Annotated in this window: 73 protein-coding genes, 1 tRNA gene and 2 CRISPR repeat arrays; of the genes, 13 read left to right on the forward strand and 61 right to left on the reverse strand. The window is 37.5% G+C overall.

Going from position 1 to position 83,364, the window contains the following annotated elements; all coding sequences use genetic code 11:
- Nucleotides 1-198: 198 nt before the first annotated feature.
- The gene (locus tag BT1A1_RS14145) at nucleotides 199-1,803 is read right to left on the reverse strand and encodes an ABC transporter permease (protein ID WP_034772430.1); all 1,605 of its coding nucleotides are present in this window, start codon (nucleotides 1,801-1,803) and stop codon (nucleotides 199-201) included.
- Nucleotides 1,796-2,704 (reverse strand): ABC transporter ATP-binding protein, encoded by a 909-nt coding sequence (locus tag BT1A1_RS14150; protein ID WP_034772433.1) that lies wholly within the window; start codon nucleotides 2,702-2,704, stop codon nucleotides 1,796-1,798. The genes BT1A1_RS14145 and BT1A1_RS14150 overlap by 8 nt, the downstream gene beginning before the upstream one ends.
- Nucleotides 2,705-2,906: 202 nt before the next feature.
- On the opposite strand from BT1A1_RS14150, the gene BT1A1_RS14155 reads away from it, so the two are divergent.
- The gene (locus tag BT1A1_RS14155) at nucleotides 2,907-3,512 is read left to right on the forward strand and encodes a TetR/AcrR family transcriptional regulator (RefSeq protein WP_034772436.1); all 606 of its coding nucleotides are present in this window, start codon (nucleotides 2,907-2,909) and stop codon (nucleotides 3,510-3,512) included.
- 88 nt (nucleotides 3,513-3,600) lie between these two features.
- Here the strand turns inward: BT1A1_RS14155 and BT1A1_RS14160 are convergent, their stop codons facing one another.
- The 4 genes from BT1A1_RS14160 to BT1A1_RS14175 form a co-directional block, all read right to left on the reverse strand.
- Nucleotides 3,601-4,086, reverse strand: a complete 486-nt coding sequence (locus tag BT1A1_RS14160) for an NUDIX hydrolase (protein WP_034772437.1) — start codon at nucleotides 4,084-4,086, stop codon at nucleotides 3,601-3,603.
- A 331-nt stretch (nucleotides 4,087-4,417) separates the two neighbouring features.
- Nucleotides 4,418-5,395 carry a 4-hydroxythreonine-4-phosphate dehydrogenase PdxA gene (gene pdxA, locus BT1A1_RS14165; protein WP_034772440.1) on the reverse strand — a complete coding sequence of 326 codons (978 nt, stop codon included), beginning with the start codon at nucleotides 5,393-5,395 and terminating at the stop codon, nucleotides 4,418-4,420.
- Between the two features lie 3 nt (nucleotides 5,396-5,398).
- Nucleotides 5,399-6,616 carry a four-carbon acid sugar kinase family protein gene (locus tag BT1A1_RS14170; protein ID WP_034772443.1) on the reverse strand — a complete coding sequence of 406 codons (1,218 nt, stop codon included), beginning with the start codon at nucleotides 6,614-6,616 and terminating at the stop codon, nucleotides 5,399-5,401.
- Nucleotide 6,617: 1 nt separating this feature from the next.
- Entirely contained in the window at nucleotides 6,618-7,580 is a 963-nt protein-coding gene (locus BT1A1_RS14175) for a 2-keto-3-deoxygluconate permease (RefSeq protein ID WP_034772446.1), read from the reverse strand.
- A gap of 224 nt (nucleotides 7,581-7,804) precedes the next feature.
- On the opposite strand from BT1A1_RS14175, the gene BT1A1_RS17485 reads away from it, so the two are divergent.
- Nucleotides 7,805-9,556: a sigma-54-dependent transcriptional regulator gene (locus BT1A1_RS17485; RefSeq protein WP_051989156.1), complete on the forward strand. Its 1,752-nt coding sequence runs from the start codon at nucleotides 7,805-7,807 to the stop codon at nucleotides 9,554-9,556.
- Between the two features lie 300 nt (nucleotides 9,557-9,856).
- Here the strand turns inward: BT1A1_RS17485 and BT1A1_RS14185 are convergent, their stop codons facing one another.
- Nucleotides 9,857-11,848: a methyl-accepting chemotaxis protein gene (locus BT1A1_RS14185; RefSeq protein ID WP_034772449.1), complete on the reverse strand. Its 1,992-nt coding sequence runs from the start codon at nucleotides 11,846-11,848 to the stop codon at nucleotides 9,857-9,859.
- Nucleotides 11,849-12,282: 434 nt separating this feature from the next.
- Here BT1A1_RS14185 and BT1A1_RS14190 point away from each other — a divergent pair, with 434 nt between their 5' ends.
- Nucleotides 12,283-12,495, forward strand: a complete 213-nt coding sequence (locus tag BT1A1_RS14190; protein ID WP_034772451.1) for a hypothetical protein — start codon at nucleotides 12,283-12,285, stop codon at nucleotides 12,493-12,495.
- A gap of 149 nt (nucleotides 12,496-12,644) precedes the next feature.
- On the opposite strand, the gene BT1A1_RS18010 is transcribed toward BT1A1_RS14190, so the two are convergent.
- The 10 genes from BT1A1_RS18010 to rpoN all read right to left on the reverse strand — a co-directional run bounded on the left by BT1A1_RS18010 (nucleotide 12,645) and on the right by rpoN (nucleotide 22,891).
- Nucleotides 12,645-12,785: a YrzI family small protein gene (locus BT1A1_RS18010; protein WP_072012706.1), complete on the reverse strand. Its 141-nt coding sequence runs from the start codon at nucleotides 12,783-12,785 to the stop codon at nucleotides 12,645-12,647.
- A gap of 115 nt (nucleotides 12,786-12,900) precedes the next feature.
- Nucleotides 12,901-13,041 (reverse strand): YrzI family small protein, encoded by a 141-nt coding sequence (locus tag BT1A1_RS18015; protein ID WP_072012707.1) that lies wholly within the window; start codon nucleotides 13,039-13,041, stop codon nucleotides 12,901-12,903.
- 587 nt (nucleotides 13,042-13,628) lie between these two features.
- A complete protein-coding gene (gene eno, locus BT1A1_RS14195) occupies nucleotides 13,629-14,921 on the reverse strand; it encodes a phosphopyruvate hydratase (protein ID WP_034772453.1) in 1,293 nt (430 codons plus the stop codon).
- Nucleotides 14,922-14,957: 36 nt separating this feature from the next.
- Complete coding sequence (gene gpmI / locus BT1A1_RS14200; protein ID WP_034772455.1) at nucleotides 14,958-16,493, reverse strand: 2,3-bisphosphoglycerate-independent phosphoglycerate mutase; 1,536 nt, start codon at nucleotides 16,491-16,493, stop codon at nucleotides 14,958-14,960.
- A complete protein-coding gene (tpiA, locus tag BT1A1_RS14205) occupies nucleotides 16,493-17,248 on the reverse strand; it encodes a triose-phosphate isomerase (RefSeq protein WP_034772456.1) in 756 nt (251 codons plus the stop codon). The genes gpmI and tpiA overlap by 1 nt, the downstream gene beginning before the upstream one ends.
- A gap of 351 nt (nucleotides 17,249-17,599) precedes the next feature.
- The gene (locus tag BT1A1_RS14210; protein ID WP_034772457.1) at nucleotides 17,600-18,784 is read right to left on the reverse strand and encodes a phosphoglycerate kinase; all 1,185 of its coding nucleotides are present in this window, start codon (nucleotides 18,782-18,784) and stop codon (nucleotides 17,600-17,602) included.
- Between the two features lie 143 nt (nucleotides 18,785-18,927).
- On the reverse strand, nucleotides 18,928-19,935 hold the full coding sequence (gene gap, locus BT1A1_RS14215) for a type I glyceraldehyde-3-phosphate dehydrogenase (RefSeq protein WP_034772458.1): 1,008 nt from the start codon (nucleotides 19,933-19,935) through the stop codon (nucleotides 18,928-18,930).
- Between the two features lie 51 nt (nucleotides 19,936-19,986).
- On the reverse strand, nucleotides 19,987-21,009 hold the full coding sequence (locus tag BT1A1_RS14220; protein WP_034772459.1) for a sugar-binding transcriptional regulator: 1,023 nt from the start codon (nucleotides 21,007-21,009) through the stop codon (nucleotides 19,987-19,989).
- A 210-nt stretch (nucleotides 21,010-21,219) separates the two neighbouring features.
- The gene (locus tag BT1A1_RS14225) at nucleotides 21,220-21,480 is read right to left on the reverse strand and encodes a glutaredoxin family protein (RefSeq protein ID WP_034772460.1); all 261 of its coding nucleotides are present in this window, start codon (nucleotides 21,478-21,480) and stop codon (nucleotides 21,220-21,222) included.
- An 88-nt stretch (nucleotides 21,481-21,568) separates the two neighbouring features.
- On the reverse strand, nucleotides 21,569-22,891 hold the full coding sequence (rpoN, locus tag BT1A1_RS14230; RefSeq protein ID WP_034772461.1) for an RNA polymerase factor sigma-54: 1,323 nt from the start codon (nucleotides 22,889-22,891) through the stop codon (nucleotides 21,569-21,571).
- Between the two features lie 218 nt (nucleotides 22,892-23,109).
- On the opposite strand from rpoN, the gene BT1A1_RS14235 reads away from it, so the two are divergent.
- A tRNA-Arg gene (locus BT1A1_RS14235) sits at nucleotides 23,110-23,181 on the forward strand.
- 84 nt (nucleotides 23,182-23,265) lie between these two features.
- Here the strand turns inward: BT1A1_RS14235 and BT1A1_RS14240 are convergent.
- Nucleotides 23,266-23,553, reverse strand: coding sequence for a type II toxin-antitoxin system HicB family antitoxin (locus tag BT1A1_RS14240; RefSeq protein WP_034772462.1), 288 nt, complete (start codon nucleotides 23,551-23,553; stop codon nucleotides 23,266-23,268).
- A gap of 227 nt (nucleotides 23,554-23,780) precedes the next feature.
- On the opposite strand from BT1A1_RS14240, the gene clpP reads away from it, so the two are divergent.
- Nucleotides 23,781-24,374, forward strand: a complete 594-nt coding sequence (clpP, locus tag BT1A1_RS14245) for an ATP-dependent Clp endopeptidase proteolytic subunit ClpP (RefSeq protein ID WP_034772463.1) — start codon at nucleotides 23,781-23,783, stop codon at nucleotides 24,372-24,374.
- Nucleotides 24,375-24,510: 136 nt separating this feature from the next.
- Here clpP and BT1A1_RS14250 read toward each other — a convergent pair whose 3' ends face one another.
- From BT1A1_RS14250 to BT1A1_RS14310, 13 genes are all read right to left on the reverse strand, one after another.
- Entirely contained in the window at nucleotides 24,511-24,771 is a 261-nt protein-coding gene (locus BT1A1_RS14250) for an HPr family phosphocarrier protein (RefSeq protein WP_034772464.1), read from the reverse strand.
- Nucleotides 24,772-24,915: 144 nt separating this feature from the next.
- Entirely contained in the window at nucleotides 24,916-25,863 is a 948-nt protein-coding gene (whiA, locus tag BT1A1_RS14255; protein WP_034772465.1) for a DNA-binding protein WhiA, read from the reverse strand.
- A 29-nt stretch (nucleotides 25,864-25,892) separates the two neighbouring features.
- The gene (locus BT1A1_RS14260; RefSeq protein ID WP_419177779.1) at nucleotides 25,893-26,891 is read right to left on the reverse strand and encodes a gluconeogenesis factor YvcK family protein; all 999 of its coding nucleotides are present in this window, start codon (nucleotides 26,889-26,891) and stop codon (nucleotides 25,893-25,895) included.
- Nucleotides 26,863-27,771, reverse strand: a complete 909-nt coding sequence (gene rapZ, locus BT1A1_RS14265) for an RNase adapter RapZ (protein ID WP_034772468.1) — start codon at nucleotides 27,769-27,771, stop codon at nucleotides 26,863-26,865. Before rapZ ends, BT1A1_RS14260 begins: the two co-directional genes overlap by 29 nt.
- A gap of 86 nt (nucleotides 27,772-27,857) precedes the next feature.
- Complete coding sequence (locus BT1A1_RS14270; protein WP_034772470.1) at nucleotides 27,858-28,307, reverse strand: NUDIX hydrolase; 450 nt, start codon at nucleotides 28,305-28,307, stop codon at nucleotides 27,858-27,860.
- Nucleotides 28,308-28,746: 439 nt separating this feature from the next.
- On the reverse strand, nucleotides 28,747-29,688 hold the full coding sequence (gene trxB / locus BT1A1_RS14275) for a thioredoxin-disulfide reductase (RefSeq protein ID WP_034772472.1): 942 nt from the start codon (nucleotides 29,686-29,688) through the stop codon (nucleotides 28,747-28,749).
- A 252-nt stretch (nucleotides 29,689-29,940) separates the two neighbouring features.
- Nucleotides 29,941-30,972: a tetratricopeptide repeat protein gene (locus BT1A1_RS14280; protein WP_051989157.1), complete on the reverse strand. Its 1,032-nt coding sequence runs from the start codon at nucleotides 30,970-30,972 to the stop codon at nucleotides 29,941-29,943.
- A gap of 156 nt (nucleotides 30,973-31,128) precedes the next feature.
- Nucleotides 31,129-31,665, reverse strand: coding sequence for an acyltransferase (locus tag BT1A1_RS14285; RefSeq protein ID WP_034772474.1), 537 nt, complete (start codon nucleotides 31,663-31,665; stop codon nucleotides 31,129-31,131).
- A 3-nt stretch (nucleotides 31,666-31,668) separates the two neighbouring features.
- Complete coding sequence (ppaX, locus tag BT1A1_RS14290) at nucleotides 31,669-32,316, reverse strand: pyrophosphatase PpaX (RefSeq protein WP_034772476.1); 648 nt, start codon at nucleotides 32,314-32,316, stop codon at nucleotides 31,669-31,671.
- Complete coding sequence (locus tag BT1A1_RS14295; protein ID WP_034772478.1) at nucleotides 32,300-33,256, reverse strand: nucleoside recognition domain-containing protein; 957 nt, start codon at nucleotides 33,254-33,256, stop codon at nucleotides 32,300-32,302. Before BT1A1_RS14295 ends, ppaX begins: the two co-directional genes overlap by 17 nt.
- Before the next feature lie 38 nt (nucleotides 33,257-33,294).
- On the reverse strand, nucleotides 33,295-34,104 hold the full coding sequence (lgt, locus tag BT1A1_RS14300; RefSeq protein WP_034772480.1) for a prolipoprotein diacylglyceryl transferase: 810 nt from the start codon (nucleotides 34,102-34,104) through the stop codon (nucleotides 33,295-33,297).
- Between the two features lie 150 nt (nucleotides 34,105-34,254).
- Complete coding sequence (gene hprK / locus BT1A1_RS14305; RefSeq protein ID WP_034772482.1) at nucleotides 34,255-35,187, reverse strand: HPr(Ser) kinase/phosphatase; 933 nt, start codon at nucleotides 35,185-35,187, stop codon at nucleotides 34,255-34,257.
- Between the two features lie 188 nt (nucleotides 35,188-35,375).
- Complete coding sequence (locus BT1A1_RS14310) at nucleotides 35,376-36,533, reverse strand: DUF4097 family beta strand repeat-containing protein (RefSeq protein WP_081912387.1); 1,158 nt, start codon at nucleotides 36,531-36,533, stop codon at nucleotides 35,376-35,378.
- A 442-nt stretch (nucleotides 36,534-36,975) separates the two neighbouring features.
- Between BT1A1_RS14310 and BT1A1_RS14315 the strand changes: the two genes are divergently transcribed.
- From BT1A1_RS14315 to BT1A1_RS14330, 4 genes are read left to right on the forward strand one after another with little or no spacing between them, the layout of a single operon-like run.
- The gene (locus BT1A1_RS14315; RefSeq protein WP_034772492.1) at nucleotides 36,976-37,611 is read left to right on the forward strand and encodes a YknW family membrane protein; all 636 of its coding nucleotides are present in this window, start codon (nucleotides 36,976-36,978) and stop codon (nucleotides 37,609-37,611) included.
- Nucleotides 37,612-37,671: 60 nt separating this feature from the next.
- The gene (locus BT1A1_RS14320; RefSeq protein ID WP_043988516.1) at nucleotides 37,672-38,781 is read left to right on the forward strand and encodes an efflux RND transporter periplasmic adaptor subunit; all 1,110 of its coding nucleotides are present in this window, start codon (nucleotides 37,672-37,674) and stop codon (nucleotides 38,779-38,781) included.
- Nucleotides 38,778-39,476 (forward strand): ABC transporter ATP-binding protein, encoded by a 699-nt coding sequence (locus tag BT1A1_RS14325; RefSeq protein WP_034772494.1) that lies wholly within the window; start codon nucleotides 38,778-38,780, stop codon nucleotides 39,474-39,476. The genes BT1A1_RS14320 and BT1A1_RS14325 overlap by 4 nt, the downstream gene beginning before the upstream one ends.
- Nucleotides 39,473-40,666, forward strand: coding sequence for an ABC transporter permease (locus BT1A1_RS14330; protein WP_034772496.1), 1,194 nt, complete (start codon nucleotides 39,473-39,475; stop codon nucleotides 40,664-40,666). The genes BT1A1_RS14325 and BT1A1_RS14330 overlap by 4 nt, the downstream gene beginning before the upstream one ends.
- Before the next feature lie 266 nt (nucleotides 40,667-40,932).
- On the opposite strand, the gene uvrA is transcribed toward BT1A1_RS14330, so the two are convergent.
- From uvrA to BT1A1_RS14345, 3 genes are all read right to left on the reverse strand, one after another.
- Nucleotides 40,933-43,809 carry an excinuclease ABC subunit UvrA gene (gene uvrA, locus BT1A1_RS14335; protein WP_034772497.1) on the reverse strand — a complete coding sequence of 959 codons (2,877 nt, stop codon included), beginning with the start codon at nucleotides 43,807-43,809 and terminating at the stop codon, nucleotides 40,933-40,935.
- Nucleotides 43,810-43,815: 6 nt separating this feature from the next.
- Nucleotides 43,816-45,804 (reverse strand): excinuclease ABC subunit UvrB, encoded by a 1,989-nt coding sequence (gene uvrB / locus BT1A1_RS14340; protein ID WP_034772499.1) that lies wholly within the window; start codon nucleotides 45,802-45,804, stop codon nucleotides 43,816-43,818.
- Nucleotides 45,805-46,147: 343 nt separating this feature from the next.
- Nucleotides 46,148-46,387, reverse strand: a complete 240-nt coding sequence (locus BT1A1_RS14345; protein ID WP_034772501.1) for a CsbA family protein — start codon at nucleotides 46,385-46,387, stop codon at nucleotides 46,148-46,150.
- Between the two features lie 614 nt (nucleotides 46,388-47,001).
- On the opposite strand from BT1A1_RS14345, the gene BT1A1_RS14350 reads away from it, so the two are divergent.
- Nucleotides 47,002-47,829 carry a formate/nitrite transporter family protein gene (locus tag BT1A1_RS14350; protein WP_034772504.1) on the forward strand — a complete coding sequence of 276 codons (828 nt, stop codon included), beginning with the start codon at nucleotides 47,002-47,004 and terminating at the stop codon, nucleotides 47,827-47,829.
- Nucleotides 47,830-49,391: 1,562 nt separating this feature from the next.
- Here BT1A1_RS14350 and BT1A1_RS17490 read toward each other — a convergent pair.
- The 21 genes from BT1A1_RS17490 to BT1A1_RS14450 form a co-directional block, all read right to left on the reverse strand.
- On the reverse strand, nucleotides 49,392-49,733 hold the full coding sequence (locus tag BT1A1_RS17490) for a trypsin-like serine peptidase (protein WP_156103252.1): 342 nt from the start codon (nucleotides 49,731-49,733) through the stop codon (nucleotides 49,392-49,394).
- Entirely contained in the window at nucleotides 49,699-50,280 is a 582-nt protein-coding gene (locus BT1A1_RS17495) for a trypsin-like serine peptidase (protein WP_051989159.1), read from the reverse strand. Before BT1A1_RS17495 ends, BT1A1_RS17490 begins: the two co-directional genes overlap by 35 nt.
- Before the next feature lie 202 nt (nucleotides 50,281-50,482).
- Nucleotides 50,483-50,878 carry a DUF3221 domain-containing protein gene (locus BT1A1_RS14365; RefSeq protein ID WP_051989160.1) on the reverse strand — a complete coding sequence of 132 codons (396 nt, stop codon included), beginning with the start codon at nucleotides 50,876-50,878 and terminating at the stop codon, nucleotides 50,483-50,485.
- 151 nt (nucleotides 50,879-51,029) lie between these two features.
- A CRISPR array of direct repeats spans nucleotides 51,030-53,103; the repeat unit is 32 nt; unit sequence ATTTCAATCCACGCACCCATGAAGAGTGCGAC.
- Between the two features lie 158 nt (nucleotides 53,104-53,261).
- Nucleotides 53,262-53,552, reverse strand: a complete 291-nt coding sequence (gene cas2, locus BT1A1_RS14370; RefSeq protein WP_034772507.1) for a CRISPR-associated endonuclease Cas2 — start codon at nucleotides 53,550-53,552, stop codon at nucleotides 53,262-53,264.
- Nucleotides 53,553-53,560: 8 nt separating this feature from the next.
- Nucleotides 53,561-54,592, reverse strand: a complete 1,032-nt coding sequence (cas1c, locus tag BT1A1_RS14375; protein ID WP_034772510.1) for a type I-C CRISPR-associated endonuclease Cas1c — start codon at nucleotides 54,590-54,592, stop codon at nucleotides 53,561-53,563.
- Nucleotides 54,589-55,248 (reverse strand): CRISPR-associated protein Cas4, encoded by a 660-nt coding sequence (cas4, locus tag BT1A1_RS14380; protein ID WP_034772512.1) that lies wholly within the window; start codon nucleotides 55,246-55,248, stop codon nucleotides 54,589-54,591. The genes cas1c and cas4 overlap by 4 nt, the downstream gene beginning before the upstream one ends.
- Nucleotides 55,238-56,101: a type I-C CRISPR-associated protein Cas7/Csd2 gene (cas7c, locus tag BT1A1_RS14385; RefSeq protein ID WP_034772514.1), complete on the reverse strand. Its 864-nt coding sequence runs from the start codon at nucleotides 56,099-56,101 to the stop codon at nucleotides 55,238-55,240. The genes cas4 and cas7c overlap by 11 nt, the downstream gene beginning before the upstream one ends.
- Nucleotides 56,098-57,996, reverse strand: a complete 1,899-nt coding sequence (gene cas8c / locus BT1A1_RS14390; RefSeq protein ID WP_034772516.1) for a type I-C CRISPR-associated protein Cas8c/Csd1 — start codon at nucleotides 57,994-57,996, stop codon at nucleotides 56,098-56,100. Before cas8c ends, cas7c begins: the two co-directional genes overlap by 4 nt.
- The gene (cas5c, locus tag BT1A1_RS14395) at nucleotides 57,997-58,713 is read right to left on the reverse strand and encodes a type I-C CRISPR-associated protein Cas5c (protein WP_034772519.1); all 717 of its coding nucleotides are present in this window, start codon (nucleotides 58,711-58,713) and stop codon (nucleotides 57,997-57,999) included.
- A gap of 336 nt (nucleotides 58,714-59,049) precedes the next feature.
- Nucleotides 59,050-61,467, reverse strand: a complete 2,418-nt coding sequence (locus BT1A1_RS14400) for a CRISPR-associated helicase/endonuclease Cas3 (protein WP_034772521.1) — start codon at nucleotides 61,465-61,467, stop codon at nucleotides 59,050-59,052.
- A gap of 249 nt (nucleotides 61,468-61,716) precedes the next feature.
- Nucleotides 61,717-62,419: direct repeats of the CRISPR family, unit length 33 nt; unit sequence ATTTCAATCCACGCACCCCGTGAAGAGTGCGAC.
- 381 nt (nucleotides 62,420-62,800) lie between these two features.
- Nucleotides 62,801-65,950, reverse strand: coding sequence for an MMPL family transporter (locus tag BT1A1_RS14405; protein ID WP_034772523.1), 3,150 nt, complete (start codon nucleotides 65,948-65,950; stop codon nucleotides 62,801-62,803).
- Nucleotides 65,951-66,171: 221 nt separating this feature from the next.
- Nucleotides 66,172-66,615: a MarR family winged helix-turn-helix transcriptional regulator gene (locus BT1A1_RS14410; protein ID WP_034772525.1), complete on the reverse strand. Its 444-nt coding sequence runs from the start codon at nucleotides 66,613-66,615 to the stop codon at nucleotides 66,172-66,174.
- Between the two features lie 293 nt (nucleotides 66,616-66,908).
- A complete protein-coding gene (locus BT1A1_RS14415) occupies nucleotides 66,909-69,323 on the reverse strand; it encodes a heavy metal translocating P-type ATPase (protein ID WP_034772528.1) in 2,415 nt (804 codons plus the stop codon).
- Nucleotides 69,324-69,769: 446 nt separating this feature from the next.
- Nucleotides 69,770-69,976 carry a copper chaperone CopZ gene (gene copZ, locus BT1A1_RS14420; protein ID WP_034772531.1) on the reverse strand — a complete coding sequence of 69 codons (207 nt, stop codon included), beginning with the start codon at nucleotides 69,974-69,976 and terminating at the stop codon, nucleotides 69,770-69,772.
- Between the two features lie 64 nt (nucleotides 69,977-70,040).
- The gene (locus BT1A1_RS14425; RefSeq protein ID WP_034772533.1) at nucleotides 70,041-70,388 is read right to left on the reverse strand and encodes a metal-sensitive transcriptional regulator; all 348 of its coding nucleotides are present in this window, start codon (nucleotides 70,386-70,388) and stop codon (nucleotides 70,041-70,043) included.
- 266 nt (nucleotides 70,389-70,654) lie between these two features.
- Nucleotides 70,655-72,460 carry a M3 family oligoendopeptidase gene (locus BT1A1_RS14430; protein ID WP_034772535.1) on the reverse strand — a complete coding sequence of 602 codons (1,806 nt, stop codon included), beginning with the start codon at nucleotides 72,458-72,460 and terminating at the stop codon, nucleotides 70,655-70,657.
- Between the two features lie 107 nt (nucleotides 72,461-72,567).
- Nucleotides 72,568-72,915, reverse strand: a complete 348-nt coding sequence (locus tag BT1A1_RS14435) for a hypothetical protein (RefSeq protein WP_034772538.1) — start codon at nucleotides 72,913-72,915, stop codon at nucleotides 72,568-72,570.
- Between the two features lie 372 nt (nucleotides 72,916-73,287).
- Nucleotides 73,288-74,235 (reverse strand): ring-cleaving dioxygenase, encoded by a 948-nt coding sequence (locus tag BT1A1_RS14440; RefSeq protein WP_034772540.1) that lies wholly within the window; start codon nucleotides 74,233-74,235, stop codon nucleotides 73,288-73,290.
- Nucleotides 74,236-74,389: 154 nt separating this feature from the next.
- The gene (locus tag BT1A1_RS18795) at nucleotides 74,390-74,536 is read right to left on the reverse strand and encodes a hypothetical protein (protein ID WP_156103253.1); all 147 of its coding nucleotides are present in this window, start codon (nucleotides 74,534-74,536) and stop codon (nucleotides 74,390-74,392) included.
- A gap of 5 nt (nucleotides 74,537-74,541) precedes the next feature.
- The gene (locus BT1A1_RS14445; protein WP_034772542.1) at nucleotides 74,542-74,808 is read right to left on the reverse strand and encodes a hypothetical protein; all 267 of its coding nucleotides are present in this window, start codon (nucleotides 74,806-74,808) and stop codon (nucleotides 74,542-74,544) included.
- Nucleotides 74,802-75,068 (reverse strand): hypothetical protein, encoded by a 267-nt coding sequence (locus tag BT1A1_RS14450; protein ID WP_034772545.1) that lies wholly within the window; start codon nucleotides 75,066-75,068, stop codon nucleotides 74,802-74,804. The genes BT1A1_RS14445 and BT1A1_RS14450 overlap by 7 nt, the downstream gene beginning before the upstream one ends.
- Between BT1A1_RS14450 and BT1A1_RS18800 the strand changes: the two genes are divergently transcribed.
- Nucleotides 75,040-75,177 carry a hypothetical protein gene (locus BT1A1_RS18800; protein WP_156103254.1) on the forward strand — a complete coding sequence of 46 codons (138 nt, stop codon included), beginning with the start codon at nucleotides 75,040-75,042 and terminating at the stop codon, nucleotides 75,175-75,177. The two genes, BT1A1_RS14450 and BT1A1_RS18800, sit on opposite strands and share 29 nt — an antisense overlap.
- A 17-nt stretch (nucleotides 75,178-75,194) precedes the next feature.
- Nucleotides 75,195-75,614, forward strand: coding sequence for a hypothetical protein (locus BT1A1_RS18805; protein ID WP_156103255.1), 420 nt, complete (start codon nucleotides 75,195-75,197; stop codon nucleotides 75,612-75,614).
- 103 nt (nucleotides 75,615-75,717) lie between these two features.
- Here BT1A1_RS18805 and BT1A1_RS14455 read toward each other — a convergent pair whose 3' ends face one another.
- The 6 genes from BT1A1_RS14455 to BT1A1_RS14475 all read right to left on the reverse strand — a co-directional run bounded on the left by BT1A1_RS14455 (nucleotide 75,718) and on the right by BT1A1_RS14475 (nucleotide 82,211).
- Complete coding sequence (locus tag BT1A1_RS14455; RefSeq protein WP_051989161.1) at nucleotides 75,718-77,889, reverse strand: heavy metal translocating P-type ATPase; 2,172 nt, start codon at nucleotides 77,887-77,889, stop codon at nucleotides 75,718-75,720.
- Nucleotides 77,882-78,247, reverse strand: coding sequence for an ArsR/SmtB family transcription factor (locus BT1A1_RS14460; protein WP_034772547.1), 366 nt, complete (start codon nucleotides 78,245-78,247; stop codon nucleotides 77,882-77,884). The genes BT1A1_RS14455 and BT1A1_RS14460 overlap by 8 nt, the downstream gene beginning before the upstream one ends.
- A 195-nt stretch (nucleotides 78,248-78,442) precedes the next feature.
- Nucleotides 78,443-78,862: an arsenate reductase (thioredoxin) gene (gene arsC, locus BT1A1_RS14465; RefSeq protein WP_034772549.1), complete on the reverse strand. Its 420-nt coding sequence runs from the start codon at nucleotides 78,860-78,862 to the stop codon at nucleotides 78,443-78,445.
- Between the two features lie 82 nt (nucleotides 78,863-78,944).
- Nucleotides 78,945-79,112, reverse strand: a complete 168-nt coding sequence (locus BT1A1_RS18810) for a hypothetical protein (RefSeq protein WP_156103256.1) — start codon at nucleotides 79,110-79,112, stop codon at nucleotides 78,945-78,947.
- Nucleotides 79,113-79,389: 277 nt separating this feature from the next.
- Nucleotides 79,390-80,577 carry a PDZ domain-containing protein gene (locus tag BT1A1_RS14470; RefSeq protein WP_034772552.1) on the reverse strand — a complete coding sequence of 396 codons (1,188 nt, stop codon included), beginning with the start codon at nucleotides 80,575-80,577 and terminating at the stop codon, nucleotides 79,390-79,392.
- A 203-nt stretch (nucleotides 80,578-80,780) separates the two neighbouring features.
- The gene (locus tag BT1A1_RS14475) at nucleotides 80,781-82,211 is read right to left on the reverse strand and encodes a S41 family peptidase (protein ID WP_034772553.1); all 1,431 of its coding nucleotides are present in this window, start codon (nucleotides 82,209-82,211) and stop codon (nucleotides 80,781-80,783) included.
- Nucleotides 82,212-82,583: 372 nt separating this feature from the next.
- On the opposite strand from BT1A1_RS14475, the gene BT1A1_RS14480 reads away from it, so the two are divergent.
- Nucleotides 82,584-83,303 carry a YebC/PmpR family DNA-binding transcriptional regulator gene (locus BT1A1_RS14480; protein WP_034772555.1) on the forward strand — a complete coding sequence of 240 codons (720 nt, stop codon included), beginning with the start codon at nucleotides 82,584-82,586 and terminating at the stop codon, nucleotides 83,301-83,303.
- Nucleotides 83,304-83,364: the final 61 nt, after the last annotated feature.

Consider the following 83,364-nt stretch of genomic DNA (forward strand, 5'->3'; position numbering starts at 1 on the left):
TGTGTCTGTACATTTAGGTAAAGACACATTCGGTTACACTTAAAAATTTTTAAGGAAAATTATAACATGTCACAAAAAGATACAACTATGAACCTGTCTGTACAATATAAGATTGTTTCATTTTTCACTTAAAATTTTATATTTGTCACTAGAAAGAACAGAAAAGGAGAGAGAACTAGAACGGTTCTCCCTTCGTTTTCATCCAATAATATCTCTCTTATTATAGCCGATTACACCCATTATTGAGACAATAACTGATCCAATCGTGATTGCAATGGTTGATGACCAGACGAAATCATCCAGCGGCATATATGGTACGAAATGGAAAACAGATAATTTTTTCACCCATTCCGGTAAGTCAAACAAATCCCCAACATAGATAATTAAGAAGCAATAAACGACATAAAACCAAGTTAGTCCCGTTATTTTTGGCTTTAATCCGATTAATAGTGTTGTTAACGCTACTAAAAACCAAATTGCCGGTAGATAGACATAAGCTGACAGGAAGATCGTGCCTGTATCCAACTCATCCGTTAACACCCAAGAACCAACCGACCATAAACCAGTGGCAATAAATGTCTGCATCAAAAAACTTGTTATAATTGCTAAACCTAAATAACTGCCCAATAATTTATTTCTGGATACTGCTCGGCTATAGATAAGTTCTGTTTGATTTTTGCTTTCTTCACTCTTTACTTTTACAATCGTCATAACAACCGAGATAGAGGCAATCATGGACATAATCCCCATAAGTAAAGAAATAAAAGAATCCCTCATCGATGTTCCCGAGTCTCCCTGTAAATAGACCTGTAAAATTTCCATATCGGCAAAATATGTTTCTAGTTCCCCTAATATCGATCCAAATGAAGCACTAAGAACAAAGACACCAATGCCCCAAGCAATAATATTTGTTCTCTGCAATCGAAAAGCAAGACCAACTGGTGTTTGCAGAAAGGTTGAAGCATGTATTTTCCCTTTTCGTTCCGGTAAAAAACCTGCCCCCATATCTCGAATCGAATTTAAGTAAAAAGTGAGACCAATTAGTACAACTAGTAAAAGCAGTAATAACAGCACCGGCCACCAATGATTTTCTACAAAAACATCGGTACGAACAGCCCAGCCAAGTGGAGAGACAAGAGACAAGCCTTCCTGCCCGGTATCACCGATGGCTCGAATCAAATAAAAAGTAATCATGGCAGCAAATGAAAAACCAGTTGCTCCACGTGACGTTTCTGAAAGCTGGGCAAACAAAGCTGTAAACCCTGCAAAGGTAAGACCGGTCACCCCAAGAATTGCGCCATATAAAAATGTCCCTTCCAAATCCATCCCTTCCAAATTTAATAAAGATAAGCTTGCACCTACAAGAACTGTGAGGATACCGTTAAGCATCACTGCCATAATGAGACTCGAAGATAAATAGGATAGTTTTCCAACCGACAAGGCACGTACTAACTCCATTTGCCCATCCTCTTCATCCGCTCTCGTTGCCCGGCTAACAAGCAAAATATTCATGACCGCCACCGCAATTAAAGTGAAAATCAACATTTCATTGGCAAAAATGGATGCTGTATTGTAGTCCGCTGCATCATATCCGGGACCAAGCATGGCAATCATCGCCGGGTTATCCATCGTAAGAGCATAGGCCATTATATCTTGCTCAGATTTATATACACCCGGATATGCGGACGCAACTGCCAATGTCACAATAACAAGACTCAATAACCAAGCAACGATTTTAAAACGGTTTTGTTTTAAAATTAATTTTGTAATTGGTCCGGTCCCTTTAAAAAGATTTTCAAGCATGGCCAGCACCCCCAGCTTGCTTAGTTTCCTTATAGTGGCGCATAAACAAGTCCTCTAATGTTGGTGGCATACTTTCAAATTTTACTATGCTGAAGGAACTAAGATACCGGATCACTTCACCAAGTTTTTCCGTATCTACTTGAAAATTCCATTCCTGATTATGGTTTGTGACTTGATGAACACCCGATATTTTTTCTAAATTTGTAATCGGTTCTTTTGTCACAACAGTGATTTTCGTTCGAGTAAGATGCCGCAATTCTGTTAATGTACCGGTTTCAATAATTTTACCTTGACGAATGATTCCTACCTTATCACAAACCTTTTCCACTTCTGATAAAATATGACTTGATAAGAAAACTGTTTTGCCATTTGCTTGCACTTCTTTTATACACTCCTGAAAAGTATGTTCCATCAATGGATCAAGTCCTGAAGTTGGTTCATCTAAAATATATAAATCCGCATCACGACTGAAGGATGCCACAAGAGCTACTTTCTGCCGGTTCCCCTTTGAATAAGAGCGGCATTTTTTCTTCGGATCCAGTTGAAACCTATCGATAAAAACATCCCGCCGTTTCTTATCCACCTGTCCATTCATTTTCAAGAGAATGTCAATTACCTCTCCTCCCGTCAAGTTTGGCCAAAGATTTACATCTCCGGGTACATAGGCAATTCGCTTATGAATTTCCACCGCATCCTTCCAAGTATCTTTCCCAAAAATCTTTGCCGTTCCCGATGTCGGTTTTAACATACCGAGAAGTGTCCGAATTGTCGTTGATTTTCCTGCTCCGTTCGGCCCAATAAACCCGTAAATTTCCCCTTCGTTTACTTGTAAGTTAATCTGATCCAAGGCAGTAAACTTCCCAAATTTTTTCGTTAAATCAATGGTCTGCAGAATGGTCATTATAATCCTCTCCTTTAAAATGGAAGGTGAATTCTAGCGCTAAGAAAATTACATTACAAAATTTTCGTCCCGTAGGTTTTGAAATATTTTAATCTATATATTTCATAATATATCTAAAACCAATAAATTGCAACCAATTTATGAAATATTTTTATTGTTTAATTTCAAATTTATGTTTACACTAATATTGAGGTGAAAATGGATGGACGGATTCGAAAGACGTCGGGAATTAAAAAAAAGAAACATACTGGATGCAGCATTAAACTTGTTCCTGACAAATGGCGTTCAAAAAGTATCTATTGCGGAAATTGCTAGTAAGGCAGCTGTTTCCCAAGTGACGATTTATAACTACTTTGAAAGTAAAGATAATTTGGTCCATGAAGTCATTATTTATTATGTCAATCAAGTATGGAAAGATTATGAACAATTATTCAACAGCTCCCTTCCGTTTTACGAGAAGGTAAAACAAATCATTTTCAATAAAAAAGAAATTGCCGCCCACATTCATGAAGATTTTTACCAATACATTATGAAGGAATATGCTAAAGAAAAGAACGATATCGAAAAACTATTCAATGAAAAAGTACTTCCACGGTTGATTGAATTATTTAATGAAGGAAAAAAGCAAGGCTATGTTGACCCAAGTTTATCCAATGAAGTCATTCTCCTTTATATTCAAATGTTCAAGGAATTTTTTCAACGGAAAGATGTATATCAAGTCGCTCTACCCCTAACGGAAGAATTAACGACTCTTTTCTTTTATGGAATGTATGGAAAAAGAAATGGGAAGGTAAATGAAAAACTGTAAGAGATTATAAAAAGCCCGCGATATTCACGGGCTTTTTAGCTTTTATTTTGAATCCAAACCAAATTTCCGTCTCCGGTAGGCAAGCAATCTATTTTTTAAAAACTAACCGAAAATAGTGGTCAATTGATGGTACAATTTCTTGATTTGTAACCATCACATCATATTCCTTCTGATTGACCCATTTGGCATCGGAAACTTCCTCCGCTTGCAATGCTAAATCGTGGATATTAGCGTTTTGCTGGAAATACCATAAATCGTAATGGGAGCAATCCCTTGTCTCTTGGTGAATGATTTTACCATTATCCGGGTTGAGGTCCATCCCAATTTCTTCTTTTATTTCACGGAGGATTCCTTGCAAACTCGTTTCACCTGCAAGGACCGATCCTCCATTACATTCCCAGAGATTCCCATATGGTTTTGTAGGGTGCCGTTTCGAGATAAGTACTTCACCCCGCTCATTTTCAATAATCGCATGAACAACTAAATGATAACTTCCCTCTGGTAACGGTACACTTCTCAGATGAGTTTTCCCCGTTTTCTTCCGGTTGATGTCATAAACATCCCATAATTCCATTTCTGGTCACTCCAAATTATTTTCTTTTCACTATCATATCACATATTGTTATCCATTGAAAACTTACTAAGGGCTTCTGTATTAGAATGGGTATCAATTGGTTTCAAATTCCGTGAAGCTAAATTGGCAAAATCTCAAAACATCATGATGGGGATAGGCGAAAAAATTGATTCATTGCGTTATGGATAAAACTGCATGACGGGATTATATAAAAACACCGAAATGTAGATTAAATAAGAGAAACTGCTTTCCAATTGTTAATTGGTCTCTAACAATCGGGAAAGCAGTTTCTTCTCGCAATGTCTTCCTAACAACTAAACATTGTTACAAATTATGAATTTCTACTAAATTGAATACCCAATTTAATAGCCCATAACATAGATTCCTCCTTAGCGATCCCCTTACCTGCTATATCAAAAGCAGTTCCATGATCAACCGAGGTCCGAATAATTGGTAAGCCCAATGTAACATTTACGCCACTATCAAATGCCAATAATTTCATTGGAATATGTCCTTGATCGTGATACATGGCAACAACAATATCATATTTACCCTGTGAAGCTTTTAAAAATACAGTATCTGGAGGAACCGGGCCTTCTACATTATAACCTTGAGCTTTCTTTTCGTTTACAGCTGGAACAATTTCATCCATATCCTCATTTCCAAATAATCCAGCCTCTCCACTATGGGGATTTAGTCCCGCTACTGCTATTTTAGGGTTCGTAACTCCTAGTTTTATTAAGGCATCGTGTGCTAGTTCAATACACTCCATCACTCTATCCTTTTTGACACGATTACATGCCTCCCTCAAGGCTACGTGGGTGGAAACGTGTACTACTGATAGCCTCTCGCTCCAAAGCATCATTGTATATTTTTTTGTATTTGTTAATGTTGCAAAAATTTCTGTATGTCCATCAAAATTATAACCACCTAAATGTAATGCTTCTTTGTTTAAAGGGGCTGTTACAACTGGTCCAATTTCTCTATTTAGCGAAAATTGAATTGCTGATTCCACATATTTATATGCCGCAGCCCCTGCAGTCGGACTCACTTCACCAATCTTTATATCATCAAAGGATAAATCCATAACGTTTAATACATTTATATATCCTGATTTGAACTCTGAAGGCTTCGTGATTGAATTAACTTTATAATCGAGATTTAATAAATTTACATAGAAATTAATAATCGATGTACTACCGAAAATAATAGCGTTATTTAAGTAGTCCACATTACTAGCTAATGCCTTAACAGAAATCTCAGGTCCAACACCTGCAGGATCACCCATTGTAATTCCAATCTTTTCCATTTTTCATTTCTCCTTTAATTTTCCAATACAGTATAGTAAATCTTCTTCTTTTCCAAATGCACCGGCCTTAGTAATCAAATTGGTTCCGTCATATTTTCCACCAATTAATTTTGACTTAATAATTCCGGTTAATACCTCAGCTTCAATTGTACACCCAGTTCCCTCCAATTTATCGATGACAGCAATTGCGGTGTCTCCACCCGTTAAAAATAATCCCGAGACATCTACACTTTCCAGTACTCCTTTTGTAATGCTTGATAAACTGTTTTGAACAAATGTGCTACTATCAATTTTTGACAATCCTTTTTGTTTTTCTGCATAAGCTATAGTAGCTGCGTATTCTTCTCTCGTTCTGCACGCAGTTAATATAACATCCTTTTTACTGTTTAAAGCATCAACGATTTTCTCTGTATAATCAGGATATCTTTTTTTATCAAATATTGACTCAATATCAATTTGAATAACTTCAACTCCATTTTTTTCTGCATAATTCATTTGATTACGACTAGCTTCACTTATACTGCCTACAACAGATAATACCGGTGCAACAGGATAGATATTCTCAAATATTCCTTCTGTTAATCCTGCAGAACCAACATATAATATTCTCTCATTGGTATTAATTAATATACTAGCCAATTTTAAGATGTCAGCTGTTGTTAGAATATCAAAAGTATGGAATACACCACCGTTTAATATATCAACATCTTCATATAAACTTTTTTGGCTATGATGAATGACTTTTACTTTCAGCTCATTTTCAAGTAATTCGACTATATTATCCGTTTTAATTGGACTAAGAGGATCATTAGCAACCTCGGTTTGCATTAATGGAGTCCCAGACAGCATATGAATTTTATTTTGCGTCGTTCTTCCAATCTTTGGGTAGGCAGGCGCAAAAACCACCTTTGTTGGCTTATATATATCACATACTGCTTTTACCTCAACTGCGATATTCCCACGAAGGGTAGAGTCTACCTTTTTATATACAATATCAAATTGATTATATTCAAGAACCTCACTTGTTAGTCTCTTTACTTTTTGAAATGCATCTTCTTTAGGCAAATTACGAGATTCTGTATCCAAAACGATAGAATTATCAATACTTCCTTTTTTGGGAAATAGTAAAACATCGACAGGAATTCCTCTTTTTTTCATTTGTACACCTGAGTCATTTGAACCCGTCAAATCATCAGCTATAATTAAATATTTTTTTTTCATTTCATCCAACCTCGTTAGCAAGGATTCTTTTCTTCTTTTTTTCATATTTATTCAAGAGACTAACAAGGATAGGACATAGAATTGCTGTGACAATGATTGCTGCAGCAACTTGGGCAGTAGCTTCAGCTGATATAGCAGAAAAACCATCATCAATTGTTGCAATGATTGCTGGTGTTCCGACTGCGTTACCAGCTGTTGAACCAATTGCCGCTCCAACTACAGGATGTTCAAATTTTAGTAGTTTATATACAAAGTATCCAGCAAATCCTGTAATTAAAGTACATGCAATACCTAAAATGATTCCAGAAGCTCCTGCAGTAATTAATTGACTAAAGTTTAAAGCTGCTCCTAAAGGAAATGCAAAGAAAGGAATTAATAAGGTAGTACCTGGTGCCAAAAAATCCCGAATGTCTTCATCTAAATTACCTAAAATAAAACCAAGTAGAATAGGAATGAGTGCAGCTATAAGTGCTGAAAATGGAACTTCTGCAAGTCCAGTTGCTCCAAAAGCTAGTAATGTAAAGAACGGACCGTCACTTAGCGCAATAATGGAGGTTGCGCCAACGTCTGTTGAATCTCCATATTCTCCTGCAAGAGCAGCATATAGCCCCCCATTCTTATTGGTCATCGCAGCAACAATAGCTAAAGGTGTAATTCCTAAAACTCCTTCCATACCAAAATAATAGTTGACAACAATCCCGATTAATGCTCCTATACCTACCTTCGTAACAAGTAAAATGACTCCCTTTAAGATTGGTGTTCCAGCTTGCTTTATGTTAATTTGGGCTCCATTACATAATAAAAATGCTCCTAATAATGTAGCTGCCCCTGTTTTAAATAATGCTTCGGTAAATCCACCAACAGCAAAAAACTGTGGGAAAAATGTGTTTGTTAAAGCTCCCAGAATTAATGGTACTACCATCATACCACCCGGAATTTTTTTAACTGTTTGTAATATCTTCATAATATCCTCCTTTTAATTTACTGATTCTAACATTTCCCCAATTAATTAGAGACATTATTAAAATCATTTACTGACTACATTTTCAATCATAAAGCGATTACATTATTTTTACTATACTAATTCTCTTTAATTTGTTTCATTTTCAAACATATTTACTCCACAGGAAAAATATTATATTATATTAATATAAAAGTGTTTCAATTTGAAACAAAGGAGATATTTCCATGAATAAGATTCGAGTCCTAGGTATAGCACCCTTTGAATATTTACTGCTTACTATGAAGCAAATTGCTTCTAAATTTGAAGATTTATATTTTGAAGGTTTTGTAGGGGACCTATATGAAGGTGTTGCACTTGCAAAGGAAAAAGAAGAAGATTTTGATATTATTATTTCCCGGGGTGGAACTGCTCAACTATTAAGAAAGGAAGTGAACATTCCCACTATTGAGATTGAGGTTTCAGTTTTTGATATTTTACATGCAATAAAACTTGCAGAAAACTTTAGAGAAAAGTATGCAATAATTGGGTTTTCCAATATTACTAAACCTGCTCACACAATTGCAGAGTTACTTGGTATTGACCTAGATATAATTACGATTAATGATCAAAATGAAGTTGGTGATGTCATAAGAAATTTAAAAAAGAATAACTTTGACCTCATTATCGGTGATCAAATTACATCTAGAATTGCTGCCGAATATGAACTTAATTCCATTCTTATCCTATCGGGAGAAGAGAGCACCATGGATGCTTTTAATAATGCAATTGTTATTGCAAGATATTCATATGAACTTAAGGAAAAAATAGATTTCCATTCTAAATTTCAAAAGGCACTTGAATACTACACTTTTATTTTTAACAAAAATTATGAATTGGTATTTCAAAGTGGAGGAAAAAACTCACCTACTTTATTAAATCACCTTATTCTTAATCTTAAGAGTCGACATCTTCAGGAAAATAATAAACAAATTTCTTATGAAAAATATTATGGAAAGCTATATGAGGTTGAATGTATTTTAAAAAATTCTTTTATATATATTTCTCTAAAACCAGTAAATACCAATATTCCTTCTCGAAGTATAACATTGACTAATGATAATGGAGAAAAAGAAAATTCATTTGAAGAATTAATAAACAGCTCTTATCTAGTTGGAAATAATAAAAATATTGTAACAATGTTATCAAGATCAAAAAAGCCAATCTTATTAATCGGTGAAGTTGGGACGGGAAAAGAGAAAACAGCAAGGATGCTTCATAGGAAATTTAAGAATAAACGGTTATGGAAGATTAACGTTGGTGAACTAAGTCCCGAAGAATTTGATATTTTATTCTTCTCAGACCAATCAATCTTTTTAGATTCAAACTCAACTTTTTATATTAGTCACATTGAATTACTTTCAAATAAAAATCTAAATCTAGTTTTAGATTATATTACACATTCTCAACCTTTTAACAACAATTGGATTCTATCCTATACAAAAAACCTTAACAATCAGCCTAAAAAGAATTCACCATTACAAACATTTGACTGCAACATTATTAACCTATACAGTCTTAGAGAACGAAAACAAGATATAGGTCCAATAATAAGCATATATATTAATTCCTTAAATTATAAATATGGTAAGCAAATTATCGGTTTAGAGCCTAGTGCTCTACAGATATTGATTGAATATGATTGGCCACAAAACTTACTGCAATTAAAGAGAGTTTTAGAAGAGCTATTTGTTATTACGAAAACTTCCTATATCAATCAAAAAAGCGTAAGAATGGTTTTGGAAAATGAAGGTGCCTTATCTAGTATTACATCTCCGGCTCAAAATACATCAAGATATGATAACCTATCACTTAAAGAAATCACACATGAAATTGTAAAAGAAGCTTTAAAGAAAAACGATGGTAATCAAACTAAAACGGCAAAGGAATTGAAAATTAGTCGGAGTACTTTATGGAGAATTCTTAGAGATGATCTTTAGTAATATTAGTTAGCATTTAATTAGAAAGTGGAAAATAATAGAATTATATTAAAACGGAGGGGTATATTATAACTTTAACATAAGTTCGTTAGTTATTAGGTAAACAAAAACCCGCAAATAGAGAATAACTGCAGTATTTTAGCGGGTTTTTGTTATACATAAGTGAATTTATTACTTCTTACTTTAACTCCAAGATTTAAAAAGTCTGTGGTTATGATATTTACAAACATGAAAAGTCACAAACTGATTTAGCAGTTTGTGCCCTTGTTCTTTTCACTAATGTGCTCATTAGGTAAGTTGTTACAATTTAAATTGGTTAACTATCTCTTGTAACTCCTCAGCAATTGCTGTTAGGGATGCAGCAGAATGAGCAATTTCTTCCATAGATGCAAGTTGTTCCTCCGTCGATGCAGAAACGTTTTGAGCTTCAGATGTCGTTGCTTCTGCAGTTGATGTGACTTGTTGGAATGTTTGAATAAACTGTTTCGCTCCTGCAGAAATTCCTTCAATATTCGTTGCAACAACCTTTACTTGATCAGTAATTTTATCCGTGAACCCTTTTATTGTTGAAAAAGATGAACCTGCATTGTTTGCCACGGAAATTCCTTTTTCTACTTGTTCGGTTGCTGCTTCCATGGACTGTACTGTGGTTGATGTTTCATCTTGAATTTTTTCAATCATTTGTTTAATTTTTTCTGCCGATTGAGTGGACTCTTCCGCCAATTTACGTACCTCATCAGCAACAACAGCAAACCCCTTTCCATGTTCGCCCGCTCTTGCCGCCTCTATTGCAGCATTTAATGCAAGTAAATTTGTTTGACCGGCAATATCTGTAATTACATCGATAATTTTATTAATTTCAGAAGACAGATTACCTAAGCCTTGAATGTTTGTTGCTAATTCAAGGGTGTTTTGCTTAATTGATTCCATTTGGTTAATTGTTTTTTCTATTGATTTATTTCCTTCATCAACAGCTTGCTTCGTACTTTGAGCTGTTTGTGTCACATCATTCGCCATTACCGACATTTCATGAATAGAATTTACCATGCCCTCTGCTACTTTTTGACTCTCTAAAATATTGTTCGATTGGTCATCCATACTAGATGCAATCTCTTGAATTGATGACGAAATTAACTCTGTTGCTGCTGTATTTTGTTCCGCCCCTAAGTTTAATTGCTCAGAAGCAGATGTAAGACTGCCAGCTTTGTCACGAACTTCCGTAATAACAAAATGAAGATGTTTTCGCATATTGTTGAAGGCTTTTGCTAATTTTCCAAGCTCATCATTTCTTTCCAAATCAATATGAACAGTTAAATCACCCTGACTAATTTTCCCACTTGCATCGGCTAATAATTTGATTGGCTTGGAGATCGAGCGCGTAATAAACAAGACAATCGTTGTTCCGATAATTAGCGATAAGATGATTACATATAAAGTAGTCATTAAAATGTGTCTCACTTCTTGATTTACCTCATTATTCAACATTGTACCGACAATTTTCCAACCTGTAACGTCGTTTGTCACATACGTCAATTTTTTAGCTTCCTTCTTGAAAACATAATCAAAATGACCTGTTTTAGAATCATACATCTTTTTGGTAAAATTTCCCGTTAATTCTTTCCCAGGGTCAAAATTCGGGTGGCTAATGACCTTTCCAGTTTTATCTAGTACAAATAAATAACCATCATTACCAATTTTAATACTACTAATAATATTCGTTAAACTATCCAGCTTTAAGTTAACTGCAACAACCCCCTGGCCATCTGCTGTTGCTTTCGCCAATGTTACCACAACTTCATTTGAAGATTTTGAAATATACGGGTCCGTGATAATCACTTTATCTGGTTGATCCATCGCTTGCTGGTACCATGGTCTTTCCCTCGGGTCATAGTCTGGCGGGTTTTTAAAGGATGTTGGAGAATTCATAAATTCCCCGTTCTCATTTCCAACATAGGTCTGTTCAACGACATCTTCCTTTGCGTTTTGAATATTGTCTAAAACTTCCCTCGTTTTCGCATCCTCACCATTAACGATATTACCGGCTATAATTTCATTAGACAGATAATCGATATTTTCCATCTGTGCTTTCATAAATTGACTGATAGTATTACCAACAATCGATACATCTTTCTTAGCCATTTTCATTATTTGGTCCTCAGTTTTATCATTTGCACTTATATATGAGGTTAATCCTATTACAATACTCGGAATTAATAATGTGCATAAAAAGGAGATAATCAGCTTGTTCCTTATATTTAATGCAAATTTTTTCCTGTCCCCATTTTCTTTCAACTAAAATTCCTCCTTTATGTTTTTGAGTGTAAATCATATTTACTTTTTTAAGAACATGCGCCATTTCATTGTCTAGTCAATATGGAACAAATGAATACCGGTCAGTTTGAAACTAAACCTATTTTAGGGTAGATGGTGGGGGTATGATTTTGGAAGCCTATGTTGGTTTCTAAAAAAGCCCTTATTTTACTAAAATAATATAACCCAAAAAGTGACTCCTTTATTTTATCGACTTTTCGTGCTGATGTTTTATGCATAAGGACATTGTTGTTATATTTTTATTTGTCTAAATGTTTCGGGTACTATGATTAAATTTATGTACCAAAAAAGTTTTTTTGGGATAGTTTTTTACTAAAACCTGTAATAAATGGAAGGGAGCTAAATATTATGCTTTCGTAAATTTATAGATGTATTAGATTTATAGAGATAACTGAATGAGAAAAACGAATGGGAGCTATTCAAGTCTTCGAGGAGAACACCGGGGTACTTTCCGAGTAAAAAAAGCAGAGCGAATTACTCTGCTTTTAGGTGTCCATAAAAATGCAGTTTCTAAAAAAACTAACGAGTCAATTTTACCTGTTATGAACGAATGGTATCAAACTTGGCTTGATTTTTTTATAGCTATTTCTTTCTCTTTCTATAAATAAACATAATAATCAACATATGAAGTGACAATTTTCCAACCTCCTAACAAAAATGACTAGGTGGTATCTTTCTCCACCCATAAAATTGAAAATCTCTTTTGCATGATATAAATCATCATGATAACCACCTTTCCTTCATATTTTCGTACAAATTATAAATTGCGGATATATTTTGCCGCACGGTCTTTATTTTCCTCATATAATTTTTCCACCCTCTGGTCGTTCAGTGCTTCTTCAAGGGTGATCTTCCTTTTGCTGATTGTAATTGTAAAAAACAAAATATTGATGGTCATGCTCTTTTCACCTCCTTATCCGGTTATTCAGCATCCGACCTCCAGTACAACTCATAAATCGCCTATATCGTAAAATCATTTGTCCTCACACCTTTCCTAAGTTTTTTTCACTAAATTAATGGTTCCCCATAAAAGTGGAAATTCGCATTTGGTTCTGTTCATAAAGTTTTTCAACTTGTTGATTATGAAGTTCCTCTTCAAGAGAAATTTCCCGCTGTTTTATTGTAATGCTGACAAACAAAATATTGATGGTCATATTCTTTTCACCTCCATTTCTATATCAAAAAAATGTAAAAAGCCGCAAAGAGACTGCTCCCTGCGGCTTTAAAAAGGCACAAAAATACCGCAGGGCACGATTCTCCCTACGGCATGGATATACTTAATTGCAAATAAATCCTAAGCGATCCATTTAGATTCGGTCGAATGCGTGTTATTTCGATTCATGATTGTTTTGCCAAAGAAATTTTTAATAATCATCATTGCACTCGACCTCCTTAAGATTTTTTCTTACATTGGTAATTATATCCACTTTATGGTAATTTGTAAACTAATTTTTTGCCTAATTTGTAATTGTTTTTGTATTTCCATAAAACTATACTAGAATAAAATGAATGTTTTTATAACAAATATATGATCCCATCGCTCTCTTTATGAGCCAATACAGAAAAAATTTTTATTGACCCGAAATCCGATTATATAAGGGTGACTTTACTATCGTTGAATTATTTATCATTGTGGACGGAATCTTCTGATGAACTCCTGACACTGTTTTAAGGAAGTTTTGTTCAAAAAATAAGGCTACCCCGGAAAAATAGAGGGTAGCCTTTTAAAACATTCATACAATTATTTTTTCAAATTGTAGAATGTGTTTTTACCAAGGTATTGTGCTGTTTCAGCCAATTGGTCTTCAATACGAAGCAGTTGGTTGTATTTTGCAACACGATCGGTACGAGATGGAGCACCTGTTTTAATTTGACCGGCGTTTGTAGCAACAGCGATATCAGCAATTGTTGTATCTTCAGTTTCACCGGAGCGATGGGATACAACAGCTGTGTAACCGGCACGTTTCGCCATTTCAATTGCATCAAAAGTTTCCGTTAATGTACCGATTTGGTTTACTTTGATTAGGATAGAGTTTGCAATTCCTTGTTCAATACCACGAGCAAGTTTTTCTGTATTCGTAACGAACAGGTCATCACCGACTAATTGAACTTTTTTACCAAGACGTTCCGTTAAAAGTTTAAATCCTTCCCAGTCGTTTTCATCGAGACCGTCTTCAATAGATACGATTGGGTATTTGCTGCAAAGATCTTCATAGAATGCAACCATTTCTTCAGATGTACGAACAACACCTTCACCAGGGAAGTGGTATTTCCCATCTTCTTTGTTAAATAATTCCGAGGAAGCAACGTCCATTGCAAGCATTACTTCTTCACCAGGTTTGTAACCAGCTTTTTCGATTGCTTCTACAATTGTAGAAAGTGCTTCTTCGTTTGTTTTTAAACTTGGAGCAAAGCCACCTTCATCACCAACAGCGGTATTATAGCCTTTTGCTTTTAAAACAGAACGGAGGCTGTGGAATACTTCAGCACCCATACGTAATGCTTCACGGAAGTTTGGCGCACCTACAGGCATGACCATGAATTCCTGAATATCAACCGTACTGTCAGCATGTTTCCCACCGTTTAGGATGTTCATCATTGGTACCGGAAGTTGTTTTGCATTGAATCCACCAAGATATTGATATAATTCAACGCCAAGGAAGTCGCTGGCGGCACGAGCAACCGCTAAAGATACGCCAAGAATGGCATTTGCACCTAATTTTCCCTTATTTGGAGTTCCATCAAGTTCAATCATCGCTTTATCGATTGCTACTTGATCCATAACGTTGAAGCCGATAATTTCCGGTGCAATAATGTCATTTACATTTTCTACAGCTTTTAAAACACCTTTTCCTAAATAACGGCTTTTGTCACCGTCACGTAATTCTACAGCTTCATATTCACCGGTGGATGCACCACTTGGTACTAAAGCGCGGCCAAATGCGCCGGATTCTGTTAATACTTCTACTTCTACAGTTGGGTTGCCGCGGGAGTCAAGTACTTCACGAGCATAAATTTCAGTAATTGTTGGCATATCTAAAACCTCTCCTTTATTTCCATTTATTGGTCATTATTTTGCAATGATGGATTCTCCGGTCATTTCTTTCGGTTTTTGAATTCCCATTATATCAAGTATAGTTGGTGCTAAATCACCTAATTTACCACCGGAACGTAAGGTAACATTTTTGTCTGTTACAATAACGGGAACCGGATTGGTTGTATGGGCAGTCATTGGGTTTCCTTCTAAAGTAATTACTTCTTCCGAGTTACCATGGTCAGCGGTAATAATGGCTTTGCCGCCTTTTTCAAGTATCAAGTCAACTACTTTACCCAAGCATTCATCAACAGCTTCAATTGCCTTTACAGTCGGTTCCAATTTCCCGGAGTGACCAACCATATCAGGGTTCGCATAGTTTAAAATGATCACATCATATTTGTCAGCTTTAATTTGCTCAATTAAAGCATCGGTTACTTCATAAGCACTCATTTCCGGTTTTAAATCATAAGTTGCCACTTTTGGTGAGTTAATTAAGATTCGATCCTCACCGGGATTCACTTCTTCTTTTCCACCGTTAAAGAAGTACGTAACATGTGGATATTTTTCAGTTTCAGCTATACGTAATTGCTTTAGATCATGCTTAGCCAAAACCTCACCTAATGTATTATCCAAGTTCACCGGTTCGTAAGCCACATAACCTTTTACGGTTTCACTGAAATGAGTTAAACATACGAAATGTAAGTTTCTCGGCCATTTTGGACCACGATCAAACCCGTCGAATTCTTCATTTGTGAAAACATTTGAGATTTGAATGGCCCGGTCAGGACGGAAGTTATAGAAGATGACTGCATCTTCGTCTTTAATCGTTGCTACCGGTTTACCATTTTCGTTTACCATAACAGATGGAATGACGAATTCATCATAAATTCCATTTGCATAACTGTCATCTACCAATTGAATGGGATCTTGGTAGGTTGGACCTTCTCCGTAAACCATGGCACGGTAACATTTTTCTTCACGATCCCAACGTTTGTCACGGTCCATAGCATAGTATCGGCCAGAAATCGTAGCGAACTGACCTACACCATATTCTTTCATTTTTTCAAGTGTTTCATGAATATAAGTTTTTGCCGTTTGTGGACCGACATCCCGTCCATCTAAAAAGGCGTGTACATAAACATTTTTCACGCCTTGATCAGCGGCAAGTTTTAGCAATGCAAACATATGATTAATATGGGAATGTACACCACCATCTGACAAAAGTCCGAATATGTGCAAGTTCGTTCCTTTTTCTTTCACATGATTCATTGCATTAAGGAATGTTTGATTTTTAGCAAATTCGCCTTCACGAATAGAAATATTAACTCTTGATAAACTTTGATAAACAATGCGGCCGGCACCGATGTTCATATGACCGACTTCGGAGTTTCCCATTTGACCTTCAGGAAGGCCGACAAATTCACCGTCTGCCCTTAGCGTTGAATGCGGAAACTCATTCCAGTAACGGTCAAAATTCGGTTTATTTGCATGTGCTACCGCATTTCCCTTCGTTTCTTCGCGTAAACCAAATCCATCCAGGATGATTAACGCTGTTGGAGATTTACTCATTATTTTCCTGCCTCCAATAGTTGTAAAAATGAATTTGGATCTAGGCTGGCACCGCCAACTAATGCCCCATCAATATCTGATTGGTTCATTAATTCTTGGATATTGCCAGGCTTTACACTGCCACCATACTGGATCCGTATCTTTTCCGCTGTACCTTGATCATATTGTTCTGCCACCGTTTCCCGGATATAAGCACATACTTCATTTGCATCTTCCGCACTGGCGGTTTTCCCGGTACCGATTGCCCAAATCGGTTCATAGGCAATAACTACTTTTGCCACTTGTTCTTTGGTTAATCCGACAAGTCCTTTTCGTGTTTGCGTATGAACGACTTGTTGCCATTGGCCAGCTTCTCGTTCTTCCAATGTTTCTCCTACACACATGATTGGAGTTAATCCGTGTCTAAAAGCTGCATGAACCTTTTTATTGACTGACTCATCGGTTTCATTGAACATTTCCCGCCGTTCAGAATGGCCAATAATCACATATTGTACACCTAAATCTTTTAAGGCTACCGGACTGATTTCTCCGGTAAATGCTCCTTCATCTTCAAAATGCATATTTTGTGCACCAACACGAAGGTCCGTTCCTTTTATTTCTTGAACAAGTCGATCCAGAAAAAGCGCCGGGGCACAGATGACGGATTCAACCGATTCAAAACTCGGGATTTTCTGCTTTACTTCAGATGCAAAATTGACTGCTTCTTGCAAGGTTTTATTCATTTTCCAGTTCCCTGCTATAATCGGTTTACGCATAATACACCTTCCCTTTACTTGCTTTCTTCCATCTTTACGATTGGCCCTGCAATTGTATATTTCCACAAAACTTGTATCCTTATCAATGAAAAGGCGAGGAAATCTTGCAGAGCCGGCACACTGTTAATACGAATAATTTATCATTAATGCTGGAATATGCATGTACATTCCAACCGGGTCCGTATCAATACGAATGTTTTTTTACTTCATTGCACGTGATTGAACAAATGTAAAGATATTCGTAACATGATCGTATCAATACAAATGATTTTTTACTTGCACCGCTCTCTAATTTAGCAGCAAATATTTCATGCTGTACGAATTTGGTAGTCAATAATTGAACAATGCTGCTTATTTATCATTTAATGCTGCAACGCCCGGCAATACTTTACCTTCCATAAATTCAAGGGATGCACCGCCGCCGGTTGAAATATGAGTCATTTTTTCTGCTAAATGGAATTTTTCAACAGCAGCTGCAGAGTCACCACCACCAATAATCGTAATTGCGTCGGTAGCTTCTGCTAAACTTTCAGCAACTGCTTTTGTACCATGGGCAAATTTATCAAATTCGAATACACCCATCGGTCCGTTCCAAATAACCGTTGCAGATTTTTGAACAACATCACGATAAAGTTCTTCAGTTTTCGGCCCGATATCAAGTGCTTGCCAATCTGCCGGAATTTCTTTAATATCAACCACTTTTGATTCGGCATTTTCGGCAAATTCTTTTGCGACAACCGCATCAATCGGCATATAGAAGTTGACGCCTTTTGCTTTCGCTTTTTCCATAAATTGTTTAGCTAACTCAATTTTATCTTCTTCAAGAAGAGATTGACCGATTTCATACCCTTGTGCTTTCACAAATGTATAAGCAAGTCCGCCGCCAATAATGAGATTATCAACTTTTTCAAGCAAGTTTTCAATAACCCCAATTTTATCTTTTACCTTTGCCCCGCCAATGATAGCTGTGAAAGGACGTTTTGGATTTTCAAGAGCCCCACCGAGAACATTTAATTCTTTTTCCATTAAAAATCCGGAAACAGCTGGTAAGTAATGAGCGATCCCTTCCGTCGAAGCATGAGCCCGGTGTGCGGAACCAAACGCATCGTTAACAAATAAATCGGCAAGTTCAGCAAAAGCCTTAGCCAATTCCGGATCATTTTTCGTTTCTCCCGGATAGAAGCGTACATTTTCAAGTAAGAGTACGTCGCCATTTTCCATTTTGGCAATTTCTGCTTTAACTGATTCTCCGTATGCTTCGTCCGCTTTCCGAACCGGTTTGCCGAGCAGTTCTGAAAGGCGATTTCCGGCTGCTGTTAAGCGCATTTCTTCAACAACTTGACCTTTTGGACGACCTAAGTGGCTGGCCAAAATTACTTTTGCACCTTGTTCTATTAAGTATTGAATGGTTGGTAACGCAGCACGAATCCTCGTGTCATCTGTTACTTGTCCATCTTTCATTGGAACGTTAAAGTCTACCCGTACAAAAACTCGTTTTCCTTTAACATCTACATCTCTAACTGATTTTTTAGCCATTGTTCGGACCTCCCCGGGTTTTCTGAACATGATTATTATAACAATAAAAAAGGGGAGGGGAATCGTGTATCCCCATTCCCCTGACTAAGGTTCAAATTAGTCTTTTAAATGTTTTATCACTTATGATCTTGGGCATCTATTTATTAAAGTCCTTTTTTTGCAACATAGTCTACAAGATCAACTACACGGTTAGAGTAACCATATTCGTTGTCATACCAAGCAAGTACTTTAACTAAGTTACCTTCCATAACCATTGTTGATAAACCGTCAACTGTAGAAGAAACATTTGTATGGTTATAGTCTCTAGAAACTAACGGTAATTCGTTGTAAGCAAGAATTCCTTTTAATTCGCCTTCAGCAGCTGCTTTGAATGCTGCGTTCACTTCTTCAACAGTTACATCTTTACCAAGTTCAGCAACAAGGTCAACTAATGATACGTTAGGAGTTGGTACACGAACAGCCATACCATTTAGTTTACCTTTTAATTCAGGAAGAACTAACGCAACAGCTTTTGCAGCACCGGTTGTTGTTGGAATCATAGATTCAGCTGCTGCACGTGCACGACGAAAATCTTTATGAGGTAAGTCAAGAATTTGTTGGTCGTTTGTGTAAGAGTGAATCGTTGTCATCATACCGCGTTTGATTCCGAATTTTTCTTGTAAAACTTTTGCAAATGGAGCTAAGCAGTTTGTTGTACAAGAAGCGTTGGAAATAACATGATGATTTGCCGGATCATATTTTTCTTCATTAACACCCATAACAATCGTAATATCTTCTTCTTTACCAGGTGCAGAAATAACAACTTTTTTAGCGCCGCCTTCTAAATGTTTTGCAGCGTCTGCACGTTTTGTGAAGCGTCCGGTAGATTCAACAACGATTTCTACGCCAAGGTCTTTCCAAGGAATTTGCGCCGGGTCACGTTCAGCTATAACTTTTACTTTATGACCGGCAACTACGAAAGAATCACCATCAACAGATACTTCTTCTTCTAATGTTCCGTGTACAGAGTCATATTTGAGTAAATGAGCCAACATTTTTGCATCTGTTAAGTCATTTACAGCTACTACTTCAATATCAGGGTTATTTAATGCTGCACGGAAAACTAACCGTCCAATACGTCCAAAACCGTTTATACCAACTTTTACTGCCATGTTCATTTCCTCCTTTTGAACTGTAAAGAATTTTTTTATATTTAAAAGGGATTACCCTTTTAATATCTCATTTGTTACGGCTTCATCGGTAATTAAAACCGTATTTTTCGGGGCGATTTTCATGTACGCCTTGATTGCCTTTGCCTTGGAAGCTCCACCGGCAACAGCAAATATATGAGGGATGTTTTTTAAATCTTCCAGCTGCAAGCCGACTGTTTGCACTTTATGGACAATGCGCCCATTTTCATCAAAGTAATATCCAAATGCTTCGGCAACAGCTTTTTCCTGAACAAGCTTTTGCATATCTTCTTCCGATGTCATCCGTCTTCTTGCCATTGTCATTGCATCACCAATCCCGTGAATAACAATATCTGCTGATTTGATCTTCATTAGTACTTCTCGAATGGATGACTCTTGGATGAAGGTTTCATAAAACTCTTTCGTGACTTGATCAGGGGAATAGAGAACCATATAGTTTCCGCCGGCTTTATTTGCCATCTTTTGACAAATTGTATTTGCCTGATCTTTTATATCTGCCCCGATTCCACCTCGAGCAGGGACAAACAGCAAGTTCTCTTTATTTAATTTTTCAGTAAATGCCTCAGCAACAGCATTCATTGTAGATCCGCCGGTCACACTAATAACTTGACCTTCATTAATGACTTCCTTAAGTCTGCTTACACATGCACGCCCCAATTCTGACTTAACCCAGTCCGATTCATCGGCGTTACCGGAAACGACATTACATGATTGAAGATTTAGTGCAGCTGCCAACTGTTTTTCTAATTCCGGCGCACTTGAAAATTCCTTCATAATTGGTTCAAGTTGGTCCAAAATTATTTTTCCCTCTTCTGTTAATCTCATACCGGACGTTGAAATTGCAATTAAATCTTGATCTTTAAGAAAATCTGTTTCACTGCGTAATACCCGTTCAGTTATTTGTAAACTTTGGGATAAACTGCGTCTGCCAACCGGCTGCATAATTTCTATGTAACGAAGAATTCGATATCTTTTCTGCATGATTTCAACTAAATCCGGTATTAGTCTTTTTTGTACATTAATAATCGACTTCATTCTATGTTCTCCTCACAAATAACAGGAATAGGTGGACTTATTGAAACCCTGCTATCGTTAATAATGTCCCACTCAAAGCAAAAATAATACTGGGGAAATTCAATATTTTATTGGTCAGTAACCGACCCATAAGGTTATTTTTCGTCCCACAGATATCAAAAAAAATCATCTCCGTTACACTTATTATGTTAGCAGAGAATATATGGAAAATCAACTATCTTTAACATTTTTATTTTTTTGTAAGCGCATTCTAATTACATGTTCATCAATTTGCCCAAATTGAATGACCTCTCCGTCAATTTCTACAACAGGAATATATAAACCGTACTTTTCTTCCAAATCATCATTTTCTTCAATATCAACCAATTTGAGGGTGAAATCATACTCATTCTGTAATCGTCTCAAAATTTCAAGCGCATTATCGCATAAATGGCATTCTTTCCTTTTATATAAAATAACTTCTTGTCTCAAATTAGTTCTCCTTTCCAATCAGGCCTGTCACAGATTTCTTTTTATCGTTTCGGTTTGGACCATTCAGAATCCGGTTACCGATCCATCCTTAATTATATCTTTTTCTTTTGATTGAAGAAGGAATCTTCAATTGCTCGCGGTATTTGGTAACTGTTCTTCTCGAAACACGTATCCCCTTTTTTTCGAGCAGCTTGACAATTTCTTGATCCGAATAGGGTGATTTTTTATTTTCTTGGTCAATCATATCGCGAATTTCATTTTTCACCTGTTCGGTTGATATGGTATCATTACCGGTTGCTGTTTTTGCTCCGGTTGTAAACAGTTTTCGCAGGGGAATCGTTCCAATTGGTGTACGGGCATATTTGTTTTTTGCAATTCGAGATATGGTTGATTCATGAACGCCGATTTTTTCTGCAACATTATTCATGGTCATCGGTTTTAATTCTTTCTTACTCCCCAATAGGTAAGGTTCTTGCATCTCTATAATTGCACGCATCATGTTGATCATTGTTGTTTTTCTTTGTTCGATACTTTGTTTCAACCATTGGATCTGTTGATATTTTTCTTTCACATAAGATTTTACCATTGGTTCAGGTTGTTGCATCAATTCATGATAGTAACCTTCATTTATGTTTATATGAAAATAGGAATCTTCTGCTACATGAATATGCCAAATATCTTCCTTTTTTTCAATGATTATATCCGGTATCACATATTCGGTTCGCTCATTAGATATTAGTGCGCCCGGTCGAGGTTCCAATGTTTGAACGAGATCAAAAAGTCGTTGAATTTCATTTAATGAGATGTTTAATTCTTTTTTAATTTTTTTCCACTTTTTATAAGCAAAATCGTCGAAATAATGTTCCACGATTTCTATAAGCCGTGGGTCTGCGTTTTCATTCCGCCTTAGCTGCAATATAATACATTCTTGTAAATTCCTTGCCCCGATACCCGCCGGTTCAAGACTTTGGATTATATTAAGGGCTTTTTCACCTATTTCCCTCGGTAAATTTAAAATCCGGCTGGCTTCATCTATATCAATTTCTAAATAACCATTGTCATTTAAATTGTTGATTAAAAATGTGACATAGTTTTTTTCTGCTGAAGAAAGATTTTTTGTCAATAATTGATCTTGTAAATAATTTGACAGGTTGGGCAAATGGTCGGGGATAAAAGCTTCAAAATTGCCTGCGCTTGCTGATTGTTTTTTTCTTTTTTTCAAGGATTTTTGACTAAAAGTGGAATAATAATTCATTTCGACTTCCAGCAGCGGATTTTCTGTCGCTATTTGTTCAACAAAACCGGCTAATTCCATGGAAGTATATTGGAGTAACGAAATCGCCTGGACAAGTTCCTGTGACATATTTAATTTTAATGCTTGTTGTTGGAACATTCCATATTCGATATTCATATACATCTCTCCCTTATTCTCATTGTAAGGGTTTTCTTCAAAATTGAAAACAAAAATCGACCAATTTAAGAAAATTATTTATTTCCAACTTTACTAAGGTAGCCCAATTGCGGCGTGCATGCATACAGGCGAAAAACGAAACGGCCAGTAACATTTTCCCTCTTGATTAATTATTGCATTTGAATTATAATAGATTTTGTTCGTCAGTAATACAGTTTGCCCTCGTGGTGTAACGGATAGCACGCAAGATTCCGGTTCTTGAAATGTGGGTTCGATTCCTGCCGAGGGCGTTCAAACACTGAATACCATTACGTTTATAAGACGTAGTGGTATTTTTTTATACTTAATATAAGTGAGAAAACTTTTTAAAAGTACTACGAATTATAAGTAGCATTGCGGAATGGCGGCATCCATACCTCAACAAGAACAACAACTTGATTCGATTCTGTTTTTATATCTGTTGCTTTTGAAGGTGCGGGGATCGATACATTATTTTCCGCCATACCGTATAAATGAAGCGCCATTGCTTCTTTTGCCATAGCTAACGCTTCTTCATTCGTGCCACCAAAAGTTAAGCAACCAGGTAAGTCCGGAAACTCTACTGAAATTCCATCTTCCGCATAATCAAAAATTGCAGGATAAATATATCGGTTTTTTTCCATATTTCTTCCCCCAATTAAGAGAATTTTATTCAAGTTCTGCTTGTTTTAATATGTTCTTTTAGGTTTAAAATGACATATACTTGGTAATATTTGAAGGAGAAATCAATTCTATTTCTTCGTAGCCTTATGTTTGACCTTTATTGACCTTTGTTGTAGAATGTACATATATTAGATTGAAAACCTTTGGCAATTAGTAAAAGGGAATTTCAATTAAAGGAGGATAAAAAATGAATTTAATTCCTACAGTTATTGAACAAACAAGTCGTGGGGAACGTGCATATGATATTTATTCCCGACTTTTGAAAGACCGGATTATTATTCTCGGCGGGCAAATTGATGATGTCTCGGCCAACTCGATTGTTGCCCAGTTATTATTCTTGGATGCCGAAAACCCAGAGAAAGATATTTCCCTTTATATTAACAGTCCCGGTGGAAGTGTAACAGCAGGTATGGCTATTTATGATACGATGAATTTTGTTAAAGCAGATGTCCAAACCATTTGTATCGGAATGGCCGCATCTATGGGTGCATTCCTGCTTTCTTCAGGTGCAAAAGGGAAACGTTATGCTCTACCAAACGCAGAAGTCATGATTCACCAACCACTGGGCGGTGCTCAAGGTCAAGCAACAGAAATTGAAATTGCAGCAAGACATATTTTATATACTCGTGATAAATTAAATAAAATCTTGGCTGAAAATACCGGTCAACCCTTGGAAGTCATTGAAAGGGATACAGACCGCGATAACTTTATGTCTGCAGAAAGAGCAAAAGAATATGGATTGATTGACCACATCATCAGTCGAAATACAATTGGAAAATAGTCAAAAAACCGGGTAATGCGCCCGGTTTTTTTCTGGATGACGAAAAAAGCTGTCATAACCGTAACCGCTTCATTCATTTTAAAAAGACAGGCGGGTATTTGACAGCCTTCTCTTTTTGCTTTATCAAAAAAACAAATTAATTATTTTCATCTTCCACAAATTTCGTTAATACTTCCAACGCTTCTGCCTCATCACTACCATCGGCAATTATTTTAATTGTTTTCCCGGAACCTATCGCTAAACTCATAATCCCCATAATACTTTTGGCATTGACTGTTCGACTTTCACTTTCAATTGAAATATCAGATGAAAACCGATTCGCCTCCTGGACAAATAATGCTGCCGGTCGAGCTTGCAGGCCGGATTTTAATTTTACTTTCACATTTTTTTCTAACATAATCCTTTCCTCCTTGATAAATGTATATATCTATGAATCTTTTAATTTTCCGGATAAAGGGGAACTTCAATCTAAGGGGGAAACAATATCCCCCCACCGATTATTCGTATAAAGAAAAACTTGAGCGCCCGATCCTTTAAAAAATTATTTAAAGTGAACGGTTTGACCCGCTCGTAGCTTTTCTGCAATTTCGTCAATTTTTCTTAACCGGTGATTAATCCCCGACTTACTAATTCCTCCTGATACCATTTCACCCAATTCTTTCAACGTCACATCTTGGTATTCAATTCTTAATTTTGCGATTTCCCTCAGCTTTTCCGGTAGCGAATCCAGTCCAATCGTTTGATCAATAAATTTAATATTTTCCACTTGTCTGATAGCAGCTCCAATCGTTTTGTTCAAATTTGCGGTTTCACAGTTTACCAAGCGATTCACTGAGTTTCTCATATCCCGGACTATGCGGACATCCTCAAATCTTAACAACGCATTGTGTGCACCAATAATGCCCAGAAAATCGGAAATTTTTTCAGCTTCCTTCAAGTAAGTAATCCAACCCTTTTTCCGCTCCAAAGTTTTGCTGTTTAATGAAAAAGAGTTGAGAAGCTCACACAACGCCTCACTATGATCCTTATATAATGTAAAAATCTCTAAATGATATGAAGAGGTTTCGGGATTATTAATTGAACCACCTGCTAAAAAAGCACCTCTTAAATAAGCCCTTTTGCAACTTTTCTTTTGAATCAGTTCGGGGGCTATTTGATGATGAAATTCAAATCCTTCATCAATAATAGAAAGGTCTTTTAAAATTTCCTTGACCTGGTCAATTAACCGAACAATATAGACGTTGTTTTTTTTCAACCTCATTTTTTTCCTGACAAATAATTCCACATCCACCTGGTAGTGTTTTTTTAAAAGCGAGTAGATCCGGCGCGCAATGGCTGCATTTTCTGTTTGGATATCGACAACAAGTCGTTGATTCGTAAAAGAAACGGCACCGTTCATACGAATTAATGCAGATAGTTCCGATTTGCTGCAGGTGTCGTCGATCGGTAAATTGGTTAATTCTTTTTTTACATCTGAGGCAAAAGACAATCCCCTAACCTCCATTCATACATCTAATACTACGATTGAAAGCGGTTTTTTGTTTCATTTTCTAAGATATTAAATATTAATTGCGATAAAGTTTTTGTATCATGTCGCAAAAAGCCGTCGGTTAAGGTTGCAATCGAATCGGCAATAATTTCGATTCCAAGTTTCTCTAAATTATCATAATCAATCTTTACCGGATCTGCGTATTCACCTTTATATCGCAATTTTACCGAATCTGGAATGTAGCCGTTATTAACGATGATTTTTTGGATGGAGTATGGTTCAGTATGATCATAAATTGCTTTCACATGATCACTTGCAGAAAAACCGCCTGTTTCACCTTTTTGTGTCATTAAATTACATATATACACCTTTTTCGCCTTTGCCTTGGCGAGCTCATTCCCAATTTCAGGGACAATTAGGTTAGGCAAGATGCTTGTATAAAGCGAACCGGGTCCGATTACAATAAGATCCGCTTCTCGAATGGCATATAATGTTTCGGGTAACGGATGAATATGGTCAGGGGTTAAAAATACCCGCTTAATTCTTTTGCCGTATAGCGGTATTTTTGATTCTCCATGAATAATCACCCCATCCTCCATTTCGGCGTGAAGGACAACACTTTGGTTTGCTGATGGCAATACTCTGCCCTTCACATTGAGTACCCTGCTTAATTCATGAACAGCATGTGCAAAATTTCCGGTAATGTTCGTCATCGCTGCCAACATTAAGTTACCTAATGAATGACCGGACAAATCACTATTCGTCTCAAAACGATGTTGAAATAACTCCTCGATTAACGGCTCAACTTCTGAAAGTGCTGCGAGAACATTTCTAATATCTCCCGGAGGCGGTATTCGGAAATCTTCACGTAAACGTCCGGAGCTGCCGCCATCATCAGCAACTGTAACAATAGCCGTAATGTCCACCGGAAATCTTTTCATACCACGCAATAATACCGGAAGACCGGTGCCTCCACCGATGATCACAATTCTTGGTTGACTAATATTCATGTTTCTGAATCCTTTCATTTGCAATTTCTCTATGGGACACTTGTACTTGATAATCTTTTGCCAATTTTTCACCCAAATACTTGGCAATGGCGACTGATCGATGCTGGCCACCGGTACAACCGATAGCAATTACCAGTTGACTTTTTCCTTCTCGTTTATACAACGGTAACATAAAAGATAATAAATCCGATATCTTTTCTAAAAATTTACTTGTATCCGTCCATTTCATTACATATTCATATACATCCTGATCGAGCCCTGTTTTCGGACGTAATTGTTCAATATAAAATGGATTTGGTAAAAATCGGACATCAAAAACTAAATCTGCGTCGATCGGAATCCCATGTTTAAAACCAAAAGAGATTACATTTACCGTAAATAAATTTTGCCTGCTGTTGGTAAATTTTTCTGTGATTTTTTCACGCAATTCTTTCGGCTTTAACTCGGATGTGTTTATAATTGTTTGTGCTCTTGCCTTTAACTCTTCCAGTAATTGTCGCTCATTACGAATCCCGTCTAGCGGCAATCCCGATTTGGCCAATGGGTGAAAACGGCGCGTTTCTTTATACCTTCTTACCAAAGTGGCGTCATCGGCATCTAAAAATAATATATGTGGGGTTAGCCATGAGTAATGTTGCAATTCATCCAAAACGTGAATTAATTGTTCAAAAAATTCACGACCGCGTAAGTCCATAACCAAAGCAACCTTATTCATTTTATTCTTGGATTCTCTCATTAACTCTAAAAATTTCGGCAAAAGACTTGGTGGTAAATTATCGACACAAAAAAAACCAAGATCCTCAAAACTTTGAATAGCAACCGTTTTGCCGGCACCACTCATTCCGGTTATAATAACTATTTGCAACTCATTGGAATTTTCCACTGTTCTTACCACCATTCCTTTTAAAATTATTTACAACGTATCGATTGAACGATGAACGGGCACCAGAGTCCCTTTTATAAATTTGGTAAATATTAGATTTATCAATCCAACTTTTGTGAAATTAGCTGGAAATCTTTTGTGTAATGGAATGTACCAAACTGAACATTTTCCCCAAATAAGGCTTGTTGAATAATCAATCGATCTCCTTCAGCCATTGGTAATTCATCTACTTTATCGACCGGATGCCATTGCAGCTTTCCTTCCCTTGTTACATTTTTTTGTATGCCGTCACCTTGATTCGTAAAAAAAGTAAACATCATCCATTCGGTAAACTTATCATCATCTTCTATTAAAAAAGTGTATATACCTTTTATGATGGGATCGCGAATTTGGATTCCCGTCTCCTCCCCATATTCACGGATGGCTGCTGCTTTTACGGTTTCTTTTGGCTCTACTTTTCCACCCGGTATGGCCCACCAGCCGCGACGAGGTTTTTGCAACAACAAGATTTCCCCGTTTTTCATATATATACAATTTGCAACTCTTTGCATTTCTCTCACTCACTCCAGACCATATAATCAAGTCAACATAATATAGTAATTGCTATTGGTCGACCGGCTTTTAACACCGTGAATTTGACCATCATGATTATAAAGGTAAAGGTAAATCATTATATTATTACTTAACTAATATTATTATACTATACCTTATCACATGCAAACAATGAAGTGAATGAATAATCATTACCTGTAGAAATAAGTGATAAAATCTAACATCAGCGGGGTGTCGACTTCCCCTGGTTATTGTAAACGTACAAAAAAAGTACAGGATATCTCCTGTACCAAAAAAATATATTTAAAAGGGGGTCAATTTCTTCATACCTTTATAATACTCTTTCTTTGTTTCATACGTGTTACAGCAGCGTTAAACGACGATTACTTTTTTTCTTTAAATTGTTAATGAAACAATGAACCCTCTTCAACTTTGATATTACTTTATTTGTTCTAAAAGTTCCTCAATATAATGTTGAGCACTTTGAGCGGCAATACTTCCATCACCCGTTGCCGTTACGATTTGGCGAAGTTGTTTTTCACGTACATCACCGGCCGCAAAAATCCCGGGAACTTTTGTTTCCATTAACTCATTTGTTTCAATATAACCGGCTTCATTCGTAATTCCTAGATTTTCAAAAGGCTTTGTCAAAGGGATCATCCCAATATAAATAAATACGCCGTCACAAGGGAATCCTTTTTCAGTGCCATCAACAGTAGAAACTAAGGTAACACTGCCGACTTTGCCATCCTTTTCGTTAATCGCCTTAACTGTATGATTCCAAATAAAGTCTACTTTTTCATTAGCAAATGCGCGATCTTGTAAAATCTTTTGTGCCCGCAACTGATCACGCCGGTGTACAATCGTTACCTTTTCAGCAAATCTCGTTAAGTATACGCCCTCTTCAACAGCAGAGTCACCACCACCGACGACCACCAATTGTTTATTTTTGAAAAAAGCACCGTCACAGACTGCACAGTACGAAACACCGCGTCCGCCCAGTTCATTTTCTCCCGGGACACCGAGTTTTTTATATTCGGCACCGGTCGCAATGATGATGGCTCTTGCCTTAAACTCTTTTGAGCCGGCTTTCACTATTTTAAATTCTTTCCCGTCAATAATTTCTTTAATATCGCCATATGCGTATTCGGCACCAAATTTTTTCGCATGTTCGAACATTTTATTAGAAAGGTCCGGACCTAAAATTGAATCATAACCGGGATAATTCTCTACTTCTTCTGTATTCATCATTTGTCCACCCGGTACACCCCGTTCAATCATTAAGGTCGACAAATTGGCACGGGATGTATAGACAGCTGCAGTCATACCTGCAGGACCTGCCCCAATTATTATTACATCATAAATTTTATCCTCTGACATTCTACACACTCCTCGTATTCCAGTGATATGGTATCAGGTATTGTTATGGACGGTTTAATCGGTTTTCGAATTCGTTTTATCGATGAGAATCTTTTTTATGGACAGTTTGAACAGATTTTCTGTTCGTTATGCGTTATGTCCCTAAAGCTCAATAGATTGACACCAATTACTACAAATTTGCAACAGATTCAAGTGACCCTGTAGTTCTTGATACTACATAAATTTCAAACATTTTACCACTATTATGCTCAATCATTTCGTAAACATTGGTATTTCTTCATGTTTCCAAGGTTCCTGCCCGTCCTTTTCCGGATGTTCTAACAAGAGCTTCTTCCATGCTTTTTCTGCTAAGTTCATTTTCCCCATCTTATAGGCGGCATAGGCAAACCAATAAAAAAAGATACCCTCAACTTCATTGCCATCATGTAAAATTTTCTTGAGCCAATGATAGCCAAGTTCATATTGTTCTAAAATTAACAAAGTAACACCTAATTTATAACGATGATCAACAGAAATGGGATAAACTTTTTTTAATATATCTAATAACGGCTTTACATTCTTTCCTTTATAAAAATCAAGTACCGACAGATTACATAGTGCATGTAAGTTTCCCGGGTTTTCTTCCAGCACTTGTTGGAGTATCTCAACAGACTCTTTGGATTTTCCTTGGTAAAAATAGGCCAATGCCAGATTGTTATACGCAGGCCAAAAATTTGGGTACTCACGAATCATTTGTTCTAATAATGGAACTGCTCCATCAAAATCACCGTCTTCCATTAATTTTCGCGAATGTTCCTGTTTTTCAATCAGTTCATCTTCATACTCCATATGATTTTCTGTCAAACAAGTCGTTTTTATTTCATCTGCTTCAAGAGATATGATTTCCAATAATTCCTGTGCATCACTTGTATATTCCCCATTTGGAGCTGATTTCAAATATTGTTTGACATGTTTCTTTGCTTCCATATAATTACCAATATAGGCATAATTATTTGCTAAAAAGTAGTGACATTCAACCATGTATGGATCGATTTCACTTAGGACTTTCAGTAAAATTTTATTAGAAGAATCATATTCACCCATTTCAGTTAAAACAATGGCAAGTTGACAAGCAATAATTGGCTCAGTTGGTTCAAATTTCCAAGCACGAGCCAAATACTTTTTTGCCTTTACCAAATCATTCCTTTCAAATGCTGCAATTCCCTTTGAAAAGAAAAATTCCCCTGAAGGATTGAACATTAAAATATTACCATCAATATGATTATTGCTTACATTTTTACTCACAAAACATCCTCCAAAAATCATGATGTATTTATATAATGATGTAATAAAGCAGTAGAGAAGCACACAGCCGAAAAGTATCATTTTCTTCGTGCTCGGAAAAAGCCACTACCGGAAGATTCTTCGTCCCGCATTCAACATCACTTTAATTTTAAAAACTTATTTATTTAGAGGATCGGTCAAGCGGTCATGGTTTCTTCTTTTTTCCATCTCTTCTTTTGTATAAATAACCTGCATCGGGTTTCCGCCGACAAACGAACCCGGAGGAACATTACGGTTCACAAGTGTCCCTGCAGAAACCGTTGCCCGGTCACCAATTTCTACCCCCGGCAGTATCGTTGAATTTGCACCGATCATGACCTCATCCCCAATTCGAACCTCTCCTACCCGATATTCATCAATCAAATATTCATGTGCCAAAATCGTCGTATGATATCCAATAATCGTATTTTTACCAACATTAATTTTTTCCGGAAACATTATATCCGGCATGACCATAAACGCAAAAGCCGTATGATCGCCCACCTTCATTTTTAAAAACTTACGGTACATCCAAACTTTCCAGGACATGAACGGTGTATAACGAGCAATCAAAATAACGATGACGTTTTTAAATACCTTCCAAAAAGACACGGTTTTATATATTTGCCATAATGAATTGGCTCCTTGAATCGGGTAACGGGTCGTTTTCCGCATAAATTATTTCACTCCAACAATAGCCAATAAGTCACGCATATCATGAATTAAAAAATCCGGATTATACTTTTTTAAGTAGTCTGTCCCTTGAATGGTCCAAGCAACTCCAACGGATCCTGTGCCGGAATTTTTCGCCCCCAATATATCATGGTAAGAATCGCCGACCATCAACGTGCTTTCCGGTTTTGCCCCTAACAAGTGCATCGCTTTATTTAACGGTTCCGGATCCGGTTTTGCTTTCTCTACTTCATCCAATGTGATCACTACAGGAAAATATGGAGTTAAGTTGGTTTTATCCAACGCTTTAAAAACCATCTCTCGTACTTTCGTAGAAACAACACCGAGCTTATATCCTTGTTTGGAAAGCGTATCGATTGTCTCGAGAACCCCCGGAAACTCACGAACAAGTTTATCATGATGTTTTTTATTAAACGTTCGATAGTAATGGATCATTTCTTCCGCTTTATCCGGTGCAACTGATGAAAAAGATTCATATAAAGTTGGTCCAATAAATTTGTAACAGTCTTCCCTCTTCAATTCATCGAATCCAAATTGATGAAAAGTATAAAGAAATGATTGCAAAATAAGTTCATATGTGTTAACTAAAGTCCCGTCTAAATCAAATAAAATCGTATCAATATTTTGTTTCATAAGAGATTCCCTTTCTTTTTGCTGCTAGTTCCATCCGATTCCAGATCCTGCTGACAATAAGTGTTAAAGCAATTGCCGTACATAAACGAATTATAAATAAAGGAAAAACCGGGATACCTAATGGAACAAAAATCAATGTATCTTCAACGACAGCATGGCACGCAACGAGAAAAATAAATGCCAATGTCGCATCTTTTTTGCTGACACCATCCTCTTTCACCGCTTGCAATAATACACCTGCCCCATAGGCTAAACCGAAAATTAAGCCGGCCGTCAAAACCAATGCCGTGTTTTCATTCATCCCTAATCCACGGGTAACGGGAGCCATCCATCCGGTAAATACATCCAACCATTTTAAATCTTTAAGAATTTGAATGCCGATCATCAATGGAATTACAATCATCGCCAATTGAAGAGTACCTAATACGGCTTTTTGCAAGCCAGCAAGAAAAATAGCCGCCATACCAACCGGTGCTGTTTCATTTGCTGTTATTAAACCATATTGGGCCATTTCACTCCCGCCCGGCCAAACCAAATTGATAATAAAGGCTGCAACCAATGCTAAACCGATCCGAACAGATAAAACGACCCAGAGTTTAACACCGGATTTTAATGCTACACTTGTTTCAATTAGTAAATTATGGGAAAAACTAAGCATAACTGCGATAATAAATACTTCTTTAACAGTAAGGTCAAGTGTTAAAATCCCGCCAATTGCCGCATATAAGTTTAATAGATTACCCAGTACAAGAGGGATGGCCGCCTCACCCGACAAACCGAAAACGGACATAAATGGTGCCAACTTGTCAAATAACCACGGAAGTGCAGGAGTGTATTGAAGCAAGGAAACGACTAAGGTTACCGGGAAAATTACTTTTCCCAATGACCAAGTGGTGTGTAACCCATTCATAATCCCTTGCTTTACCGAATTTAACAAGATACTACTCCCCCTTTATCGGATTGACCATGAAAATGATTTTAATCTAAATAATGCGGAATATTATGTTTCGTCCTTCTAAAAATAATTAAGGCAAGTGAAATAATGATAACGGCAGCAGAAACGAGCTGAGCTACTCGTATATCTGTATCGAAAAAATATAAACTGTCGGTTCGAAGCCCTTCAATGAAATAGCGACCGATTGAATACCAAATTCCGTAAGCTAAAAAGATTTCTCCCTGTTTCAAATTAACTCTTCTTAATAGAAGTAAAAGTATAAAACCAAGCAAACTCCAGAGCGATTCATATAAAAAGGTTGGATGATAATAGGAACCGTTTATATACATTTGATTAATGATAAAATCAGGTAAGTGCAAGCCTTCCAAAAATTCGCGAGTAACCGGTCCCCCATGGGCTTCTTGGTTCATAAAATTCCCCCACCGGCCAATCGCTTGAGCAATGATAATACTTGGTGCGGCAATATCAGCTAATTTCCAAAAAGAGATATTTCGTTTCCGGCAAAAAACGACAGCGGTAACGATCGCCCCAATTAGGGCACCATGGATGGCAATTCCGCCTTCCCAAATGGCAATTATTTTCCCCGGATTAACCGAATAATAGTCCCATTCGAAAAGAACATAATAAATTCTGGCACAAATAATGGAAATCGGAATGGCCCAAAGTAAAAGATCAGCGAAAATTTCATCCGGAAGACCTCGTCTCTTTCCTTCACGAGTTGCTAATATATAAGCAATTACAATACCTAAAGCAATAATTATCCCGTACCATCGAATTGATAAAGGGCCAAGTTCCAAGGCCACCGGATTTAAGGGCTGAACATGATAAAGCATCTCAACAACTCCTTCTATACGTTTCAAAAAGAAACAGTTTGACGAGAGAGAACTTCCCTGTCATTTCACTAATTGTAACAAACAACAATCAGTTTTAAAATTATTTCTGATTAAAATAAAGAGCACTGCGTACAGAATTGAACAGGTATGTTAATCTTCATGTTCATGATCTTTAATCGTTTCTTGGAGCCTTTGAGTGAATTGCTTTGCTGCATTGACACCCATTTTTTTCAAACGAAAGTTCATGGCCGCCACTTCGATAATAACAGCCAAGTTTCTTCCGGGACGAACCGGGATGGTTAATTTCGGAATTTCGACATCAAAAATTTTCATTTTATCTTCATCGAGTCCCAACCGGTCATAACGTTTATTTTGATCCCAGTTTTCTAAATGGATGCACATCGTTATTCTCTTATAGGATCGAACAGCTCCGGCACCAAATAAAGTCATGACATCAATGATACCGAGTCCGCGAATTTCAAGAAGATGTTCTATGAGTGGGGGTGAATTTCCTACTAGCGATTCTTGATCTTCTTGGCGTATTTCCACACAATCGTCTGCAACAAGCCGATGCCCCCGTTTCACAAGTTCCAAAGCTGTTTCACTTTTACCAACTCCACTTTGACCGGTAATAAGAACACCAACGCCGTATACATCAACCAACACACCATGAATAGCAATTGTCGGAGCAAGCGCAATTTCCAAATAATTTGTTAATCGGCTGACTAATTGTGTCGTTTTCAAATTTGAACGCATAACCGGTACTGCTTCTTGCTCGGAAGCCTCAATTAATTCTTCTGGGATTTCCAGCCCACGTGTAATAATAATCCCCGGGGTGACATCGGTACAAAGCCGCTGCATCCGGACGATGCGATCTTCCTCATTTAGCATGGAAAAAAATGTCAATTCAGTTCTTCCTAATAACTGCAAACGATCTTCCGGATAATAATCAAAAAATCCGGCCATTTCAAGTCCAGGACGGGAAATATCACTTGTCGTTACTGGACGATTGATGCCCTCTTCCCCACTGATCAATTCTAATTTAAATTTATTTAAAATATCCTTGATGGTCACTTTTGACATGTATGAACTCCCTCACTTAGGCTTCAATTTGTCTATTACTTAACTCTTTGTATGTTCCATTTTACCATGTTTTTTCCTGAAACCAAAGAACCCGAAACAAAAACGTTATAAGTACAAAATTAAAAAACTCCCTCTCAACTTTATTAAATAATAAAAAGTTGAGAGAAGAGTTGTTTTAGCCAATTCTTTTAATACGGTTGAACAGTAACCGAACCCGTTTTCGATTCTGCAAATAAATACATTTTATTTTGTAATTCTGCTGTTGTATCAAACTTGATGACTTTTTGAATCATTTCCTTTTTCTCGTCAATTTTATATAGATTGGATAAATCAACCTGAACATTGCCAAAATTGGATTTAACCTCTCCGCTTACCGGTAAATCATTAGCGATTCTTACATGGATACTGCCTGCCCCACTTGATAACTTAACCGATTGCGGTGCCGGTTTACTAATCCGAACAGAAATTGAACCGCTTATTGTTTCTGCATCGATTTTTTGATAGGAACCGTCAATCGTCACCTTACCGTTCATTGTTTCCGTTTCCGCATCATCTATTTTACATTGAGTCAAGTTTATCGTTCCATTCACAGTTTCAAGATCTGCCTTTTCTGCTTCACAACTTTCTAATCGGATGCCTCCATTGGACGTTTGAAAATTAATTTTTTTCCCTTTAACGCCTTCCCCGCTAATCGTGCCGTTAAACAGTTTAATCGCAACTTTGTTATAAACGCTTTGTGGTAAGAAAACTTTTGTGTCAACCTTCATGAATTTCTCTTTAGCTAAAAAAGCAAGGGCTTCTTGATCTACACGAAACTCAATATTTTCTAAAAATCGCTCTTTCCCGTGTACAGGATCTTCCTCGCGATACACTTTCCCTTCACATTCCACACGGACGTCGGAATGATCCCATACAATCAGCTGTACAGAACCATTTGGAATTTCAATAAACACATCTTTAAACTTGTTTTCATTTTGTTGAAATACGTGTGAAACATTGACCGAATGATGGAAATCCAAGTCCATTTCCTTTATTTTCTTCATTGCTCTTTCAAACAAATTGGTCAGTGTATCTTTTGCTTCCTTGGCAAATGTTGATGTTTTTGTAGAACTTGACTGATGAAAAGTCTCCTTCTCATTTTGTTCATGACTGGATTTGTATGCTTCAATTTTTGATAATTCTTCAGCCATTTTCGCTTTTTTTTCTTCTTTTAGTGACTCCATGTTTTCGAGTTCTTCCAACAATTTTTCCGCTTCTTCAATACTCACTTGGCCTGTCTTCACCATTTCTAAAATTTTCTTCCGTTCTTCCTTCATATTTTTCACGTCCTTTACAAAATCTCTCATTTATTTATACTTTTTACGTAATTCAAACCGAAAAGTTTCATGGAAATAGCTTATGTTGTTTAAAATTCTTTTATCATGTAGTGTTTTTTAAAGCAAAGGGACAGTCTGTAAAATTCGCTAGAGAGAGGAAAATTCTTTTGTTTAAATCAGTTCCATTAAAAAAACAATTTTTTTCGATTAAATTTCCTCTTGAACCTACAGTTACGTTAGGCTTTATAGTAAGAATAGAGCTTTAATACGTATCTAAATGGAGGATTGGAAATGGAAAAAATTTTTTTGAATTGAAGAAATTGCTGATAAAACAGCTGTATCAATCAGATCGCTGCACGATTATGGCAATATCAAGTTATTAGTACCTTTAAAATAAATCATACGGGTTTGAAACCTTTTTTCTTCAAATCCGTAAAAATTAGAGTAAACCATAAAGAAGGGATGGATTGTTGTGGAAGAAAGATTAGAAGCAAATGAAATTGAAAAGAAGAGTCCAAGTCTATGGGGGATTCTTTGGAGTCCAAGCGAACATTTTGCCAGAATAAAAGAAAAACCGAAAATCTGGGGACCATTGTTAATGATTATTCTTGTGTTTAGCATTGGAATGATCATTGTTACAACCAATACCGAGTCAGGAAATGAAGGTTTACCGGAAGAGTTAGCCCCATTTTTAGTAATCGGTTCTATTATTGCCGGTGTGATTGTACCTATTGTAACTGCGTTTATTGGTACGCTTGTTTATTTGTTGATTGCAAGGTTAGCACGTTCGAATGTATCGTTCCGCCAGCTGTTTTCAATGAATGTATATTTATTGATCCTAACTGCTTTAGGCATGATTGTAAACGGAATTGGCATGGTCATTACCGGGTCGTCAACTACTACGTTCACTAGTCTTACTACATTGATCCCCGCTGATGGTGCACTAAAGGCAGTATTTGATAATATTGAAGTTTTTTCCATTTGGAGTGTCATATTATCGGCAATTGGATTACAGAAGGTGGCATCTTTTTCCAAAGAATTAGCATGGGGTGTTTCCATCGGTTTTTACATGTTATCGATCTTTTTCTCCATGATCGGATGGGCCTAAGAAGTAATATCTGAATCGGTCATTGTTTCTATTCTATAAGTAAGTGAAAGGTGTATATTGATGAAAAATAAAAAACTATGGATAACCATTGGAATTATCGCCATTATTGTAACCTTGTTTTCTTTTAATCTAATAAAAGCTTCCGGTAATAATATTGAAGTTGAAGTTGCTTCCGTTAAGGAGGAAAAATTATCCGAAAATGTTATCTCACAAGGAACATTAAAACTGGCAAACGAACAGTCGATTTACTATGATGCAACGAAAGGAAAGATTGCAGATATCTCAGTAAAAGTTGGTGACGATGTTCAAGCAGGAACCCCGCTTTTCACCTATAAAAGTGACCAGCTTTTAATGGAACAAAAACAAAATGAGTTGCAAATCCAGTCGGTCAATTTACAAATTGAAGATACACAAAAACAGCTAAAGGAAATAGATAAACTTTTAAAAGACAATAAAGATGATGAAACATTAAAGAAAGAACGTGATCAAGTAAATCTTCAGTTGGAACAAGCAAAACTTGAATTAAAGCAAGCTCAATTACAAAAAGACAATATTAACCAACAGTTAGCCGATTTGAAAGTTGTAAGTGATATTGCCGGTAAAATCATTGAGATAAATGAGGATGCCCAGTTTAAAACAAATTCGGAAATCCCCGAACCGATTATGAAAATTGGTTCAATTGGTCAGTTTATCGTTGTTGGCTCAGTTTCAGAATATGATGCGCTGAAAATTAATGAAGGACAAGCGGTTAAACTAACTGCGGACACAGTTCCTGATAAGACATGGTCAGGGAAAGTGAAAAGTATTTCATATTTACCCGAAGAGTCGACCGGTTTACAAGATTCAGGTGCACAAAGCGGCGTTCAATATACGATCGAAATTGAAGTAACCGATCAAAATATTGAGTTAAAGCCCGGGTTTCAAATGATTATTGAAATCACCGCCAATGAATACACGGCTAAAACTCTCCCATTAACTGCTGTTAAACAAGACGGGGAAAAAAGTTATGTTTTCATTGTTAAAAATGGAAAAGCTGTAAGAAAAGAAGTAAAAGTTGGCAACGCCTCACTCGAATCCATTGAAATTAAAGATGGGGTTACCAAGAAAGATAAAGTCATTAAAGACCCGTCCGATGACATTCAAGATGGCATGGAAGTGATTGTAAAATGATCCAATTGGCTTCTATTAAAAAAAGTTATTCACTAGGGAATGAAGATGTTCTTGTTCTAAACGGAATTGATTTAAAGATTAATAGAGGAGAATTTATCTCAATTATGGGCCCGTCCGGTTCCGGAAAATCCACTTTAATGAATATTATTGGATTTCTCGATCGACCGACTGAGGGTACATATTTTTTAAACGGGAAAGAGGTTTTGCAGTATAAAGAGCATGAACTGGCAAAAATTCGCAACCGGGCGATTGGCTTTGTCTTTCAACAATTTAATTTGTTACCGCGATTAAATGCGTTGAAAAATGTTGAACTTCCGATGATTTATGCCGGAGTTAAAAAGAAAGAGCGGGAAGAACGAGCAAAAGAAGCTTTAGAGAAAGTTGGACTCGGGGATCGGATGTTACACTTACCCAATGAGCTGTCAGGTGGCCAAAAACAACGGGTGGCAATTGCCAGAGCCATTGTCAATAAACCCGATCTGATCCTGGCTGATGAACCGACCGGTGCTCTCGATACAAAAACAAGCGAACAGATTATGGAGCTATTTACTATGTTAAATAAAGAAGACGGGACTACCGTAATTGTTGTTACGCACGAAGAAGAAGTGGCCAGCTATGCCAATCGTTTAATCTTATTACGTGACGGGTACATCGTTCAAGATATTGATCAAGAAAATAGAGGAGAGATCCTATGAGTATTGTCGAAAATATTAAAATTGCTTTCTCCTCCATCTTTGTTCATAAAATGCGTTCAATTTTAACAATGATTGGCATAATTATTGGTGTATCGAGCGTCATTTTCATTGTCGCACTTGGTCAAGGGGGAACGGAAAAGCTCAAATCACTAATTGTTGGTTCCGGAAATACGGTTTCTTTATCTTACTCCCCCTCTGAAGAAGAAATGAAGGAAAATCCGGATGCTCTTTGGTCACCGTTTACGGAAGACGATATCCGTTCCATTGAAACAATCCCGGAAATTTCAAAAATTGTGACATCCAGTGATGAATTTGGCAATGTTCGCTACCGGGAAAATACAATTGAGTCATCTATTTCCGGTATTAACCAAACGTACATTGAAGTAAACGAGTTAAACGTATCGAGCGGAAGAAATTTACTGCCATCAGATTTTTTAGGGGGCGGACGTGCGGCTGTAATCAGTTCAGGTCTTAGCAAGGAGTTATTTGAAAAAGAGGAGCCGTTAGGAAAAATTATTTATGTTCAATCACAGCCTTTTGAAGTTGTCGGTGTTTTAGAAAAACCAACCGGGCTGTTAGCATCGTTCAGTTCCAATGAGGTATATGTTCCTTGGAAAACTTGGCGAACGATAACCGGTAACAACAAAATCAGTTCTATCACAATTCAAGCTGAAAATACTGAGAAATTGCAAGAAGCAGGAAAGAAAGCAGCACAATTATTAAATCAAATTCATGGAACAGAGGAAGCCTACCAAGTGACAAACATGGAAGAAATTGCTGAAGGGATTGGCCAAATTACATCCATTATGACCCTGATTATTGGATGTATTGCGGGAGTTTCTTTATTAGTCGGTGGAATTGGCGTTATGAATATTATGCTTGTTTCCATTACCGAACGTACCCGTGAAATAGGTACCCGGATGGCTTTGGGTGCGACAAGAGGTCAAATTTTATTTCAGTTTTTAGTCGAAGCAATGACATTAACGTTAATCGGCGGGACGATTGGGATTTTATTTGGTGCTGGTGTTGCCTATTTGGTTTCGTCGATAATCGGTTTTCCGATAATTGTCTCATTGCCGATCGTTTTAATCGGATTATTGTTCTCGATGTTTATCGGTATCATATTCGGCATCTTACCTGCTAATAAAGCATCGAATTTAGACCCAATCGAAGCTTTACGATATGAATAAACTTTTAGTATCGCACATTATGGCAAGTCAAGGTAGTCAGTATAAATTTTATTTAAAAAGCTCTCTTATATAAAACTATTTGAACAAATCAATTCTGTAAAAGCAACATATACATTTTCAATATAAAACTATTTGAAATTAATTCCTTTACACAAAAAGGCATGGTTATCAAAACTTGAGTTACCATGCCTTTTCATCTATTAGTGAAACAGTTTTTTCTGGTTAATACATATTTTATACATGAATGTTTAGCTTTAATTCGGAAATTATGATTGTATTGGTAGTTCTTCTTTTTCCCGAATCATGTTTTTCATCCGTTCTCGGTCCCTCTCGATAACACGTTTCAAATAATAACCGGTGTAAGACACATCTGTTTTGGCCACTTGTTCAGGCGTTCCTTTCGCAATAACCGTACCGCCGCGATCCCCGCCTTCCGGACCCAGATCAATAATATAGTCCGCTGTTTTTATCACATCGAGATTATGTTCAATAACGACCACCGTATCGCCGTTTTCAACAAGACGTTGTAAAACATCGAGGAGACGGGCAATATCATCAGCATGAAGACCGGTTGTCGGTTCGTCCAAAATATACAAAGTGCGGCCATTGGAACGCCGATGCAATTCGGAGGCAAGCTTAACCCGTTGTGCTTCCCCACCGGATAATGTCGTTGCCGGTTGACCAAGTTTCATATACCCGAGACCAACATCATAAATCGTTTGGATTTTCCGTTTAATTTTTGGGATATTGGCAAAAAACTCCAATGCATCTTCTACGGTCATATCAAGCACGTCCGCAATATTTTTCCCTTTATATTTCACTTCCAATGTTTCACGATTGTACCGTTTTCCATGACAAACCTCGCATGGTACATAAACATCCGGAAGAAAGTGCATTTCAATTTTAATGATGCCGTCCCCTTTACATGCCTCACAGCGACCGCCTTTAACATTAAAACTAAAGCGTCCTTTTTTATAGCCGCGAATTTTGGCCTCGTTCGTCGCTGCAAATACATCACGGATATCATCGAAAACACCTGTATAAGTAGCCGGATTGGAACGTGGAGTACGTCCGATCGGTGACTGGTCAATATCGATAACTTTTTCCAGATTTTCTATTCCTTTGATTTCTTTATGTTGCCCCGGTTTCACTTTGGCACGATTTAATTTTTGTGATAGGCTTTTATATAAAATTTCATTAACTAATGTACTTTTACCTGATCCGGAAACACCGGTGACCGCAATAAATGTACCGAGAGGAAATTTAACACGGATATTTTTTAAATTGTTTTCTTTACCGCCAACAACTTCCAAATATTGTCCATTTCCTTTTCGCCGTTCTTGTGGCAACGGAATAAATTTTTTGCCGGCTAAATATTGACCTGTTAATGAATGCGGATCACCCTTCACTTGTTCCGGTGTTCCGGCTGAAACAACCGTGCCTCCATGAACACCCGCTCCCGGTCCAACGTCGACAAGATAATCAGCCGCCAACATCGTATCTTCATCATGTTCAACAACGATTAACGTATTTCCAAGATCACGCATTCGTTTCATCGTTTCAATTAATTTATCATTATCGCGTTGATGCAAACCAATTGATGGCTCATCCAAAATATACAGGACACCCGTTAATTGGGAACCGATCTGAGTTGCCAGACGAATCCGTTGTGCTTCTCCACCGGATAATGTACCGGCCGCCCTGCTCAAGGTTAAATAATCCAAACCGACATTAACAAGAAAACCGAGCCGTTCCTTAATTTCCCGCAAAATTAAGCGAGCAATGTTTTGTTCTTTTTCACTTAATTCCAATGTATCGAAAAAATGGAGAGCTTCTTGAATGGAAAAGTCGGTTACTTCCGCAATATGAAGTCCATTAATTTTCACTGCCAATGTTTCTTTTTTCAAGCGATATCCTTTACAAGTCGGACAAGGGTTTTGCGCCATATACTTTTCCATTTGTTCTCTTGTATAATCAGAAGTGGATTCCCGAAAACGGCGCTCAATATTGCGAAGAACGCCTTCAAATTCGATATCCGTATCCCGAATCACGCCAAAATCATTTTCATAATGGAAGTGAATTAATTCCCCATCTGAACCGTATAAAATTTTATCCATTAAATGTTGCGGAATATCTTTCACCGGTACATCCATATCAATCCCGTAATGATTACAAACCGCTTCTAATAATTGCGGATAATACTGGGAACTGACCGGTTCCCAAGGTGCAATCGCCCCTTGTCGTAATGTTAAGTTTTTATCAGGAATAACAAGGTCGAGATCCACTTCCAATTTCGAACCAATCCCGTCACAATCCGGGCAAGCCCCAAACGGACTGTTAAACGAAAACATCCTTGGTTCCAATTCCCCGATGGAAAAACCACAATACGGACAAGCATGTAACTCACTGAAAAGTAATTCTTCTTGACCAATGACATCGATTATGACGCGTCCTTGTCCTAGTTTCAATGCTGTTTCCAATGAGTCGGTCAGCCGCGCTGTGACTCCTTCTTTTATAATAATCCGGTCAATGACAACATCGATGGAATGCTTTTTATTTTTTTCCAGCTCAATATCATCGTTCAATTCAAGCATTTCTCCGTCAATACGGACGCGGACAAACCCTTCTTTCTTTATGTCTTCAAGAACTTTGGCGTGCGTCCCCTTTCTGCCGGAGACAACCGGAGCTAAGATTTGAATCCGGGTCCGCTCCGGATATTCCAATATACGATCGACCATCTGTTCAACGGTTTGTGAGGTGATTTCAATGCCATGGTTCGGACAAATCGGGTGACCAATACGAGCATACAGTAATCGCAAATAATCATATATTTCCGTAACTGTTCCAACTGTTGAACGGGGATTCCGACTGGTCGTTTTTTGGTCAATAGAAATAGCCGGAGATAATCCTTCAATGGAATCAACATCCGGCTTGTCCATTTGTCCTAAAAACTGCCTGGCATAAGCAGAAAGCGACTCGACATACCGACGTTGACCTTCAGCATAAATGGTATCAAAAGCCAGCGAAGATTTTCCTGAACCGGATAACCCCGTAAAGACTACAAGTTGATTACGGGGAATATCGACATCAATATTTTTTAAATTATTTGTCCGTGCACCTCTTACTTTAATTTGATCCTTCATTTATCGTCACCTTTCTGCTTTCAACTCTAATACCAAGTCTCTCAATTCAGCAGCGCGTTCAAAGTCAAGTGCTTTGGCTGCTTCTTTCATTTCCGCTTCTAATTTTTGAATTAATTTTTCCCGTTCTTTCTTAGATAACTTTCCATATTTATCAGTCGGACTGTATTCTTCCTGTTCTTCAGCGGCAATGGTTGCACGAATAACATCATGAATTTCTTTTTGAATCGTTTTCGGGGTAATGCCATGTTTCCGATTATATTCTTCTTGGATTTGGCGCCGCCGTTTTGTTTCATTGATTGCGAAATCCATTGAACGAGTAATTTGGTCCGCATACATAATGACTTTTCCGTTTGCATTTCTTGCTGCCCGGCCAATCGTTTGGATTAATGAACGTTCTGACCGTAAAAATCCTTCTTTATCTGCATCTAAAATGGCAACAAGGGACACTTCCGGAATATCAAGTCCTTCCCGTAACAAGTTAATCCCGACAATGACATCATATTTGCCCAGTCGCAAATCACGAATAATCTCAATCCGCTCCAATGTTTTTACTTCAGAATGTAAATACTGAACTTTAATCCCGATTTCTTTCAAATAATCGGTTAAATCCTCGGACATTTTTTTCGTTAATGTCGTTACAAGAACCCGCTCATTTTTCCGAATTCGTTCTTGAATTTCTCCGATAAGGTCATCAATTTGTCCTTTGATCGGACGGACCTCTATAATCGGATCCAGTAAGCCGGTCGGACGAATAATTTGTTCAACCACCGTCGGACAATGTTCCAATTCATATGGTCCCGGAGTTGCTGAAACGTAAATAATTTGGTTGATATGTTTTTCAAATTCTTCAAACATAAGCGGTCGGTTATCCAGGGCAGATGGTAAGCGGAAGCCATGTTCAACAAGTACATTTTTTCTTGCTTGGTCTCCGTTATACATACCCCGGATTTGCGGAATCGTTACATGGGATTCATCAACAACGATTAAAAAATCCTCTGGAAAATAATCGAGCAACGTATATGGGGTAGCGCCCGCTTCCCTTAAGGTTAAATGACGGGAATAGTTTTCAATTCCTGAACAAAAACCCATTTCCCGCATCATTTCCAAATCATAATTTGTCCGCTGTTCCAATCTTTGTGCTTCTAAAAGCTTCCCTTGAGCCCGGAGTTCCTTTAACCGTTCTTGTAATTCTTGTTCAATATTTTTAATGGCGACTTGCATTTTTTCTTCCCGTGTAACATAGTGGGAAGCCGGATAAATCGCCACATGTTCCCGTTCTCCGATAATCTCGCCCGTCAACGCATCGACTTCCCGAATTCGATCAATTTCATCACCAAAAAATTCAACACGGATACAATGCTCATCTCGTGAAGATGGAAAAATTTCCACAACATCACCGCGAACCCGGAAGGTACCCCGATGGAAGTCAATATCATTTCGGGTATACTGGATATCAACCAATTTCCGAAGCAGTTCATTCCGCTCGATTTCCGTGCCGACCCTTAGTGATAATACAAGTTCTTTATATTCTTCCGGTGAACCTAACCCATAAATGCAGGATACACTGGCTATGATAATGACATCGCGACGTTCAAATAATGCCGATGTCGCTGAGTGTCGCAGCTTATCAATTTCATCATTAATACTTGCATCCTTCTCGATATACGTATCGGTCTGTGGTACATAGGCTTCGGGTTGGTAATAATCATAGTAACTGACAAAATATTCAACGGCATTGTTTGGGAAAAACTCTTTGAATTCGCTGTATAATTGCCCTGCCAATGTCTTGTTATGAGCAATAATTAACGTTGGTTTATTCACTTCTTTTATCACATTAGAAATGGTAAAAGTTTTCCCTGTACCGGTTGCCCCCAGCAATGTTTGATGTTTCTTGCCGTTTTTTAAGCCCGCAACCAGCTCTTTTATCGCTTGCGGTTGATCCCCTTGAGGTTGATATTTTGACACTAACTGAAATTGATCCTTTGTTTTTTCCATCTAAATCACCCCATTATTTTTTGGGTCCGTACATTCATCATTCACAGAATCTATTTTACCAAAAGCATAACAGAAAAGCCACTATTTTGCGAACGAATATTCGTTTAATTTTTATAGGTTAGGCGAATGTATAAATTTCCAACGAGGATGCCCATTCCGCGGATTTAAGGACGCCTCAAGAAAAACTTCAAATGATACAGTCCCAGCTGTAAATTTAATTAACCACAATATTAACGTTATACACAATTTTTACACTGTTTATCCACAGGGTATGAAGAACTTATCCTCATTCCCCGATGAAAAGAAAAACCGCCTAACAAATTGTGATAAGCGATTTTATACCTCATTCATCCTTTTTTCTTTTAAAATTTTTTACCATGCGTTTTGAATACCAAAATCCTATCGTCAACGAAATACCGTCAATAATAATCAACGGCCATGAATGGGTATAACCTTTATATGCGGACACAGAAATCAGAGCCAATGTTAACAGCAATCCGACGATATGATTATAAGTTACACGTGAAAATAAGATGACCAACAAACACGGAAAGATTAATCCGGCAATTAATTTTCCAAGCATACCCTCACTCCAAAATATATAATCGGTTTAGGAGTCAGTCCGACGAAGTTCATTCCACGTATCTTTATTCCAATTTTTCCAATCTTATGAGTACCAACTGCATAATGATCGGCTTTTATATTTTCGTCGGAACCACTCCCAGTCCCTGCTTTTGCTTTATAAAATACAATTTATATTTTATCATATTTTGCCGGATTCGTATGTTTAAACGCTTGTGGATAACTTTTCCACATCTTCCGAGTAGTTTTTCTAAAGTTAACTTCTGACTTGTGTACATTTTCCAACTACCGTGAACAATTTTGTTAGTTATGTGGATAAGTTGTGATTTTTCTGTGCTTAACTGCAGTTATTATGTGGATAATTTTTGATTAGTTGTGGATATAAAGGGTTCCTCTGTGGATAACTTCCCGTTCTTGTTACTTGCATAAAATGGACATGATAATCTTTTTCCTTATTCTCCTGGAAAGAAGGTTTAATTATTTACGATTAACAACAAAATTATGACCAATCTTAGAAACTTTTTATAAAAGGATTGTTTGACTATAGAAAAATCGGTATATTAATGTTGCTTGTGATTTTGATCACAATACATTAAAAAAGTTAGGAGTTTTTCTATGTCTACAAGTGCATTAAGTACAGCCATTGATACATCTGTAAAAAAAGCCGATATGCTGAAAAATGACCCAAAGAAATTTTGGACAAAGGCGATGCTTGCAGGAGTTTATATTTCGTTTGCGGTTGTTTTTGCCTTTCGAATTGGAGACGCATTCAGGGCAACCGGATCACCGGCCACATCCTTAATCGGCGGGATGACCTTCTCACTAGCGTTAGTTTTAATTGTGATTGGTGGCGGTGAGCTGTTTACCGGGAATACGATGTACATGACAATGGGCAGTCTGGATCAAAAGACTTCCTTGAAAGAAACCCTGTATGTTTGGGGTGTTACCTATCTTGGAAATTTAATCGGCGTCTTGTTTTTTACTTTTTTATTTGTTCAGACGGGTTTATTTAAAGATATTCCAGCTGACCACTATTTATTTAGTGCGGTGACAGGCAAGATTGGATTAACGACAGGGGAAATGTTTTTTCGCGGTATTCTATGTAACTGGCTTGTTTGTCTGGCCATTTGGCTCCCGTTGCAAACCGACAATTTTGCAGCAAAGGTTATGTTGATCATGATGACGGTCACTTCTTTCTTTGTTTCCGGTTATGAGCATAGTATTGCCAACATGGCGTTATTTTCTATTTCTTTATCAGTCCCTCACCCGGATACTATTACCTTGACAGGAGCGGCTTTTAATTTGCTCATTGTTTCACTTGGAAACATTGTTGGTGGTGGGTTATTTGTTGGAGCAACAAATTGGTATGTAAATAGGCAAGGAATTAAAAAAGAAGTGCCAATATATGCAGGAGATGAAAAGCAGAAAATTATTGCTAAATAAAGATTCGTTTGGTGATCATTTTCCTTTTATTTTTTCCCTTTAAAAACCACCCTATTGCTTTTGTTCATTTGGGTGGTTTTTATGGATATAAAATTATTTTACCTTTATCGCATTGCCAATATGATACCAATGTATACAGTCGACATTTTTTTACGGTATTTGAGTTGGTGTGGCGTAATTTTGGACGGCCGTGTTCATTTCTTAAATTTCAGCATAATTGCAAAGAGTGTCTATTTTTTTGACATTCATTCAATTATTAGACATTTGTTTAGATTATCAACCGAATAGCAAATATGTATGCTAATGCTGAAAAACAGTTATTTTTAAGTCGATTAGTTTTGCGAATAGATCTACCATTTTCAATTAGATGACAATCAGAATGTGGTAATTCATCGTTTGAGGCGACTCATAAATAAAGAGCTAACATTTTTTTATTGGATGAGCGTCTAAGGAAGAAAAAAGACAAAAACACCTAATGCGAATCCAGATGGAAAAGTTAATTATACCTTTCAATGTTTCAGCACAAATTCCCGCAAACCATACTAGTTTATCAGAAGTTCCATTGCTTAACTTTCAATCCACGCACCCATGAAGAGTGCGACTTGATTATTATGAGCTTAAAAGATTGTTAGCTTTGATTTCAATCCATGCACCCATGAAGAGTGCGACACTAAACAAGCACGCTGATTATTCAACGTACTTGAATAGAAATCCACCTTCTTCGAATTTTCGACCAGCAACAGTTTCTTTACCAGTTTTGAGTGAATGCTTCACCCAGCCAACGTTACAAATTTTGTTCTCTGTTGTCCATTTGAAAGTCTCTAGTAATCCATCGATTGTATTTACTAGTTGGCCATCTTTATATACTTCAATAACTCTTCTACGTCCTCGACGTAGTTGAGCTCGAGGTTTAGTTCCTTCTTCTTGTTGTTGAGCTTATCTATCTTGCTCTTCAGCAATCGCCCTTCTTCTTCGACGTTCTGGCTTGTCAACAATAACACGAACTTTTTCTCCAGGGAGTACTTGCGGAATCGTTAGCCTTAACTTTTTCTGATTTCCGTGCTCATTCTAACGCCAAACACTAGTTCGTCCCGCGCCTTTATCGTCCAAACTTTTTATCTCAACAATCATTTCTTCATTCGTAACGGTCATAATTAATTCCTCTCCATTAAATCTTTTACTCCAATTAGTATAAAGGACTAATGGACTTTTGGGAATGATACATCCTTAGTAGATATTACAAGCCTTGACATAAAACACCTAATCTTTCGTTTCCGCTAAGAAAAATTGTTTAAAGTTCGTTTTTATCTCGGGATTCTTGCCTCAGTATCTGTATCCTATATCTTAAACAAAAAATTAACTTTGTTATACCGATTTGTTGATAAAAAAGATTTTCGGCACATTTCGTGTAAAAGTTTGGTTTTGCACAAAATAACTGATTACTTATGAACAGTTCATTTCTCAGACTCCCACTCATTTTATTGAGTATTTTGCGAACGCAAAACTGCACCTCCAAATGTTGGTGCTCCCTAACATTTAAAGGTGCAGTATTTTATCCATTATTAATTCAACGCATTTGAAACGAACTCAAACATAAAGCTGCTCATCTTTGGACCGCCATTTCTCACCGGATTACCATTTCGATCAGAAAAACCGCTGCTATGTACACCAATGACTTGATTGCTTGTATTTAACATAGCAGAGCCCAACTGTCCTGGTGCTGTATCAATTGTATAATAAGCTACTTGACTATCCTCACTTGCAACATTTCCACTCATCCCATATTGATTTATGGCTCCATCTCTTCTGATCAAATCACCTGGATAACCATAGATCCCGATGTTCTGATTAAGAATATTCGTTACCTGCCTAATTCCTGCATATCCCAGCACGTTCTCCTGCATGGCGGCCATTCGATGGACTTAGTACAAGAACTGCATAATCTTGAGATATTGCTCCAGTATTGATCCAATGGGAAGTAACATAATAATCGATCGCATTATATGCTCCAAATAAAGCGGTACTACCACTTACACCCGGATAAACTGTGGCACTCACTATCCCTCTTTGCGTAGTAGGATTCACAACACAATGCCCATTTGTTAAAACTCTATCGATACCAATTAATGTCCCTGTACAAGATCCGCGGCTACCATCTGCCCACTCCAAGGAAATATAAGTAATGGCACTATATGGGAATACTATTGTATTTTCTACTCTAGTTCTTCCATCTGGACCGATGATAACAAATGGTGCGACTTCATTTGTGGTCACATCTTTTACTAAAGGTTGTGTAGTCTCTAAAAAGCCTTTATTTAGCAAATCACCAACAAAAATAGGATTAAGCTCTCCTGAGCCTTGAAAACTTTTTGTTTCATTGATAAACGTTAAGTTCTTATTGCTGTAATCCTCATATTTTGTTACCTCTCCCTTTGAATTAACTCTATCCAAGGGATGTGAAGATTATTTTGCATTAAAATGAAAGTCTCCTAGTGTATTGTCCGCCAAAGCACTGATTGGAACGAATAAAAAGGTAAACAAAAAGATTGTTAGAAAAACACTTTTTTCAAAATATTACCTCCTTTCAAAATACGATTATATTATAACGAATTTTCATAAAACAAACAATTACAATTAGTAAAGAAGTGTAAATTTATTTGTTTTTATCAATTTTCCTTATTTGCATTAATTTAATTTGTGCCGGGTACGATTCAAGGACTTCTTCATACCAAATAGCGACCTGATCACCACTTTTAATTCCTGTCCCTAAAAGTTTCATTCCATCATCTAGTAATATCGCTATTTCCTCAAACTTTTTTGAAAACATCGTAACATCTTCATCAGAAAAATTTTCCAAGTCAGAAGCTGTAATATTTTCTCCTTTAACGAAATATTTCGTACCATTGTGAAAAACAATATAGCCTTCATCAGTTGGCTCTTGCCCCTTCATGGAAAAACGATTGCTCATTTCGCTGAATACCCATGTACCAATAAGCAAGAACAACAAGCCTCCAAACACAGCCTTCTTTGATGTCAAAATTTTTTTCACAATCCACACCACCAGAAAAGTCATATTTTATTATATTACTATCTTCGCTACAATCATTGTCATCTCCTGTGTTATTTTATAGTTCCTTTGGTGTGAAATTTATGTAGGGTTCGACAGTCATTTCCATTTCGTCTTTAGGTAGACCGTCACGATTTCAATCCACACACCCATGAAGAGTGCGACGATAGATTTTCGAACTTTTTATTACGTCAAATTATTTCAATCCACGCACCCATGAAGAGTGCGACGTTAAATATGGTTCAAGGGTTATACCTTCATCTATTATTTCAATCCACGCACCTATGAAGAGTGCGACTTGGGTCGAACATGGCAAAACAAAAGGTTTCGTATAATTTCAATCCACGCACCTATGAAGAGTGCGACGGATCCCGGTGAAACGCAATTCTATATTAGTTTAATTTCAATCCAAGCACCCATGAAGAGTGCGACTAAAGTTAGACTACCTGTTCAGTTCAAAGATGGATTTCAATCCACGCACCCATGAAGAGTGCGACAAAATAGCAAACTTGGAAGTGCAACTTGCCAACATTTCAATCCACGCACCCATGAAGAGTGCGACTGGAACATATATAGAGTTTGCCTATGCACAACTAATTTCAATCCACGCACCCATGAAGAGTGCGACAACGTTTGCTCACCAGGTCAGGAGCTTTTACCATATTTCAATCCACGCACCCATGAAGAGTGCGACAAAGCATATTGTTGACTTTTTAAGGAATCTCGAAATTTCAATCCACGCACCCATGAAGAGTGCGACTTTAACTACGCAAAAGAAATCAAGGTTATTAAAATTTCAATCCACGCACCCATGAAGAGTGCGACTAGATTAAACACTATGCCACAAGATTTAGATATTATTTCAATCCACGCACCCATGAAGAGTGCGACGGCAAAGTTGGGTACAAAATGGGAGTGTAGCAGATTTCAATCCACGCACCCATGAAGAGTGCGACCTATGCAAATATCCACTATTTTTAAAACATATGCATTTCAATCCACGCACCCATGAAGAGTGCGACTGCGCCTCTAACTCCGCAATCGTCCCATCGTTATATTTCAATCCACGCACCCATGAAGAGTGCGACGCGACACCGCTTAAATAAGACGAATGAATTTTTATTTCAATCCACGCACCCATGAAGAGTGCGACGAAATGACAAATGAGCCGGTAGGAGACCCAATCATTTCAATCCACGCACCCATGAAGAGTGCGACTTAACTAATTCTCTTTTAAAAGCAGGATTCCCACCTATTTCAATCCACGCACCCATGAAGAGTGCGACGATGATATTGCTACAACCCAAACGGATGTAGAAAATTTCAATCCACGCACCCATGAAGAGTGCGACGTTAGCTATGGTTTATGCTTGGCCTAAAAAAATCATTTCAATCCACGCACCCATGAAGAGTGCGACTGTGCCTGCTAAACTGATTCATCCACATGCTTTAATTTCAATCCACGCACCCATGAAGAGTGCGACTATTGATGTTTTTTGTTGGTGCTATATATGGTTGATTTCAATCCACGCACCCATGAAGAGTGCGACATGACCTGATACAATCACATGCTGAGTTAATTGTATTTCAATCCACGCACCCATGAAGAGTGCGACGGTAGCGATGATTTATATCCTCATTACCAAGACGATTTCAATCCACGCACCCATGAAGAGTGCGACTGAGAGTATGGATCAATCATCGAATAAAAAGAAATTTCAATCCACGCACCCATGAAGAGTGCGACGTGATGCAATGTTTCAAAGGATAATTACCGCACTATTTCAATCCACGCACCCATGAAGAGTGCGACTATGATTTGTGACTGGAAACAAAATTTAATTTTTATTTCAATCCACGCACCCATGAAGAGTGCGACAATAAGGAATTTAATTTTGAATACAGATGGCAAAATTTCAATCCACGCACCCATGAAGAGTGCGACTGAAATACATGTATGCACCAAATAACCAAAAAAATTTCAATCCACGCACCCATGAAGAGTGCGACCGTGGTGTAATCTCCCCCCGTCTTGTTCAACGATATTTCAATCCACGCACCCATGAAGAGTGCGACAGACAGTTTTCTCGGTTATAGCGACTAATTAGCTATTTCAATCCACGCACCCATGAAGAGTGCGACAAAATGGTTAAAACAGAAGCCGCGCAAGTAAAAATTTCAATCCACGCACCCATGAAGAGTGCGACAGCGATTTTGTGCCAAATTGACCCAAAATATACAGAAAAACCGCTATTTTCTTTAGTTAACTAAAGAACATTTAAGTAAATGAGCAAATAAATGGAAAAAAATGGTAAAAAATTTGGTGCGAAACCCTTAGGAAAATTATGTGTACTTTACATTCGCACTAAACAATTAATGTTCCCTCCATATCAATTGAAGGTTTTATTCCGATATGCTCAACCTTATTTTTATAATTATTTCCCAATTTATAAAATCGAAGACTATCTTTTTCTTTATCTATAACACTCTCAAGTTCAAATTTTAATGTAGTATATTGAGTAGCGTCAACTACACATTCGAAAACTGAATTTTGTACACGTTGTCCATAATTTTGACATATTTTTGAAACTCTCCGTAATCTCTTTTGTCCTGAAGTACTAACCGTATTAACATCATATGTTATTAATACGAGCAATCTCTCACCTACTTCCAGAAAAATGGCGGATATTCATCTAAATCAGAACGTAAAAAACGTGCTAATAATAAAGCTTGAACATGAGGAACGAGCCCCCATGATATCTTTTCTCCTAAAAATGTATGTGTGATCTTTTCCTGCTTCCTGCTTTGCCATGATTTGAGAAACTTCTTCCTCGCCTCATCAGTCATCACAACCGCTCCATTTTCCTTTTTATAAAAATCATCACGATTTACAACCTTTGTATTAATTAATGACAGAACGAATCTATCCGCATACACACCCCGCAACTCTTCCATCACATCAAGCGCTAAAGAAACTCTTCCCGGTCGGTCCCTATGTAAAAAGCCTACGTATGCATCTAGCCCGACTCCTTCCAAAGCAGATGCGGTGTCATTCGCTAATAGTGTATAAGCAAACGATAACATCGCATTAACATTATCCGTTGGCGGTCTGCGGTTTCTGGAATGGAAATAAAAATCCTCCTTTTGCTGTAGTATCAATTGATTGAAAAGCTTGTTATAACATGTAGCTGCTTGACCTTCCAACCCTCTTAATCTTTCTAAATCCTCACATTGTCTAACATCTTGGATAATCGTTGATAGATTACTGGAAGCTTCCTTAAATTTTGCAACATCAATTCGCAACGGATAATCTCTTGTTGCCCTTTCAAGAATCCATTTATTATTGAAAATCTTACCAACAATAAAATTACGGGCTATTTTTGCAGAAGCTTGTTCATCATCAGACACCCGATACTGTTTTTTTCTTAAAACAACATTACCCCTGCTCTCTCCTGTAACTCTTGCTAAAAATCTGCCATTCATCGTTAAAAAAACAATAGAAATGTTTCTTTCCGCACAGTATCCCATTAAAGCAGGACTTGCCCCAGTATATCCAAAAGCTACTATGGATTCTAAATTATGCAGTGGGAATCTACCTAACTTTTCTTGTTCTTTTAACAAAATAATATTGTCTCCATCTAGGGCCAAATAAACATCTGGTTGTGTAACAAACAGTGTATTTAACAACTTTTTCATTCATTTATCATCCCATCAATATAACTTTTGACCGAACGTTTCGTCATTAAATTAGGTAAACAAACATTTTGGAGAGAACAGCTTTTGCAAAACTTTCCCGTTTTCACTTTTGGTGTATGTTTTCTTTTATAATAATCCTGCATTTCGGTAACAATCAAGCGCACTTTATCTTTATATTCATTGGTTAGTGGAATTTCAACCCTATGTCTTATCTCATTGTAATATAAGAATCCCAACGTAATTTCGCAAGCAAACATTTCTTCTAAACAAATTGTTTGTGCGGTTAACTGTAAGATATCGGATTCATCTTTTTTTGGTTTACCCCGTTTATACTCAACAGGGTAAACCATGAATTTGCCTTCTTCACCAAAAATCGTTATTCCATTTTTGTCCTTGATAAATTCGACTACATCACAAACGCCAGTTATTCTAAGTTCATTCGATTTCACAGGCATTGCACGAACAATTAACTTTTCTCCTCGTTTTTCCCTAGTAAAAGGGTTGTCCGCATTCCGATGTAGATGCTGACCTTCAATTGTTTTTACGTTTTCCTCCCATTGTTGTTCAATATGAATTAATGCCCATTGTCTTTTACAAAATTGAAAATGTTGAATACCAGATAACATAAGATATTCATCTTCATCATTATAGGCCATCAATAACCTCAACCTTTAAGCCATCTAACTCATGTAATTTTATTTCATAATCATCAATTGATTTTGGTTCTTCTACTTTATGGTTAATTTCCAAAGAACGATGAACTTTTGCTGATGAATACTGACCCAATTTCGAGTTATGTTCCCACCAATAGACTTTATGAACTTCCATACTTCCTTCTGGCCTTGCCGATGAAGCATCGTTTTCGAATAAAGTAACTAGTGCCTGCTTAATCTTTTCTGCATCCTCATTTGTAAAACCTGTTTTTTCAGCTAATTGCGTATTAATGCTTCCGTAAAATACATACACACCAAAATCAACACGGTGCTTCATTCCCATCGTATCTGATCCTTTTTCTTTACCGGGTTCTGAATTTACACTTTTAGTAATTTGAGTACTGACAATATCGATCGGGTCAATACTTGTTGCAGTATGAATAGAAACAGGCCCTCTAACACCTACTGAAACGCCTGAACCACTGCCAGAACTTTTAAAGGCAAAAACTTGACCAAAACTTCTAACATCGATCCACTCTTTGCAGGCAATTTGAGCAAATTCTTCACTTGAACTGTTTTTTGACTTTAATATTTTTTGTAAATCAGAGTTGGCCTCAGCCCGTTCTCTTAAACTTTTATATCCATCGGTGTTCTTATCATTGGATTGAACAAAAATTGGTTCACCCATATCTTGTAGCCGATTTCTTATTTTTCTCTTAATGGCAACATCAGAAATTTCCCCACGTCCGTCATAATTTTGCCTAGGACGATTACCGTTAAGTGGGTCCCCGTTCGGATTCGCTTTTGTTACTGATAAAATAACGGCAAAATCAATTTTATGGTCTAATGTACTCATTCTTGATTCTCTCCTTCATTTGTATTTTTTTCGTGCTTTTGATACAATTCATGTCTTTGACTATAAAAACCTAATAAATATTTACCCGAAAGCGGCTTATTATTGAAATCTTCTAAATTAATTCTTGAAGCAACTTCATCTATTAACATGGAAAAATATTGACCTTTTTTACCAAGACGCATTTGATAAGGTTGCAAGCTTGCTTGAATTGTTTTCCAAGTTCTTTCTGGGTGTTTAGAAAAAGAATTCATAAATCGAATTGCATTTGTAGAACGGTTTTCATCCGGACCAAGAGCTGATCTTTCAAGGACATCGGCAATAGCCAATAATCTACCGAATAAGTAATCACGGTCATTGTTTTCTTTATCTAAGGACACAGTATATCCCTCCTTTTTATTAATGAGTGCACAAGCAATACTGAGTGTTTTCTCCCACTCCCATCTTTCCATTCCAACCGGGTTCGATGCTCGGTAAAAAGCACTTTTCGTAATATCCTCGGGAATCTCCCTTTGATCGATAATGCAAGGAAGAATCCGCTCCATTAGTCCTTTCACAACTTTATCACTAGCAGTTGGGCCATAAGCAGCAAAAGCAATATCTTTCGTTGCAGGTGTACCTATAAAAGTAACCCTCTTTCCATCCCCATCTTTCCTATATGTATGGCGCCACACACAAGTAGAGTGCCAATTTATAAGACGATTTAAATACTCTTCTTTATTCAAATTCCGATAATAAAGTACAGCCAACCGACCTGTCGTAGCGGAGTCCAGTATCATAATGTTGACATTGGATTTTATCGATAAATTATTTTTGTATCCTTCAATGGCTTTTGCAAATTCAGTAGCAAATTCTTTGTTCGTATAAGAGATTCTTTCCGTTTTTTCGGGTGTCTCTCTTAAAAAGTCAAGCGAATATAGATCATAAGTATCATCTGTTGTGTTTGGAACATTTACATCATCATTTCCCCATACAAGAAAGACGCGATTATCAATGATTTTACCTTGACGATTAATTAACCACTTTAAAGCATTATGAGCTTTCTGTGAAACCTCATAACTAATCGTTGCTACTTGTTTACTATCCGTAAATCGCCCTCGAAAAGTAAAGCCGCTTTTATCATTTGCAGAAATGAGTTTTGCTTTATCCCCTGAATTCCGAATCTTATTTGCATGTTTCTCGGTAAAAGGTTTATTTTTCCCGGTAACATAGCAGTAATCATTATCACTTAGTTTTCCATTATAGTAGTTAATAAAGGATTCATACATTTCTTTATCCTTCCATATACTTGTTAAAACCTTTGTAGCCGAATAAACGTTAAATCGAACAAATGCACTTGCTTGTTCACCTGCCACTACGGAAAAAATCTTTGGTTTTTCACCATATAATGCCTCATACTTTTTATCCCATTTCTTTATGAGTTTTCCGTCTTCATCCAAGTAAAGAATTCCTTCATTAACTAAATCCCTAATTAATTGCCCTTTTTTTAGATATGTGTAGATACTTTTTACTTTTGGAACAGCAAAAGGCGACACAGCCCACTCTTCTAATTGTTTAATATAATTATTAAATGGCTCTTTTTGTTTTCCTCCAAATGAGGTAAAATCTCCTGCAACATAACTTAATTTATCATGTAAAGGATATGGAGGTGCTTTTATCCCAGAACGACTTGCAGAATCCTCGGTACAAGGTATCACGGTTATTGCGTCTGCACCATCAACAATTGAAGCAGAATGAAACTCACCGTCTTCTGTTATTTGTACTTCAATGTGTGCGGTTTGTGTCGTATGCGATATAGGCAGCAATGTAAATTCATTTCCATTATGCTTAAACTCAATTTTTCCTACTTGGTCAACATTTGACTCATAGGTTTCATATAAATTCAATAACCAGCTCAATTATTCCCTCCCCCCTTCAAGTTCTTCATATAAGCGTTCAACTGACTCCATATTCTTCTCATCAAAATGTTTCGCTTTCATATCTGCAATCGGGCGTACTTGTGTGCATTGATCAGGTCGAATAAACGAAATAACACCATTTTTCATTACCGGGTTCCAAAGCCGAATTTCCATTTGGTCTTTCCCTGTTTCATCCGGATAATTTATCCCGTGCACCATTGTTCCAAAATGAATTTCTTCAATACCATCGTAGGCGCTTTCTCCCTCTCCAAAAACACATGGCTCAACATACCCTTGACATTCTCTTGTTCCTAAAAAAATATCTCTTCGTCCACCTGCTTTTAGTGAACGCTTCAGTATATTGTGATGCTTATGTTCGTTTCGATCAAAGGCTAAATCCGGACGATGCGGGTTAAAAATAAAATGAGCTCTTACTTGATAACATACATCTTTAAGATATGTATAGTTAGCAAGTGTATTTCCACCGCCATATTCAATCGGACGAATCCCTTTCGATTCCATTCGAATCGGATTCATCACTCGAACTTCATCAATTACATATAAAATCGTTGGTTTCCAATACACGCTTTCTAATATTCCTTTTATCGCTTGGTATGTTGGTATTTGATAACTTAACTTTTCCCCTCCCATTTTCGTTAGTGGATCAGTAAACAAAGCATAATCTCCATAAACCTTAAATTCAACTGAGTTTCTCAAAAAATTCACCCCTTTCAGTTTTTATATATATTTATAAGATTCCCACCCAAAAATGATGTCACGCTAAACATTAGTTTGCAAATAGTTAACGTGGCACAAAACATTTGAATCTTGAGAAGGGAGTTTTTTACAAATTTAACCTTTTGGATAGGAATCATAATTATAATATAACTCCAACTCTCTAAAAAAGTTATTAAATAATATAATATATGAACACTTACTTCTTTTATTTTTATATGTTATAATAAATTGTCGCTTTTTCACCCTAGAAAAGAAAAGGCGTGGATTGAAAAATATATTATATTATTTGTGAACCTATCTGAAAACGATAGGTTCTTATACAATAAGATCATTAAGCGAACTATCATTATTCACATTGATGCCAAACTTATTACTATATGCACCTTCAGTAACTGCATAAATTTTCCCGCCAAAAAGTGATACAATTCCATTATTTTTAGCTAATTGATCAAATTCTTGACTATAAAGGTTAACTGTATATTGCTGGGCTTGTTTTAATAATTTTGTTAAGTCATCAATTGATCCATTTCCAGTAAGTTCTGTAATAATATCCTCGCCTCGACCATATGGAACAATAACGGATGTCGTTCGATTTTCGATGACTTGAAAATATTCTGCAGCTGTTTTATAACTATTTACTAAGTAAAGTGGAAGATCGTCCCCATATTTACTACGGAATCCTTGACAGTATGTGGAATTTGCCTTTTTAACATTCAGTAATTCCACTAAATTTTTTCCTAATTTTGGTATATAATAATTTAGATTCGATTCTAACTCATTATAAAACTCTCTGAAATATTTCTTCATTGCTTCAGTGGTTAAGATACTTCCTCCATGTAATCGAGGATTATTTTTAATATCTTTTAAAATACGTGCTGAAACCTTCTTGCCAACCTTTATTTCTTTTAACTTATCAAGATTTTCTTCCATATGGTCAATCACATATACATAACCTAGATCTTTTTTACCGTGACGATTACATCTTCCAGCTGCCTGGGCAATAGAATCCAGTCCGGCTAATGAACGAATCACACAATCAAAACTAATATCAACCCCTGCCTCAATAAGTTGGGTGCTTACACAAATCAATTTTTCCTCATTATCCAGCTTTTCTCTAATTTCATCCAATATTTCTTTCCGATGAGCCGCACACATAGAAGTACTTAAGTGATAAACCGGTATGGACGTTTCTTCTTTTAAAAGTTCATATAGCTTTTTCACAACAGATTTTGTATTCAATACGACCATTATGTTTTGTACTTCATCCAATTTCGTTTGAATAAAGTTGCAAAGTTTATTCGTATCAAATTTTTCATCTGTAGCTCGATCAATAATTTCTACTCTTTTAAAAGCATCAATTACCTCATCTAAATTCTTTATTATTTCAGCATCCTTATTTATGGACAACTTGTTTTCTACAAAATCAAGAGCCGGTTGGGTAGCTGTACACAGAATCATGCATGAATGGCAATAATTATTCAAAAAATTAACTGCCTTGTTAAATAATGAAATACAAGATACGGGAATCTTTTGTACTTCATCAAAGATAATAACTGCTTCACTTAAATTATGTAATCTCCGGATATTTCGACTTCCGTAAGCATAAAAGGTGTTTAAAAATTGGACCATTGTTGTAAAAATGATTGGAGAATCCCAATTATCTTTTGCCAATTTTAATTTCTGTTGGATACTCATGATTCCGTCTTGGCATTCATCATCCTCATTATCCTCGATCACGTTCGAATGATGTTCTAAAATATTTTCATTATCGTCTAATATTTCTCTGACTTCAGCTGCATTTTGCTCAATGATTGTCGTATAAGGAACAACATAAATAATTCTTTTTTTCTTGTATTTTATTGCATGTTTAAGTGCATATCTTAAACTTGCCAGTGTTTTTCCGCCGCCTGTCGGGATTGATAATGTATATACTCCTGAAGGTTGAAGTGCAAAGGCCTCGCATTGCTCTGACATCTCTTGCCTTAACCGGTTAATCGGTTTGGCTGCATTACCATCTTTTTTAAAGGAATTAATCTTATCCATAAGTTTTTTATAGTAGTTTTCAAACAGATGAACTTGATCAATTTCGTTCTCGATGGATCGATCTTCCTCAAACATTCTCGTATTTGTCCGATCGGCATCAATTAATGCACTAAAGACAAATTTTGTTAAAAACATAACATTATTTTCAATGCCTTCTGAAGGATGCTTTTTTAGAAATTCTTGTAATTCGATAGTGGCCTCATGAACATATTGATTAAAATCAATTTCAGATATGACCTTTTGAAAGAAGTTCTGTTTTGTTGTTTCATAGTTATTTAGTTCTTTATCCCTGACTCTTTTTAAATAATTTGATTCTAAATCGGGACTTAAAAAATCCTGTAAATAAGAATGATGCGAGATAATGGCATTACCGACAACCTCTGCAAGAATACTTTCAATAGGATTTTTGGGATTATGGAATCGCTCGAATAACAATTTACCTCCTGCTGTTGAATGGTCAACACTCCCACGTTTCGGAGGGGAGAAAGGATTATTTACCGCTTCCAAAATATATTCTTGAAATTCATCTGAATATTTCCCTAAATCATGAAGCATTCCTGCTAAACCAGTAATATGTGTAATTCCAATTTTTGCTCCATAAGCTTCGGCAAATTCTTTTGCTTCTAGAAGGTGTTGTTCAACTGTTTGAATCTTTTTATCACTTTCTCGTATATGTGCAATAGAGTCCAATTTATCAACCCCTAGTTTAAAAATAATCACTATTATTATACTACTTTTTTCCTATTTATTTAAGCGTTTTCATTATTTTTTCAAAATATTTATATGGTTACTATCCAAAGAGTCCATTTTTCCAAAATATTAAGCTTTGTGCAGCATTAAATAGAGTTCATGCTATATTTAACATAAAGTTGTTCGAAAAACTTTTTTGAGTTTTGTACTAATCATATGATTCGAACTCTAGCAATTTTTACTTAATTTATTTCAATCCACGCACCCCGTATAGAGTGCGACGCCAACCGTTCGTAAATCGGTTCCCACAGTTTTACATTTCAATCCACGCACCCCGTGAAGAGTGCGACCCATCTAATAATACCGCATATGTCTTTCCGTTTATTTCAATCCACGCACCCCGTGAAGAGTGCGACGTCAGGACCGGAGCCGTTACGTGAAATGTTCGAAGATTTCAATCCACGCACCCCGTGAAGAGTGCGACCGTGTAAACTGTCCGCCGAATACTTTATCCGCAACATTTCAATCCACGCACCCCGTGAAGAGTGCGACGTAAAATGCTTTCGTTATCAATTTATTAAAAAGGAATTTCAATCCACGCACCCCGTGAAGAGTGCGACCCACATTACGAGACTTGTTTTTTTAAGTATTATAATTTCAATCCACGCACCCCGTGAAGAGTGCGACATAGCGGTTTTAAAAGTATTAAAGACTTTAGCAATTTCAATCCACGCACCCCGTGAAGAGTGCGACAAAAGGGTGAAATTGCCACTGGGAATATAATAGATTTCAATCCACGCACCCCGTGAAGAGTGCGACATCAATATAACACCTTGTCAACATTTATTTATACATTTCAATCCACGCACCCCGTGAAGAGTGCGACTTAGCCTTGTTGTAAATCCTTATCTTGACATCTATTTCAATCCACGCACCCCGTGAAGAGTGCGACAGCGATTTCTGTAATTTTTTTATTAAATAATTACAGAAATACACTATTTCCTTTAGGTAACTAAAGAACAAAACAAAAAATATTAACATTAATGGGAAATACTGGATAATTTAATAGTAATTTTTTGTGCGAATCCCCTAATGAAATCATGTTCACTTACTATTCGCACCTACATTTTTTCTTTTCCCTCCAAGGACTATAACCAAATTAACTTATTTTCTCCTTAAATATATATTAACGAATCTGCATTGATTTTTCACCATTTATTAAAAAACCAGCTCAATTACCTTTCTGAGGTGGTTTTAATTGGTTATATTTAAACTTAAGGAGATGACTATATATACTTTCCTTCTAGGTTGATCTAAAGCTCTTTTCCAAGTACTAATCTTTCTTACCCACAAACGGCCACCAGTTGGCTTTGCCGAAGATTTTGACGACGACCGGAATAAATAGCGGCAGCATGATCACTGAGTATAGGACGAGACCGGAAATGACGACTGTGGCGATTTGTAACAATGATAAGACACCACTTGGAAGCATCGCTGCAAATGTACCGCCCAAGATGATGACTGCCGAAATGATGACTGAGCCCATTGAGCCCATGGCAAGGATCATTGCTTTATCAACCGGTTCACCGCGATATTCATTGAATCGGCCCATTAAGAAAATGCTGTAGTCGACGCCAAGAGCCATTAAAATAACAAATGAGAAGAATGGGACGGCCCAAGTTAATCCTTCATAACCGAGCAAATTAACAAAAATCGCTTCGGTTATACCCATCGTTGTAAAATAAGTAAGCAGTAAGGACGCTACAATATAGATCGGCATAATTAATGATCTGAATAGGATAACTAGTACGATGAAAATACCGACCAACATAAATACAACCGTTCTGGAAAAGTCTTGATCTGACATGGTTCCCAGATCATGATTCATGCTCGTTACACCGGCGACTTTTACTTTCGCATTTTCTAACTTTGTATCTTTCACAGCACGTTCGACTGCAGCTTCCAGTTCTCCTACTTGATTGATTGCTTCTGTTGAATACGGGTTTTCACTGAAAATAACATCTATCTTGGCAATTTTTTTGTCAGGTGATAAATACGTATCCAGTACTTGGGCGAATTGTTTATCTTCTAAAATTTCGTCCGGAATAAATATACCTGTGTCTTCTTTACTTTTGGCTAACTCTGATAAAAATCCTTCCGCTTCTGTAAATCCGTCATGAATTTGCGTAAGTCCATTAACACTTTGACCGAGACCGTCAGTCAATTGACCGAACTGACCGCCAAGTTGGGAAAATCCATCCAACAATTGTTGTTGACCCGAATTTACTTCACCGAGGCCAGAACTTACAGCCGGTAACTTTTTGATAATAGTGCCTTGACCATCAGCGGCTGAATCAAGTCCTTTTTCTAAAGCGTCAATTCCGTCAATCACGCTTTGCAATCCATTGATTAGTTGCTCTTGCCCGTTATTAAGTTTAGCAAAATTCGTATTCGCTGTTTTCAAACCTTCTGTAATAGCACCGAGACCTTTATTCAATTCGGTAATCCCGTTTGCCATCGCAGGGAGATTTTGTTGTAAAGCAGTATAATACACTTTTATCCCTTTAAAACTTTCGACTGCATTCTTTTTCAACTGATCACTTTCCGGTCGGCTGTTCAAATAGTATTCAAGAAAATCAAACGCTTGTTGGAGGTTTGAAAGTTTGCTATTAAGCTCTACTAAACCATTTTCAATATTTTTATAGTTTGTTTGTATCGTAGATAAATTGGTTTGGACTTCACTGTAACCTTGGGCAAGCTGTTTATATCCGGCCAACATTTGCTCAGCATTTTTCTTAATCTCTTCAAGTCCCGCTTTTGCCTCTCCGGCACCGGTTGAACCTTGGCGAATACCGGCTTCAATTTGCTGAAGACCTGTTTGCAATTGACCTATACCTGTCTGTAATTCTTTCGTACCGGAAACTAAGGCACTAATCCCGTCTTTTGCTTCGGTAATTTGTGGTGATGATGCGGCGAGTTTGGAATTTGCTTCATCCAACCCGTCACGAATCTGTTTAATTCCATCATTCCCTTCATTAATCCCATCTTTTAATACCTCAGCTTGGCTGGCCACAGATAGATCATCCAATTTTTCGCCGGTCGGACGGGTAAGGGAACGCACGGTGTCGACACCATCTACCTTTTCCAACTCACCGCTAATATTTTCTATGATGGACATATATTCGGTTTGATCCATTTCTTCATCATTTTTAATAACAACTGTCGTCGGCATAGCCTGACCCGGGCCAAAACGATCTTTAATAATATCGAATCCCTTTACCGATGAATAACCTTCACCGATTTCATCCATTGAGTTGTAGGATAAACCGCCATTGTACGTAACAATAAAAGGAATCGTAATAACGGCAACGATTAATAAAGATACAAGTGGTCTGGCAAAAGAAATCCGTCCGGCAAATGTCCAAAGCCGGCTTGGTTTATGTTCCAAGCTTCCTTTCAACGGCCAGAACAGTTTTTTCCCAAGAACAGCCATAAAAAATGGAACAATCGTGAATAAAGCAGCTAAAAGTACGACAATCCCAACGGCTACAGCTGCTGCGGATTGATAGAGCTTGAATTGCGAGAATCCGATAACCGCAAAACCGATTAAAACTGCAATTCCACTAAATAAAACCGTTTTTCCGGCATGGCGATAAGTTTCTACAATTGCATCCGTTAAATTTTCCCGGGCGGATAACTCTTCTTTAAAACGACTCAACAGCAATATTGAATAGTCGGTTCCGATACCGAACAGGACCGCCACAAGAAAAATTTGGGTAAAATTTGATAACGGGAAGTTCAAAAATTCCACTAAAAAAGCAACAATTGATTGTGAAGCCAAATAGCTAATCCCTACCGTAAGTAACGGAATAAATGGTGTCACAATCGAACGGAAAACCGCAATGAGGACGATTAAAATGAATACAACAGTAATCGTCTCTGTTTTTTTCAACCCGGCTTCTGAGGTGAGAATGACATCTTCATTAACAAATAGATTTCCGGTATAATAGTGTTCCAATTTAATATTCTCAATTGCGTTGTACAAATCATCACTTAATTCATGTGCCGTCCGATCCTTCAATTCGACGGACAAAGAAACGAGAATCGCTTTACCATCTTTTGATACAAGTTGATCTTTTAATTCTTCCTGATTAAAATGAGTTAATATATTTGTAATCCCCAGTTGCTCTTTTTTGTCTTCAAGTTGTTTGACAGCTTTCTTCACTTGTTCTATATCTTTTTCCGTCAGACCATCTTTATTGTGAAAAACGAGAGCAACCGATGTTGTATTTTCTGCACCCTTTTGTTTATTAATTTCATTTAAAATCTTCTGTGCCTCTTTTGATGAGTAGCCGTCCGGAACATCGAGCTGTCCTTTTTCACGAACAAGATCCGCCATGTTTGGAGCGGTGAAAAACAATATGACGGCAGCAACAATCCAAGCTACAACAATCAGCCATTTTGCTTTAATAATTCCTTTCATTTATATATCCTCCATCATTATAGGATTCGTTTCTTTCGTGTAAAATCTAGTGATGGTTCTTGCCTATTGTCAGGCTCGCCTCACTATTATAGGATTCATTTTTTTTTCGTATGAAATGTAGTGGTTGTCTGCGACACTTGTCGGGTCTGCCTCCACCATTAATGATTCGTTTTCCCAACCTATTTAGAAATTTTTCTTTGGCTATTAAAGTTTCATAGAATCTATTGCGTTTCCTTTAAAATTTCCGCAAGTTTTCCGTACATTTTTAAGAAGCTCTCAATTTCTTGCTGATTAAACTTTGTTATAATGGATTCAACTAGTTTAAATATTTTCGCTTCCGTTTGTTCATACAAAATTTCCCCCTGATCCGTAAGCGTTAAGTAAATGACCCTGCGATCATCCACATCTTGTGTACGTTTGATTAGGTTTTTTTCGACAAGCCGGTTGATAATAGCAGTAATGGCACTTTTTTGTACAGAGAAGGCAGCGGCCAATTCTGTTGGTGTACACCTTTTTTGCCGATAAATATAGCGCAAGAGATAATGCTGATCATTGGTCAGAACTTCCCCAATCTCATCTCTTATTAAAGCTTCACCCCGTTTCCAGACTTCATGTGTAAGTTGTATATAACGTTCAACAATTTCATGAATGGATAAGTTTTCCATTAACATCAAATCCTTTTTATTATATTAGTTAATATGGTAAACTATTCACTATGTGAACTATCTCTTCATATTTTATCAGTAAGTTTTCTGCTGTTCAAGCAAGCATTTATTGGAAAAAAGAAATTCATAGTTGCGCTTATACTTAATTTTTAAAATTCCACACTACATCGAATTTGCTTTTTTGCTGGAAATTTATACATTCTTAACGTAAAAAAAGACACCCCCACAGAAATGGATGGTGTCGATTTTAATACTACAGGAAATTATACGGAAGAAAATGATTCTCAGCAATTTTATAATTTCACCCGTTGCAATCGTAATGCATTCAACACAACCGATACCGAACTGAAGGCCATGGCTGCACCGGCCAACCATGGTGCTAGAAAGCCCATCGCGGCAATCGGAATACCAATTGTATTATAGGCAAATGCCCAGAAAAGATTTTGTTTGATGTTTGTAATTGTTTTTTTACTCATAAAAATAGCGTCGGCAATACTGTTTAAGTCGCCACGTATAAGGGTAATATCGGCGGCTTCCATGGCAACATCCGTTCCTTTCCCGATGGCCATACCGATATCGGCAGTGGCAAGAGCAGGAGCATCATTGATCCCATCACCAACCATGCCGACAATTTTGCCTTGTTGTTGCAGTTTTTTCACTTCCTCCGCTTTACCTTCAGGGAGTACTTCTGCAATGACACGATCGACATCGACTTGCTCACCGATCGTTTTGGCCGTCCGTTCATTGTCGCCGGTAATCATAATAACCTCGATGGCCATTTCTTTCAACCGTTTGATTGCTGCTTTTGAGGTGTCTTTTACTGTATCACTAACAGCAACGATACCGGCAAGTTTCCCATCGATTGCTGCAAGCATGGCTGTTTTTCCATTTTCCTCCAATTGCTGCATTGTTTTGGAGGCCACGGTAAAATCAATATGATATTGGTCAAGTAATTTCCTTGTACCAATAAGAATTTCCTTCCCATCAGCAACTGCTTTGATTCCAAATCCCGGAATTGCTTCAAATTGTTCGGTTTTGCCAAGCGCTATTCCCTTTTCCTGGATGCCACTAACAATTGCTTCGGCCAAAGGGTGTTCAGAATTTTTTTCCGCTGTACCGACCAGCCGGAGAAACTCCCCATTTTGCCAACCATTTTCCACAATCACATCGGTTAATACAGGTGTTCCGTTTGTAATTGTTCCGGTTTTATCCAAAATAACGGTAGTGATGTTGTGCGTCCGTTCCAAATGTTCGCCACCTTTAAATAAAATCCCGTATTCAGCGGCGCGACCGGATCCGGCCATAATCGATGTCGGTGTCGCAAGTCCGAGGGCACATGGACAGGCGATAACGAGTACGGCAATTAGTTTTTCTAATGCTACAGCAAATTCACCCGGGTCAACGATAAAATACCAAACGAGAAATGTAATCAGCGCAATCCCAACAACAATCGGAACAAAAATACCGGATATTTTATCAGCTAACCGTTGAATAGGCGCTTTCGAACCTTGAGCTTGTTCAACCACTTTAATAATTTGCGCAAGAGCCGTATCTTTACCAACCTTGGTTGCTTCAATACGGAGGGAGCCATTTCGGTTAATGGTTGCGCCGATTACTGTATCACCAGCCTTTTTATCAACCGGAACACTTTCTCCGGTAAGCATCGACTCATCAATAGCTGACTCCCCGCTAATAATGATACCATCTACCGGTATTTTTTCTCCCGGTTTTACTTGAAGGTGATCACCAACAACAACTTCTTCCAGTGGGATGATTGTCTCCACCCCATCCCGGATGACCGTAGCTGTTTTTGCTTGGAGACCCATTAATTTTTTGATTGCTTCGGATGATCGCCCCTTTGCTTTTGCTTCAAAATATTTTCCCAGCAAAATTAAGGTAATTAGGACAGCACTTGTTTCAAAATATAAACCTTCTATATGGTGATGAGCACCGAGAGACCGAAGAACCAAGTACAAACTGTAAAAATATGCGGCCGAGGTACCCATTGCCACGAGTACATCCATATTGGCACTGCCGTTACGTAACGCTTTATATGCGCCAACATAAAATTGTTTTCCAATAATAAATTGGACCGGAGTAGCAAGGGCAAGTTGGAACCATGGATTCATAAAAATATCCGGTACATACATCCAAGACGTAAACGAGAAATGGGCAAACATCGTCCATAGGAGCGGCAATGAGAGGATCGCGGATATAATGAATTTCCGTTTTTGTCTCTGGATTGCTTGTTCCCGGTAATCGACGTTTGCTTTCTCTTCGTCACGTTTTTCAATAGCTCCGTAGCCAAGCTTTTCCACTTTTTCAATCATGTCTTTTGGTGACACGACGGACGGATTGTATTCGACGGTGGCAGTTTCTAGGGCAAGATTGACAGTAGCCGCTGCGACGCCATCCATTTTATTTAAGCCTTTTTCAATCCGGTTGGCACATGCCGCACAGGTCATCCCGGTAATCGTAAATTCAGCTTTTTCACTGACCACATCATAGCCGAGATCTCTAATTTTTTCCTCGAAGTTTTGGAGATTTGTTTTTGTAGGGTCAAACTTGATACTGACTGTTTCCAGTGCCAGGTTTACATTTGCCTGCTCAACCCCTTCGATTTTATTTAATCCCTTTTCAATCCGATTGGCACATGCTGCACAGGTCATGCCAAGGATTTGCAGGTTTGTTTCTTTTTTTGTAGTCATATGTTTCACACCTCCTCCATACCTATATGGGGTATGTTTTTTTGAAAAGATTACCTATTAAAAGTTTGTTGGCATTTGTTTTAAATAAAGTAACTGGTGACTCGCCAATGATGTCTTATCGGAATTCAGACTTCAAACCCCGGTACGGCACAAGTTTGGCAAGCCGGGCTCGGATCAATAGCAACAAGATTTTTAAAAATAGCTCTGATAACTTTTCTCTTGTATAAACGGTTTATTTTCTCAGATCTATCGCAACAAAGTTTTTGAAAAATATTTTTAACAAATTTACTCCCGGATGAACATCAGGTTGATAGTAACAAAATTTTCTTTGACAAAATTACTCTTGTATGAACGATTTATTTTCTCAAATCAATCGCAACAAAGTTTACGAAAATGGTCTTCAAAAAGAGCCCGTGCCCCTCGAAAGAACACGGGTTGTGCAAATCTTAAACGACATCGTATCCTTGATCATCAATGGTTTCTTTAATCGTATCAAGGGTCACAACTTCAGGATTGTAGTCAACATCCACTTTCCCTTCTTCTAAATTTACAACAACGCGGTCAACACCATTTAATGCGCCGACACTGCCTTCTACCGCTTTTACACAATGCCCGCAAGACATGCCATGAACGGTTAATGTCACGTGTTCCATGAATATACATCTCCTTTTTTTCTGATAAAAGAATATAATTATTTGTTACCATTAAAGCTGCGAACTACTTTTTCATCACCCGTTGAATCGTCGTTAAAAATTCATCAAGTACATCCATATCACCCTCTTGGATACGTTCGACGACACAATTTTTCAAGTGACCTTCGAGAAGGATTTTGGATACACCGTTTAACGCTGACTGGATTGCTGCAATCTGAGTGAGGACATCATCACAATATGTGTCCTTTTCAATTAACCCTTTAACACCGCGAATTTGCCCTTCAATCCGATTTAGCCGGGTTACCAAGTTTTTCTTCGTCTGTTCGGAATGGTGACTTTTCCGTTCACTTGTCGAGGTGCAGCATTCAACTTCTGCACAGCTTTCCAGTTCAGGTTGTTTCACTTCTTCCATTTGGAGTATACCCCCTTCCTGATATTTTTATCATACTATACCCCCCTACTGTATGTAAAGTTTTTTGATTGGTGTGTTTGCTGAGCATATATATGATGGAGTGTCTTCTTTTTTCTCCAGATATACTTCACTAATAAATTGAACCTTGCTTGTGTCTTATCTTTTTTTTATCATATTATACTTCACAAACCCTGAGTAGTATTTTATTATAAAAATTCAATTCATACCGCGCCTATAACAGCACGCAGTATAAATTGAATTTCACACTAAACCAATTTTTCCGACAAGCGGATAAACTCTTCAGCGTCTTTCGCTGCCAGTTGAATACCGGCTTCCCAAAATTGAGGTTTCGTTAAATCAACACCGAGATGTTTCATTGCTAATTCTTCCACTTTCATCGTGCCGGTGTCTCGCAACAAGGCAATATATTTTTCCTCGAACCCGGTCGGATTATTCAGGAATTCTGCATAAATACCTAAACTGAACAAGTAGCCGAAAGTGTACGGAAAGTTGTAAAACGGTACATCATCGATAAAGAAATGCAATTTGCTGCACCAAAAATGCGGATGATACCCGGCCAAACAATCACAATAAGCTTCTTTTTGCGCTTCCACCATCAACTCATTTAAGCGTTGTTCGGAGACAATTCCTTTCGTCCGTTCTTGATAAAAGTTATTTTCAAAAATAAACCGGGCATGGATATTCATAAACATAGCGACGGCATTGCCAAGTTTATCATTTAGTAGCGAAATTTTTTCCGCATCTGTTTTTGCATTAGCGACTGTTGCATTCCCAATAATCGTTTCCGCAAACGTGCTGGCCGTTTCAGCAACGTTCATGGCATAATTCCGATTTAATCTCGGCAAATCCCGCATAACATGACTATGAAATGCATGGCCTAATTCATGGGCAAGCGTACTGGCATCGCTCATTGAACCGGTAAATGTCATAAAAATCCGGGACTCTTCAAATTCCGGTAAATCTGTACAATACCCGCCCGGCCGTTTATTCGGGCGATCTTCTGCCTCCACCCAACGATTTTCCAGGGCATGTTTTGCAAAGTCTGCCAATTTTGGTCCGAAGCTGGCAAAGTGTTCAATGACAAAATCACAAGCTTCATCATATGTAAAACGAGTCGCTTTACTGTCACCCACCGTAACCGGAGCATCGACATCTTGCCATCCTAATTTCTCCATGTTAAGCAGTTTTGCCTTTTGCTTTAAAAAGTCGATGAATGGTTGTTTATTATTAGCAACTGCTGTCCACATCGCATCCAATGTATCTTTTGTCATCCGATTATATTCCAGCGGTTCTTCTAAATAGTCTTTGCGGTTATGGAAATTTTGCAAAGTAATTCGGAACCCGTCTAAATGATTTATCGTGTCAGTAAAGATTGGTGCGAATTTTTCCCAAGCTGCTTCCCAATTCGTAAACAATTGTTTTCGAACTTCCGGATCCGGATCAGCATACATTCGATTCATCGCTTGACCGACAGAAAGTTCCACCGTTTTTCCGTCTTTATCAGTAAACGGAATCGTCATCATGGAAACCACAGTATCATACAGTCTGCTCCATGCCGTCAGCCCGTCTTTGTTTAATTCCGTAATAATTTTTTCTTCCGCCTCAGATAAAAGCCGCTTTCCTTTATCACGAATTTCATTTAGGGCAAAGGCAACCTTTTTTAACTCATCATCTTGTAAAAATGTGTTCCAATCTTGATCCGAAATGGCCACCAACTTTTTCGTAAAAGCTGTATTTATATTTTCCAACTTACTGACTAAATCTAAAATCTGACCCATAACGACATTTGCATATTCATCATTCATGAATGCATCATGCCACATTTGCACAAATGTTGCCGATTGGGAAAGCCCTTTTTCAATGGTTTCCTGTTTTTCTAAAATCCTTTTAAATGGTTCAGCTGATTGGTTTTCTGAAAAATTCCATTGCTTAATCAGTTGCTCCCACTCGTTTATTTGCTGATCAATTTTTTGCAATTTTTCTTGCAGTTCAGGTGATTTCGTTCCACCTGGGATAATCGCATCTAAATCCCATGTGTCTACATATTTCATCTCTTTCACTCCTTTCGATATTTCCATTTTAATGCTTTTTCGTCGGAATGGAAACAATTGGATTTGTTTTGTGAAAAATTTGTTCAAATCATCCTCGAGTCTGATTCTTAAACATTCCTCTGTACCATGCCGTTTTTGGCGATACTGATCATCAACTTGATCCGATTAATTTGGTTCACCTTACTAATGCTTGCATCAAAGTCGATAGCAATCAGGTTCGCATACGGGTAGAATTGTTTGATAGCATTAAACATTCCGCGCGCAATAACATGGTTCGGCAGACAGCCAAACGGTTGGACGCAGACAACATTGTCTACACCGGCATCCATCAATTCAGCTATTTCTCCGGTTAACAACCACCCTTCACCCATTTGATTGCCCAAATTGATGAACCGTGATGCTTTTTCTGCCACTTCATCGATTGTTAACGGTGCTTCAAACCGATTACTTTCCAACAAAGCTTGTCGAACAGGTTCACGGAATACTTCGATTAACCGGATGCCAATATTGGCTAACCTAGATTTTATTTTTCCCGACTTTGACAGTAAAAACTCCTTGAAAACATTGTCAGATCAACATTTTCAAGGAGTTAATTATTTTTTGAATGTAGATATGCATAAGACTTTTACATAAGGCTTTTTTAAATTATTGTACAAATAGTTTTATAAAAAGATTAAAGCATATATACATAGTAAAAACGATAATACAGGTTGGAAACATTATTAAATCAATGTTTTCAGCCTTTTATTTTTTTGTAATTGGCAAAGTCGGGGAAAAATCAAGAAAAATGGGGCAAACACCACATTAATGGTTGACCACTTATTTGATTAATCATTTTTTATCGCTACCGGCACTTCAATTGGTAAAAGACCGGCTTCAATTTTTCCTCGTAAGTGCTTGAATTGAGGTGGTAATTTTAGTTCTTCTCCTAAGTGATCACAAGGTTCATCTATTAAAAACCCGGGAACATCGGTGGCAATTTCAAATAAAATTTCTCCCGGTTCCCGAAAATAAACCGAATGGAAATAATGTCTGTCCTTCACATCGGTTACTTGATAACCATCGCTTTCTATTAGCTTTTTCCATTGGGTTTGGTCCATTTGTTCATCCGCACGCCACGCAATATGATGTACCGTCCCAACACCTATTCGTCCTTGTGGTACCGGATCTTTCTTAATGTCAATGATATTTCCTAGATCATCCAGTGAACGGAAGCGGATATAATCATCATCTTCACCTACAAAATCAAGCCCGAGCACCTTATATATCATTTCTGAAGTTCGTTCCGGATCGGTGGACAATAATAAGGCACCACCAAATCCTTTAATTGCTACTTCAGAAGTGATTCCGTCAACACTCCATTCATTTTGTTTTCCTTCGTTTCGCTCCACCAATTCCAAATGTAACCCATGCGGATCAACAAATTGCAAATACTGTTCACCAAAGCGAGCGGATTTTTTATACGGAATAAAGAATTCCTTTAAACGGTTTTCCCAGAAACGCATTGCTCCAAAAGGAATAACATAAGATGTAACCCCAACTTGGCCTCCTCCGATTCTTCCTTTATATTTTGCATTTGGCCATGGGAAGAACGTGATAATGGTTCCCGGAGTTCCCTTTTCATCGCCAAAATAAAAATGATAAGTTCCCGGATCATCTAAGTTGACCGTTCTTTTTACCAGGCGTAACCCTAACACCCGTGTATAAAAATCAATATTTTCTTGGGGATGGTCAACAATCGCTGATATATGGTGGATACCCTTTGTTTTTTTCAAATTAATCTTTCTCCTTATAATTCAATGAAGTTAGGATAACTGCATGTAATAGTCAAAGGATGTAACAATAAAGACTATCTTTAAATCGTGACAATTATATTATCCTATTTCCCTTATGTCAAACATTGCAATCAAAGTCTTTCATTTTTATCAATTACGCGACCCATTTTCCATTGATTTTTGGCGACGAGGCCTGTTCTCGTCGGCATTTTTGCGGGCGAAACTTTATTTTTGGGCGACGAGAACCTTTCTCGTCGCCATTTTCAGCCGGAAAACTTCTTTTTTGGGTGACGAAGCCCAATCTCGTCACCGTTTTGAGCCGAAAAACTCCATTTTTTGACGACGAGAACCTTTCTCGTCACCATTTTGAGCCGGAAAACCCCATTTTTTGACGACGAGACCTTTTCTCGTCGTCATTTTGAGCCGAGAAACTTCACTTTTTGGCGACGAGACCTTTTCTCGTCGCCATTTTGAGCCGGGAAACTTCACTTTTTGGCGACGAGATTCATTCTCGTCGTCATTTTGAGGTGGGAAACCCCATTTTTTGGTGACGAGACTCTTTCTCGTCACCATTTTAAGCCGGAAAACTCCCTTTTTTGGCGACGAAACCCTTTCTCGTCACCATTTTGAGCCGGAAAACCCCATTTTTTGACGACGAAACCCTTTCTCGTCACCATTTTGAGCCGGAAAACTCCTTTTTTGGGTGACGAAGCCCATTCTCGTCGCCATTTTGAGGCGGGAAACTCCTTTTTTTGACGACGAGAACCTTTCTCGTCACCATTTTGAAGCGGGAAACCCCATTTTTTGACGACGAGATTCATTCTCGTCGCCATTTTGAGCCGAGAAACTCCATTTTTTGACGACGAGATTCATTCTCGTCGCCATTTTGAGCCGAGAAACTTCACTTTTTGGCGACAAGATTCATTCTCGTCGCCATTTTGAGGCGGGAAACTCTTTTTTTGACGACGAGAACCTTTCTCGTCACCATTTTCAGCCGAAAAACCCTATTTTTTGGCGACGAAGCCCATTCTCGTCGTCACTTTTGGGTGAAAAACTCTTTTGTTGGGCGACGAGAACCTTTCTCGTCACCATTTTCAGCCGAAAAACCCTATTTTTTGGCGACGAAGCCCATTCTCGTCACCATTTTCAGCCGAAAAACCCTATTTTTTGGCGACGAAGCCCATTCTCGTCACCATTTTCAGCCGGGAAACCCTATTTTTTGGCGACGAAGCCCATTCTCGTCGCCATTTTCAGCCGGAAAACCCCATTTTTTGACGACGAGATTCATTCTCGTCGCCATTTTCAGCCGAAAAACTCTCTTTTTTGGCGACGAAGCCCATTCTCGTCGCCATTTTCAGCCGGAAAACCCCATTTTTTGACGACGAGAACCTTTCTCGTCACCATTTTCAGCCGAAAAACTCCTTTTTTGGGTGACAAAACACCACTCACCCCGTCTTTGGGATGCGAAACTCAAGTTTTTAATTATTCTTTCACTCTCATCAGTCGTAAACCATTTAGTGCCACCAAAAGAGTTGCCCCCATATCTGATAGAATTGCAATCCACAGCGTTAACCAGCCGGGAATGACCAATAATAAGGCAATTAATTTAATACCTATTGCAAAGATTATATTTGCTTTAATAATATTTAACGATTTTCGGCTTAGTCTTACCGTAAATGGAAGCTTACTTAAATCGTCTCCCATAAGAGCAACATCTGCCGTTTCCAGTGCTGTATCCGTTCCAGCTCCCCCCATCGCAATTCCGACAGTTGCAGCCGCTAAAGCAGGAGCATCATTGATACCATCACCAACCATAGCAACGTTTCCATACGCAGATCTTAACTGCTTAATAACAGCTAATTTATCTTGCGGCATCAATTCTGCTTGAGTTTCCGAAACACCTACATACCGACCAATTGCGTTTGCAGTGCCTTTGTTATCACCTGTAAGCATAACCGTCTTTTTAATTCCAAGTTGATGCAGTTTTTGAATGGTATTTTTACTAGATTCACGTACTTCATCAGCTACCGCAATTAAGGCAAGTATTCCTTTTTCTGTACCAAAAATCATCACTGTTTTCCCTTCGTTTTGAAGATTGGTTATTCTATCTTCTAAGCTGTTATCAAAATTCGCATTTGGTACTTCCTTAAAAAGCTTTAGGTTACCTACATAATAAGTTGTTCCTTCTACAGTACCCTTAATCCCTTTACCTGTAATTGTGGTGAAATCCTTCACGATTACATTAGAATAAGTAACATTCATTTCTTCTGCTTTTCGAATAATGGCAGAAGCAAGCGGATGCTGAGAACGATATTCTAACGCAGTAATGATGGATAACAGCTTATTTTCATTGATTTGATCGTTCAGCACATAAAAATCAGTAACTACTGGAACACCCTTTGTTAATGTACCTGTTTTATCAAATGCAATGGCCTTTACAGTACCCATTTGTTCTAAGTAAATACCACCTTTAATAAGAACACCTTTTTTCGCAGCATTTCCGATTGCTGAAACGATTGAAATTGGCGTAGATATAACCAATGCACAAGGGCAGCCAACAACTAAAACTGATAATCCTTGATAAACCCATGTTCCCCAATCTCCATCAAAAAACAAAGGAGGTATGATCGCAACTAATCCGGCAATGACCATTATAATGGGCGTGTAATATTTAGCGAATGTGTCAACAAAGGCTTGTGCCGGAGCGCGTTCACCTTGTGCTTCCTCAACAAGATGAATAATTTTTGAAATCGTTGCATCCTCTACAAGTTTCGTAATTTTTACTTCAAGTAATCCTTCTCCATTAATCGTTCCTGCAAATACTTCATCATCAACGGTTTTAGAAACCGGTACGGACTCTCCTGTAATTGCTGCTTGGTTTACTGAAGAAGTACCGCTAATGACAATTCCATCCATCGCGATTTTTTGACCGGGCTTAACAATCATTATATCTCCAACCAAAATATGATCCACAGAGACCGTCATTTCTTGTCCATTTCGCCTAATAAGTGCTTCTTTTGGGGCAATATCCATTAATGATCGAATGGATTGTCTGGCTTTATCCATTGAATATCGCTCCATGGCTTCACTTATGGCAAAAAGAATAACAACAATCGACGCTTCTGCCCATTCTCCTATAAAAGCAGCACCAATAATAGCAACCGTCATCAATGTTCTCATATCAAAATCAAGTTTGAACAAATTTTGAAAACCTGTTTTAAAAAGTGAATGCCCTCCGATGACAATCGATGCGATAAATAGCACTGAAGTAATTAGGTTTTCTTCCCCATTGATAAACTGAGAAAGATATCCAAAAACAATTAGCAATGAAGCATATAAAAGTGTACTGTGTTTTTGATAGAATGGAATTTTCGCCTCTTTCGTCACCTCTTTATCTATTTGATTCACTGTTGACGATGGCGCTTCTGACTTGTCCGGAAATACTTTAAGATTTTCAAAGGCACCTGCCTTTTCCAATTCCTCCACTGTTGTTTCACCGTAAACAGTAATTTTCGAGGTGCCAAAATTCACTTTTGCATCCTGTACTCCCGGTAGCTTCTTAACATTTTTCTCAAACTTTCCGGCACAATTTGCACAGGAAAATCCCTCAACCCGATAAACATTTTTATTTTCAGAAATAGTTGCTTCACTCAATTTCCCTAACCTCTTTCTGATGAGCAAATGCTAAATGGATTAAATTCTTCACATGTTCATCATCTATAGAATAAAATACTAACTTCCCCTCTTTACGATATTTCGCTATACCTAAATTCTTTAATAGCCTTAAATGATGAGAAGCTGTGGCAATTGTAGAACCAGTAATATTGGCTACATCACACACACATAATTCATCCTCAACTGACAAAGCATAAGCAATCTTAATTCTTGTATCGTCAGACAATGCCTTGAAAATTTTAGCAACATCTGTAGAATTTTGTTCAGCTAAGCTCGTTTTCACCCTGTTTACTTTTTCCTCATTTATACACGTTATTTCACAAATATCATTATTCATATTTTTTCTCCCCTGTCATTCAAATGATGATTTGACTATTATATTAATTATTATATGCTCTCATATTCAAACGGTCAAACAATCATTTGAATATATATTTCTATTGATTATTTTTTGATACATATAAAACTTCTAACTGTAGTGGTATCGAACAAAATTTACGATTAATTCCTTTCCTACCACATATTTTTCACCTTAATCACCTTTTTCAGCAAAACGCTTAATCCGCTCCCCAATTTCGTCCCGTACCCGCTGAAATACTGCCCATTTTTCTTCATCTGTCCCTTCCGCTTTTGCCGGGTCATCAAAGCCCCAATGCTCTCTTTTTACATGTGGTGGCGTAACCGGACATTTATCCCGAGCATCCCCGCAAAGAGTCACAACTAAGTCTGCATGATTTAAAATCTCAGCATCAATAATTTCCGATGCTTGATTAGAAATATCAATTCCGACTTCTTTCATTGCTTTCACTGCATTTGGATTTAATCCATGTGCTTCAATTCCTGCACTATAAACATTCCACTCTTTACCTAGATATTTTTTTGCCCACCCCTCTGCCATTTGGCTGCGGCAGGAATTACCAGTACACAAAAAATAGATTGTTTTTTTAGACAAACCAGTTCATCTCCTTTTTTATTAAATTTGTTAATTTTAAGCATTTTTATTCTCTACAGATAAGAAGGTTAGTAGTCAAAATTTAGCAGCCTAGTGTCAACGGTTCAGTTTCCTTACCTGAGCGGTACCCGGACCCAACTAGCAACAGTAGAATCCCTGAATTCACCAGTAACACCCCGTAATCAACAGTAAAAAAAGAATATTCAACAGCACTCGGATATGAATTCAACAATAAAATTGGAATATTCACCAGTAACACCCCGTAATCAACAGTAAAAAAAGGGAAATTCAACAGTACTCGGACATGAATTCAACAGTAAAATTGAAAAATTCAACAATAACCCCTGCGAATTCACCAGTAGACTACGAGAAATCAACAGTCCCCCCATTAATTCCACTGCGCAACACCAGAAGAAGCTTCGATAGATTAAGAAAGGAATGACAATTTTTTAAATGCCATTCCTCCAGATAAATATTTTGTTCCTTTTACCTGTCATTCCGAGTCATTATGGTCAGATTCCGCCCAATCAACCTACGTCTTGTTCCCACCTATTTTCATTGCCAAATGTAATAATGCCCAGTTCGTGGTGTTCTCCCTCGTATAATGCCCTGGAGACAAAGCGGTTTTCCCCATTATCATCTATTACTTCCAGCCGGCAAAACGCCCGGTTCTTCTGTAACGCTTCATAATATTGTTGCTCATTTTGAACAGGAATCCCGTTTACCGTCTTGATTACTTCACCGATCTTCAACTTCATTTTTTCAGCTGCCGTCCCCGGAATAATATCCAAAATCACAATTCCGGAATGGTTTTTCGAAAAATAGTAAGTCTGCCCGCTATCCTGATAATAATGAACCATTGAAATCAGCAGGCGACCGATTAAGGCAATGCCCATCGCCACAATTACTGCCGGTTCAAACCAAAATCCTGCCGCTCCAATCAGGGTAACTAAAACTCCCAACCAAATCACTTGCTTTCCCTGCCCTTTAATTCCCAGACTCGGATGAACACTGCGAATTTGGCTACCAAACCCGATCCAGTACGGGATAAACAGGAAATTAAAAGTCGACTGACCAATAGGAACAACCGGCCAAAAGTCAAACGGTACGGAAAGTGCATCAGCAGGGATTAAAAATAACAGCGGAACCATCCATAATCGTTTTGACTCATGGACACCCATGTTCATTCCCCTTTTGCTGCGTATCAATTTCGGCGATGTGTGTTGACTGGCATTTTTGAATACGAGCAACCCTTCCGCCAGTAATAACAACCCCGTTAAAAAGGCTGCCCCCGGAATGATTGCTGTATCCATTTGTGCAAAGAGGTTTTGAAAAATAGGAACTTCAATTTGATACATAGTAATAAGCATGATTAAGAAAAAGCCGGTCCCCATCGTATATGCCGGGGAAAGCAAACCCGGTTTTAAGATGATGGAAAATAAAATCGTAACAGCTGATACGGTCAAAACAAATGCCAGCGGGATGATATTCCCAATTAGTAAAGTAATGATGGAAAAAATAAGCCCGCAAATAAGTCCTTTCCCAAAATACATACGCGTCTCAAACCAACCATCTTGGATACGTATATGAAAATTCCTTCGTTCTCTTTTTACCCGTATATAGCCAAGATAAACAGCATAAAGGATTCCAAGATAAAGTAACGGGTCTAAGAAGAATTTTCCAATCCCTTTTCCAATTTCAAGCAACCACTCCAAGCCCGACACCCCCCGAGATTTTTATTTTAAATCGATAGGATCATTTAATAGGTTATTATCTACTATTTTAGCAAATATGGATAAAAAAACCTATCTATTATTTAATTTTAGATTGAATATCAAAAAACGTTTCAAACAGCTTAACTATTAAATGGATTAAGAATAACAAGAAAGGACTACACAAAGAGTGCAGTCCTTAAACATTAATGTTGATACTGAAAATATCGCAGGGCCATTTGCAACTGGCGGTCATTTTCTTTTTTTCTTTTTGCTTCAGCTACTTTCTTTTCCATCTTCCTAACTGTTTTCTCATTAATGATACCCGTATCCGGCAAGTTATGTTCTCTTTGGAATCGTTTCACAGCTGTTTCCGTTGTTTCACTATAGTAGCCATCTACCCGCCCCGGTTCATAACCCAGGCTTTTCAATATCAACTGAGCATTCTTGACCTGCCCATTATTCATATCTTTACTTAGTGGCTGATCAATTTGTAATGGGTGGACATGGTACAAATCCGGCTGAACAACATAAATATCCGGTTTAATTCCTCGTCCGTGAATCCAGTTCCCATCCGGTGTCAACCATTTATACATCGTTAATTTTATATAGCTCTTATCCCCTAAATCGACTTGTTGTTGAACCGTCCCTTTTCCGAATGTCGTCTCGCCAATGGTCGGATAACCGCCTGCCTCCTTCAATGCGGCTGCTAAAATTTCTGAGGCCGATGCGCTTCCTTTATCGGTTAAAACCGCGATGGGATAAGGTTTCTTTTCTGCTAATTTCGAAAAATATTGTTCTTGCCCTTGATCTCTTCCCTCAATTTGAAACATCGGTTTTTCTTTTGGCACCAACTCTCCGGCAATTTTCTTTACACTTTGCAAAAGACCACCCGGATTGCCGCGGACATCAATAATTAACCCATCTATTTTTTCTTTTTCCAAAGTATTTAACCGGCTTAAAAAATCTTCGCCTGTCTCTTCCGCAAATGAAGTGATCGTAATATATCCAATTTTCTTTTCTTCCTGTTCAATAATTTCAGAAAAAACTGTTTCAATTGGGATTTTATCTCTTATTACTTCAATCGAAATCGGTTCACTTAAACCTTCACGTAATATTTGCAATGATACCGTCGTTCCTTTTTTGCCGCGTACTTTAGATGTTACTTCATATAAATCTTGACCCTTAACATCTTGTCCGTCAACGGCAACAATCTCATCAAAAGGTTTCAGACCCGCTTTTTCTGCCGGAGAATTTTTAAATGGGGATACAATAATGACCTTGCCGTCAACTTCACTCATTTCAGCACCAATTCCTTCAAAAGAAGAGTCTAAAGATCGGTTAAATTCTTTTGCTTTTTCCTCATTCATATAAACCGAATAAGGGTCACCCAAAGTGGCCAGCATTCCTTCTACCGCCCCTTCAACAAGATGTTCTGGATCTACGTTTTCAATATACCCTTTCGTTATCAGCTCATAAGCCTGTTCTATTTTTGAGAATTCATTTGGCAAATGACGATATTCTGTCTTTCTTATCTCTGTTTTGTCATCTGAAAATATTTGTATACTTGTGTAAGTTGCTAATGATGAAAAGATTATTGCAAAGGTCACCAAAATTGCCACGTGGGTTTTTCGCAAATCTGTCACTCCTTGCCATTAAATGTCATTCATTCAAATATATGAGTTTAGCGGACAAGTTATGAACTAGATTTTTATCCCTTATAAGAAGTTGGTAGCGGTACTCCATGGCTTTTAATAAATGTTGTGTAGGTCTATTCATTTAGGTTTTGTACATCGGTCCCTGTGTTTTTTCATCCTATATCCGGTGTCTTTTCATCTTTATTCATAAACGTTTAATAATAAAAATTCACTACTTGCTTTATTTTGTTGTATAATATTGAGGTGAAATTTTGTACAATCTGTAGAAAAGACGATTTTCCGCAGTACATACATTACCGTATATTTCTTACTAAAATATATCTATTCTATATGGAGAAAGGCGTGTGTCCAATGGGTCGTAAATGGAATAACATCAAAGAAAAGAAAGCACAAAAAGATAAAAATACAAGCCGGATTTATGCGAAATTCGGTACGGAAATTTTTGTTGCCGCAAAAAAAGGGGAGCCGGATCCGGAATTAAACCAAGCGTTGAAATTTGTCATTGAACGGGCAAAAACGTATAATGTTCCGCGTCATATCATTGATCGGGCGATTGAAAAGGCAAAAGGGGGTTCGGATGAGCATTATGATGAACTCCGCTATGAAGGTTTCGGTCCAAACGGTTCGATGATTATTGTGGATGCCTTAACCAATAATGTCAACCGGACTGCAGCAGATGTCCGTGCCGCATTTGGTAAAAACGGTGGAAATATGGGGGTTACCGGTTCTGTAACGTATATGTTTGATGCGACTGCAGTGTTTATGTTTGAAGGAAAAACCTCCGATGAAGTGCTTGAAATTTTACTGGAAGCGGACATTGATGTTCGTGATATTTTGGAAGAAGAAGACAGTGTGATTGTTTATGCTGAACCGGAACAGTTTCATGCAGTTCAACAAGCATTGAAAAACGCAGGAATTACCGAATTCTCCGTTGCGGAAATCACAATGCTCCCACAGACAGAAATCACATTAAGTGGTGAAGCAAAAGCCCAATTTGAAAAGTTAATTGATGCGTTAGAAGATTTGGATGATGTTCAACAAGTTTATCATAATGTTAATTTGGATGATTAATGAATGGAGAAAGGCCGATTTTGGTTTCAATCAAGTGACCGGAATCGGCTTTTTTTAAAAG

Source organism: Caldibacillus thermoamylovorans, assembly GCF_000751775.1.
Taxonomy (GTDB): Bacteria; Bacillota; Bacilli; order Bacillales; family Caldibacillaceae; genus Caldifermentibacillus; species Caldifermentibacillus hisashii.

Coding starts and splice junctions, on each gene's coding strand:
- BT1A1_RS14190 (WP_034772451.1), top strand. CDS start 12,283: ATGAGAAAAACGAATGGGAGCTATTCAAGTCTTCGAGGAGAACACCGG.
- BT1A1_RS14430 (WP_034772535.1), bottom strand. CDS start 72,460: ATGAAATATGTAGACACATGGGATTTAGATGCGATTATCCCAGGTGGA.
- BT1A1_RS14220 (WP_034772459.1), bottom strand. CDS start 21,009: ATGAAGTCGATTATTAATGTACAAAAAAGACTAATACCGGATTTAGTT.
- BT1A1_RS14450 (WP_034772545.1), bottom strand. CDS start 75,068: ATGGCGACGAGAATGAATCTCGTCGTCAAAAAATGGGGTTTCCCGCTT.
- BT1A1_RS14240 (WP_034772462.1), bottom strand. CDS start 23,553: ATGGAAAAAAACCGATATATTTATCCTGCAATTTTTGATTATGCGGAA.
- BT1A1_RS14425 (WP_034772533.1), bottom strand. CDS start 70,388: ATGGAAGAAGTGAAACAACCTGAACTGGAAAGCTGTGCAGAAGTTGAA.
- BT1A1_RS14270 (WP_034772470.1), bottom strand. CDS start 28,307: ATGCAAAGAGTTGCAAATTGTATATATATGAAAAACGGGGAAATCTTG.
- cas1c (WP_034772510.1), bottom strand. CDS start 54,592: ATGAAAAAGTTGTTAAATACACTGTTTGTTACACAACCAGATGTTTAT.
- cas4 (WP_034772512.1), bottom strand. CDS start 55,248: ATGGCCTATAATGATGAAGATGAATATCTTATGTTATCTGGTATTCAA.
- BT1A1_RS14210 (WP_034772457.1), bottom strand. CDS start 18,784: ATGGCTAAAAAATCAGTTAGAGATGTAGATGTTAAAGGAAAACGAGTT.
- BT1A1_RS14155 (WP_034772436.1), top strand. CDS start 2,907: ATGGACGGATTCGAAAGACGTCGGGAATTAAAAAAAAGAAACATACTG.
- BT1A1_RS14175 (WP_034772446.1), bottom strand. CDS start 7,580: ATGAAGATATTACAAACAGTTAAAAAAATTCCGGGTGGTATGATGGTA.
- BT1A1_RS14325 (WP_034772494.1), top strand. CDS start 38,778: ATGATCCAATTGGCTTCTATTAAAAAAAGTTATTCACTAGGGAATGAA.
- BT1A1_RS14310 (WP_081912387.1), bottom strand. CDS start 36,533: ATGAGAGATTTTGTAAAGGACGTGAAAAATATGAAGGAAGAACGGAAG.
- trxB (WP_034772472.1), bottom strand. CDS start 29,688: ATGTCAGAGGATAAAATTTATGATGTAATAATAATTGGGGCAGGTCCT.
- BT1A1_RS17490 (WP_156103252.1), bottom strand. CDS start 49,733: ATGCAGGAGAACGTGCTGGGATATGCAGGAATTAGGCAGGTAACGAAT.
- rapZ (WP_034772468.1), bottom strand. CDS start 27,771: ATGGTGGTAAGAACAGTGGAAAATTCCAATGAGTTGCAAATAGTTATT.
- BT1A1_RS14170 (WP_034772443.1), bottom strand. CDS start 6,616: ATGAAAAAAAAATATTTAATTATAGCTGATGATTTGACGGGTTCAAAT.
- BT1A1_RS14150 (WP_034772433.1), bottom strand. CDS start 2,704: ATGACCATTCTGCAGACCATTGATTTAACGAAAAAATTTGGGAAGTTT.
- BT1A1_RS14145 (WP_034772430.1), bottom strand. CDS start 1,803: ATGCTTGAAAATCTTTTTAAAGGGACCGGACCAATTACAAAATTAATT.
- clpP (WP_034772463.1), top strand. CDS start 23,781: ATGAATTTAATTCCTACAGTTATTGAACAAACAAGTCGTGGGGAACGT.
- gpmI (WP_034772455.1), bottom strand. CDS start 16,493: ATGAGTAAATCTCCAACAGCGTTAATCATCCTGGATGGATTTGGTTTA.
- BT1A1_RS18015 (WP_072012707.1), bottom strand. CDS start 13,041: ATGACCATCAATATTTTGTTTGTCAGCATTACAATAAAACAGCGGGAA.
- uvrA (WP_034772497.1), bottom strand. CDS start 43,809: ATGAAGGATCAAATTAAAGTAAGAGGTGCACGGACAAATAATTTAAAA.
- copZ (WP_034772531.1), bottom strand. CDS start 69,976: ATGGAACACGTGACATTAACCGTTCATGGCATGTCTTGCGGGCATTGT.
- tpiA (WP_034772456.1), bottom strand. CDS start 17,248: ATGCGTAAACCGATTATAGCAGGGAACTGGAAAATGAATAAAACCTTG.
- BT1A1_RS14260 (WP_419177779.1), bottom strand. CDS start 26,891: ATGAAAGGATTCAGAAACATGAATATTAGTCAACCAAGAATTGTGATC.
- BT1A1_RS14415 (WP_034772528.1), bottom strand. CDS start 69,323: ATGACTACAAAAAAAGAAACAAACCTGCAAATCCTTGGCATGACCTGT.
- BT1A1_RS14460 (WP_034772547.1), bottom strand. CDS start 78,247: ATGAATAATGATATTTGTGAAATAACGTGTATAAATGAGGAAAAAGTA.
- BT1A1_RS14285 (WP_034772474.1), bottom strand. CDS start 31,665: ATGCGGAAAACGACCCGTTACCCGATTCAAGGAGCCAATTCATTATGG.
- BT1A1_RS14160 (WP_034772437.1), bottom strand. CDS start 4,086: ATGGAATTATGGGATGTTTATGACATCAACCGGAAGAAAACGGGGAAA.
- rpoN (WP_034772461.1), bottom strand. CDS start 22,891: ATGAATATCGAATATGGAATGTTCCAACAACAAGCATTAAAATTAAAT.
- gap (WP_034772458.1), bottom strand. CDS start 19,935: ATGGCAGTAAAAGTTGGTATAAACGGTTTTGGACGTATTGGACGGTTA.
- BT1A1_RS14330 (WP_034772496.1), top strand. CDS start 39,473: ATGAGTATTGTCGAAAATATTAAAATTGCTTTCTCCTCCATCTTTGTT.
- hprK (WP_034772482.1), bottom strand. CDS start 35,187: ATGTCAAAAGTGACCATCAAGGATATTTTAAATAAATTTAAATTAGAA.
- cas7c (WP_034772514.1), bottom strand. CDS start 56,101: ATGAGTACATTAGACCATAAAATTGATTTTGCCGTTATTTTATCAGTA.
- pdxA (WP_034772440.1), bottom strand. CDS start 5,395: ATGGAAAAGATTGGAATTACAATGGGTGATCCTGCAGGTGTTGGACCT.
- uvrB (WP_034772499.1), bottom strand. CDS start 45,804: ATGGAAAAAACAAAGGATCAATTTCAGTTAGTGTCAAAATATCAACCT.
- BT1A1_RS14480 (WP_034772555.1), top strand. CDS start 82,584: ATGGGTCGTAAATGGAATAACATCAAAGAAAAGAAAGCACAAAAAGAT.
- BT1A1_RS14350 (WP_034772504.1), top strand. CDS start 47,002: ATGTCTACAAGTGCATTAAGTACAGCCATTGATACATCTGTAAAAAAA.
- eno (WP_034772453.1), bottom strand. CDS start 14,921: ATGCCAACAATTACTGAAATTTATGCTCGTGAAGTACTTGACTCCCGC.
- BT1A1_RS14405 (WP_034772523.1), bottom strand. CDS start 65,950: ATGAAAGGAATTATTAAAGCAAAATGGCTGATTGTTGTAGCTTGGATT.
- ppaX (WP_034772476.1), bottom strand. CDS start 32,316: ATGAAACAAAATATTGATACGATTTTATTTGATTTAGACGGGACTTTA.
- BT1A1_RS14410 (WP_034772525.1), bottom strand. CDS start 66,615: ATGGAAAACTTATCCATTCATGAAATTGTTGAACGTTATATACAACTT.
- BT1A1_RS14345 (WP_034772501.1), bottom strand. CDS start 46,387: ATGCTTGGAAAATTAATTGCCGGATTAATCTTTCCGTGTTTGTTGGTC.
- BT1A1_RS14320 (WP_043988516.1), top strand. CDS start 37,672: ATGAAAAATAAAAAACTATGGATAACCATTGGAATTATCGCCATTATT.
- BT1A1_RS14445 (WP_034772542.1), bottom strand. CDS start 74,808: ATGGTGACGAGAAAGAGTCTCGTCACCAAAAAATGGGGTTTCCCACCT.
- lgt (WP_034772480.1), bottom strand. CDS start 34,104: ATGCTTTATCATGTTCAGCCCTTAAATCCGGTGGCCTTGGAACTTGGC.
- BT1A1_RS17485 (WP_051989156.1), top strand. CDS start 7,805: ATGAATAAGATTCGAGTCCTAGGTATAGCACCCTTTGAATATTTACTG.
- BT1A1_RS18010 (WP_072012706.1), bottom strand. CDS start 12,785: ATGACCATCAATATTTTGTTTTTTACAATTACAATCAGCAAAAGGAAG.
- BT1A1_RS14250 (WP_034772464.1), bottom strand. CDS start 24,771: ATGTTAGAAAAAAATGTGAAAGTAAAATTAAAATCCGGCCTGCAAGCT.